The sequence below is a fragment of the Pseudomonas sp. FW507-12TSA genome (assembly GCF_058781435.1).
Window position 1 is genome coordinate 113018 of the sequence record NZ_JBYSWT010000004.1, and the last position, 109291, is coordinate 222308.

The 109291-nt window shown below is 62.7% G+C and carries 121 protein-coding genes and 2 tRNA genes (2 of these 123 cut by a window edge); 105 read left to right on the forward strand and 18 right to left on the reverse strand.

Annotated features, from left to right (window positions below; genetic code table 11):
* The 15 genes from bamA to ispD all read left to right on the forward strand — a co-directional run.
* Positions 1-885: the 3' end of an outer membrane protein assembly factor BamA gene (gene bamA, locus AC3WK8_RS05440; protein ID WP_103324133.1), read on the forward strand. It extends 1506 nt beyond the left edge of the window; only the last 885 of its 2391 coding nucleotides appear in the window; its start codon lies off the left edge, out of view; its stop codon occupies positions 883-885.
* 45 nt (positions 886-930) lie between these two features.
* Positions 931-1434 carry an OmpH/Skp family outer membrane protein gene (locus AC3WK8_RS05445; protein WP_031320985.1) on the forward strand — a complete coding sequence of 168 codons (504 nt, stop codon included), beginning with the start codon at positions 931-933 and terminating at the stop codon, positions 1432-1434.
* Between the two features lie 3 nt (positions 1435-1437).
* Entirely contained in the window at positions 1438-2493 is a 1056-nt protein-coding gene (gene lpxD / locus AC3WK8_RS05450) for a UDP-3-O-(3-hydroxymyristoyl)glucosamine N-acyltransferase (RefSeq protein WP_103324134.1), read from the forward strand.
* Positions 2494-2606: 113 nt separating this feature from the next.
* Positions 2607-3047, forward strand: coding sequence for a 3-hydroxyacyl-ACP dehydratase FabZ (fabZ, locus tag AC3WK8_RS05455; RefSeq protein ID WP_007924058.1), 441 nt, complete (start codon positions 2607-2609; stop codon positions 3045-3047).
* Positions 3044-3820 (forward strand): acyl-ACP--UDP-N-acetylglucosamine O-acyltransferase, encoded by a 777-nt coding sequence (gene lpxA, locus AC3WK8_RS05460; protein WP_103324135.1) that lies wholly within the window; start codon positions 3044-3046, stop codon positions 3818-3820. Before fabZ ends, lpxA begins: the two co-directional genes overlap by 4 nt.
* 2 nt (positions 3821-3822) lie before the next feature.
* On the forward strand, positions 3823-4953 hold the full coding sequence (gene lpxB / locus AC3WK8_RS05465; RefSeq protein ID WP_103324136.1) for a lipid-A-disaccharide synthase: 1131 nt from the start codon (positions 3823-3825) through the stop codon (positions 4951-4953).
* Complete coding sequence (gene rnhB / locus AC3WK8_RS05470) at positions 4950-5597, forward strand: ribonuclease HII (protein ID WP_177409104.1); 648 nt, start codon at positions 4950-4952, stop codon at positions 5595-5597. Before lpxB ends, rnhB begins: the two co-directional genes overlap by 4 nt.
* A 207-nt stretch (positions 5598-5804) precedes the next feature.
* Entirely contained in the window at positions 5805-9332 is a 3528-nt protein-coding gene (dnaE, locus tag AC3WK8_RS05475) for a DNA polymerase III subunit alpha (protein ID WP_103324137.1), read from the forward strand.
* 138 nt (positions 9333-9470) lie between these two features.
* The gene (locus tag AC3WK8_RS05480) at positions 9471-10418 is read left to right on the forward strand and encodes an acetyl-CoA carboxylase carboxyltransferase subunit alpha (protein ID WP_022642588.1); all 948 of its coding nucleotides are present in this window, start codon (positions 9471-9473) and stop codon (positions 10416-10418) included.
* Between the two features lie 132 nt (positions 10419-10550).
* Positions 10551-11867: a tRNA lysidine(34) synthetase TilS gene (tilS, locus tag AC3WK8_RS05485; protein ID WP_103324200.1), complete on the forward strand. Its 1317-nt coding sequence runs from the start codon at positions 10551-10553 to the stop codon at positions 11865-11867.
* Positions 11868-12141: 274 nt separating this feature from the next.
* Entirely contained in the window at positions 12142-13773 is a 1632-nt protein-coding gene (gene pyrG, locus AC3WK8_RS05490; protein ID WP_031320990.1) for a CTP synthase, read from the forward strand.
* 5 nt (positions 13774-13778) lie between these two features.
* Positions 13779-14624, forward strand: coding sequence for a 3-deoxy-8-phosphooctulonate synthase (gene kdsA / locus AC3WK8_RS05495; RefSeq protein WP_031320992.1), 846 nt, complete (start codon positions 13779-13781; stop codon positions 14622-14624).
* 155 nt (positions 14625-14779) lie between these two features.
* Positions 14780-16069, forward strand: a complete 1290-nt coding sequence (gene eno, locus AC3WK8_RS05500; RefSeq protein WP_022642592.1) for a phosphopyruvate hydratase — start codon at positions 14780-14782, stop codon at positions 16067-16069.
* A gap of 172 nt (positions 16070-16241) precedes the next feature.
* The gene (ftsB, locus tag AC3WK8_RS05505; RefSeq protein ID WP_022642593.1) at positions 16242-16520 is read left to right on the forward strand and encodes a cell division protein FtsB; all 279 of its coding nucleotides are present in this window, start codon (positions 16242-16244) and stop codon (positions 16518-16520) included.
* Complete coding sequence (gene ispD / locus AC3WK8_RS05510; RefSeq protein ID WP_103324138.1) at positions 16517-17224, forward strand: 2-C-methyl-D-erythritol 4-phosphate cytidylyltransferase; 708 nt, start codon at positions 16517-16519, stop codon at positions 17222-17224. Before ftsB ends, ispD begins: the two co-directional genes overlap by 4 nt.
* A 37-nt stretch (positions 17225-17261) precedes the next feature.
* Here ispD and AC3WK8_RS05515 read toward each other — a convergent pair whose 3' ends face one another.
* Positions 17262-18161 (reverse strand): LysR family transcriptional regulator, encoded by a 900-nt coding sequence (locus AC3WK8_RS05515; RefSeq protein WP_103324139.1) that lies wholly within the window; start codon positions 18159-18161, stop codon positions 17262-17264.
* A 106-nt stretch (positions 18162-18267) separates the two neighbouring features.
* On the opposite strand from AC3WK8_RS05515, the gene AC3WK8_RS05520 reads away from it, so the two are divergent.
* The 8 genes from AC3WK8_RS05520 (at position 18268) to rpoS (ending at position 25564) form a co-directional block, all read left to right on the forward strand.
* Positions 18268-19380: an S-(hydroxymethyl)glutathione dehydrogenase/class III alcohol dehydrogenase gene (locus AC3WK8_RS05520; RefSeq protein ID WP_022642596.1), complete on the forward strand. Its 1113-nt coding sequence runs from the start codon at positions 18268-18270 to the stop codon at positions 19378-19380.
* Between the two features lie 91 nt (positions 19381-19471).
* A complete protein-coding gene (gene fghA, locus AC3WK8_RS05525; protein WP_103324140.1) occupies positions 19472-20317 on the forward strand; it encodes an S-formylglutathione hydrolase in 846 nt (281 codons plus the stop codon).
* A 102-nt stretch (positions 20318-20419) separates the two neighbouring features.
* Entirely contained in the window at positions 20420-20893 is a 474-nt protein-coding gene (gene ispF, locus AC3WK8_RS05530; protein WP_053134494.1) for a 2-C-methyl-D-erythritol 2,4-cyclodiphosphate synthase, read from the forward strand.
* Positions 20890-21948, forward strand: a complete 1059-nt coding sequence (gene truD, locus AC3WK8_RS05535; RefSeq protein WP_085596143.1) for a tRNA pseudouridine(13) synthase TruD — start codon at positions 20890-20892, stop codon at positions 21946-21948. The genes ispF and truD overlap by 4 nt, the downstream gene beginning before the upstream one ends.
* Entirely contained in the window at positions 21936-22685 is a 750-nt protein-coding gene (gene surE / locus AC3WK8_RS05540) for a 5'/3'-nucleotidase SurE (protein WP_103324141.1), read from the forward strand. Before truD ends, surE begins: the two co-directional genes overlap by 13 nt.
* Positions 22686-22726: 41 nt before the next feature.
* Positions 22727-23362 (forward strand): protein-L-isoaspartate(D-aspartate) O-methyltransferase, encoded by a 636-nt coding sequence (locus AC3WK8_RS05545; protein ID WP_172681667.1) that lies wholly within the window; start codon positions 22727-22729, stop codon positions 23360-23362.
* 208 nt (positions 23363-23570) lie between these two features.
* Entirely contained in the window at positions 23571-24446 is an 876-nt protein-coding gene (locus AC3WK8_RS05550; RefSeq protein WP_103324142.1) for a peptidoglycan DD-metalloendopeptidase family protein, read from the forward strand.
* Between the two features lie 110 nt (positions 24447-24556).
* Positions 24557-25564: an RNA polymerase sigma factor RpoS gene (rpoS, locus tag AC3WK8_RS05555; protein WP_031320993.1), complete on the forward strand. Its 1008-nt coding sequence runs from the start codon at positions 24557-24559 to the stop codon at positions 25562-25564.
* A 514-nt stretch (positions 25565-26078) separates the two neighbouring features.
* On the opposite strand, the gene fdxA is transcribed toward rpoS, so the two are convergent.
* Positions 26079-26402 (reverse strand): ferredoxin FdxA, encoded by a 324-nt coding sequence (fdxA, locus tag AC3WK8_RS05560; RefSeq protein ID WP_038442978.1) that lies wholly within the window; start codon positions 26400-26402, stop codon positions 26079-26081.
* 143 nt (positions 26403-26545) lie between these two features.
* Entirely contained in the window at positions 26546-29125 is a 2580-nt protein-coding gene (gene mutS / locus AC3WK8_RS05565; protein WP_103324143.1) for a DNA mismatch repair protein MutS, read from the reverse strand.
* Between the two features lie 185 nt (positions 29126-29310).
* Here mutS and AC3WK8_RS05570 point away from each other — a divergent pair, with 185 nt between their 5' ends.
* The 75 genes from AC3WK8_RS05570 to recX all read left to right on the forward strand — a co-directional run bounded on the left by AC3WK8_RS05570 (position 29311) and on the right by recX (position 88582).
* Positions 29311-30054, forward strand: a complete 744-nt coding sequence (locus tag AC3WK8_RS05570; RefSeq protein WP_083456938.1) for a LexA family transcriptional regulator — start codon at positions 29311-29313, stop codon at positions 30052-30054.
* 520 nt (positions 30055-30574) lie between these two features.
* The gene (locus tag AC3WK8_RS05575; RefSeq protein ID WP_085596139.1) at positions 30575-30925 is read left to right on the forward strand and encodes a phage holin family protein; all 351 of its coding nucleotides are present in this window, start codon (positions 30575-30577) and stop codon (positions 30923-30925) included.
* Positions 30926-31020: 95 nt separating this feature from the next.
* The gene (locus tag AC3WK8_RS05580; RefSeq protein WP_235777350.1) at positions 31021-31632 is read left to right on the forward strand and encodes a hypothetical protein; all 612 of its coding nucleotides are present in this window, start codon (positions 31021-31023) and stop codon (positions 31630-31632) included.
* On the forward strand, positions 31629-32219 hold the full coding sequence (locus AC3WK8_RS05585; RefSeq protein WP_103324144.1) for a phage baseplate assembly protein V: 591 nt from the start codon (positions 31629-31631) through the stop codon (positions 32217-32219). The genes AC3WK8_RS05580 and AC3WK8_RS05585 overlap by 4 nt, the downstream gene beginning before the upstream one ends.
* Positions 32220-32262: 43 nt before the next feature.
* Complete coding sequence (locus AC3WK8_RS05590; protein ID WP_022643381.1) at positions 32263-32448, forward strand: hypothetical protein; 186 nt, start codon at positions 32263-32265, stop codon at positions 32446-32448.
* Between the two features lie 4 nt (positions 32449-32452).
* Complete coding sequence (locus AC3WK8_RS05595) at positions 32453-32779, forward strand: GPW/gp25 family protein (RefSeq protein ID WP_053134502.1); 327 nt, start codon at positions 32453-32455, stop codon at positions 32777-32779.
* Entirely contained in the window at positions 32776-33657 is an 882-nt protein-coding gene (locus AC3WK8_RS05600; RefSeq protein WP_085596135.1) for a baseplate assembly protein, read from the forward strand. Before AC3WK8_RS05595 ends, AC3WK8_RS05600 begins: the two co-directional genes overlap by 4 nt.
* A gap of 1 nt (position 33658) precedes the next feature.
* A complete protein-coding gene (locus AC3WK8_RS05605) occupies positions 33659-34264 on the forward strand; it encodes a phage tail protein I (protein ID WP_103324146.1) in 606 nt (201 codons plus the stop codon).
* Positions 34261-35823 (forward strand): phage tail protein, encoded by a 1563-nt coding sequence (locus AC3WK8_RS05610; RefSeq protein WP_103324147.1) that lies wholly within the window; start codon positions 34261-34263, stop codon positions 35821-35823. The genes AC3WK8_RS05605 and AC3WK8_RS05610 overlap by 4 nt, the downstream gene beginning before the upstream one ends.
* Positions 35824-36473: 650 nt before the next feature.
* On the forward strand, positions 36474-37640 hold the full coding sequence (locus tag AC3WK8_RS05615; protein ID WP_103324149.1) for a phage tail sheath subtilisin-like domain-containing protein: 1167 nt from the start codon (positions 36474-36476) through the stop codon (positions 37638-37640).
* A 12-nt stretch (positions 37641-37652) separates the two neighbouring features.
* Positions 37653-38162 carry a phage major tail tube protein gene (locus tag AC3WK8_RS05620; RefSeq protein WP_022643387.1) on the forward strand — a complete coding sequence of 170 codons (510 nt, stop codon included), beginning with the start codon at positions 37653-37655 and terminating at the stop codon, positions 38160-38162.
* 12 nt (positions 38163-38174) lie between these two features.
* Complete coding sequence (locus AC3WK8_RS05625; protein WP_085599338.1) at positions 38175-38480, forward strand: phage tail assembly protein; 306 nt, start codon at positions 38175-38177, stop codon at positions 38478-38480.
* A gap of 135 nt (positions 38481-38615) precedes the next feature.
* Complete coding sequence (locus AC3WK8_RS05630) at positions 38616-41195, forward strand: phage tail tape measure protein (protein ID WP_103324150.1); 2580 nt, start codon at positions 38616-38618, stop codon at positions 41193-41195.
* A 14-nt stretch (positions 41196-41209) separates the two neighbouring features.
* Positions 41210-42055 (forward strand): phage tail protein, encoded by an 846-nt coding sequence (locus AC3WK8_RS05635; RefSeq protein WP_103324151.1) that lies wholly within the window; start codon positions 41210-41212, stop codon positions 42053-42055.
* A complete protein-coding gene (locus tag AC3WK8_RS05640; RefSeq protein WP_022643394.1) occupies positions 42030-42236 on the forward strand; it encodes a tail protein X in 207 nt (68 codons plus the stop codon). Before AC3WK8_RS05635 ends, AC3WK8_RS05640 begins: the two co-directional genes overlap by 26 nt.
* 58 nt (positions 42237-42294) lie before the next feature.
* Positions 42295-43338, forward strand: coding sequence for a phage late control D family protein (locus tag AC3WK8_RS05645; RefSeq protein WP_103324152.1), 1044 nt, complete (start codon positions 42295-42297; stop codon positions 43336-43338).
* Positions 43339-43425: 87 nt separating this feature from the next.
* Positions 43426-44577, forward strand: a complete 1152-nt coding sequence (locus AC3WK8_RS05650; protein WP_219738171.1) for a glycosyl hydrolase family 18 protein — start codon at positions 43426-43428, stop codon at positions 44575-44577.
* Positions 44578-44628: 51 nt separating this feature from the next.
* Positions 44629-44820 (forward strand): hypothetical protein, encoded by a 192-nt coding sequence (locus AC3WK8_RS05655; RefSeq protein ID WP_022643397.1) that lies wholly within the window; start codon positions 44629-44631, stop codon positions 44818-44820.
* Between the two features lie 91 nt (positions 44821-44911).
* On the forward strand, positions 44912-45403 hold the full coding sequence (locus AC3WK8_RS05660) for a phage tail tube protein (RefSeq protein ID WP_085599331.1): 492 nt from the start codon (positions 44912-44914) through the stop codon (positions 45401-45403).
* Positions 45404-45411: 8 nt separating this feature from the next.
* Positions 45412-45759: a phage tail assembly chaperone family protein, TAC gene (locus tag AC3WK8_RS05665; RefSeq protein WP_103324153.1), complete on the forward strand. Its 348-nt coding sequence runs from the start codon at positions 45412-45414 to the stop codon at positions 45757-45759.
* Between the two features lie 29 nt (positions 45760-45788).
* Complete coding sequence (locus AC3WK8_RS05670) at positions 45789-46043, forward strand: hypothetical protein (protein ID WP_031321344.1); 255 nt, start codon at positions 45789-45791, stop codon at positions 46041-46043.
* Between the two features lie 57 nt (positions 46044-46100).
* Positions 46101-47516: a phage tail tape measure protein gene (locus tag AC3WK8_RS05675; protein WP_103324154.1), complete on the forward strand. Its 1416-nt coding sequence runs from the start codon at positions 46101-46103 to the stop codon at positions 47514-47516.
* 38 nt (positions 47517-47554) lie between these two features.
* Positions 47555-47893, forward strand: coding sequence for a phage tail protein (locus AC3WK8_RS05680; protein WP_022643403.1), 339 nt, complete (start codon positions 47555-47557; stop codon positions 47891-47893).
* Positions 47890-49671: a pyocin knob domain-containing protein gene (locus AC3WK8_RS05685; RefSeq protein ID WP_103324155.1), complete on the forward strand. Its 1782-nt coding sequence runs from the start codon at positions 47890-47892 to the stop codon at positions 49669-49671. The genes AC3WK8_RS05680 and AC3WK8_RS05685 overlap by 4 nt, the downstream gene beginning before the upstream one ends.
* Positions 49671-50057, forward strand: a complete 387-nt coding sequence (locus tag AC3WK8_RS05690) for a hypothetical protein (RefSeq protein ID WP_178087990.1) — start codon at positions 49671-49673, stop codon at positions 50055-50057. Before AC3WK8_RS05685 ends, AC3WK8_RS05690 begins: the two co-directional genes overlap by 1 nt.
* On the forward strand, positions 50023-50193 hold the full coding sequence (locus AC3WK8_RS05695; protein WP_178087991.1) for a hypothetical protein: 171 nt from the start codon (positions 50023-50025) through the stop codon (positions 50191-50193). The genes AC3WK8_RS05690 and AC3WK8_RS05695 overlap by 35 nt, the downstream gene beginning before the upstream one ends.
* Before the next feature lie 61 nt (positions 50194-50254).
* Positions 50255-50938, forward strand: coding sequence for a phage minor tail protein L (locus AC3WK8_RS05700; RefSeq protein ID WP_053134540.1), 684 nt, complete (start codon positions 50255-50257; stop codon positions 50936-50938).
* 2 nt (positions 50939-50940) lie between these two features.
* Entirely contained in the window at positions 50941-51717 is a 777-nt protein-coding gene (locus tag AC3WK8_RS05705; protein WP_085599321.1) for a C40 family peptidase, read from the forward strand.
* A 55-nt stretch (positions 51718-51772) separates the two neighbouring features.
* Positions 51773-52408: a tail assembly protein gene (locus tag AC3WK8_RS05710; RefSeq protein WP_103324156.1), complete on the forward strand. Its 636-nt coding sequence runs from the start codon at positions 51773-51775 to the stop codon at positions 52406-52408.
* 64 nt (positions 52409-52472) lie between these two features.
* Positions 52473-53081 carry a tail assembly protein gene (locus AC3WK8_RS05715; RefSeq protein ID WP_103324157.1) on the forward strand — a complete coding sequence of 203 codons (609 nt, stop codon included), beginning with the start codon at positions 52473-52475 and terminating at the stop codon, positions 53079-53081.
* 60 nt (positions 53082-53141) lie between these two features.
* Positions 53142-56237, forward strand: coding sequence for a TipJ family phage tail tip protein (locus AC3WK8_RS05720; protein WP_103324158.1), 3096 nt, complete (start codon positions 53142-53144; stop codon positions 56235-56237).
* A 69-nt stretch (positions 56238-56306) separates the two neighbouring features.
* Positions 56307-56627, forward strand: a complete 321-nt coding sequence (locus AC3WK8_RS05725) for a hypothetical protein (protein WP_146043235.1) — start codon at positions 56307-56309, stop codon at positions 56625-56627.
* Complete coding sequence (locus tag AC3WK8_RS05730) at positions 56624-57310, forward strand: hypothetical protein (RefSeq protein WP_146043236.1); 687 nt, start codon at positions 56624-56626, stop codon at positions 57308-57310. The genes AC3WK8_RS05725 and AC3WK8_RS05730 overlap by 4 nt, the downstream gene beginning before the upstream one ends.
* Positions 57311-57383: 73 nt before the next feature.
* Positions 57384-57968, forward strand: a complete 585-nt coding sequence (locus AC3WK8_RS05735) for a phage tail terminator protein (RefSeq protein ID WP_404696894.1) — start codon at positions 57384-57386, stop codon at positions 57966-57968.
* Complete coding sequence (locus AC3WK8_RS05740; protein ID WP_058435841.1) at positions 57965-58147, forward strand: DUF2635 domain-containing protein; 183 nt, start codon at positions 57965-57967, stop codon at positions 58145-58147. The genes AC3WK8_RS05735 and AC3WK8_RS05740 overlap by 4 nt, the downstream gene beginning before the upstream one ends.
* Positions 58147-59643, forward strand: a complete 1497-nt coding sequence (locus AC3WK8_RS05745) for a phage tail sheath subtilisin-like domain-containing protein (protein ID WP_103324159.1) — start codon at positions 58147-58149, stop codon at positions 59641-59643. Before AC3WK8_RS05740 ends, AC3WK8_RS05745 begins: the two co-directional genes overlap by 1 nt.
* 63 nt (positions 59644-59706) lie before the next feature.
* Complete coding sequence (locus AC3WK8_RS05750; RefSeq protein ID WP_022642610.1) at positions 59707-60054, forward strand: phage tail tube protein; 348 nt, start codon at positions 59707-59709, stop codon at positions 60052-60054.
* Positions 60051-60347, forward strand: coding sequence for a phage tail assembly protein (locus AC3WK8_RS05755; protein ID WP_031321005.1), 297 nt, complete (start codon positions 60051-60053; stop codon positions 60345-60347). The genes AC3WK8_RS05750 and AC3WK8_RS05755 overlap by 4 nt, the downstream gene beginning before the upstream one ends.
* Before the next feature lie 130 nt (positions 60348-60477).
* Positions 60478-62439 (forward strand): phage tail tape measure protein, encoded by a 1962-nt coding sequence (locus AC3WK8_RS05760; RefSeq protein ID WP_256592224.1) that lies wholly within the window; start codon positions 60478-60480, stop codon positions 62437-62439.
* Positions 62426-63664, forward strand: a complete 1239-nt coding sequence (locus AC3WK8_RS05765) for a DNA circularization protein (RefSeq protein WP_022642614.1) — start codon at positions 62426-62428, stop codon at positions 63662-63664. The genes AC3WK8_RS05760 and AC3WK8_RS05765 overlap by 14 nt, the downstream gene beginning before the upstream one ends.
* 3 nt (positions 63665-63667) lie before the next feature.
* Positions 63668-64708, forward strand: coding sequence for a phage baseplate assembly protein (locus tag AC3WK8_RS05770; RefSeq protein WP_103324160.1), 1041 nt, complete (start codon positions 63668-63670; stop codon positions 64706-64708).
* 83 nt (positions 64709-64791) lie between these two features.
* Positions 64792-65301 carry a phage baseplate assembly protein V gene (locus AC3WK8_RS05775; protein ID WP_022642615.1) on the forward strand — a complete coding sequence of 170 codons (510 nt, stop codon included), beginning with the start codon at positions 64792-64794 and terminating at the stop codon, positions 65299-65301.
* Positions 65301-65699: a phage GP46 family protein gene (locus tag AC3WK8_RS05780; RefSeq protein ID WP_022642616.1), complete on the forward strand. Its 399-nt coding sequence runs from the start codon at positions 65301-65303 to the stop codon at positions 65697-65699. The genes AC3WK8_RS05775 and AC3WK8_RS05780 overlap by 1 nt, the downstream gene beginning before the upstream one ends.
* Positions 65689-66729 carry a baseplate J/gp47 family protein gene (locus AC3WK8_RS05785; RefSeq protein ID WP_053135669.1) on the forward strand — a complete coding sequence of 347 codons (1041 nt, stop codon included), beginning with the start codon at positions 65689-65691 and terminating at the stop codon, positions 66727-66729. Before AC3WK8_RS05780 ends, AC3WK8_RS05785 begins: the two co-directional genes overlap by 11 nt.
* On the forward strand, positions 66717-67316 hold the full coding sequence (locus AC3WK8_RS05790) for a YmfQ family protein (RefSeq protein ID WP_103324161.1): 600 nt from the start codon (positions 66717-66719) through the stop codon (positions 67314-67316). Before AC3WK8_RS05785 ends, AC3WK8_RS05790 begins: the two co-directional genes overlap by 13 nt.
* A gap of 10 nt (positions 67317-67326) precedes the next feature.
* On the forward strand, positions 67327-68247 hold the full coding sequence (locus AC3WK8_RS05795) for a glycine-rich domain-containing protein (protein WP_103324162.1): 921 nt from the start codon (positions 67327-67329) through the stop codon (positions 68245-68247).
* Complete coding sequence (locus tag AC3WK8_RS05800; protein WP_103324163.1) at positions 68247-68765, forward strand: phage tail assembly chaperone; 519 nt, start codon at positions 68247-68249, stop codon at positions 68763-68765. The genes AC3WK8_RS05795 and AC3WK8_RS05800 overlap by 1 nt, the downstream gene beginning before the upstream one ends.
* A gap of 139 nt (positions 68766-68904) precedes the next feature.
* Positions 68905-69834, forward strand: a complete 930-nt coding sequence (locus AC3WK8_RS05805; RefSeq protein ID WP_103324164.1) for a gp53-like domain-containing protein — start codon at positions 68905-68907, stop codon at positions 69832-69834.
* Entirely contained in the window at positions 69835-70326 is a 492-nt protein-coding gene (locus tag AC3WK8_RS05810) for a tail fiber assembly protein (RefSeq protein ID WP_103324165.1), read from the forward strand.
* An 82-nt stretch (positions 70327-70408) separates the two neighbouring features.
* Complete coding sequence (locus tag AC3WK8_RS05815; RefSeq protein WP_103324166.1) at positions 70409-71449, forward strand: phage tail protein; 1041 nt, start codon at positions 70409-70411, stop codon at positions 71447-71449.
* A 7-nt stretch (positions 71450-71456) separates the two neighbouring features.
* The gene (locus AC3WK8_RS05820; protein ID WP_103324167.1) at positions 71457-72065 is read left to right on the forward strand and encodes a tail fiber assembly protein; all 609 of its coding nucleotides are present in this window, start codon (positions 71457-71459) and stop codon (positions 72063-72065) included.
* Between the two features lie 12 nt (positions 72066-72077).
* Entirely contained in the window at positions 72078-72641 is a 564-nt protein-coding gene (locus AC3WK8_RS05825) for a glycoside hydrolase family 19 protein (protein ID WP_103324168.1), read from the forward strand.
* Between the two features lie 30 nt (positions 72642-72671).
* The gene (locus tag AC3WK8_RS05830) at positions 72672-73187 is read left to right on the forward strand and encodes a hypothetical protein (RefSeq protein ID WP_103324169.1); all 516 of its coding nucleotides are present in this window, start codon (positions 72672-72674) and stop codon (positions 73185-73187) included.
* An 18-nt stretch (positions 73188-73205) separates the two neighbouring features.
* On the forward strand, positions 73206-73730 hold the full coding sequence (locus AC3WK8_RS05835; RefSeq protein WP_103324170.1) for a hypothetical protein: 525 nt from the start codon (positions 73206-73208) through the stop codon (positions 73728-73730).
* A 3-nt stretch (positions 73731-73733) separates the two neighbouring features.
* Positions 73734-74345 (forward strand): phage baseplate assembly protein V, encoded by a 612-nt coding sequence (locus AC3WK8_RS05840; protein WP_053135637.1) that lies wholly within the window; start codon positions 73734-73736, stop codon positions 74343-74345.
* Between the two features lie 10 nt (positions 74346-74355).
* Positions 74356-74688: a phage baseplate protein gene (locus AC3WK8_RS05845; protein WP_053135635.1), complete on the forward strand. Its 333-nt coding sequence runs from the start codon at positions 74356-74358 to the stop codon at positions 74686-74688.
* Positions 74685-75680 carry a baseplate J/gp47 family protein gene (locus AC3WK8_RS05850; RefSeq protein ID WP_103324171.1) on the forward strand — a complete coding sequence of 332 codons (996 nt, stop codon included), beginning with the start codon at positions 74685-74687 and terminating at the stop codon, positions 75678-75680. Before AC3WK8_RS05845 ends, AC3WK8_RS05850 begins: the two co-directional genes overlap by 4 nt.
* Positions 75677-76312 carry a phage tail protein I gene (locus AC3WK8_RS05855; protein ID WP_103324172.1) on the forward strand — a complete coding sequence of 212 codons (636 nt, stop codon included), beginning with the start codon at positions 75677-75679 and terminating at the stop codon, positions 76310-76312. The genes AC3WK8_RS05850 and AC3WK8_RS05855 overlap by 4 nt, the downstream gene beginning before the upstream one ends.
* Positions 76313-77869 (forward strand): phage tail protein, encoded by a 1557-nt coding sequence (locus tag AC3WK8_RS05860; protein WP_103324173.1) that lies wholly within the window; start codon positions 76313-76315, stop codon positions 77867-77869. It begins immediately after the preceding gene.
* A gap of 9 nt (positions 77870-77878) precedes the next feature.
* Complete coding sequence (locus tag AC3WK8_RS05865) at positions 77879-78310, forward strand: phage tail assembly chaperone (protein WP_219738173.1); 432 nt, start codon at positions 77879-77881, stop codon at positions 78308-78310.
* A 96-nt stretch (positions 78311-78406) separates the two neighbouring features.
* Entirely contained in the window at positions 78407-78610 is a 204-nt protein-coding gene (locus AC3WK8_RS05870; RefSeq protein WP_022642635.1) for a hypothetical protein, read from the forward strand.
* Positions 78611-78612: 2 nt separating this feature from the next.
* Positions 78613-79779 carry a phage tail sheath protein gene (locus AC3WK8_RS05875; RefSeq protein ID WP_022642636.1) on the forward strand — a complete coding sequence of 389 codons (1167 nt, stop codon included), beginning with the start codon at positions 78613-78615 and terminating at the stop codon, positions 79777-79779.
* Positions 79779-80285, forward strand: coding sequence for a phage major tail tube protein (locus AC3WK8_RS05880; RefSeq protein ID WP_022642637.1), 507 nt, complete (start codon positions 79779-79781; stop codon positions 80283-80285). Before AC3WK8_RS05875 ends, AC3WK8_RS05880 begins: the two co-directional genes overlap by 1 nt.
* 250 nt (positions 80286-80535) lie before the next feature.
* Positions 80536-81105 (forward strand): phage tail assembly protein, encoded by a 570-nt coding sequence (locus AC3WK8_RS05885; RefSeq protein WP_022642639.1) that lies wholly within the window; start codon positions 80536-80538, stop codon positions 81103-81105.
* Positions 81102-81227, forward strand: a complete 126-nt coding sequence (locus tag AC3WK8_RS05890) for a hypothetical protein (RefSeq protein ID WP_022642640.1) — start codon at positions 81102-81104, stop codon at positions 81225-81227. The genes AC3WK8_RS05885 and AC3WK8_RS05890 overlap by 4 nt, the downstream gene beginning before the upstream one ends.
* 6 nt (positions 81228-81233) lie before the next feature.
* Positions 81234-83570, forward strand: coding sequence for a phage tail tape measure protein (locus AC3WK8_RS05895; RefSeq protein WP_103324174.1), 2337 nt, complete (start codon positions 81234-81236; stop codon positions 83568-83570).
* Positions 83570-83953, forward strand: coding sequence for a phage tail protein (locus tag AC3WK8_RS05900; RefSeq protein ID WP_022642642.1), 384 nt, complete (start codon positions 83570-83572; stop codon positions 83951-83953). Before AC3WK8_RS05895 ends, AC3WK8_RS05900 begins: the two co-directional genes overlap by 1 nt.
* Entirely contained in the window at positions 83946-84158 is a 213-nt protein-coding gene (locus AC3WK8_RS05905; protein WP_022642643.1) for a tail protein X, read from the forward strand. The genes AC3WK8_RS05900 and AC3WK8_RS05905 overlap by 8 nt, the downstream gene beginning before the upstream one ends.
* 9 nt (positions 84159-84167) lie before the next feature.
* On the forward strand, positions 84168-85178 hold the full coding sequence (locus AC3WK8_RS05910; RefSeq protein WP_103324175.1) for a contractile injection system protein, VgrG/Pvc8 family: 1011 nt from the start codon (positions 84168-84170) through the stop codon (positions 85176-85178).
* 56 nt (positions 85179-85234) lie between these two features.
* Positions 85235-85408: a Com family DNA-binding transcriptional regulator gene (locus tag AC3WK8_RS05915; RefSeq protein WP_022642645.1), complete on the forward strand. Its 174-nt coding sequence runs from the start codon at positions 85235-85237 to the stop codon at positions 85406-85408.
* A 224-nt stretch (positions 85409-85632) separates the two neighbouring features.
* Positions 85633-85815: a hypothetical protein gene (locus AC3WK8_RS05920; RefSeq protein ID WP_022642646.1), complete on the forward strand. Its 183-nt coding sequence runs from the start codon at positions 85633-85635 to the stop codon at positions 85813-85815.
* Between the two features lie 150 nt (positions 85816-85965).
* Positions 85966-86280: a hypothetical protein gene (locus AC3WK8_RS05925; protein ID WP_143494780.1), complete on the forward strand. Its 315-nt coding sequence runs from the start codon at positions 85966-85968 to the stop codon at positions 86278-86280.
* A 189-nt stretch (positions 86281-86469) separates the two neighbouring features.
* The gene (locus AC3WK8_RS05930; protein ID WP_022642647.1) at positions 86470-86970 is read left to right on the forward strand and encodes a CinA family protein; all 501 of its coding nucleotides are present in this window, start codon (positions 86470-86472) and stop codon (positions 86968-86970) included.
* An 83-nt stretch (positions 86971-87053) separates the two neighbouring features.
* Positions 87054-88106: a recombinase RecA gene (gene recA / locus AC3WK8_RS05935; RefSeq protein WP_053135606.1), complete on the forward strand. Its 1053-nt coding sequence runs from the start codon at positions 87054-87056 to the stop codon at positions 88104-88106.
* Positions 88107-88114: 8 nt separating this feature from the next.
* On the forward strand, positions 88115-88582 hold the full coding sequence (gene recX, locus AC3WK8_RS05940; RefSeq protein WP_022642650.1) for a recombination regulator RecX: 468 nt from the start codon (positions 88115-88117) through the stop codon (positions 88580-88582).
* 40 nt (positions 88583-88622) lie between these two features.
* Here recX and AC3WK8_RS05945 read toward each other — a convergent pair whose 3' ends face one another.
* A complete protein-coding gene (locus tag AC3WK8_RS05945) occupies positions 88623-89741 on the reverse strand; it encodes an LOG family protein (protein WP_085599256.1) in 1119 nt (372 codons plus the stop codon).
* Between the two features lie 452 nt (positions 89742-90193).
* Between AC3WK8_RS05945 and AC3WK8_RS05950 the strand changes: the two genes are divergently transcribed.
* On the forward strand, positions 90194-90388 hold the full coding sequence (locus tag AC3WK8_RS05950) for a hypothetical protein (protein ID WP_103324176.1): 195 nt from the start codon (positions 90194-90196) through the stop codon (positions 90386-90388).
* Here the strand turns inward: AC3WK8_RS05950 and AC3WK8_RS05955 are convergent, their stop codons facing one another.
* Positions 90389-90814 carry a quorum-sensing-regulated virulence factor family protein gene (locus tag AC3WK8_RS05955; RefSeq protein WP_022642653.1) on the reverse strand — a complete coding sequence of 142 codons (426 nt, stop codon included), beginning with the start codon at positions 90812-90814 and terminating at the stop codon, positions 90389-90391.
* Between the two features lie 189 nt (positions 90815-91003).
* Between AC3WK8_RS05955 and AC3WK8_RS05960 the strand changes: the two genes are divergently transcribed.
* Positions 91004-91714, forward strand: coding sequence for a tRNA-uridine aminocarboxypropyltransferase (locus AC3WK8_RS05960; protein WP_085599252.1), 711 nt, complete (start codon positions 91004-91006; stop codon positions 91712-91714).
* Here the strand turns inward: AC3WK8_RS05960 and AC3WK8_RS05965 are convergent.
* Positions 91698-92606, reverse strand: a complete 909-nt coding sequence (locus tag AC3WK8_RS05965; RefSeq protein WP_103324177.1) for a DMT family transporter — start codon at positions 92604-92606, stop codon at positions 91698-91700. The genes AC3WK8_RS05960 and AC3WK8_RS05965 overlap by 17 nt on opposite strands.
* A gap of 233 nt (positions 92607-92839) precedes the next feature.
* Between AC3WK8_RS05965 and erdR the strand changes: the two genes are divergently transcribed.
* A complete protein-coding gene (erdR, locus tag AC3WK8_RS05970) occupies positions 92840-93490 on the forward strand; it encodes a response regulator transcription factor ErdR (RefSeq protein WP_022642656.1) in 651 nt (216 codons plus the stop codon).
* Positions 93491-93565: 75 nt separating this feature from the next.
* A complete protein-coding gene (locus AC3WK8_RS05975; RefSeq protein WP_022642657.1) occupies positions 93566-93928 on the forward strand; it encodes a diacylglycerol kinase in 363 nt (120 codons plus the stop codon).
* Here AC3WK8_RS05975 and AC3WK8_RS05980 read toward each other — a convergent pair.
* Positions 93925-94851, reverse strand: a complete 927-nt coding sequence (locus AC3WK8_RS05980) for a LysR family transcriptional regulator (protein ID WP_053135597.1) — start codon at positions 94849-94851, stop codon at positions 93925-93927. The genes AC3WK8_RS05975 and AC3WK8_RS05980 overlap by 4 nt on opposite strands.
* A 119-nt stretch (positions 94852-94970) precedes the next feature.
* On the opposite strand from AC3WK8_RS05980, the gene fpr reads away from it, so the two are divergent.
* Entirely contained in the window at positions 94971-95750 is a 780-nt protein-coding gene (fpr, locus tag AC3WK8_RS05985; RefSeq protein WP_003198368.1) for a ferredoxin-NADP reductase, read from the forward strand.
* Positions 95751-95819: 69 nt separating this feature from the next.
* Here fpr and tsaA read toward each other — a convergent pair whose 3' ends face one another.
* The 5 genes from tsaA to rimO form a co-directional block, all read right to left on the reverse strand.
* The gene (tsaA, locus tag AC3WK8_RS05990) at positions 95820-96515 is read right to left on the reverse strand and encodes a tRNA (N6-threonylcarbamoyladenosine(37)-N6)-methyltransferase TrmO (RefSeq protein ID WP_085599248.1); all 696 of its coding nucleotides are present in this window, start codon (positions 96513-96515) and stop codon (positions 95820-95822) included.
* Positions 96516-96526: 11 nt separating this feature from the next.
* The gene (locus AC3WK8_RS05995) at positions 96527-96988 is read right to left on the reverse strand and encodes a YehS family protein (RefSeq protein WP_022642661.1); all 462 of its coding nucleotides are present in this window, start codon (positions 96986-96988) and stop codon (positions 96527-96529) included.
* A gap of 53 nt (positions 96989-97041) precedes the next feature.
* Entirely contained in the window at positions 97042-97752 is a 711-nt protein-coding gene (locus AC3WK8_RS06000) for an rRNA pseudouridine synthase (protein ID WP_022642662.1), read from the reverse strand.
* 82 nt (positions 97753-97834) lie between these two features.
* Positions 97835-98308 carry a GNAT family N-acetyltransferase gene (locus AC3WK8_RS06005; protein ID WP_085599246.1) on the reverse strand — a complete coding sequence of 158 codons (474 nt, stop codon included), beginning with the start codon at positions 98306-98308 and terminating at the stop codon, positions 97835-97837.
* 108 nt (positions 98309-98416) lie between these two features.
* Complete coding sequence (gene rimO / locus AC3WK8_RS06010; RefSeq protein ID WP_022642664.1) at positions 98417-99754, reverse strand: 30S ribosomal protein S12 methylthiotransferase RimO; 1338 nt, start codon at positions 99752-99754, stop codon at positions 98417-98419.
* Between the two features lie 357 nt (positions 99755-100111).
* Here rimO and AC3WK8_RS06015 point away from each other — a divergent pair, with 357 nt between their 5' ends.
* A complete protein-coding gene (locus tag AC3WK8_RS06015; protein WP_397429021.1) occupies positions 100112-101953 on the forward strand; it encodes a potassium transporter Kup in 1842 nt (613 codons plus the stop codon).
* A 288-nt stretch (positions 101954-102241) separates the two neighbouring features.
* Here AC3WK8_RS06015 and AC3WK8_RS06020 read toward each other — a convergent pair whose 3' ends face one another.
* From AC3WK8_RS06020 to AC3WK8_RS06035, 4 genes are all read right to left on the reverse strand, one after another.
* Positions 102242-103534: a virulence factor family protein gene (locus AC3WK8_RS06020; RefSeq protein WP_103324180.1), complete on the reverse strand. Its 1293-nt coding sequence runs from the start codon at positions 103532-103534 to the stop codon at positions 102242-102244.
* Positions 103534-106176 carry a bifunctional lysylphosphatidylglycerol flippase/synthetase MprF gene (gene mprF, locus AC3WK8_RS06025; RefSeq protein WP_103324181.1) on the reverse strand — a complete coding sequence of 881 codons (2643 nt, stop codon included), beginning with the start codon at positions 106174-106176 and terminating at the stop codon, positions 103534-103536. Before mprF ends, AC3WK8_RS06020 begins: the two co-directional genes overlap by 1 nt.
* A 275-nt stretch (positions 106177-106451) precedes the next feature.
* A tRNA-Met gene (locus tag AC3WK8_RS06030) sits at positions 106452-106528 on the reverse strand.
* Positions 106529-106723: 195 nt separating this feature from the next.
* A tRNA-Met gene (locus AC3WK8_RS06035) sits at positions 106724-106800 on the reverse strand.
* Between the two features lie 291 nt (positions 106801-107091).
* Between AC3WK8_RS06035 and dinB the strand changes: the two genes are divergently transcribed.
* Positions 107092-108156, forward strand: coding sequence for a DNA polymerase IV (gene dinB, locus AC3WK8_RS06040; protein WP_103324182.1), 1065 nt, complete (start codon positions 107092-107094; stop codon positions 108154-108156).
* 56 nt (positions 108157-108212) lie between these two features.
* Here dinB and AC3WK8_RS06045 read toward each other — a convergent pair whose 3' ends face one another.
* Both AC3WK8_RS06045 and AC3WK8_RS06050 read right to left on the reverse strand, forming a co-directional pair.
* Positions 108213-109166, reverse strand: coding sequence for a hypothetical protein (locus AC3WK8_RS06045; protein ID WP_022642668.1), 954 nt, complete (start codon positions 109164-109166; stop codon positions 108213-108215).
* 17 nt (positions 109167-109183) lie between these two features.
* A protein-coding gene (locus tag AC3WK8_RS06050) for a proline--tRNA ligase (RefSeq protein WP_085599230.1) crosses the window boundary here: on the reverse strand, positions 109184-109291 show its 3' end. The gene runs 1608 nt beyond the window's last position; the window shows 108 of its 1716 coding nt (coding positions 1609-1716); its start codon lies off the right edge, out of view; its stop codon occupies positions 109184-109186.

A 109291-nucleotide genomic window follows, 5' to 3' on the forward strand; every position in this document is an offset into this window, starting at 1 on the left:
GCCAGCTATGCGGTGGATAGCCTGGGTGCCGGCGTCAGCGTGGGCTACCCGATCAGCGAGACTTCGCGCTTGACCTTCGGCCTGACGGCCCAGCAGGACAAGATCAAGACCGGTCGCTACACCGTCGACGAAATCTTCGACTTCGTGAACAAGCAGGGCAAGAGCTACCTGAACTTCAAGGCCTCTGCCGGCTGGTCCGAGTCGACCCTGAACAAAGGTGTATTGGCGACCCGCGGTCACTCGCAAAGCCTGGTTCTGGAAACCACTACCCCGGGTAGCGACCTGTCCTTCTTCAAGCTCGACTACCGTGGCCAGTTGTTCACGCCGCTGACCGACAACTACACCATGCGTTTCCATACCGAGCTGGGTTATGGCGATGGCTTTGGCGATACCAAGGGCTTGCCGTTCTACGAGAACTACTATGCCGGTGGTTTCAACTCGGTTCGTGGTTTCAAGGACAGCACCCTGGGCCCACGCAGTACGCCTAGCCGTGGCGTGGGTGTGACCGGTAACGCTGGCACAGACAAAGACCCGGATCAGGATCCGCTGCCGTTCGGCGGTAACGTGTTGATCCAGGGCGGTGCGGAGTTGCTGTTCCCTCTGCCATTCGTCAAGGACCAGCGTTCCCTGCGCACTTCCCTGTTCTGGGATGTGGGTAACGTCTTCAACTCTCGTTGCGAAAGGACGTCCAACACCATCGCGGCGTCGAACGTCAAGCCCGAGTGCAACGATGTCAGCTTCAGCAACCTGGCCAGTTCGGTGGGTGTAGGTGTGACATGGGTAACTGCTCTGGGTCCATTGAGCTTCGCCCTGGCGATGCCGATCAAGAAACCGGATGACGCTGAAACCCAGGTGTTCCAATTCTCTCTCGGCCAGACTTTCTAACCGTCTGGCCCAAGACAACGACAATGGATTTTGTAGGAGTGCATCGTGCGTAAGTTGACTCAATTGGTTCTCCTGGCCTCCGTTCTGGTCGCGAGCCCGGCATTTGCCGAAATGAAAATCGCCGTCCTGAACTATCAGATGGCTCTGCTGGAGTCGGACGCGGCCAAGAAGTACGCCGTGGACGCCGAGAAAAAGTTCGGCCCGCAGCTGAACAAGCTCAAGACCCTGGAAAGCAGCGCCAAGGGTATCCAGGACCGCCTGGTTGCCGGTGGCGACAAGATGCAGCAAGGCGAGCGTGAGCGTCTGGAGCTCGAGTTCAAGCAGAAAGCTCGCGACTTCCAGTTCCAGTCCAAGGAGCTGAACGAAGCCAAGGCCGTGGCCGATCGCGAAATGCTCAAGCAGCTCAAGCCCAAGCTGGATGGCGCAGTTGAAGAAGTCATCAAGAAAGGCGGTTTCGACCTGGTCTTCGAGCGTGGCGCAGTGATCGATGTCAAGCCTCAGTACGACATCACGCGCCAGGTTATCGAGCGCATGAATCAGCTGAAGTAAGCCATGACCGCAATTATGAAACTCGGCCAGTTGGCCGAGTTCCTCGGCGCCACCTTGCGTGGCGACGCGGAGAAGGAAATCACTGGGCTGGCCACCTTGCAGGAGGCTGGCCCAACTCAGTTGAGCTTTTTGGCAAATCCCCAATATCGCAAGTACCTGGTCGATAGTCAGGCTGGCGCGGTGTTGTTGAAAGCCGCCGAAGCCGAAGCCTATGCCGGTGACGCACTGGTAGTGGCCGACCCTTACCTATCCTATGCCCGTGTTTCCCACTTCTTCGATCCCAAGCCCAAGGCGCCGGCCGGTATCCATCCGTCCGCGGTAATCGCCGATGATGCCCAGGTCGACCCAACGGCCAGTATCGGCGCCTTTGCCGTGATCGAAAGCGGAGCCCGGATCGACGCCGGCGTAACCGTTGGCGCCCATTGCGTCATCGGTGCCCGTAGCGTGGTGGGCGAGGGTGGCTGGTTGGCACCACGGGTGACCCTGTACCACGATGTGCGCATCGGCAAACGCGTGGTGATCCAGTCGGGTGCGGTGCTGGGCGGCGAAGGTTTCGGTTTCGCCAATTCGAAGGGTATCTGGAACAAGATTGCCCAGGTGGGCGGCGTGACCATCGGCGATGATGTGGAGATCGGTGTCAACACGGCCATCGACCGTGGTGCCCTGGCCGACACCATCATCGGCAACGGTGTGAAGCTCGACAACCAGATCCAGATCGCCCACAACGTCCAGGTCGGTGATCACACCGCGATGGCCGCTTGCGTGGGGATCTCCGGCAGCACCAAGATCGGCAAGCACTGCATGCTCGCCGGCGGTGTCGGCCTGGTGGGGCATATCGAGATTTGTGACAACGTTTTCCTCACCGGGATGACCATGGTGACCCACTCGATCACAGAGCCGGGCGCCTACTCTTCCGGTACTGCCATGCAACCGGCTGCCGAGTGGCGCAAAAGCGCGGCCCGCATCCGCCAGCTCGATGATCTCGCGCGGCGTTTGCGCCAGTTGGAAAAGCGCGTTGGGGACGTGACCCCCGGCGACAATGCTTCATCAGATGGCTGATACCATTTCCACATCAAGTGTGCACAGCCGCTAGACTGCCTGCTTCCTTGATTTGCTAGAGGGGCGTGCGTTGACCGCATGCTCCCAATCTTTACTACAGGCTTCCCCCCGAAATGATGGACATCAACGAGATTCGCGAATACTTGCCTCACCGTTACCCTTTCCTGCTAGTGGATCGGGTGGTGGATCTGGATGTCGAGGGCAAGTGCATTCGTGCCTACAAGAATGTCAGCATCAACGAGCCGTTCTTCAATGGCCACTTCCCTGCGCATCCGATCATGCCAGGCGTGCTGATCATCGAAGCCATGGCCCAGGCTGCGGGCATTCTGGGTTTCAAGATGCTCGACGTGAAGCCTGCCGACGGCACCCTCTACTACTTCGTCGGCTCCGACAAGCTGCGCTTCCGCCAGCCGGTGCTGCCGGGCGACCAACTGATCCTTGAAGCCAAGTTCATCAGTTGCAAGCGCCAGATCTGGAAGTTCGAGTGCCAGGCATCGGTCGACGGCAAGCCAGTGTGCTCCGCCGAGATCATCTGCGCGGAACGCAAACTATGAGTTTGATTGACCCTCGCGCAATCATCGATCCGACGGCCGTCCTGGCCGACGACGTTGAGGTTGGCCCGTGGTCGATCGTCGGCGCTGGTGTGGAAATCGGCGAGGGTACAGTGATCGGGCCCCATGTGATCCTCAAGGGCCCGACCCGGATCGGCAAGCACAACCGCATCTACCAGTTTTCCTCGGTAGGCGAAGACACGCCCGATCTGAAATACAAGGGTGAAGAAACCCGCCTGGTAATCGGTGATCACAATGTGATCCGCGAAGGCGTGACCATTCACCGTGGCACCATCCAGGACCGTTGCGAGACCACCCTGGGCGACCATAACCTGATCATGGCCTATGCCCATATCGGCCACGACAGTGTGATCGGCAACCATTGCATCCTGGTCAACAACACCGCGTTGGCCGGCCACGTGCATGTGGATGACTGGGCGATTCTTTCCGGTTTCACCCTGGTGCATCAGTACTGCCACATCGGTGCCCACAGTTTTTCCGGCATGGGTACCGCCATCGGCAAGGACGTCCCGGCGTTCGTCACCGTGTTCGGCAACCCTGCCGAAGCTCGTAGCATGAACTTCGAAGGCATGCGCCGTCGTGGTTTCAGCGATGATTCGATCCACGCCCTGCGCCGAGCCTACAAGGTGGTCTATCGCCAGGGGCTGACGGTAGACCAGGCCCTGGCCGAATTGGCCGAAGCCGCCGAGCAGTATCCTGAAGTCGCACTGTTTCGCGACTCGATCCAGTCTTCGACCCGCGGCATCACCCGCTAATCATGAACACTCTGCGTATTGCGCTGGTGGCTGGCGAAGCCTCCGGCGACATTCTTGGCGCCGGTCTGATGCGCGCCCTCAAGGCCCAGCATCCGGCGGTGGAGTTCATCGGTGTCGGTGGGCCATTGATGGAGGCTGAGGGCCTGGTCTCCTACTTTCCCATGGAGCGCCTGGCGGTCATGGGGCTGGTCGAGGTTCTCGGGCGCCTGCGTGAGCTGCTGGCCCGACGCAAGAAGCTGGTGCAGACCCTGATCGCCGAAAAGCCGGATGTATTCATCGGTATCGATGCCCCGGACTTCACCCTGAATATCGAGCTCAAGTTGCGCCAGGCCGGGATCAAGACCGTGCACTACGTCAGTCCATCGGTATGGGCCTGGCGCCAGAGGCGTGTGCTGAAGATCCGCGAAGGCTGCGACCTGATGCTGACCCTGTTTCCTTTCGAAGCCAGGTTCTACGAGGAAAAGGGCGTTCCGGTGAAGTTCGTCGGCCACTCCCTGGCCGATGCCATCCCCTTGCAAGCTGATCGAGCAGCGGCTCGCGCCGAGCTCGGTTTGCCCGAGGGCCCGCTGGTGGCGCTGATGCCTGGCAGTCGTGGCGGCGAAGTAGGACGCCTGGGCGGCCTGTTCCTGGATGCCGCCCAGTGCTTGCGGGCCATGCGCCCGGGTGTGCGTTTCATCCTGCCTTGCGCCAATGCGCAGCGGCGAGCCCAGGTGGAAGAGCTGCTGGCCGGTCGCGACCTGCCGCTGACCTTGCTCGATGGCCAGTCGCATAAAGCACTGGCGGCCTGCGACGCGGTATTGATCGCCTCGGGTACGGCGACCCTGGAAGCCCTGTTGTACAAGCGGCCAATGGTGGTGGCCTACCGCCTGGCGCCGCTGACGTTCTGGATTCTCAAGCGCATGGTCAAGAGTCCGTATATTTCCCTGCCCAACCTGTTGGCCCAGCGCTTGCTGGTGCCCGAGTTGCTGCAGGATGCCGCGACTGCCGAGGCCCTGGCCAAGACCCTGTCGCCGCTGATCGAGGGTGGCGAGGAGCAGACCAGCGGTTTCGACCAGATCCATCGCACCTTGCGTCGCGACGCATCCAACCAGGCCGCTCAGGCGGTGCTGGAACTGATAGGTAAAGCCCAATGAGCAACTCCAAGAAGCAGATGGGCCTGGACTTCACCCTGGTGGCCGATGCTGGCGACCTGGTGGCGGGTGTTGACGAGGTCGGCCGTGGCCCCTTGTGCGGTGCGGTGGTCACCGCTGCGGTGATTCTCGATCCGAACCGGCCGATCCTCGGCCTGAACGATTCCAAGAAACTCACCGAGGCCCGTCGCGAACAGCTGTTCGACGAGATCTGCGAGAAGGCCCTGAGCTGGTGCATCGCCCGGGCGGAAGTCCAGGAGATCGACGAGCTGAACATCTTGCACGCCACCATGCTGGCCATGCAGCGGGCGGTGGAAGGCTTGAGCGTGACCCCGAGGCTGGCGATGATCGATGGTAACCGCTGCCCCAAGCTGGCGGTGCCGGCCGAAGCGGTGGTCAAGGGTGATAGCAAGGTTCCGGCGATCGCCGCGGCGTCGATCCTGGCCAAGGTCAGCCGCGACCGCGAGATGGCCGCCTTCGAGCTCATCTATCCCGGTTACGGTATCGGCGGGCACAAGGGGTATCCGACTCCAGTCCACCTGGAAGCCCTGGCGCGCCTGGGCCCGACCCCGATCCACCGGCGCTCTTTCGCGCCGGTACGCCTGGCCTATGAAGCGCGTGAAGCGCTGGGCCTGGTTCAGTCTTGAGGCTGATGTTTTAACCAAGGCCCGGTACAATCCGGCTGCTTTAAAGCTCCACGAACGACGGCAATGGCCTGCCGACAGTGGCGATGAACCACTAACGATGGTCGCCGCGCGCAGGCCTTGGCTGCCTTGCGCTGTAACGCCGAGTTCGAGTCTTTAAATCGCCCGATGTCCGGGCCTCGTTGTTTTCGCGCTATTTACAGGATCACTATGCCGGCTTCATTCGTTCACCTGCGCCTGCACACTGAATTTTCCCTGGTCGACGGTCTGGTGCGGATCAAACCGCTGGTCAAGGCCCTGACCGGCATGGGCATGCCGGCGGTAGCGGTTACCGACCAGAGCAACATGTGCTCCCTGGTCAAGTTCTACAAGACCAGCATGGGCGCCGGGATCAAGCCGATCTGCGGTGCCGACCTGTGGCTGGCGAACAAGGACGATGCGGACGGTCCCCTGAGTCGCATCAGCCTGCTGGCGATGAATGCCGTGGGCTATCGCAACCTCACCGAGCTGATCTCCCGTGGCTTTACCGAAGGCCAGCGCAACGGGCTGACCATCATCGAGCGCGATTGGGTGGTGCAGGCTGCCGAAGGCCTGATCATGCTCTCGGCGGCCAAGGAGGGGGAGATCGGCATGGCCCTGGTGGCGGGCGATCTTGCGCTGGCCGAGGCCCTGGCCCTGGAGTGGATGGGAGTGTTCCCGGATCGCTTCTACCTGGAAGTCCAGCGTACCAATCGCCCCAACGACGAAGAGCAACTGCATGGTGCGGTGGCCCTGGCCGACAAGGTCGGTGCGCCGTTGGTGGCGACCAACGATGTGCGCTTCATCAAGCAGGACGACTTCGAGGCCCACGAGACTCGGGTTTGCATCGGCGAAGGCCGCGCCCTGGACGATCCGCGCCGCTCGAAGAACTACAGCGACCAGCAGTACCTCAAGAGTGCCCAGGAGATGGCCGAGCTGTTCAGCGACCTGCCCGAGGCGCTGGAAAACACCGTGGAGATTGCCAAGCGCTGCAATATCACGGTGCAGTTGGGCAAGTACTTCCTCCCTGACTTCCCGACGCCCAACGGCATGGGTATCGATGATTACCTGCGCCATGTGTCCCATGAGGGGCTGGAGGAGCGCCTGGCGGTGCTCTGGCCCAAGGACACCACGCCCAACTATGAAGAGAAGCGCCAGGTCTACCTGGATCGCCTGAAGTTCGAGCTGGATATCATCATCCAGATGGGCTTCCCCGGTTACTTCCTGATCGTTATGGACTTCATCAAGTGGGCCAAGAACAACGGCGTCCCCGTCGGTCCGGGCCGGGGGTCGGGTGCCGGTTCCCTGGTGGCCTATGTGCTGAAGATCACCGACCTCGATCCGCTGGCCTATGACCTGCTGTTCGAACGTTTCCTCAACCCCGAACGTATTTCCATGCCCGACTTCGACGTCGACTTCTGCATGGACGGTCGTGACCGGGTGATCGACTACGTGGCCGAGGCCTACGGGCGTAACGCGGTAAGCCAGATCATCACCTTCGGTACCATGGCCGCCAAGGCGGTGGTGCGCGACGTGGCGCGGGTGCAAGGCAAGTCCTACGGCCTGGCCGACCGCCTGTCGAAGATGATCCCCTTCGAGGTCGGCATGACCCTGGAGAAGGCCTACGAGCAGGAGGAGATGCTGCGCGACTTCCTCAAGACCGATGAGGATGGCCGCGAAATCTGGGACATGGCCTTGAAGCTCGAAGGGGTCACTCGCGGCACTGGCAAGCACGCCGGTGGCGTGGTGATCGCGCCGACCAAGCTCACCGACTTCTCGCCGATCGCCTGTGACGAAGAGGGCGGCGGCCTGGTGACCCAGTTCGACAAGGACGATGTCGAGGCGGCGGGCCTGGTGAAGTTCGACTTCCTGGGCCTGCGGACCCTGACCATCATCAAGTGGGCGATGGAGACCATCAACCGCGAGCAGGCCAAGAACAACCTGCCCGACGTCAACATCGACTTCATCCCGCTGGATGACAAGAAAACCTACGAGCTGTTGCAGAAGGCCGAGACCACGGCCGTGTTCCAGCTCGAATCCCGCGGCATGAAGGAGCTGATCAAGAAGCTCAAGCCCGACTGCCTGGAAGACCTCATCGCACTGGTGGCGCTGTTCCGCCCGGGCCCGCTGCAATCGGGCATGGTGGACGACTTCATCAACCGCAAGCACGGCCGTGCCGAGCTGGCGTATCCGCACTCGGACTATCAGTACGAAGGCCTCAAGCCTGTGCTGGCGCCGACCTACGGCATCATCCTGTACCAGGAACAGGTGATGCAGATCGCCCAGGTCATGGCCGGCTACACCCTGGGTGGTGCGGACATGCTGCGCCGGGCCATGGGTAAGAAGAAACCCGAGGAGATGGCCAAGCAGCGCGGTGGTTTCATCGAGGGTTGCGTTGCCAACAATATCGAAGCGGACCTGGCCGGTAACATCTTCGACCTGGTGGAAAAGTTCGCCGGTTACGGCTTCAACAAATCCCACTCGGCGGCCTATGGGCTAGTGTCCTACCAGACCGCCTGGCTCAAGACCCACTACCCGGCGCCTTTCATGGCTGCGGTACTGTCGGCGGATATGCACAACACCGACAAGGTGGTGGTGCTGATCGAGGAAGTACGCAGCATGAAGCTGCGCCTCGATGCGCCGGACGTGAACAGCTCCGACTTCAAGTTCACGGTCAACGACGATGGCCGCATCGTCTATGGCCTGGGGGCGATCAAGGGCGTGGGCGAAGGCCCGGTGGAAGCGATCGTCGAGGCCCGGGCCGAAGGCGGCCCGTTCAAGGACCTGTTCGACTTCTGCAGCCGGGTCGACCTCAAGCGCATCAACAAGCGCACCCTGGATGCGCTGATCCGCAGTGGCGCCCTGGACCGCCTGGGGCCTTACTTCCATGACGAGCTCAAGGCCTACCAGGCCAATATCGACCGCAACCGCGCCGTATTGCTGTCGGCCCTGGAAGAGGCGATCAAGGCGGCCGAACAGACCGCCCGGACCGCCGATAGCGGCCACGCCGACCTGTTCGGCGGGTTGTTCGTCGAGGAGGATGCGGACGTCTATGGCAACCACCGCAAGGCTCGTGAACTGACGCTCAAGGAACGCCTGCGGGGCGAGAAGGACACCCTGGGCCTGTACCTGACCGGCCACCCCATCGATGAGTACGAGGGCGAGATTCGTCGTTTCGCCCGCCAGCGCATCATCGATCTGAAGCCGGCGCGCGACACCCAGACCGTGGCCGGGATGATCATTGCCCTGCGGGTGATGAAGAACAAGAAGGGCGACAAGATGGGTTTCATCACCCTCGACGACCGCTCCGGGCGGATCGAGGCCTCGTTGTTCGCCGACTCTTTCATGGCTGCCCAGGCCCTGCTGCAGACCGACGCCATGGTGGTGGTGGAGGGCGAGGTCAGCAACGATGACTTCTCCGGCGGCCTGCGCCTGCGGGTCAAGCGAGTGATGAGCATGGAGGATGCGCGGACCAACCTGGCCGAAAGCCTGCGCTTGAAAGTCCACAGCGATGCGCTCAAGGGCGATCAGCTACGCTGGCTGGGCGATCTGCTCAAGCGCCACCGCGGCGCGTGCCCGATTTCCATGGAGTACAGTCGCGACGATGCCAAGACCCTGCTGCAGTTTGGCGAGGCCTGGCGCATCGATCCGGCGGACAGCTTGATTCAGGCCCTGCGTGACCAGTTCGGCAAAGACAACGTCTTCCTGCAATACCGTTGACGGTCAGGCGCCAGCATTACGCCTTGTCGTCACTTGATCTTTACTATCGACCTCATCGCGCCCGTCCCTTAAGGTAGGGCGCGAACAGACAACCGGCCGGCCCCAGCTTTCCTGGATGTCGAGCCCAGACGGACGCCTATGAACCCGAATTTTCTTGATTTCGAACAGCCGATCGCCGACCTGCAAGCCAAGATCGAAGAGTTGCGCTTGGTCGGTAATGACAATTCGCTGAATATCGGCGATGAGATCTCCCGCCTGCAGGACAAGAGCAAGACCTTGACCGAGGATATCTTCGGCAAGCTCACCAGCTGGCAGATCGCTCGTCTGGCGCGTCACCCGCGTCGTCCTTACACCCTGGACTACATCCAGCACATCTTCACCGAGTTCGACGAGCTGCATGGCGATCGCCACTTCTCCGATGACGCGGCGATCGTGGGCGGCGTCGCTCGTCTGGATGAGCAACCTGTGATGATCATCGGCCACCAGAAGGGCCGCGAAGTGCGCGAGAAGGTTCGCCGCAACTTCGGCATGCCGCGTCCGGAAGGTTACCGCAAGGCCTGCCGCCTGATGGAAATGGCCGAACGCTTCAAGATGCCGATCCTGACCTTCATCGACACCCCGGGCGCCTACCCGGGCATCGACGCCGAAGAGCGCAACCAGAGCGAAGCCATTGCCTGGAACCTGCGGGTCATGGCACGCCTGAAGACCCCGATCATCGCCACCGTGATCGGTGAGGGTGGTTCGGGCGGCGCCCTGGCCATTGGCGTGTGCGACCAGCTGAACATGCTGCAGTACTCCACCTATGCGGTGATCTCGCCGGAAGGTTGCGCCTCGATCCTGTGGAAAACCGCGGAAAAGGCCGCCGACGCCGCCGAAGCCATGGGTATCACCGCCGAGCGCCTCAAGGGCCTGGGGATCGTCGACAAAGTCATCGCCGAGCCGCTGGGCGGCGCCCACCGCGATCCGGCCGCCGCTTCCGCGCTGATTCGTGCCGAGCTCAGCTCGCAACTGGCGATGCTCAAGGAAATGGATAACGACACCCTGCTGGCCCGTCGTTATGACCGCCTGATGAGCTACGGTCTCTGACCGCCCGCCGCTCCGGCTTACCGGAGCAGGCTTGCTCGCGAACCTGGCGCCGTCGATCGTTCCGATCACGGCGTCTTGTTCATTCTGGGGCAACCGCAAGGCCAGCTGATCGCTGCTGCAGGTCCTGAACGCATGACTCCTCTCGCCGACTCTTTGCTGCAAATCCTGGCTCCCTGGCGCCAGGCCAGCGCGTGGCGCGTGGCCTTCTCCGGGGGGCTGGACTCCACCGTCCTGCTGCACCTGCTTGCCAATCTGGCGCGCCAGCATTGCCTCCCGGCGCTTTCGGCGATTCACGTCCATCATGGCCTGCAACAGGCGGCGGATGCCTGGCCGCAGTACTGTCAGCAAGTCTGCGATGCCCTGGGCGTGCCGCTGCAGGTAGCCAGGGTCCAGGTGCCGGCTGGCGCCAGCCTCGAACGCGCCGCCCGGGATGCGCGCTACAGCATCTTCGAGCAGTCGCTGGCGAGCGACGAGCTGTTGCTGCTGGCCCATCATCGTGACGACCAGGCGGAAACCCTGCTGTTTCGCCTATTGCGCGGTGCCGGGGTGCGGGGTTTGGCGGCGATGCCCCAGTGCCGTCCCCTGGGGCGTGGGCATTTGCTACGACCCTTGCTTGAGGTGCCTCGCGCCGAGCTGGAACGTTATGCCGCCGAGCATCGGCTGGACTGGGTCGATGACCCTTCCAATAGCGATCACCACTATTCGCGTAATTACCTGCGACACCAGGTCATGCCGGTGTTGCAGTCGCGCTGGCCCCAGGCCGCGGCCAGTATCGCTCGCAGTGCCGCGCATCTTGGTGAGGCCCAGGGCTTGCTCGGCGAGCTGGCTTCGATGGATCTGCGCGCCGCCGAACAGGACCGGAACCCGCCCTGGCTGCCCTTGCCAACCCTGGCCTTGGCGCCCCTGCGAGAGTTATCCGCTGCGCGCCAGCGCAACGCCCTCAGCCATTGGTTGGCCAGGTTCACTCGCTTGCCGGACACCGATCACTGGGCGGGTTGGGAAAACCTGCGCGATGCCAAGGATGCAGCCCTGCCGATCTGGCGCCTGGCCGATGGCGAGCTGCATCGTAGGGGGGCGCACCTGTGGTGGTTGTCCGGAGCCTGGCTGCGGCCGGTCGGGCAGGGAGCTGAGTGGCATGATCCGCAGCAACCGCTGTGCTTGCCGGATAACGGCCATGTGGCTTTCAGCGGCTCGGTGCCCGATGGCCCGCTGAGCATCCGATATCGTCTTGGCGGCGAGGTGATGCACCTGGTCGATCGCGGCCATCGCGATCTCAAGCGGCTGTTGAACGAGGCCGGGGTGCCGGCTTTCGTCCGTGGCAGATTGCCGCTGCTATATCGCCAGGAACAACTGTTGGCCGTGGCGAACCTGCCAATGGCCGGCACAAACGCCCGGGGCGCCTGGCAATTGCATTGGCGACCACCGACCAGCGATCAAGGTTTGAGCTGAAAGGGGCTTTCCGGTAGACTACGCTCCCTTCTTGATACAACTTCTGTGGATTCGCCTGAATTGCAGGAGTTGCCGATTACCAAGCAGTCTTTGCTGGGCGATTCCAAAAAATGTGTAGCGAGCAACGTACCGGTGTTTTTGCATCCGGTCTGTCACAACGCGGCGGTTTTTTTGAAACATGCACTGTGATTAATGCAGGTGATCGGGGGCTTCGGCCTTCCTTCGCTTTCCCCGGCGGCACTGACCGCTTTAACGCAGACTTCTAGGGTTTTTCATGACGCGCTACATATTCGTCACGGGCGGTGTTGTTTCTTCATTGGGGAAAGGCATTGCCTCGGCTTCATTGGCGGCCATCCTGGAGGCGCGGGGGCTCAAGGTCACCATGCTCAAGCTGGACCCGTACATCAACGTCGACCCGGGCACCATGAGCCCGTTCCAGCACGGTGAAGTATTCGTCACCCATGATGGCGCCGAGACCGACCTGGACCTGGGCCACTACGAGCGGTTCATCCGCACGACCATGACCCAGAACAACAACTTCACCACCGGTCGTGTCTACGAGCACGTGCTGCGCAAAGAGCGCCGTGGTGACTACCTGGGTGCCACCATCCAGGTGATCCCGCACATCACCGACGAAATCAAGCGCCGTATCATCAAGGGCGCCGGCGATGCCGACGTGGCCCTGGTCGAAATCGGCGGCACCGTGGGTGACATCGAGTCGCAACCGTTCCTCGAGGCCATTCGCCAACTGCGCGTCGAAGTCGGCTCCAAGCGGGCGATGCTGATGCACCTGACCCTGGTTCCTTACATCGCCACCGCTGGCGAGACCAAGACCAAGCCGACCCAGCACTCGGTGAAGGAACTGCGCTCCATCGGCCTGCAGCCTGACGTGCTGATCTGCCGTTCCGACCATCCGGTGGACGCCTCGTCGCGTCGCAAGATCGCCCTGTTCACCAACGTTGAAGAGCGTGCGGTGATCTCCCTGGAAGACGTCGACACCATCTACAAGATCCCGGGTGTGCTGCATGCCCAGGGCCTGGACGATTTCGTCGTCGAGCGCTTCGGCCTGCAGTGCAGCAGCGCCGACCTGTCCGAGTGGGACAAGGTCGTGGACGCCAAGCTGAACCCCGAGAAAGAAGTCACCATCGCCATGGTCGGCAAATACATGGAGCTGCTGGACGCGTACAAGTCGCTGATCGAAGCGATGAGCCACGCCGGCATCCAGAACCGTACCAAGGTCAACCTGCGCTACATCGACTCCGAAGACATCGAGAACCAGGGCACCGGCCTGCTGGAAGGCGCCGACGCCATTTTGGTTCCAGGCGGTTTCGGCCTGCGCGGTGTGGAAGGCAAGATCACCGCGGTGCAATACGCCCGTGAGAACAAGGTCCCGTACCTGGGTATCTGCCTTGGCATGCAAGTGGCGGTCATCGAGTTCGCTCGTAACGTCATGGGCTGGAAAGACGCCAACTCCACCGAGTTCGATCGCACCAGCGGCCATCCGGTCGTGGGCCTGATCACCGAGTGGGCCGATTCCACCGGCGCGGTCGAGACTCGTACCGAAGCTTCGGACCTGGGCGGTACCATGCGCCTGGGCGCCCAGGATTGCCAGATCGTCGCGGGCTCCAAGGTCCACGACTGCTACGGCAGCGACGTGATCACCGAGCGTCACCGTCATCGCTACGAAGTGAACAACAACCTGCTGCCGCAACTGATGGAGGCCGGCCTGCTGGTGTCCGGTCGTTCCGAAGACGGCGCGCTGGTGGAAGTGGTCGAGAGCCAGGATCATCCATGGTTCGTGGCTTGCCAGTTCCACCCCGAGTTCACCTCCACTCCACGTGACGGTCACCCGCTGTTCAGCGGTTTCGTCAAGGCGGCACTGGCTCAACACCAGAAGAAGGCGTGAACCTGATGGCGCAGAAGATCATCCGCGTAGGCAACATCGAAATCGCCAACGACAAGCCGATGGTGCTGTTCGGCGGCATGAACGTGCTGGAAAGCCGCGACATGGCGCTGAAGGTCTGCGAAGAGTACGTACGGGTTACCGAGAAGCTCGGTATCCCCTATGTGTTCAAGGCCAGCTTCGACAAGGCCAACCGTTCGTCGGTGACCTCGTACCGTGGTCCAGGCATGGAGGAAGGGCTGAAGATCTTCGAGGAGATCAAGCGGACCTTCAACGTGCCGGTGATCACCGACGTGCACGAGCCCTACCAGTGCGAACCGGTGGCCAAGGTATGCGACATCATCCAGCTGCCGGCCTTCCTGTCGCGCCAGACCGACCTGGTCGTGGCGATGGCCAAGACCGGCGCAGTGATCAACATCAAGAAAGCCCAGTTCCTCGCGCCCCAGGAAATGAAGCACATCCTGAACAAATGCGTGGAAGCCGGTAATGACCAGTTGATCCTCTGTGAGCGTGGTTCCAGCTTCGGCTACAACAACCTGGTAGTGGACATGCTCGGCTTCGGCATCATGAAGCAGTTCGAGTATCCGGTGTTCTTCGATGTGACCCACGCCCTGCAGATGCCGGGCGGCCGGGCCGACTCGGCCGGTGGTCGCCGCGCCCAGGTCACCGACCTGGCCAAGGCGGGCATGAGCCAATCCCTGGCCGGCCTGTTCCTGGAAGCCCATCCTGATCCGGACAATGCCAAGTGCGACGGTCCTTGCGCACTGCGCCTGGACAAGCTCGAACCGTTCCTGTCCCAGCTCAAGGCCCTGGACGAACTGGTCAAGAGTTTTCCGACGGTAGAAACCGCGTAAGACCAGTTTCTCCGGTAAAGTACCGCACGATTATTGCTCGGGCCTTCGGGCCTGAGCCTTATCGTCTGCAAGACTGCCTGTTTTCCCCGCCTTGCCGACGGTAGAAGATTTCCTACAGCTGCGTCGTTTTCGTCAACTTTGGAGTGTTTACAACAATGGCAAAAATCGTCGACATCAAAGGTCGTGAAGTCCTCGACTCCCGTGGCAACCCCACTGTCGAAGCGGACGTGCTTCTCGACAACGGCATCATCGGCAGCGCCTGCGCTCCGTCCGGTGCTTCCACCGGTTCCCGTGAAGCACTGGAACTGCGTGATGGCGACAAGACCCGTTACCTGGGCAAGGGTGTGCTCAAGGCGGTAGCCAACATCAACGGTCCGATCCGCGACCTGTTGCTGGGTAAAGACCCAATCGACCAGAAGGCGCTGGATCAGGCGATGATCAAGCTGGACGGTACCGAGAACAAGGCCAACCTGGGCGCCAACGCGATCCTGGCCGTGTCCCTGGCCGCTGCCAAGGCCGCCGCCCAGGACCAGGACCTGCCGCTGTACGCGCACATCGCGAACCTCAATGGCACTCCTGGCGTCTATTCGATGCCGGTGCCGATGATGAACATCATCAACGGTGGCGAGCACGCCGATAACAACGTCGACATCCAGGAGTTCATGGTGCAGCCGGTCGGCGCCAAGTCCTTCTCGGAAGGTCTGCGCATGGGTACCGAGATTTTCCATCACCTCAAGGCTGTGCTGAAGGCCCGTGGCCTGAACACCGCAGTGGGTGACGAAGGTGGTTTCGCCCCGAACCTGGCTTCCAACGAAGACGCCCTGAAGGTGATCTCCGAAGCCGTGGCCAACGCCGGCTACACCCTGGGCACCGATGTGACCCTGGCCCTGGACTGCGCAGCCAGCGAGTTCTACGAAGACGGCAAGTACAACCTGGCTGGTGAAGGCCAAGTGTTCACCAACGAAGGTTTCGCTGAGTACCTCAAGGGCCTGACCCAGCGCTACCCGATCATCTCCATCGAAGATGGCCTGGACGAGTCCGACTGGGCTGGCTGGAAGATCCTGACCGACAAGATCGGCGACAAGGTACAACTGGTGGGTGACGACCTGTTCGTGACCAACACCAAGATCCTGAAGGAAGGCATCGACAAGAAGATCGCCAACTCCATCCTGATCAAGTTCAACCAGATCGGCAGCCTGACCGAAACCCTGGAAGCCATCCAGATGGCCAAGGCCGCCGGCTACACCGCGGTGATCTCCCACCGTTCCGGTGAAACCGAAGACTCCACCATCGCCGACCTGGCCGTGGGTACCGCGGCTGGCCAGATCAAGACTGGCTCGCTGTGCCGCTCCGACCGCGTATCCAAGTACAACCAGTTGCTGCGTATCGAAGAGCAACTGAACGGCAAGGCCAAGTACAACGGCCGCAGCGAGTTTCGCGGTTAAGCTGTAGATGGTAAAAAGACACCGGATTGTGTCGGAAAAGTCGCTACAGCGAATTTTTTGCCACTAATCTGATGCCTTAAGAGCACAAGCCTGGTTTTTCCAGGCTTCGTGCTATCAGTAGGCCCGAAGTTGCAGGCATGGCTGTCTTTTTTCACTGGATACCCGATATTCGATGCGCAGTCCCAATTGGTTGTTCCTGGTCTTGCTCTTGCTGCTGGCTGGCTTGCAGTACCGCCTTTGGGTGGGAAATGGCAGCTTGGCCCAGGTCGCCGACCTGACCCAGCAAATTGCCGACCAGCAGGCTGAAAACGAGCGCCTGCTGGAGCGCAATCGCGTACTCGATGCGGAAGTCATGGAATTGAAGAAGGGCATGGAGACCGTCGAAGAACGGGCTCGCCATGAACTGGGCATGGTCAAGGAGGGCGAGACCCTCTACCAGTTGGCCCAATGAGCGTTCTGCTGCCGGCCTTCTGGGCCGTGATTCCTGCCGCGGGCGTTGGTGCCCGCATGGCCGCGGACCGTCCCAAGCAGTATCTGCAACTGGGCGGCCGCACTATTCTCGAACACAGCCTTGGCTGTTTCCTCGACCACCCCGGTCTCAAGGGCCTGGTGGTCAGCGTTGCTTCCGACGACCCCTACTGGCCGACCCTGGCCTGTGCCCAGGATGGACGAATCCAGCGGGTCGACGGCGGTACGGAACGCTCCGACTCAGTGCTCAACGCCTTGCTCCACCTGCATGCCCAAGGCGCTGCGGATGATGATTGGGTGCTGGTGCACGATGCCGCGCGACCTAACCTCGCCCGGGATGACCTGGACAAACTGCTGGCCGAGTTGGCGGACGACCCTGTGGGTGGCCTGCTCGCGGTGCCGGCCCGGGACACCCTCAAGCGTATCGACTCGCGGGGGCGGGTCCTGGAAACCGTGGATCGCAGCCTGATCTGGCAAGCCTATACCCCGCAGATGTTCCGCCTTGGCGCCTTGCACCGGGCCCTGGCCGACAGCCTGGTGGCTGATGTCGCGATCACCGACGAGGCCTCGGCCATGGAGTGGGCCGGCCAGGCCCCACGCTTGATCGAAGGGCGTTCCGACAACCTCAAGGTCACCCGCCCGGAAGACCTGGAGTGGTTGCGCCAGCGGTGGGCCAACCGTCGCTGACCCACCGCTGTAGCCGCAGGCTGCGATAAACCTGCAGCTACCGCTCCTGGTACTCCGGGCGCCGGGCCAGGCCTTCCTTGAGATAGTCCACCAGCTTGCGCACCTTGGGCGACAAGTGTCGTTGTTGCGGGTAGAGCGCCCATACCGCAGTGTTCGGCGGCTGATGGGCTTCGAGCAGTGAGGCCAGCGCGCCGCTCTGCAGATGCTCCAGCACGTAGTAGTCCGGCAGTTGGCACAGGCCCACTCCCTGCAACGCCGCATCCAGCACCGCCTGTCCGCTGTTGCAGCGCCAGTTGCCTTGAACCCGCTGGGCGAACTCACGGCCATCCTGTTCCAGTTGCCAGATATCCGAACTGCCGATCAGGCAGTTGTGGCGGCTCAACTCCGAAAGGCTATGGGGGCGACCGTAGCGCTCCAGGTACGACGGCGATGCACACAGGTACATGCGCCGGGGAGCCAGGCGGGTCGCCACCAGTCGCGAGTCTTGCAGGCGTCCCAGGCGCACGGCCAGGTCCAGCCCCTCGTGCAGCAGGTCCAGGGGCCGATTGCTCAATTCGATATCCACCCGCAACTGCGGATACAGGCCCATGAAGCTGGTCACCAGCGGCACGATGAAGCGCTCGCCGTAGGCCACCGCGCAGGTCATGCGCAGCATGCCCTTGGGCTCGCTGGCCAGGTCGCCCACGGCGCGCAACGCCTCTTCCCGGCCATCCTGCAAGCGCTGGCAATGCTGGAGGAAGGTCTGGCCGGCTTCGGTCAGGGTTAACCGGCGGGTACTGCGGTACAGCAAGCGAGTCTGCAGGCGTTCTTCCAGGCGGGCGATCTGCCGGCTGATATGAGAAGAAGAGACACCGAGGCGTTCTGCGGCAGCGGTGAACTGGCTGCATTCGGCCACGGCGACGAACTCGTCGATGCCTTCCCAGCGGTTTTCACTCATGATGATTGTCCCTGTACAGCAATAATGTTTTGCTTTTGATCGGATTATTCATCGTAGTGCGCTGTTTTACACTCCCTGTCTCGTTTTTATTCGCTGGAGACCCAGGATGATCAAGTCGCGCGCTGCCGTAGCCTTCGAGGCCAAAAAACCCCTCGAGATCGTTGAAGTCGATGTCGCCATGCCCAAGGCTGGCGAGGTGTTGTTGCGGGTGGTGGCCTCCGGTGTCTGCCACACCGACGCCTACACCCTGTCGGGCGCCGACCCGGAAGGCATCTTCCCGTCGATTCTCGGCCATGAAGGTGGCGCAGTAGTGGAAGCGGTGGGCGAGGGCGTGACGTCGGTGGCCGTGGGTGACCACGTGATTCCGCTGTACACCCCCGAATGCGGCCAGTGCAAATTCTGCCTGTCGGGCAAGACCAACCTCTGCCAGGCCATCCGTGCCACCCAGGGCAAGGGCCTGATGCCGGACGGCACCACACGCTTCTCCTACAAGGGCCAGCAGCTGTTCCACTACATGGGCACCTCGACCTTCTCCGAGTACACCGTGCTGCCGGAAATCTCCGTGGCCAAGATCCAGAAGGATGCACCGCTGGAGAAGGTCTGCCTGCTGGGCTGCGGCGTGACCACTGGTATTGGCGCGGTGCTCAATACCGCCAAGGTCAAGCCGGGTGACACCGTGGCGATCTTCGGCCTGGGTGGCATTGGCCTGTCCGCGGTGATCGGCGCAGTCAAGGCCAAGGCTTCGCGGATCATCGCCATCGATATCAACCCGGCCAAGTTCGAGATTGCCCGCCAGCTGGGCGCCACCGATTGCATCAACCCCAAAGACTACGATCGCCCGATCCAGGAAGTGATCGTCGATCTCACCGACGGCGGTGTGGACTTCTCCTTCGAGTGCATCGGCAACGTGCAACTGATGCGCGCCGCTCTGGAGTGCTGCCACAAGGGCTGGGGCGAGTCGGTGATCATCGGCGTGGCCGGTGCCGGCCAGGAAATCGCCACCCGTCCGTTCCAGCTGGTGACCGGCCGTGTCTGGCGCGGTTCGGCCTTCGGCGGCGTGCGTGGCCGCAGCGAACTGCCGAGCTATGTGGAGATGTCCGAGAAGGGCGAGATCCCGCTGGACACCTTCATCACCCACACCATGGGATTGGAAGACATCAACAAGGCCTTCGACCTGATGCACGAAGGCAAGAGCATCCGTTCGGTCATTCATTTCTAAGGAGCAGCGGCAAACTGCAAGCCACAGGCTGCAAGTGGGGGCAACCGCTCTCGCAGCTTGAGGCTTGCAGTATGTGCGCTGGAGGTCCGCCATGAGTCTGGAAAACCTTTCCTGCCAGAAAAGCTTCGGCGGCTGGCATAAACGCTACAAGCATCATTCCCAGGTACTGGGCTGCGACATGGTGTTCGCCGTCTACCTGCCGCCCCAGGCCGAGCAGGGCGGCAAGCTGCCGGTGCTGTACTGGCTGTCCGGCCTGACCTGCACCGACGAGAACTTCATGCACAAGGCCGGTGCCCAGCGCATGGCTGCCGAGTTGGGGCTGATCATCATCGCGCCGGACACCAGTCCGCGTGGTGCCGGGGTACCCGGTGACCCGGATGGCGCCTGGGATTTCGGCCTGGGGGCGGGGTTCTACCTCAATGCGACCCAGGAGCCTTGGGCCCAGCACTATCGGATGCACGACTATGTAGTCCATGAGTTGCCGGCGCTGGTGGAGGCGCATTTCCCGGCTTCCGACAAGCGTGGCGTCAGCGGCCATTCCATGGGTGGGCACGGAGCCCTGGTTTGTGCCTTGCGCAATCCCGGGCGCTACCGCTCGGTGTCGGCGTTCGCGCCCATCAACAACCCCATGGATTGCCCCTGGGGGCAGAAGGCGTTTTCCCGTTACCTGGGGGAAGAGCGCTCTCGTTGGCGTGAATGGGATGCCAGTGTCCTGATCGCCGAGGCCGGCGAAAAACTGCCATTGCTGGTGGATCAGGGCGACCGCGATGATTTCCTCGCCACTCAGCTCAAGCCTGAAGCCCTGCAGTTGGCGGCCAGGCAGGCCGGCCATGAATTGACCCTGCGCCTGCAGCCGGGCTACGACCATAGCTACTTCTTCATCGCCAGCTTCATCGATGACCACCTGCGCCATCATGCGCGGGCACTGAACGGCTAGGTCGTACGAGCCTTGGCGTCCGTCCGCGGGGACGCTCGTACCAGCCCTAAGGGCCAGCAAAGCAGGTAGAATCACGGCCTGACTTTTTCGGGGCGTTTTTTTATGCGTATTGGCCACGGCTACGATGTGCACCGTTTCGCTGAGGGCGACTTCATCACCTTGGGTGGTGTGCGTATCGCCCACCACTCCGGGCTGCTGGCCCATTCCGATGGCGACGTGCTGCTGCACGCACTCAGCGATGCCCTGTTGGGGGCCGCGGGGCTGGGTGATATCGGCAAGCATTTCCCTGACACCGATCCGCAATTCAAGGGCGTCGATAGCCGCGTACTGCTGCGTCACGTTGTCGCGTTGATCCATGCCAAGGGCTGGAAGGTCGGTAACGTCGACAACACCATCGTCGCCCAGGCGCCGAAGATGGCGCCGCATATCGCCACCATGCGGGCGCTGATCGCCGAGGACCTGCAGGTCGAGCTCGATCAGGTGAACGTCAAGGCCACCACCACCGAGAAGCTTGGTTTCACCGGACGCGAGGAAGGTATTGCGGTGCATTCCGTAGCCTTGTTGCTGCGCGCATGAACGAACTGCAACTGTTGGGCCCGCGGGCCTATGGCGATGCCTTGGGCAGCGCGGTGCTCAAGGCCACGGCCGAGGATTTCCAGGTCGATGAGGTCCTGGACATTCCTCTGAGCGGCGATGGCGAGCATTTATGGCTGTGGGTGGAAAAGCGCGGCCTGAATACCGAGGAAGCTGCCCGGCGGATCGCCAAGGCCGCCGGGGTCCCGCTGCGTACGGTGAGCTATGCCGGACTCAAGGACCGCCAGGCCCTGACTCGCCAATGGTTCAGCGTGCAACTGCCGGGCAAGGCCGATCCAGACCTGGCGGCAGCCGAAAACCACACCCTGAAGATCCTCAAGGCCAGTCGCCACAGGCGCAAGCTGCAACGCGGCGCCCATGCAGCCAATGGCTTCACCTTGCGCTTGACCGAGCTGCGGGCGGATCACGCGGCGATCGATGCCCGCCTGCAATTGATCGCCCGGCAAGGCATTCCCAATTACTTCGGTGCCCAGCGTTTTGGCCATGACGGCGGCAACCTGGTGGATGCCCGGGACTGGGCGGCACGCCAGGCGTTGCCGGAACAGCGCAACGTGCGTTCGCGCTTGCTGTCCGCCGCCCGTAGCTACTTGTTCAACCAGGTCCTGGGCGCACGGGTGGCCGACGGCAGTTGGCAGCAGGCCCAGGTGGGCGATCTGCTGGCCTTCACCGACAGCCGCAGTTTTTTCATGGCTGGAGCTGAGGAGTGCCACGATCCGCGCCTGGCCATTCTCGACCTGCATCCCACCGGGCCCTTGTGGGGCAAAGGCGACTCGCCTGCCGCCGGTGCTACCCAGATCCTGGAGCAGGGCGTCGCTACCCGTGAACCGGCGCTGTGCGATTGGTTGGTAAAAGCCGGCATGGAGCACGAACGACGCATCCTGCGGCTGCCCATTGGCGGTTTGACGTGGCATTATCCCGTGCCTGACATTCTGCAATTGGAATTCGTCCTGCCGGCCGGATGTTTCGCCACCGCATTGGTGCGCGAACTCGTCGATCTGGTGCCGGTGGGGCAGACGGACAGCCCATGCGTATTCTGATTTCTAACGATGATGGGGTAACCGCACCCGGTATCGCCGCGCTGCATGCTGCGCTGGCCGATCATGCCGAGTGCGTGGTTATCGCGCCGGATCAAGACAAAAGCGGCGCCAGCAGCTCGCTGACGCTCGACCGTCCGTTGCATCCGCATACTCTCGGCAACGGCTATATAAGCATCAACGGCACGCCGACCGATTGTGTGCATCTGGGGCTCAATGGCCTTCTGGAGCACGAACCGGACATGGTGGTCTCGGGCATCAACCTGGGGGCCAACCTCGGGGATGACGTCCTGTATTCCGGGACTGTCGCGGCCGCCCTGGAAGGGCGTTTCCTGCAACGTCCGGCGATTGCCTTCTCGCTGGTCTCGCGGCAGGTGGAGAACCTCGCCACCGCGGCTCATTTCGCGCGCAAGCTGGTCGAGGCGCAAGGCTTGCTGGATCTACCACCACGGACGGTGCTGAACGTGAACATTCCCAACCTGCCGCTCGATCGCGTCCGCGGTATCCAGCTGACCCGCCTGGGCCATCGCGCCCGTGCCGCGGCTCCCATGAAGGTGGTGGACCCCCGCGGCAAGGCCGGCTACTGGATCGCCGCCGCCGGGGACGCCGAGGATGGCGGTCCTGGCACCGATTTCCATGCGCTCATGCAGGGCTACGTATCCGTGACCCCGCTGCAGCTGGATCGCACCTTCAATGATGCGTTCAGGAGCCTGGACGGCTGGCTGGAGGGGCTGCGCTGATGGCCCGTGAGCAAGACGATCTGCTGCGCCGGGGAATCGGCATGACCTCCCAGCGCACCCGTGAACGCCTGATCCAGCGGCTCTACGATGAAGGCTTGTCCAACCCTCAGGTGCTGGAAGTCATCCGGCGCACGCCCCGGCATCTGTTTGTCGATGAAGCACTGGCCCATCGGGCCTATGAAGACACAGCGTTGCCCATCGGCCATAACCAGACCATTTCCCAGCCTTATATGGTGGCCCGCATGAGCGAGCTGCTGCTGGAGGCTGGCCCCCTGGACAAGGTGCTGGAGATCGGTACCGGCTCCGGCTACCAGACCGCGGTGCTGTCGCAGCTGGTTGAGCGGGTGTTCTCGGTGGAGCGGATCAAGGTCCTGCAAGATCGGGCCAAGGAGCGCCTGCAGGAGTTGAACCTGCGTAATGTGGTGTTCCGTTGGGGGGATGGCTGGGAGGGCTGGCCGGCATTGGCGCCTTACAACGGCATCATCGTCACCGCGGTGGCCACCGATATTCCTCAGGCGCTGCTCGACCAGCTGGCACCGGGGGGGCGCATGGTGATTCCGGTTGGCGCCGGTGAGGTGCAACAGCTGATGTTGATCGTCCGCGAAGAACACGGCTTTGCCCGGCATGTCCTGGGAGCGGTGCGGTTTGTACCCCTGCTCAATGGCCCCCTGGCCTGAGCATTTCTGCGAGCTGGGTGAATTCTGTCCGTCAGGCTGTGTCTTAGTGGCGTATCGATCGTCAACCTGTGGGGCGACGACCCGTGACAAACCCTGGTCGTCCCCTGTGCCGTGCCGGCGGTAAAGCGCCGGCGTCCGGTTATACTTGCGTCATTTCATGCCTGAGCCAGGCAATCTATATCGTCAACCATCAGAAAGGGAGCGGCGGGTGAGTCTCACAGTCATTGCGCAGCGTATGGGTACAACAAGCTTTCAGCGACTGATGATTGGCCTTGTCTTGAGTTCCTTGTTGGTTGGTTGCTCCAGCACCAGGTCCAGCAGCGTCGGAGTGGTTGATCGCAACAGCAATGCGGCACCGCAACGCCCGACCGTCACCACCGGCCAGTACGCCGTGCGCCGCGGGGATACGCTGTTCTCCATCGCATTCCGTTATGGCTGGGATTACAAGGCATTGGCCGCCCGCAACAATATCAGCGAGCCCTATACCATCCATCCGGGGCAAACCATTCGTTTCGATGGCCGCACCGGTACCGCTCCGGCTACCGTGGTGACCAGTACCCAGTCCTCCGGTGCTTCCTCCTCGAGCAAAACCACGGTCATTCGTCGCCCGGTGACGACCACTACATCTCCGGCAACAGGTGCCGCAACCAGCCCGGCGAACAAGCCGAGCCCAGCTCCGGCGCCGGTTCCAGCCACTCCGGCAGGCCCTGCGCCGACCGGTTGGGGCTGGCCTTCCAACGGTGTTCTCATTGGAAAATTTTCTTCAAACGGTAGTTTGAATAAAGGCATTGATATCGCCGGGGATTTGGGACAGCCTGTTTTAGCTGCGTCTGATGGGACGGTGGTTTACGCCGGGAGTGGCTTAAGGGGCTACGGCGAATTAGTCATCATCAAACACAGCGAAACCTACGTCAGCGCTTATGGTCACAACCGTAAGCTTCTGGTTCGGGAGGGGCAGCAGGTCAAAGTCGGACAGACAATTGCCGAGATGGGATCAACTGGTACAGACCGGGTGAAACTGCACTTTGAGATTCGCCGACAAGGTAAACCTGTAGATCCGCTGCAATTCCTGCCACGTCGTTGATCCGTTACCAACCTGTTCCACTCGCTCACGTAGAGGGAACAGGTTCCAGTGTTGCCAGGGATATAGGCGACGCTCGAGCCTGAGGTCGAACTCACCAAAGGACTATAACAATGGCTCTCAGTAAAGAAGTGCCGGAGTTTGACATCGACGATGAAGTTCTCCTTATGGAGAGCGGAATCGATATGGATTCGATGTCGAATAATGAGGGGGCAACTCCACCTTCCGTTCGCACCAAATCCAAAAGCTCCGCTGCGATCAAGCAACACAAGTACATTGACTACACTCGCGCGCTCGATGCGACGCAGTTGTACCTCAATGAAATCGGTTTTTCTCCATTGCTCTCTCCCGAAGAGGAAGTGCACTTTGCGCGTCTATCGCAAAGTGGCGACCCGGCTGGGCGTAAACGCATGATTGAAAGCAACTTGCGGCTGGTGGTGAAAATCGCCCGACGCTATGTCAATCGTGGGTTATCGCTGCTGGACCTGATCGAAGAGGGCAACCTCGGCTTGATCCGAGCGGTGGAAAAATTCGATCCCGAACGTGGTTTCCGTTTCTCGACCTACGCTACCTGGTGGATCCGCCAGACCATCGAGCGTGCAATCATGAATCAGACCCGGACCATCCGGTTGCCGATCCATGTGGTCAAGGAACTCAACGTCTACTTGCGCGCCGCCCGCGAACTGACGCAGAAACTCGATCATGAACCCTCTCCCGAGGAAATCGCCAACCTGCTCGAGAAGCCGGTGGCGGAAGTCAAACGCATGCTCGGCCTGAACGAGCGCGTTTCTTCGGTGGATGTCTCGTTGGGCCCGGATTCGGACAAGACCTTGCTGGACACCCTGACCGATGAGCGTCCGACGGATCCTTGTGAACTGTTGCAGGACGACGACCTTTCGCAAAGCATCGATCAATGGCTTTCCGAGCTGACCGAAAAACAGCGTGAGGTGGTCGTACGCCGGTTTGGCCTGCGAGGGCATGAGAGCAGCACCCTGGAAGACGTTGGCCTGGAAATTGGCCTGACCCGTGAGCGGGTGCGGCAGATCCAGGTTGAGGGCCTCAAGCGCCTGCGGGAGATCCTCGAGAAGAATGGCTTGTCCAGTGAGTCGCTGTTTCAGTAGCCGCTGACCTACCTATAAAAAGCCCCGACTGGTTCGGGGCTTTTTCATGGGGGGACGAAAAGTCTTGATTTGGAGGGGCACGTAGGAGAAGCGGAACTGTTCTTAATTCCCATGTAAGCCAAAGATTACTTTTTCGTAATCTATTGGGGCCCGATCACTTCTGAGTTGCCTAAATCAGCTTAGGTAATTTTTTATCTAACTGATTTAAAAGGTTTTTTATTTATTGCTGGATTAGGTTGGACAGAATTTCCCGCTGATAGTGCGATTGCCGTTATCTGGGAAGTCTCTAATATCAACCCTGTGTCGACGGATAGACACAGCCATCAAGGATGATGGTCAGGACATCGCAAGAAGCGATTCATCAGGATGATGACAAGGAACACAGGGACTAGGGAAAAAATGTGGGCGGGTCATACCGCCCCTTTTTTTGCCTGTCGAAAAGTGCAGTCGCAAGTCCCTGAGTCCATAAACGCAAAAAGGCCCGCAAGGGGCCTTTTCAAGGAACGCCGAAGTATCAGCGTTCGAGATCCTTGATCTTGCCTTTGACGCCATCCCACTCTGCGGCATCGGGCAACGAATCTTTCTTTTCAGTGATGTTCGGCCAGATTTCTGCCAGCTCGACGTTCAACTGAATGAATTCTTGCATCTCGTCCGGGACTTCATCCTCGGAGAAAATGGCTACAGCAGGGCATTCAGGCTCGCACAGCGCGCAATCGATGCACTCATCCGGGTGAATTACCAGGAAGTTCGGGCCTTCGTAAAAGCAGTCCACCGGACAGACTTCTACGCAGTCGGTGTACTTGCACTTGATGCAGTTGTCGGTGACGACGAAGGTCATTTCTAATTTTCTCCTCAGGCGGCGGCAGCGGAGCCCCTACAGGATTGGGGTCGCCAGGTTTGGGAGCGATAGTCTGTGGACCAGGCTAATAGTCCACAGCATCCCAAACCGCGCGAGATTCTAACAGCTTGAAGGCGTTCGCGTTAGATGCGTGTCTTCAATGTGTAAAGCATTTCCAGTGCCCGACGAGGGGTCATGTCGTCCAGTTCCAGCTTGGCCAACTCGTCCAGAACCGGGTGTGGCAGGCTGGCGAACAGGTCGCTTTGCTGCGGAACCGAGGTTTTTCCCGGTGCCGGTTTGGCTGCTTCATGGGGCAGGCTGGTGGTTTCCAGGCGGCTCAAATGCTCCCGTGCGCGGACGATCACAGTGCTCGGAACCCCGGCCAGCTGGGCTACGGCCAGGCCATAGCTCTGGCTGGCAGGCCCGGGCAGGACGTGGTGCAGGAAGACGATCCGTTCATTGTGCTCGGTGGCATTGAGATGCACGTTGGCCACCAGCGGTTCGCTTTCCGGCAGTACCGTCAGTTCGAAGTAGTGGGTGGCGAACAGGGTATAGGCCCGCAGGTGGGCGAGACGTTCTGCCGCAGCCCAGGCCAGGGAAAGACCGTCGAAAGTGCTGGTGCCACGCCCCACTTCGTCCATCAGTACCAGGCTGCGCTCGGTGGCGTTGTGCAAGATGTTCGCGGTTTCGCTCATTTCCACCATGAAGGTCGAGCGCCCGCCAGCCAGGTCGTCGCTGGAGCCGATTCGGGTGAAGATCCGGTCCACCAGGGACAGCTCGCAGCTTGCCGCCGGCACGAAGCTGCCGATATGGGCCAGCAGCACGATCAGCGCGGTTTGTCGCATGTAGGTGGATTTACCGCCCATGTTCGGCCCCGTGATCACCAGCATCCGGGTGCTGTCGTCCAGGCTCAGGTCGTTGGCCACGAACGGCGTGGTCAGCACCTGCTCCACCACTGGGTGACGACCCTGGGTGATGCGCATGCACGGTTCGCTGACGAAGCGCGGGCAGTTGAGATCCAGGTTCAGCGCCCGTTCGGCCAGGTTGCTCAGCACATCCAGCTCGGCCAGGGCCCCTGCGGTGTCCTGCAAGGGAGGCAAGTGGCTGATCAGGGTTTCCAGTAGCGCGTCGTAGAGCATCTTCTCGCGGGCCAGGGCGCGGCTCTTGGCCGACAGGGCCTTGTCTTCGAAGGCTTTGAGTTCAGGGGTGATGAAGCGCTCGGCACCCTTGAGGGTCTGGCGCCGGATGTAGTCCGCCGGTGCTTGTTCGGCCTGCTTGCTGGGCAATTCGATGAAGTAACCGTGGATGCGGTTGTAGCCGACCTTGAGGTTGGACAGTCCGGTCCGGGCTTTTTCCCGCGCTTCCAGGTCGATCAGGAACTGGCCGGCGTTCTCGCTCAGCGATTGCAGCTCGTCAAGCTCGGCGTCGTAGCCGGTCTTGAGCACACCGCCGTCGCGGATCACCGCTGGCGGGTTGTCGATGATGGCTTTCTCCAGCAGCGCCGCCAGTTCCGGATAGGTAGCGGTGGTGATGGCCAGTTGTTTGAGGTGCGGCGCTTCCAGTTCGGTCATCGCCACTTGCAGTTCAGGCAATGCCGCCAGGGCGTCCCGCAGACGTGCCAGGTCCCGTGGCCGAGCGTTGCGCAAGCCGATCCGCGCGAGGATCCGCTCGATGTCGCCGATTTCCTTCAATTGCGGTTGCAGGCGTTCGAAGCGGTAGCCGTCGAGCAGGCAGGTAATGGAGGACTGGCGTGCCTCCAGGACCTTCAGGTCACGCAGCGGTCGGTTCAGCCAGCGGGTAAGCAAACGGCTGCCCATGGCGGTCTGGCAGCGATCGACCACCGATTGCAGGGTATTGTCGCGACCGCCCGCCAGGTTGGTATCCAGCTCCAGGTTGCGTCGGCTGGCGCCGTCCAGCACCACGGTATCGTCCAGGCGTTCGTGGCGCAGGCTGCGCAAATGGGGCAAGGCGGTGCGCTGGGTTTCCTTGGCATAGCTGAGCAGGCAGCCGGCGGCGCCGATGGCCAGGGTCAGGGTTTCGCAGCCGAAACCCTTGAGGTCCTGGGTGGAGAACTGTTGGCACAGGCTCTTGTGCGCCGAGTCGCGCTCGAAGTCCCAGGGGGCTCGCCGCCTTGTGCCACGGCGCTTTTCCGCTGGCAGGCCCTGTGGCCAGTCATCCGGGATCAGCAACTCAACCGGATTGATGCGCTCCAGCTCCGCCAGCAGGTTTTCCCAGCCCTTGATCTCCAGGACGCTGAAGTTGCCACTGGTGATATCCAGCACAGCTAGGCCGAACAGGCGCTCGTCGCCCAGGACTGCGGCGATCAGGTTGTCCCGACGCTCGTCCAGCAACGCCTCGTCACTCACGGTCCCTGGCGTGATGATCCGCACGACCTGGCGTTCCACCGGACCCTTGCTAGTGGCCGGGTCGCCCACCTGTTCGCAGATCACCACCGACTCGCCAAGCTTGACCAGCTTGGCCAGGTAGCCTTCAGCGGCATGGTAGGGGATGCCGCACATGGGAATGGCCTGGCCTGCCGACTGTCCCCGTGCGGTCAGGGTGATGTCCAGCAGCTTGGCGGCCTTCTTCGCGTCTTCGTAGAAGATCTCGTAGAAGTCGCCCATGCGATAGAACATCAGCTGGTCGGGGTGTTGGTTCTTGAGCCGCCAGTACTGCTGCATCATCGGCGTATGGGAAGACAGATCGGAGGTATTTTTACTCATTGATATATAGGCGGATTCGTTGAATGGCTGATGCAAAGGGGCGCACAGGCCCGGCTTCTTGCTGATGGTCGCAAGGTTACCACGGGTGCCGGCGGCCTCGCAGGCGCCCGGGCAAGCCAGGGGGGGCGAATAAATGCATTGAATATGCAAAACAGCATTTGTCATCCCGGTAAAGTTCGAGCAATATGCGCTTTATGCAAATACGCAACGTTTCTACCGTCTTAAGAGAGCTGCTGGATCGCGATGGAATCTCCCCCACGGAGCTTCACCGTCGCACCGGTGTGCCTCAATCCACCCTCTCGCGGATCCTCAGCGGGAAGATCGTCGATCCTTCGGACAAGCACATTTCCAAGATCGCCGAGTATTTCCAGGTGAGCACCGACCAACTGCGCGGGCGCGTGGATATCGCCCCGGCCCGCAGTGCGGTGCGCGACGAGATTCATTCGGAACTCAAGGATATAAGCCTGTGGGACGACGATACCCCCGTCGATGACGACGAGGTGTCGGTTCCCTTTCTGCGCGAGGTTGAATTGGCTGCTGGATCAGGAAGATTCGTCATCGAGGAGAGCGAGCGCGCCAGCCTGCGCTTCGGCAAGCGCAGCCTGCGGCATAACGGCGTGCAGTTCGACCAGGCCAAGTGCGTCACGGTGCGCGGCAACAGCATGTTGCCGGTACTGCGTGATGGCGCCACGGTCGGGGTCAATGCCGGCAAGTGCGCCATTGGCGATATCGTCGATGGCGACCTGTACGCCATTAACCACAATGGCCAGTTGCGGGTGAAGCAGTTGTACCGCCTGCCCACCGGTATCCGCCTGCGCAGCTTCAACCGCGATGAGCATCCTGACGAGGACTACAGCTTCCAGGACATCCAGGAAGAGCAGATCAGCATCCTCGGTCACGTCTTCTGGTGGGGCATGTACGCCCGCTAACCCGCCACCCGCAAACCAAGCCCGCCCTGAGCGGGCTTTTTTTGTCCTGCAAAACCCCTTCACCCCCAGCGCCTATGCGGCCTCCATGCACGGGAGCAAAAAATGCGCATAAATAAATGCATTAACGCATTGACTACATATGCATGAATGCATAATATTCGTCTCAAGCCGTTCGAAAACGGCTGCAACACCGCTCTTTAGTGGCACAAGCAAAAGGCAGCGATGAATCGGCCTCGACGGTTCAGAGGGTTGGCAACTGACCCGGGTGTGCAGCGTAAAGCACCAGAAGCAGTTATCCGGCGGACAGGGGTCGCGGTCGGAGGAACAATTTGAATGGGTCCGTACCGCACCAGTAGTGCCGAAAGACCAAGGATTGCATTACTGAAAAGCCCGGGCGACCGGGCTTTTTGGAATGCCTGCCTAACGTGGGCCGCCAATAGACAGGGACCCCTTGAACCATCGTTTCGAGTTTTTCATCAACCGGCCGCTTCTTTGGCCCCAATCCACACGGGAGACCTGAATGACAAACGAGCAACAAGCGTTGCTGGATATGCCGATCTGGATGGTCATCGTCCTGGCGCTGCTGGGCGGCGTGTCCGGTGAAATGTGGCGTGCCGACAAGGAGGGCGCCCGTGGCTGGGCACTGCTGCGACGCCTGGCGCTGCGCTCCGGGGCCTGTGTGGTCTGCGGTGTCTCGGCGATCATGCTGCTGTATGCCGCCGGCGTCTCGATCTGGACCGCCTGCGCCTTCGGTTGCCTGACCGCCATGGCCGGCGCCGACGTCGCCATCGGCCTCTACGAGCGCTGGGCGGCCAAGCGCATCGGTGTGTGCGAGGTGCCCGAGCGTGACTCGCACTCCGATCGATCCTGAACGGCCTTTCATCAACCCCATTTGCACCTGCCGGCAAGGCCGGGCGGGTGCACCTTGCCTGTGCCTGGCCGGTGGAGCGCTGGCCGGCGCTTTTCATGCGTCTTGATCGACAGTGGTACCAGCGCGCCGGCCTGCGGGCCAGGGCCTCGCTGGTATCGCCGCCGACCCGATTCCAGGACTGGACAATGAGCGAACTGACGATATTGCACGACGCTATCGCCGCCACGATCAAGGCGGCGATGCCCGCTGTCCGAGCGGTGGAGGCGTTTCCCGAGACACCCGATGGCCTGGCCAGGCCGGCGATCGTCTTTGCCATCACCGCCATGGATCCAGCTGTTGATCCGGGCGATGGCCGTAGCTGCGTGAAGGCCACGTTCGAGGCCAGCATGCTGGTGGACGCCAACCTGCCAGGGGCAGCTTTGCAAGCGGTCGAACTGGCGGCCCAAATGGCCGACCTGCTGCATTGCCAGCACTGGAACCTCGATTTCGTCGAGGGCACCAGCAGCGTGCGGGCCAAGCCTGCCGACGCCACCAGCGAGTCGTGGCGCAAGAAGGCCTGGACCGTGCAATGGCAGCAGTTGGTGTACCTCGGCCAGGAACAGTGGCCATGGGCCAACCAGGGCCCGGGGTCGCTGCTGCTCGGTTTCGCTCCTGATACCGGGGCTGGCCACGAAGACGGCTACTTCTCCCCGGAGCAGCTGGCATGAGCTTTGTCGCCGCTACCCATGACCGCATGCTCGCCGGCCTGATCATTCCCTGCAGCGTGGTCGGGGTCGACCTGGCCGCCGCCATGGTGCGCGTATCCGACGGCGCCGGCTGGACCAGCGCCTGGGTGCGCTGGCACAGCCAGGCCGCCGGCAAGGCCCGGCACTGGCGGGCGCCGAGCCTGGGCGAGCAGGGGGCCTTGATCAGCCCCAGCGGCGAGCCGGCCCAGGGCACCTTCGTCCCGGGGCTGTATGGCAACGCCGGGACCCAGCCGGACAACCGCGACCACGTCGAGGTCTGGCGCTTCGACGATGGCGGCTCGCTGGTCTACGACTGGCAGGCCAAGAGCTACAGCATCAGCCTGCCCAGCGGCACCGTGACCATCCAGGTGGCCGGCAGCTCGGCGGTGATCACCGATAGCGCGATCACGGCCAAGGCCGACACCATCACCCTGACCGGGCAAGTCACCTTGAACGGTGATGTGCAGGTCAACGGCGCCAGCTTGCAGCACAACGGGGTGAACGTCGGTTCCACCCATACCCATCCGGGCGTGATGCCCGGCGGTGGCTCGACTGCCACGCCGCAATGACCACCCGCCCGCCACCGCGGGCTTTTTTATGCCTGGAGCAACCATGAGCAGCAAGAAAAAGAACACCGGCCCGGTCGTGTTCCGCGACACGGTCTACACCTCCCGCGTCCTGGTCCTGCCCGATGGGCGGATGCTGAACGTCGCCAATGGCCAGGTCGCGGTCGAGGCCAGCGACAACCTCGCCCGGGATTACCTGGGCCAGCACCCGGATCTGCAAGCGCAGGAGTGACGCGATGATCGGAATGGATCGCCGCACCGGCCAGTCGTTGTCGGGCATCGCCCATGTGCGCCAGTCCATCGAGGACATCCTGAGCACGCCCCTGGGCAGCCGGCGCATGCGCCCGGAATACGGCAGCAACCTGCGGCGCTTCGTCGACCTGCCAGTGACCGGTGGCTGGAAAAGCGCGGTACAGGCCGAAGTCGCCCGGGCGCTGTTGCGCTGGGAGCCGCGGCTGAAGCTGGAGCAAGTGCAGGTGGTTTCGGTGGTGGCGGGCCAGATCACCTTTCAACTGACGGGCCAATACCTGGGCAATAGTGCGATTTTGGAGGTGACGGCATGAGCACCCTGGATTTATCGGCGCTACCGGCGCCACAGGTGCTGGAAGCCCTGGATTTCGAAGCGCTGTACCAAGACAAGCTGGCGACCTTCCGCCAGCACATGGGCGGCAACTGGAGCGCCGCCCTGGAGAGCGACCCGGTGGTCAAGCTGCTGGAACTGGCGGCCTACCGCGACCTGCAATTGCGCGCCCGGGTCAACGATGCGGCCAAGGCCCTGCTGCTGGCCCACGCCCAGGGCAGCGACCTCGACCAGCTGGCGGCCAACGTCAAGCTCAAGCGCCTGGTCATCCGCCCGGCCGACCCGCAGGCGCTGCCGCCCACGCCGGAGGTCAAGGAGACCGACGACGCCCTGCGCGAACGCATCCAGCTGGCCTACGAAGGCCTGACCACCGCCGGCCCGCGCAACAGCTACATCCTGCATGCCCGCAACGCTTCGGCCCTGGTGGCCGATGCTGCGGCCCAGAGCCCGTCGCCGGCCTGCGTCACCGTTACCGTACTGGGGCTGGAGGGCGATGGCAGTGTCGCCCCCGAACTACTGGCGACGGTGGCCACCGCCCTCAATGACGAGGACGTGCGGCCCCTGGGCGATCGGGTCACGGTACAGAGCGCCCAGGTGCTGCCCTACCGCATCGATGCGGTGCTGCACATGAAAGGCCCCGGGCCGGAAAGCGATGCCGCGCTGACCGAGGCCCGGCGCAAGCTGGCGGCCTGGATCAATCCGCGCCGGCGCCTCGGGCTGGAAGTGCCGCGCTCGGCCATCGATGCCCAGTTGCACGTCGCCGGGGTCTCCAGGGTCGACCTGGCCAACTGGCAGGACATCGCCCCGACCCCGGCCCAGGCAGCCTACTGCACCGGCTACAGCATCACGCTGGGAGGCTGACATGAGCAGCCTGCTGCCGATCAACGCCACCCCGCTGGAGCGCGCCCTGGCCGCCGCCAGTACCGGCGACACCGCCGTCGTCCTGCGTACCTTGTACAACCCCGACACCTGCCCGGCGCACCTGCTCTCGCAACTGGCCTGGGCCTGGTCGGTGGATCGCTGGGACCCGACCTGGTCCGAGACGGTCAAGCGCAACGCCATCAAGGCCTCGTTCTTCATCCATGCCCGCAAAGGCACCATCGGTGCGCTGCGCCGGGTGGTGGAGCCCCTGGGCTACCTGATCGAAGTGGTCGAGTGGTGGCAGATGGTGCCCCAGGGCGAGCCGGGCACCTTCGCCCTGATAGTCGCTGTGATGCAGACCGGTATCTCCGAAGCGACCTACCAGGAGCTGACCCAACTGATCGACGACGCCAAGCCGGTCAGCCGCCATATGAGTGGCTTGGCCATCAGCCTGGAAACCGCCGGGACTATCGGTTACGGCGTGTTCCTGGAGCAGGGCGAAGAGCTCGACGTGTATCCCCCGGCATCTCGCGATATCGAAGTGATCGGCCGTTTGGCGCCGGTCGTGTGCATTGACGAAATAGACACCCTGGATGTGTACCCATGATCGATTCCAACAGTCAGTTCTTCGCCACCCTCACTGCGGTGGGCGAGGCGAAGCAGGCCAACGCCACCGCCCTGGGCATTCCCTGGACCTTCAAGGAGATGGCGGTGGGGGATGCCAATGGCACCGACCCCGTGCCGAACAAGACGCAGATCAAGCTGATCAACGAATGGCGTCGGGCGCCGGTCAACCAAGTGCGAACCGACCCCGCCAACCCGAATGTCATCATCACCGAGCAGGTGATCCCCCCTGATGTCGGTGGGCATTGGATTCGTGAAATCGGCCTGTTCGATGCCGACGGTGACCTGGTGGCGGTGGCCAACTGCGCTCCCACCTTCAAGCCCTTGCTGGCCCAGGGCACCGGCAAGACCCAGATCATTCGCATGAACTTCATCGTGTCGAACACCACGCAGATCGTGCTCAAGATCGATCCGTCGGTGGTGCTGGCCACCCGGCAATATGTGGATGACTCGCTGGCCACAGCGCTGCCAGCGAACAAAGCAGCAGGCACTTATCGGCAGGTCACCATTGATAAACGCGGTGTCGTACTCACCGGGACCAACCCGACGACAGTGGCCGGTTATGGCATTACCGATGCGTACACCAAGCCGGAAACCACAGCAGCGATCCAGCAGGCGGTGGCTGCGCTGGTCGCATCGGCCCCGGGCACTCTCGACACTCTGAAGGAGCTTGCCGACGCTCTGGGCAACGACCCGAATTTTGCTACCACCATGACCAACGCCCTTGCGGCGAAAGCCAACAAAGCGACGACTTTAGGGGGCTACGGAATCGTAGATGGAGCGACCAAATCGGACCTTGATAGCGCAGTCAGCGGGTTACTGCCTAAAGCTGGCGGCATAGTCTCGGGTCCTATTTATCTGGCAAATGGAACAGGGGACTCTCCAGAAATAGCGTGGAAGACGCCGGAACTTGAAGTCTATGCCGATGTTATAAATAGAACTCTTCGGTTCTTTTCTTACTTCAACGGGCAAACCGAGTTTCCGTTGGTGATTGATGTTCCAGGAAAGTCTGCATCATTTTTCGGTAATACGGCCTGGCACTCAGGCAACTTCAAACCACCGATCCAGGCGACCGAATCAGGTTTGGGTATTGCGAAGGTGGCGACTAACGCCCAAGTAGCGGCTCTGGTTGACGATCAAACGATTGTTACTCCGCTGAAGCTGGCGCCGCTTGCGAACAAAGTGTCGTCTCTAGAGGGACGACAGATATTCAGCAAACATTTTGTATCAACAGAGCAGATGATCACGGAAGGGGGCACCCTGACGATCCAGCACAACCAAGGGATGCCTGTGTTGTGGGAAAGCTATCTCATATGCAAAGAGTCGGAGCATGGCTACTGGCCCGGGGCGGTTCTCAACGTTACCAATGCTGTACCGGATAACGCCTACAACCTGGGGGTTTCTGTCGTTCCTGATGCGAACCAGCTGAACTGCAAGTTCGGGACGCAAATTGGGGTGTTCTTCGTTCTCGATTGGAGTACACGTACCACAAAAATTATCACTCCTTCCAAATGGCGGGTGTTTTTCAGGGTGCTGGCATGAGTACACGTTACGTTGTTGATAAGCAGGGGGCGTACGTTGGTGGTTTCGGCGAGGGTGCACCACTTCCGTTGGGAAGTATTGAAGTGGCCGAGCCGCCTGAGAGCGCCGATCAGCCCTGGTTGTTTCCCGGTTGGGGACCAAGCCCAGGTCGTGCACGAAGGGTTGAGGGTGAATGGCGTGATGGAGAGTTGCTGGCCATTGCCGCTCAGTTGGATGCTCTCGAAGAAGCCGAAGCAGGTGCGTCACCCTTTGATCTGCTCCCGGGCTCGCGTACTGGTTGGTTGAGGTATCGGGGGTTCGTTCGCAATTGGGTCGAGGGGATGCCGGGGTATCCCAATAAAAGCCAGCGCCCGAAGCGACCGGCCGGATTCCTGTCCTAGTGATATTTCTGTTGTAACGTCTAGCCGGTGGATCAAGTACAAGCAGTGCCAACATTTTTGTAAGTGATACCAAGTCCGAGACGGCTGTACATCAGCCGCAATCGGCAGGTTTGCCAAAAATCGAAAAACGCTTGTTGTGGCCCTCCTGGCTCGCCGAGCAAATACGCTAAACGCCCCGCACTGTCGGGGCGTTTTCATATCCGCGCCTTAGCGCACCGTCTTCTCTTCCAGCCCCGCCACCCGGGGCTTTTTCATGTCTGGAGCTTATCCATGAGTGGTTTTTTCCACGGCGTCACCGTCACCAACGTGGACACCGGCGCACGCACCATTGCGCTGCCCACGTCCTCGATCATCGGCCTGGTGGACACCTTCACCGAGGGCCCGGGCGTCAGCGCGAAGGCCAACGACCTGCTGCTGATCACCAGCGAGCGCGAAGCCATTGCGGCCTGGGGCCCGAATGCCGCAATCACCAAGGCTTGCCAGGCCATCTACCAGCGGGCCAAGGCGGTGATCGTCGCCTGTGGCGTGACCAAGGTCGAGGATGCCGAGCAGCAGGCTTCGGCGATCATCGGTGGGGTCCTGGCCAGCGGCAAGCGTACTGGCTTGCAGGCGCTGCTGGACGGCAAGAGCCGTTTCAACGCCCAGCCGCGCCTGCTGGTGGCGCCCAAGCACAGTGCCACCCAGGCGGTCGGCACGGCCCTGGTGGGCCTGGCGGACAAGTTGCGCGGCCTGGCCATCATCGACGGCCCCAACAGCACCGATGAAGCAGCCATGGCCTACGCCAAGAACTTCGGCGCCAAGCGCGCGTTCATGGTCGACCCGGGCATCCAGTACTGGGACACCGCCGCCAGCGCCACTCTCGATGCCCCGGCCTCGGCCTGGGTCGCCGGCCTGTTCGCCTGGACCGACAACGAGTACGGCTTCTGGGCCTCGCCTTCGAACAAGGAGTTCGTCGGGGTCACCGGTACCTCCCGGGCCATCGAATTCCTCGACGGCGACGAAAGCTGCCGGGCCAACCTGCTGAACAACGCCAATATCACCACCATCATTCGTGACGCCGGCTTCCGCCTGTGGGGTAACCGCACGCTGTCCAGCGACCCCAAATGGGCCTTCGTCACCCGAGTGCGGACCATGGACATCGTCATGGACGCGATCCTCTACGGCCACAAGTGGGCAGTGGACCGCTCCATCACCGCCACCTACGTCAAGGACGTCACCGAGGGCCTGCAGGCCTTCATGCGCGACCTGAAGAACCAGGGCGCGATCATCAACTTCGAGGTCTATGCCGACCCCGAGTTGAACACCGCCAGCCAGCTGGAGCAGGGCAAGGTGTACTGGAACATCCGCTTCACCGACGTACCGCCTGCCGAGAACCCGAATTTCCGCGTCGAAGTCACCAACCAGTGGCTGACCGAAGTCCTCGATAAAACCGCTTAAGGAGCCGCAGCAATGGCAATGATTCCCGAAACCCTGGCGAACATGAACCTGTTCGTCGATGGCATCAGCTTTCAAGGCGACGTGCCGAGCCTGACCCTGCCCAAGCTCACCCTCAAGACCGAGGAACACCGGGTCGGCGGCATGGACCTGCCCATCGAGCTGGACATGGGCATGGAGAAACAAGAGGCCGGCTTCACCACCACCGGTGTACGTCGCGAATCCCTCAAGCTGTTCGGCCTGACCGACAGCAGCGCCTTCAATGGCGTGTTCCGTGGCGCCTTCAAGGGCCTCAAGGGCAAGACCACCCCGGTGATCGTGACCCTGCGCGGCCTGCTCAAGGAAGTCGACATGGGTGACTGGAAGTCCGGCGACAAGGCCGAGATCAAGCACAACGTCGCCGTGAGCTACTACAAGCTGGAAGTCGACGGGCGCCTGATCTACGAGATCGATGCCCTGGGCATGAAACGCGTGATCAACGGTGTCGACCAGCTCGCCGCCCAACGTTCGGCCCTGGGCCTGTAAGGAACTTCCTCGATGTCTGACGCAATAAATGGCACGCCGTCCTGGATGGTGTTGAGCCCCGAGAACGTGGTGATCAGCCTCAGCAAGGCGGTGTCGATGAACGGCGTGCAGTGCGACAAGCTCACTCTGCGCGCGCCCACCGTGCGTGATATCCGCGCTGCCAACAGCGCGGCGGCCGGCGATGACGAACAGCGCGAGCTGATGCTGTTCGCCAGCCTGGCCGAGGTCGGCAGCAAGGACCTGGAGGGCCTGACCCTCAAGGACTACCAACGCCTGCAGGCCGGTTATTTTCGCCTGGTGCAAGACGACGAGCTTTGACCCGGCAGTGATGAAGGTGGCGGCGAAGCGGCTCGCTCGCGAGCTGCATTTTTGCGCTGAGGAAATCATGACCATGCGCTATTGCGACATGGTCTGGTGGCTCACGGATTGAGCCTGTCACCACGGGGGCGGCAAATGGCGAACAACACGCTGGTATCGACAGTGATAAAGATCGGCGGCGCCCTGGACGCGACCTGGGATGCTGCCAGCAAGACGGTGGAAGACCGGATCAAGGCGCTCGACGAGCAGGCCAGCAAGGCCCGGGGGCTGGCGACGGCCATCGGTGAAACCCAGCGCCTGCGCCGGGAGCTGAACCAGGCCCGAAAACAAGGCGCGCTCGGGGTCGGTGACTTGCAGGCCAAGCTGGACAGCAGCCTGGACGGATTACGCAAGCAGGGCATCCAGGTCCGCAAGCTGAACCAGGAGTACCAGGCCCTGGGCCGTGCGGCCCGGGGCCTTGAGCTCAGGGCCACGGGCCAGCGGCAGATCGAGCAGGGCAAGACGGACCTCAAGTCCAGCTACGAGCTGGTGAAGAAAGCCGTTGGGGTGCTGGCGGTGCCGGTCAAGATCAACGCCGACTACCAGGCGAAGATCCGCGACATCGCCATCAAGGGCAATATCGCCAATACCCCGCAAGAGGCGCAGCTGGCACGCAATGTCCTCCAGGTTTCCCGGGATTCCGGGCTGGGTCGCGGCGAGGTCGCCAGCCTTATCGCCGGGATGACCGCCAATGGCACGTCGTTGGACAAGGCCCAGCAGTATGCCGGGCTGGCGGCCAAGTTCGTCGTTGGCCAGGGGGCCGGCGTCGGCGACACCGCGACCCTGATCCGGGCCCTGGAGACGCAGGCCGGGATCACCGATCCCAAGACCCTGGAGCGGGCCCTGGAGGCCATGGCCCTGCAAGGCCAGGCGGGCAACTTCGAGGCGGCCGACATGGCCCGCTTGCTGCCCGACCTGCTGGAGAGCGCTGCGAAAATGAAGCTCACCGGCATGGATGCGGTGAGCCAGGTGGGGTCGATGCTGCAATTGCAGATGTCGACGGCCAATGGCGCCGATCAGGCGGCCGGCAACCTGAAGAACTGGATGGGCGAGATTCGCTCACCGGCCACTGCCGCGGCTTATGCCAAGGCCGGCATCGACTATGACGGATCGCTGCAGACCGGCCTGGAAAAAGGCATGTCGACCCTGGAGGCGAGCTTCGCCCTGGCCATGAAGTACATCCAGGTCACCGACCCGGCCAAGGCCGCGCAGATGACCGCGGCCCAGGCGCAGATCAGCCAGCAAACCGATCCGCAGAAGGCCCAGGCGATGCTGGCCGCCCTGGCGCAGTCGCTGCGCGGCGACAACCTGTTCGCCAACATGCAGGTCGATGCGGCGTTGCAGGCCTACGCCCAGGGCCAGGATGGGTACCAGAAGCTCAAGCAGGACTCGCTGACGGCCTCCGGCGCGCTGGACAAGAACCAGGCCGAGCGCCGGGGGACGTCGGCGCAGATCTGGAAGGAAGCCGATGGCGCGGTCGACAACCTGCAGCAGGCGTTCGGCCAGGCCCTGACCCCGGCCACGGACCGCTTGGGCCAGAGCATCACCTGGTTGGCGAATGGCATGACCGAGCTGACCCACCAGGCCGCTCCGGCGGTACTGGGGGTGACGGTGCTGGCCGGCAGCCTGCTGGCGCTGAAGAAGTTGCAAGCGGCCTACACCCTCGGCAAGGGCCTGTTCAACGTGGCCCGGGGCTCGATGATGGGCAATCCGGACTTCATCCAGAAGGTGCTGGTCACCAACCCGGGAGCCCTGGGTGGCGGTGACTACGACATCGACATCAGCCGGGACAAGAAAGGCGGCAAGGGACGCAGCGGAGGGCGAGGTGGAAAAGCCAAGGGTGGCTTGGCCAACAAGACCGCCCAGAAGTTGAAGGAGCTCTTTGGTTCAGGTAACGCGGGCAGGGCAGGCAAGGGCGCCCTGGTCTTGGAAGCAGGAATCTCGGCGGTTAAAAATGGCGGCAATGTGATCAAGCCGCTGATCAAGGGCGGCAGCGTCCTGTCCGTGGCCGGCGCGGTCTTTCAGGCAGCAGACACCTACCAGAATGCCAAGACCCGGGACGAGAAAGCCGAAGGTTATGGCAAGGCTGCCGGAGGCCTGGCCGGTGGCGTGCTGGGTGCAGCGGCAGGTGCTGTGGCCGGTGTTGCCGCCTCCGCCATGACCGGTGCCATGGTTGGCTCCGCGGTGCCGGTACTCGGGACGGTCGTTGGCGGCATCGTTGGGGCTGGAGTGGGAATCCTGGCGACCTGGGCTGGAACCGAAGCCGGCGGCTTTCTGGGCAAGAAACTGTTCGGCGGCGATGACTCGCTCAAGTCGATGCCCGCCGCCGGCCCGCTGATGATGCGTGACGCCGGCAAGAACATCCCGCCGGTCATGGACGATATCGCCAACTCCTTCAAGAGCGGGCAGACCCCGCCGCTGATGGGCCAGGTGGTGCGTTCCATGCCGCCGGCGCCCGGCACGTCGAGCACCCTGGCCGAACCCTTCAAGGCCCCCTTGGCGCCGGCGATCGAGCAACAGTTCAGCTTTGCGCCGGCGATATCGGTCACCGTCCAGGGCGATGTCAAGGACCCGGCGCAACTGGCCCGGGAACTGGAGCCCTACCTGCGTTGGCAGTTCGACGAGTACAGCCGCCAGGCCTCGGCTCGCCAGCTGTCCGATGCACCTCACGTTTAAGGAAAGGAGACGCCATGGCCTACATGGAACAGCTGCAATCGGGGCTGCAATCCCTGGTAGCGGCAGCGGAGGCGGGGCGGCGCAGCGCGGACGAGATGCTGGGACCCATGAACGGGGCCATCGGCGATATCACCGGCGCCGCCCTGGAAATGGAGAACCTGCCCGTGGTGGGGCCGCAAGTCGGCACCCGGCTGCGCCGCATCCTGCGCGGTATCGATGCCGCGCAAAGCCGGGTCGGCGAGGTGGCGGCCCAGTACAACCAGGCCGTCACGGTAGCCGGGCAGGTGCAACAGCGCCTCGGCGCCTTGCAAGAGCAGACGGCCAAGGTCGGGGCGGCGATCAACCGTATTGGCGGGCAGATCAGCCCGGCCCTGGGCACGATCTTTCCCAGCAGCTTGTTCGCCGCCAAGGAAACGCCCACCGCCGAAGCGGTCAAGCCGTTCCCGCACCTGCTGATCCTCCAGCCCCTGGGGGCTGCTTCCCAACCCTATTACTTCAACCTGGACACGGCGGCCTTCGACGATTTGCGGCGCCAGACCAGCTTTCGCTGGACTGGCCAGGAGCGCCTGGGGCGCAGCAGTTCCCAGCAGGCGGTGGGCCTGGGCGATGAACGCATCAGCCTCAAGGGTGCGATCTTCCCCGGGTTCAAGGGCGGACTGGGGCAATTGCAGGCCTTGCGCAGCATCGGCCGGCAATTGCGCCCCTTGAGCCTGACCACCGGCTACGGCGAGGTCCTGGGCACCTGGTGCCTGACCAGCATCGACGAAGACCAGGGCCATTTGCTGGCCGGCGGCATTCCACGCAAACAGGCCTTCTCACTGGAGTTCGTAAGCTATGGCGACGACTTGCAGAACCTCTGACGGCGATCTGCTCGACACCTTGTGCCAGCACTACTACGGGCATTTGAACGGCACTGTCGAGGCGGTGCTGGATGCCAACCAGGGCCTGGCCGACGAGCCCCAGCCATTGCGGGCCGGGGTGCTGATCCTCTTGCCGGACCTGCCGGCGCCGGAGCAGGCGCTGGTCCAGCTATGGGACTGAACCCTGGTCTTGCTCCTGCAAATTCCTTTACTGATCGGCACCCAGTGCGAGGCGTTTTATGACCCCAGAGTTTCGTATCGTTGCCGATGGCCGGGACATTACCAGCCAGATCAACGACCGGTTGCTGTCCCTGCGCACCTCGGACAAACCCGGCATGGAGTCGGACGAATTCGAGCTGCGCATCGACGACCGCGATCATGCGGTGGTGCTGCCCAGCCGTGGCGCCAGCATCGAGGTGTTCATGGGGTATGCCGGCCAGGGGCTGACCCGCCTCGGGCGCTACACCGTGGATGAGGTGGTGGTCTCTGGACCACCGGACACCCTGGAGATCCGCGGCAAGGCCAGCGACATGCGCGGCAGTGGCAAGACCACCCGCAGCGGCAGCTGGGAAGACGTGCCGCTGCAACAGGTGGTCCGCGACCTGGCGGCCCGTAACGGCTGGACCCCGGTGTGCCCGGTGGCGATCAAGGTCCTGCGGGTCGACCAGCTCAACGAGTCCGATTTCAACTTCATCACCCGCCTGGCCCGGCAATACGACTGCACCGCCAAGGTCGCCGAAGGCAAGTTGCTGGTGCTGCCGCGCCAGGCGGGACAGAGCGCCAGCGGCAAGGCCCTGGGCAAGGTCACCATCCACCGCCACGAGGTGAGCCGCTATCAGTTTCGCCTGGGCGACACCAGCAGCCACAAGGCGGTGCAGACCCGTCACCAGGACAAGAAGAGCGGCAAGCTGCAGGTGATCGAACTGGGTAACGACAGTGCCCCGGCCGGGGTGCCCGCGGTGCACACCGACCGGCATATCTACCCGAACAAATCCGCGGCAGAGCAGGCCGCCAAGGCGCGCCTGGCGGCGTTCAACCGCAGCACCGCGGCCCTACGCCTGGATCTGCCCGGACGCATCGACCTGTTCGCCGAACGCCTGATCGACGCCCAGGGTTTCAAGGCCGGGCTGGATGGCGAGTACCTGGTGGATTCGGTGGAGCAGGTTTTCAGCCCGTCGGGCTGGAGCACCACGGTGCAGTGCAACGCCGGCAAGCAGGGCAAGGCCCGGGCCAAGGGCAAGCCGAAACCCAAGGCCAAGCCGCTGAAGGTGCTGCAACTCTAGGTCGGCGGCGCCCGCTGCAAGCCTTTGGGCGGCCCCTTTGCGGACGTCCGGTTTTTTTCCCGATGCGGTTCACCCGCAGGAGATTTCATGAATTCCAACATCATCCAGCCGGCCTCGACGCGAGGCATCCGGCGGTTCTTGCGTGGCCTGCTTGGCGGCTGCGCCCTGGCACTGGCCAGTGCGGTCCAGGCCGCGCCCTTTGTCCTGGCCTACACCGACGGCCAGGTCGAGACCTCCTACAGCAACCTCAAGGCTTTTCATCGCAACCTCTCGGCCGTGGGCCTGGGCAGCACCTACGGCCTGACGGTCACCGGCCAGTTGCACCAGGAGGGCATGAACGACACCACCCGGCAGATCATCGCGTTCGCCAAGTCCAGGTCCTTGCCGCTGTACCCGACGGTCTCGGACTACAACCAGGACATCGCCGCCTTCGACCCGGCCATTTCCCACTCCATCGTCAACAGCAAGGCCTTGAGTGCCAGCAGCATCGAGCAGTTGGTGACGCTGGCCCGGGATAACGGGTTCGCCGGTATCAACCTGGACTTCGAACAGGTTGAACCGCGCAACGCCAAGGCGTTTTCCGCCTATGTCAAAGCCCTGGGCCAGGCCCTGCATGCGCAGGGGCGCAAGCTGATCATCAGCGTGCCGCCCAAGCTCGACGACCAGCAGCCCGAATACCTGCAAGGCTACGACTACCGGGCCTTGGCAGCAGCGGTGGATTACTTCCAGCTGATGACCTACGACCAGGTGGGCCCGGGCTGGAGCAGCGGCGGCTTCCACGGTGAAGTCTGGCCGGGCCCGGGCTCGGGCCTTGACTGGCAGCAAGCGCTGCTGGCCTACGCAGTGACGCGGGTACCGGCCGGCAAGCTGCTGTCCGGGCTGGCGGCCTACGGCCAGGACTACAGCATCGGCAATCGGGTGCACTGGTCGGCCTATGAGGAAATCATCGCCGAGCACAACGCCGTCACCCACCTGGACGCCCCCTCGGCCACTCCTTACGCCACCTGGGGTTCGGTCAACAGCTTCGCCGACGGCGTCGAGTGGAGTGCGGAGCGAGCGCAGCCGGTGCTCTGGTATGACGACGCCCAGAGCATTCGCAGCAAGGCCGCCCTGGTCGGGCGCCTGGGCCTGGGCGGCACCAGCGTCTGGGCCATGGGCTACGAAGACGCAAGTTTCTGGAGCGCACTGCAGGCCGGCCTGGCCAAGGCCCCGGCGTTGCTGCCCAGCGGACGCGAATGACGCAGTCCCGCGCTCGCCCAATCACCTTCGATGGATACGGAGCACCCAGCCATGAATGACGAAGAACTGGCGGCCATCAATCGCCTGATCGCCGCCCTCCAGGCCCAGGCCGATGGCCAGTCCGCCTTGAACGGCGCGATCCGCCTGCTGGCGCAGAGCAACCAGGCCCTGGTGGACCTGATCAAGAGCCGTGAACCGGACCCCAACGCGCCACCCTACCTGGACGGCTCGCCAACTCCCTGAGCCCTGGCCCCGGCGCCTTTGGTCCGCACCCGAGCAACACACCCTCGACCCGCCACCAGCGGGTTTTTCATTGTTTTGTGGAGAACACCCGATGTCGATTCTTACCCAAGGTACGCAAATCTTCGCCCTGGTCCCGCCTGTGAGCGGCAGCGGCCCCTACACCGTGCTGGAAGTCGAGCACGTCACTTCCTTCGAGCCCGGCGGCGCGCCTGCCGAGCAGATCGAGGACACCACCCTCGACGCCCAGGAGCGCAGCTACAAGAAAGGCCTGCGTACCCCTGGCACTGCCAGCCTGGGGCTCAACGCCGACCCGGCCAACGCCAGCCATGTGCGCCTGCACCAACTGTCCGAAGCCAATGGCGAGACCAGCATCAAGTGGGTCGTGGGTTGGTCCGACGGCAAGGGCGTCGCGCCGACCGTCAACGCCAAGGGCGATAACTTCGAGCTGCCGACCACCCGCACCTGGTTCGCCTTCGACGGCTATGTCTCGGACTTCCCGTTCAACTTCGCCCTCAACGCCGTGGTCACCACCACCGTGACCATCCAGCGTACCGGTGGCTCCACCTGGATCAAGAAGGCCTGAGCAACGCCATGAACCTCAAGCAACTCAAAGCCAAGGGCGGCATCGTCGATGCCCAGCCCGTGAAGAAGCAGGTGAGCTGGACTCACCTGGACAGCAAGACCGGCAAGGAGGTGACCGACACCTTCACCTTGCATATCCGCCGGCAGTCCTTCGGGGTCATCGAGCGGCTGTTCGCCGACAGCGACAACGAGCAGAGCCGCAACGCCCGCTACATCGCCGCTTCGGTGGCACTGGGCACCGATGGCGGCGAGGCCCTGAGCTACGAGGATGCCTACGGCCTGGAGCCGACCCTGGGGTTTTTGATCCTCAATGCGGTCAATGAGGTCAACGGCACCGGCGGTGCGGCAAAAAACTGACGGCCGCCGATGAGTTCTGGCACGAGTTGGTGCTGAACGGAGTCGGCGGCCGGACGATTGCCGAAGCCAAGGAACGCATGACCTACCACGAAGCCCTGGCATGGGGACGCTATATCGACCGATATGGCTCCTTGCATACCGGTAGGCGGCTGGAGGCGGGCAGCGCCCTGGTGGCGCTGCAGACCCACCGGCTGGGCGGGGGCGTGGCGGAGTTGTTGGACTTCATGCCCCATGAACAACGTTTGGGCCTGTCGCTCGAACGCGCGATGAACGAGTGGCGCTGATTCCAGGCCACTTTTCCCGAACCCGTTTCGACGGGTTTTCATGACCCGGAGAACCCCATGGCAACAGCTTCCCAAGGGCTGGACCTGAGCGGCCTGGAGCGGGCCCTGGACAAGGCCCAGCGCATCACCGACCAGGCCATGCGCAACATGCAGCGGCGCATCGACGAGGCCGGCAAGAAAATCGCCGAGTCCATGACCCTGTCGTCCGCCTCGGCGCTGGACGCCAGCGCCAGTGCCTTCGACGACCTGCGCAAGGCCTATGACCCGGCCACCGCCGCGGTCGACCAGTACCTCAAGAAACAGGGCAGCCTGGCGGCGTTGCTCAAGCAGAACAAAAGCGCTGAAACCGACTACGCGCAGACCCTGGAAAAGTCGGGGAAGAAACTCGCGACGTATTCCGACGAATTCGACAAGTTGCGCAGCGACGGCGCGCTGGCAGCGGCCCAGGTAGGCATGGGCGCGCGGCAGAAGGAGCGAGCCAAGCTCCTGAGCGACAACGACCTGCAATACGCCCAGGCCCGCAAGGCCCTGGACGCCCAGTTTCCAAAGGGAGCGACCCGGGCGCCGGCCACCTATGCCGACCAGGCCGGGATCAAGTTCCCCTCCGGCGATGCCTACGGCAAAGGCGGTGAACAGGGTGACGAATACGCCACCAGGCTCGAAGAGCTCAAGACCAAGCACAGCGAAACCGCACTGCAGATCCAGAGCAACTACCAGCAGATGACGGAGGCGATGCAGGACTGGAAGAACGGCGCCTCGGAAGCCTTCGACGACTACATGAACGCCTCCGACAACACCGCAGCCCAGTCGAAGGCCGTGTTCGCCAACGCTTTCGACAAGATGGGCGCGGGTATCGTGCAGTTCGCCACCACGGGCAAGTTTTCCTTTTCCGACTTTGCCAGTTCGGTACTCAAGGACATGGCGATGCTGGCGGCCAAGACGGCCGCATCGCGGGCGTTGAGCTCGCTGTTCAGCATGGCCGGCTCGGCCCTGATGAGCCTGTGGCCGGGTTCTGCTGCTGCGACTCCTGCTGCCCAGCAGTTCAAGGTGGGGGATGCCACCACTGTCTTCGACCCGAAGATCAACACTTCGAGCATGCAGATGCCGGTATTCGCTCATGCCAAGGGCGGGGTCTTCAGCAACACCGTGGCCAGCGCTCCGACCCTGGCGCCCATGGCCTTGTTCGGCGAAGCCGGGCCCGAGGCGATCATGCCCCTGAGCCGGGGCGCCGATGGTTCCCTGGGTGTGGTGGCGCTGGGGGGCGCACCGGCCGGCAGCACCAGCAACCAGCAGGTGGTGATCCAGCAGACCATCAACGTCGGCGAAGGCCAGGGCGCTGCCCAGGGAGCCGGCGCCAACCCGCAGAACCTCGCCAACGCCTATGCCAGCGCCGCCCGACAAGGCGCTGCCGAACAGATCGCCCGTGACCTGAAGCCGGGCGGCCAGATCTGGTCCGTCATCAACGGCCGCTGATACCCAGCGGCCGCGACGGCTCACGCCCGGAGAAAAGCATGACCATCGAAACCTTCGCCTGGGTACCCAAGGTGGAACCCGTGGGCACCGTCGAATTCCGCCTCAAGTCGGCCCGCTTCGGCGACGGCTACCAACAGGTGGTCCAGGACGGCATCAACAACAAGACCCAGTCCTGGCCGCTGACCTTCGTCGGCGACGAAAGCCGGATCAAGCCGATCATCGCCTTCATCGACGCCCACCGCGGCGCCACGCCGTTCTACTGGACCCCACCCCTGGGAGAACAGGGGCTGTACCGCTGCAAGACCTATCAACCCTCGCCGTTGGGCGCAGGGATGTACACCCTCAGCGCCACCTTCGAACAGGCCTTCCATCCATGACCCTCAAAACCATCAAGGCGGGCGCCCAGCCCAACGATGGCACCGGCGACAACCTGCGCACCGGTGCCCAGATCATCAATGAGAACTTTGCCGAGCTGGATCAGCGAGCGGCGCAGGCCAGTACTGAGATCGGTAAGCTCGATGCCCTGACCAAGGCGCTTGCTGACAAGACCGGACCTGGTCTCGACCCTGCTGTGCGAGCGATTCTTACACGCTGGGGGCTAGGAGATTCGGTAACGACTCTTGAAGAGCGCCTGCTTAGCTGGATCACGGTTTCCGCATTTGTGTTTGTGTTCCCTCAAAACGGGCAGAACTCCTTGCCTACCAGGGAGACGGGGTACTACGTCGTTCATTTGCAAAATGCCGACCCCAAATATGCGGCCCAATTGGCTTTTAACGGTTCTATTGGTGTCATGTTCCGCCGAGTCAAGGCCGGTGATGTATGGACGCCGTGGACTCGGCTGCTGCAACAAGGTGATTTTGGAGTCGGGTCCAAGGACGATGCGGCTTACGTAGGTAACAACCTGAACCCCAACGACTATCTCACCGGCGGTGACGTAGTGGGCCAGTTCAACATCGACGGTACGTTGAGAACCGGTGCCCTGATCGTACAGGCTGGTAGCAACGCCACGGCGTGCGCGCAGCAGTTTGTAGACTGGGCGTCGGGCCGCATGTACAGCCGTGGAAAGTCTGGGAGTGCTTGGACCAAGTGGCGCTTTACTGTTTCGGTCGGTGACTTCGGACTTGGAGCTAGAGCGCTAGAAGGTCCGGGAGCCCCAGATATGGACGCTCCCATCGGAGCCGGTATCTACGGATGGACAAAAAACTATAAGGGCGCGCCATCAACCATTGCCAATGGTGAATACATCCATTTGCCCGGTAATGATGACTACGCATCCCAGATAGCGGCCTCGCATGACTCCGACAACCTGTGGTACCGCCGCAAGACCGCGAGTTGGCAGACGTGGAAGCGGTTCATGATGGAGGGCACCCGCCTGCCTCGAAACTCCAACGTTGACTTGAACAACTTCACGTCAAGGACCGAGATCTGGTGCGACTCCAATTGCTTGAACCTTCCGCTGCCAGGGGACTGGATAGTCGAAGTCTTCTCTCTGGACGCCGGAATCGGCGATTACGTGCTGCAACGAGCAACATTCGCCGTCGGTTCGAATGCGCCTATTTTCCATCGCAGGCGCATAGCTGGTGTGTGGGGCGCGTGGTTCCAGGGTGAGGATTCATCCGTCGTAATGAACGACATGAACGCTTTCATTTCATCGGGTAAATACAGAATCACCGCTTCTACGCTCAATACACCGCTTTCAAACATGTGGGGCACAGTTGACGTAAGCATGTACGACCAAACCAACTGGACACAGGTCTTGATTACAACCGACAGCGCTTCCATGTGGATGCGCGGGTGTGCGGCTGGCCAGCTCAAGCCTTGGGTAAGATTGACCCCTGAATACATCGGTAATGCTAACGGCAGCGCGATCAAGTTTCCTGATGGGACCATGATCTGCTGGTTTGCAAGCCCCTCTCGAGTCAAGACATCAACTCAAACGGCGTCGGTATATATATCCGATCCGATCACTTATAACTTTGCGGCTTCCTTCGTTTACGAGCCAGTTGTTATATGGGGGGCATCGGCGCACCTGGAAGCTTATTGCTGGGCCACAGCAGATTGGTCCAACTCAAACCAGGCTACAGGAAGGGCCTTTTCGCCATCCGGGCAGGCTTCAACATTTCTTAGGTATGTAGCCATTGGGAGGTGGAAATAATGATTATTATCAAGTTTTCCCCGATGTACGCTCCGAGCTGGAAGCAACTGGACTCGGTCGAAGTTGATGGCTACGCCATCACCATCAACGGCGCAACGTTCGACTTCTCACCGCTTGAGAAGGGCTACGAACTTTCGCTCGAGGCCATCGACTCACCCCTGTTCGCCGACAAGGCCGTCATGTCCGCCGAAGGCGTCCTGTCGATCACGCTGCTCATGCCCTATGACGAAGCCACGGCCACCGAGGCCATCCGCTTCCCGGCACCCGTCACTGTCACCACAAACGGCCCGGTGGATATCCCCACCGATCACCCCGCACAGCCCCCCGTAACTCCAACCGTCGAGGACGACCATGGACTTCTCGCAGAGCAAGAAAACCTTCACTGAGCAGGACCGGAAAGCCAACGAGGCCCGGGAATACCTGCGCCAGACCGACTGGCTGGTGGTACGCAAGCTGGAAACCGGCCAGGACATCCCAGCCGATATCGCAGAGAAACGCGCAGAGGCTCGCAGCCTGATCTAGCCGCAGCCAGCGCCCACCCACCCGCCATCGCGCGGGTTTCTTTTTGCCTTGAGGAAACACGATGCCAATTACGGCCGATATCCAGACCCTGGAGCCTGGCGCGTGGGTGGAGCTTTTCGAGCTCGACGCCACCAGCCTCGGCGCCGAACTCTACCGTTTTCACGGTTACCCCCAGCAGTCGTCGATCTTCTGGCAGGGGCTCGAGTATTCCCCCTGGCCGATCCAGGCCGAGGGCTTCGAAATGACCGGCAAGGGCTCGCAGCCGACCCCGACCCTGTCGGTGGGCAACGTCGATGGTTTCATCACCGCCCTGGTGCTGTATTTCGAAGACCTGGTAGGGGCCCGGCTGATTCGTCACCGGACCCTGGGCAAGTACCTGGACGGCCAGCCCGAGGCCGACCCCGAGGAGGAGCTGCCGCCGGACATCTGGTACGTCGAGCGCAAGGTCGCCGAAGACAACGAGGTAGTGCAGTTCGAGCTATCCAGCGCCCTGGATTTCAACGGCGTGCAGCTTCCGCGCCGGCAGATCGTCGCCAACGTCTGCTGGTGGCTCAGCTGCGGCGGTTATCGCGGCCCTTACTGTGGCTACAACGGCGGCCCGGTGGCGGACGTCAACGACGTGATCGTCACCGATGCCGCCAAGGATAAATGCGGCGGGCGCCTGAGCAGCTGCAAGCTGCGTTTCGGCGAGAACAACCCGCTGCCCTACGGTTCGTTTCCTGCGGCGGGCCTGCTACGGAGCTGAACATGAACAAGGCGAACCTTGCGGCCATCGAGCGCCACGCCCTGGCCGAATACCCCCGCGAGTGCTGCGGGTTGCTGATTCGCGAGGGCCGGCGGCGGGTCTATGTGCCGTGTCGCAATACCGCCGCGACCCCCAGCGAGCACTTTCGCCTGGCTCCCGCGGACTATGCGGCAGCCGAGGAGCGCGGCGAGGTGCTGGCGGTGATCCACAGCCATCCGGATTACCCGGCCACGCCCAGCGAGGCGGACCGGGTGGCCTGCGAGGCCTCCGGGTTGCCCTGGCACATCGTCCAGGTGCTGGCGGACGACGCCGGCCAGCCGCGCATTGGCCAGTGGGCCCAGCTGGCGCCCAACGGCTACCAGGCACCCTTGGTTGGCCGGGCCTTCGCCCATGGCGTGCACGACTGCCTGAGCATCATCCTCGACTACTACCGGCGCGAGCTGGGTATAGAACTGGGCGACTACCAGCGCGAGGACGGCTGGTGGGACAAGGGCGGCAACCTCTACCTGGAGCACTTGCCCGAGGCCGGTTTCGAGCGGGTAGGGGACCTGCGCCAGGGCGACGTGGTGTTGATGCAGATCCGCTCGCCGGTGCCCAACCACGCGGCAATCTACCTGGCCGATGGCGTGCTCAAGAGCGAGCCTGCGCACTACCCGGCGCCGGGCTCCATCCTGCACCACCTCTATGGCCGCGACAGCAAGCGCGACACCTATGGCGGTTACTGGGACGAGGTCACGGTCAGCATCTGGCGCCATCGCCAGCTCATGGCGTCGGCTTGAGGCCGCTGCCTTTCCCGGCTGCCAACCGGGGATCTTTCTTCCTGGGAGTCATGTGATGAATCAGCAAAAAGTCCGGGTCGTGCGATTGTACGGCTCGCTGGGAGCCCGCTTCGGCCGGGTGCATCGGTTGGCGGTGGGCAGCGCTGCGGAGGCGATCCGCGCCTTGTGCGTGCTGGTGCCGGGATTCGAGGCCTTCCTGATGGAATCCAAGGATCGCGGGGTGACCTACTCGCTGTTCCTCGGGCGCGACAACCTGGGCCAGGATCGCCTGCATGCTCCTTGCGGCAGCAGCGATATCCGCATTGCCCCGCTGCTGATCGGCAGCAAGCGCTCGGGCGGGTTGCAGACCATCATTGGCGTCGCCCTGGTGGTGGCGGCCTCCTATTTCACCGGTGGCATAGCCGCCACTGGCAGTACTGCCTCAGGCCTGATCGGCACCGGCGCTTCCAGCGGCTGGACCTTCGCCGCCAGCATGGGCATTTCCCTGGCCATGGGCGGGGTGATGCAGATGATGTCGCCGCAGCTCAAGGGCCTGGGGGCCATGGACCGTCCCGACAACCGTGCCAACTACAGCTTCAACGGCCCGGTCAACACCACGGCCCAGGGCAACCCGGTGGGCCTGCTCTATGGCCAGTTGATCGTCGGCAGCTCGGTGATCAGCGCCGGCATCTACGCCCAGGACCAGCTCTGAAACAGCGGTCTGCGTTGTCCATCCCAACCCGCCGCGGCGGGTTTTTTATCGCCAGGAGAACCCCATGGGCTTGGCCGTAGAACCACAAAAGATGCAAACCGTGCTGCTGTCCGGCTCCCTGGCACGGCTGTTCGGGCGTGAACACCGGGTGGCCATCAGCGCAGGCTTCAAGGACGTGATGGGTTACTTCCGGCAGTTCCCGGGTTTTGAGCGCTACATGGTGCAAAGCGCCGACAAGGGCCTGCGCTTCGCCGTGTTCAACGGCCGGCGCAACCTGTCCGAGACCGATATCCACCAGCCCCTGGGCAAGCAGGTGATTCGCATCGCCCCGGTGCTCGGCGGCTCCAAGCGCGCTGGGGGCCTGCAGACCATCCTCGGCGCGGTGTTGATGGCCGTGGCCTACTACAACCCCTTCGGCTTTCTCACCGGCCCGGCAGTCACTGCCATGATGATGACCGGAGCGACCTTGGTGATGGGCGGCGTGACGCAGATGCTCGCGCCCATGCCCAAGGGCCTGGGCGCCCAGGAACGCCCGGAAAACCGCCCAAGCTACAGCTTCAACGGGCCACTCAACACCACGGCCCAGGGCAATCCGGTGGGCCTGCTCTATGGCCAGCTGACCATCGGCAGCACCGTGATCAGCTCCGGCATCTACGCCCAGGACCAACTCTAAGCATTCCCGTCTTCCACCTGCCTGCGATGCCGCGGGCCTCATTTCGCCTGAAGGAAAGCCATGACCGACCCCATTCTCGCCGGTAGCAAGGGCGGCGGCGCCAAGCCGCCCCGTCCCTCCGTGGAAGCCCCGGACAGCCTGCACAGCACGGCCTATGCCCGGATCCTCGATCTCGTCAGTGAAGGCGAGATCGTGGGCCTGAAGAACGGCAAGCGCTCGGTGTTCCTCAACGAGACGCCCCTGGCCAACGCCGACGGCAGCCTGAACTTCTCCGGGGTCAGCCTCGAGACCCGCAACGGCAGCCAGGACCAGACCTACATCCCGGGCTTTCCGGCGGTGGAGAACGAGTCCCAGGTGGCGGTGGAACTGCGCAGCGACCAACCCTGGACCCGCGCCATCACCAACCTGCAACTGTCGGCGGTGCGCATCCGCCTGGCGGTCTCGCGCCTGGCCCAGACCAACACCAGCAACGGCGACACCAACGGCTACACGGTGCGTTATGTCATCGAGCTGTCCACCGATGGCGGGGCGTTCGTCGAAGTGCTGCAATCGGCCTTCAGCGGCAAGAGCTCCAGCAAGTACGAGCGCTCCCACCGGGTCGACCTGCCAGCGGCCAAGGCCGGCTGGAGCGTGCGGGTGCGGCGGCTGACGACGAACTCCAGCAGCGGGGCGATCGCCGATACCACCAGCGTGGAGTCCATCACCGACGTGATCGACGCCAAGTTACGCTACCCGGGTTCGGCGATCATCGGCCTGCAGTTCGATGCCTCGCAGTTCCAGTCGATTCCCAACCGCTCCTTCGAATTGCAAGGACGGATCATCCGCGTGCCGAGCAACTACGATCCGGCCACCCGGACCTATAGCGGCGTGTGGGACGGCACCTTCAAGTCGGCCTGGACCGACAACCCGGCCTGGATCTACTACGACCTGCTGCTGCACCAGCGTTATGGCCTCGGGCACCTGCTCAACGCCGCCCAGGTGGACAAGTGGGAGCTGTACCGCATCGGCCAGTACTGCGACCAACCGGTGTCCGATGGCAAGGGCGGCACCGAGCCGCGCTTTACCTGCAACCTCTATCTCTCGGTGCGTGCCGATGCGCTGAAAGTGCTGCAGGACCTGGCCACCACCTTCCGCGGCATGGCCTATTGGGGCGCAGGCTCGGTGATGGCGGTGGCCGATATGCCGGAAGACCCGGTGTACACCTACAGCAACGCCAACGTGATCGACGGCAAGTTCGTCTACGGCGGCTCGGCGAAAAAGACCCGCTACAGCGTGGCCCTGGTGAGCTGGAACGACCCGGCGGACTTCTACCGGCAGAAGGTGCAGTACGTCGACGATCCGGAAGGCATCGCCCGTTATGGCGTGCAGCAGACCGAGATCACCGCCACCGGCTGCACCTCCCAGGCCCAGGCCCAGCGCATCGGCAAATGGGCGCTGCTGACCAACCGCCTGGAAACCGAAAGCGTGAGTTTTTCCGTGGGCCTGGACGGCACCCTGGTGCGTCCGGGGCAGGTGATCCGCGTGGCGGACAACGACCGGGCCGGCCGGCGGATCGGCGGGCGCCTGCGCTCGGCGACCCTGGACGCCCTGGTGCTGGATGCCGACGTCAAGGCCTACCCCGGCGATACCCTGACCTTGATCATGCCCACCGGCAAGGCGATCTCCCGGGTGATCAAGTCCGTGGGTTATCCACTGACCTGGGACAGCACCGGCATCACCTGGGACAGCGGCGCCACCACCCTCGACACCACCGGCTTTCCCGCTGAAGTGCAGCGGGTGGTGCTGGAGAAAAAACTCGAGGAGCTGCCACCGGTGCACTCGATGTGGGCCATCGATTCGCCGACCCTGGCGGTCCAGCAGTTTCGCGTGTTGTCGGTGGCCGAGGATTTTTCCGGCTCGGCGATCAAGTACAGCATCAGCGCGGTCAAGCATGTCGCCGCCAAGTTCGCGGCGATCGACAACGGCGCGCGCATCGACCAGCCACCGGTGACGGTGATCCCGCCGAGCGTGCAGAACCCACCGAAGAACGTGCGGGTGCGCAACGAGCATTTCGTCGACCAGGGCAGCGCGGTCGGGGTCATGACCATCGACTGGGAGCGCCCGGACAACGCCATCGCCTACGAGGTGCACTGGCGCAAGAACGACGGGGACTGGGTGTTCGCCGGACGTACCGGGGGCAACGCCTTCGAGGTCAGCGGTATCTATGCCGGGCGCTACGTGGCCAAGGTCCGGGCGATCAACGCCCTGGACATCGGCTCGGTGTTCGCCACCTCGGTCGAGACCGTGCTCAACGGCAAGACCACACCGCCGCCGATGGTGGCTTCCTTCAACGCCGAGTCGATCGTGTTCGGCATCAAGCTCAAGTGGAGCATCCCGGCCGGGCTGAGCACCGCCGACCTGCAACGGACCGAGATCTGGTACAGCCAGGGCAGCGACGTAGCCACGGCCACCAAGTTCGGCGACTACGCCTACCCGCAGACCGACCTGACCATCATGGGCCTGGCATCAGGAGCAACATTTTTCTTCTGGGCAAGATTGGTGGACCGGATAGGAAATGTTGGCGCTTATTCAAAATCGGTGATTGGACAGGCCAGCAATGACGCTGGGCCGATTCTTGAGTACTTGAGTGACAAGATATCTTCCTCTCAATTGAGTAAGACACTGTTGGAGAAGATTGAGTCTGGGGGCGGCTCTGCTGTAGAGATCAAAGCCCTAAAGGACGAGCTTAATGCAATGTATACCATCAAGACTCAAATGATGAAGGATGGACGCCCTTATGTTGCAGGCATTGGTGTGGGAGTTGAGGACACACCTGGAGGAATGGTCAGCCAAGTGCTTATTGCTGCCAGCACTTTTGCTGTGGTTGACCCTAACTCCAATGAGGTCAAATACCCGTTCGTTGTTGAAAATAACAAGGTGTATATAGATTCTTTATTTATTAAAGACGGCGCTATTGATAATGCAAAAATCAAAGGGACCATTCAGTCCGACGTGAAAGATAGTTTGGGGCGACCTTTGTGGATGCTTGATAAAAACGGAGGGTTCTCGACTAATAGTGCTGGCGTCGGGGGAAGAATAGAACAGCGGGCAGATGTGATTAAAGTCTACGATGAGAATAATAAACTAAGAGTTAAAATTGGAAATCTTTCGTTGTGAATATGGTTTCTAATTTTTGTGATGGCTTTTGGCTGGTTGTAAGTCTTGCCTGAAGTGTTCGGAGGGAGGATGTACGGAATACGTTTTTTTGATGAGAATGACGCGACAAATTTAGATCTGAATTCCTTTTCTATGCGTACTGTTTGCTTGTATGAAAGAACAGGGTTTTCAATCAAGGGTGAAACAATAGCTCTTGCTGGGTTTGATCCGAGTAAGGGAGTGGTTGTCGTTACGGCTAACTCTACGGGAGATAACTATCTTCCAATATACGAGGTTGTTGGGGATTACCCTAATGCCGCGGTCAAGTTTCCAGCTATTGATCCTGAGCTTTATGCCTACTTTGGAGTGTCCACGCAAACTTATTTGATATTGGCGGTACATTACAAATGAACTACGGGATCATCTGCACTGGAGCCCAAGGGCAAACAATCATTGATGATGAGAACTCTGTTCTTCATGTTATGGCGTTTGGTGCCTACTCAGTTGAGAGTGTTGATCAGCACTATGGAGGATGGGTAAAGGTTACTTATGATTCACCTATAGAGACTGACTGTCCACCTCTTGTTTTTATTTCTCCAGATGGCGTTGGTATAAACATTGGCTTTCAAAATATCGGATCTTCTAGAAAATGGACTGGCTTCACTTTCTATATTGTGGGACGGTATCCAGCTAATAATCTGAATTTTTCAGGGAAGTTTCGTGCTTGTGGAGTAAATCCACCTGAATCCAGTGGCTTCGGAATGCAAGTTAAAGATTCGCAGAATCGAATAGTGTTCGATAGTAATTATAAGATCATGCGATTTATGGGAGGGGCGCAGGCTTGGGTTCCAATTGAGTTTGTGAACATGAGCTTTGCTTTTGGGGTATGGCTTTACAGCCTGCCGTGGGATTATGGAGTGGATAGTTATTTTTTGATTAATCCATTTGGCCAGAAATCTTTTGCGGATCGTTGGTTTGGCAGTCCAGAAATTGGGTTTCCTGATTACTCAAGGAAAACGATTCAATTGAGTATCGCTACTTTGAAAATACCTGCGCCAATAATAAATATGCCACTACTTGCGGCCGGTATGTGATATCTCGCTTTATATTTTTTGTTGTTCGAATGTTAGTTCAGTCTTGGTGCTCTATGAGTGATTAGGGAGGTTTATGGATGTCGGATCTATAGTTGCCCAGATTTCAAGTGATCTTTCAGTGTCGGCGGCGGTCGGATTTATAGGAGATTCCGAAGCCTTAAGTAAAGCTCCTATATCAATTCTTCCTGCGTTTTATGTTTCTCCGCGATCGAATCGAGTCACCCAAGGCCCGTCGAAAGACTCAAATAACATAGTTGTCGACTTCTTCGAAGTTCTCTTGGTACTCAAATCGCCCCCTGGAAAAGAATTGTTGGCCCAGACGCAGGCTTACAACCTGCGCGCCGATCTCTGGCGCGCGCTGGTGGGTTTCAAGCCCGGGGCCGAGTACAGCCCGATCCAGTACGAGGGCGGTGAGCTGGTGCCGGTGGGCAATGAGCGGTTGCTCTATCGCCTGCGCTTTTTCGCCGAGTTCCAGTTGGGGCGCAATCGTTCCGGGCAGCCGGCGGAAACCTGGCATGAACGTGAACTCGACGGCTTGCCGTCCTTTACCGGGGTCACGGTGCGGGTCGATGCCATCGATCCGGCGGATCCCAATTTGAAAAGCCCGGGCCCCGATGGGCGCCTGGAGCTGACTTTCTCAGGAGAGCTGAAGCAATGAGCAAACGCATCACCGTGCTGCCGGCCGCTGGCCGCGCCGTACCCGATCCGGAAGCGGGCGACCTGCTGCCGGCCGCCGGCCGCGAAGTCACGGACAACGCCTGGTGGCGTCGCCGTCTGGCCGATGGCGATATCACCATCAACGCCGTGCAAGCGGCACAACCGAAGGGAGCCCAATAATGGCGATCGGATTCAGCAATATCCCCGCGGACATTCGTGTTCCGCTGTTCTATGCCGAGATGGACAATTCGGCGGCCAATAGCGCCTCGTCGGCCATGCGCCGGCTGATCGTCGCCCAGGTCAACGACAATGTGCCCGCCAGCGAGGTGGGCAAGCTGGTGCTGGTGTCCAGCGTGGCCTTGGCCAAGAGCATCGGCGGCCAGGGTTCGATGCTGGCCTCCATGTACGAGACCTTCCGCAAGACCGACCCGGTCGGCGAGATCTGGTGCCTGCCGCTGCACAACAGCGAGGGCAGCGTGGCCAAGGGCACTTTGACCCTGACCGGCAGCGCCACCGAGAGCGGCGTGCTCAACCTCTATGTGGGCGGCGTGCGGGTCCAGGCCGCCATCGCCAAGGGCGCCACCGCAGCCCAGGCGGCCACCGCCCTGGTGCAGAAGATCAACACCTCGGCCGACCTGCCGCTGAGTGCCAGCGCCGCCGAAGGCGTGGTGACCCTGAACGCCAAGTGGACCGGCGACAGCGGCAACGACATCAGCCTGCAGCTCAATCGCCTGGGCAAGAGCAATGGCGAGAGCACCCCGGAAGGCCTGGCCATCGTCATCGGCAAGATGGCCGGTGGTGCCGGCGTGCCTGACCAGGTCGCCGCGGTCGCCGCCCTGGGCGATGAACCGTTCGAGTTCATCTGCATGCCCTGGACCGACGTCGCCAGCCTCAACACCTGGCAAGCGGTCATGGATGACAGCGTGGGTCGCTGGTCCTGGGCCAAGCAGCTGTTCGGCCATGTCTACACCGCCAAGCGCGGCACCGTGGGCACCCTGGTCGCCGCCGGGCAGGCGCGCAACGACCAGCACATGACCATCCAGGCCCTGGAACCGGGCGTTCCGCAACCGGCCTGGGTCCAGGCTGCGGCACTGGCCGCGCGCACCGCGGTGTTCATCTCCGCCGATGCCAGCCGTCCGACCCAGAGCGGCAGCCTGCCGGGCCTGGACCCGGCCGCGGCCAGCGAGCGCTTCACCCTGACCGAGCGCCAGTCGCTGCTCAACTACGGCATCGCCACCGCCTACTACGAAGGCGGCTACGTGCGCATCCAGCGTTCGATCACCACCTACCAGAAGAACGCTTTCGGCCAGGCGGACAACTCCTACCTGGACAGCGAGACCCTGCACCAGTCGGCCTACATCGTGCGCCGCCTGCAAAGCGTGATCACCAGCAAGTACGGGCGCCACAAGCTGGCCGCCGACGGCACCCGCTTCGGCGCCGGCCAGCCGATCGTCACCCCGAGCACCATTCGCGGCGAGCTGATCGCCCAGTACGCCAAGCTGGAGCTGGAAGGCCATGTGGAAAACGCCGAGCTGTTCGCCGAGCACCTGGTGGTGGAACGCGATGCCCGGGACCCGAACCGCATCAACGTGCTGTTCCCGCCGGACTACATCAACGGCCTGCGAGTGTTCGCGCTGCTCAACCAGTTCCGCCTGCAGTACGACAACGTCGCCTGAACGCGCGTTCGACTGTGAATCCAGCCCACCTTGCGTGGGCTTTTTATTGAAGGGAGAAACACCATGGGTCAAGTGATTGCGGGCACCTGCTACGTCAAGGTCGACGGTGCTCAACTGACGATCAACGGCGGCTGCGAGGCGCCGCTGATGTCCACCAAGCGTGAAACCGTCGTGCCGGGTTTCTACAAGGAAGTCGAGGTCACCCCGACGTTCAAGGTCACGGCGCTGCACACCCCGGACTTCCCGCTCAAGCAGCTGGTGGCCGGTACCGACATGACCGTCACCTGCGAATTCAACAACGGCAAGGTCTTCGTCCTGGCCGGCGCCTACCTGGTGGACGAGCCGGTATCCAAGGGCGACGACGCCAGCATCGCGCTGGTGTTCAACGGCGTGAAGGGGACCTGGCAATGACTCAAGTCGTGAAGCTGCAAGTGGCCATCGAGGCCCACGGCGAAACGCTCGACGAACTGACCCTGCGCCGCCCGACGGTGCAAGAGGTGCGCAACATCAAGGCGCTGCCGTACCGGATCGACAAGAGCGAGGAAGTGAGCCTGGACATGGATGTCGCGGCCAAGTACATCGCGGTCTGCGCCGGTATCCCACCGTCCTCGGTGAACCAGCTGGACCTGGCCGACCTCAACGGCCTGAGCTGGGCCGTCGCGAGTTTTTTCATGAGTGCGGCGTCGCAGCCATCGGCGACCTGATCGCGGCCGCCTATGACCTGGCCTGGTTCTGGAAGGTTGACCCCGAACAGATGATGGCCAGGCCATTGGATGTGCTCCGCGAGTCACTGGAGCACGCACAACGGATCAATGCGATGCAGCAGGTGCAGTGATGGCCAATATTCAACAAAGCATGAGCCTGACGAACATCCAGACCACGGTGCACATGTCCGTGGTGGTGCTCGGCGCACAGAAACTCGAAGCCCAGATGTCGGGGATCCGCGCCAGGATCGGCGCCTTCAAGAAGAGCATCGAGGACAGTGGCCTCGGCTCCCTCGACCTGGGCGGCTTCATCAAGGGTGGAGGTTTGCTGGAGCCGTTCATCCATGGCATCAAGCAGGCGATCAAGGCCGAGGACGACCTGCAAGCCAGCAGCCAGCAACTCACCCAGCTCAAGGCACCGCAAGTGCCCCTGGGTGAAACCTCGGCTCACCTCAAGCAGTTCGACGACGCCTTGCAAGGGGTGTCGCTGAAGATGGGCCAGGCACTGCTGCCGGCGGTCAACCAGCTGATCACCGGGCTCACGCCGCTGATCAGCAGCATCGGCAGCTTCATCGCCGACAACCCGGCCCTGGTGGAAGGCTTGGCCGCTGCGGCCGTGGCCTTCACCGTGGTTACCACTGGGGCCATGGGCCTGGCGGCGGTGGTCGGCCTCTTGGCCTCGCCGGTGGGCATCGTGGCGGCGGCGATCGCCGTGGCCGCTGGTTTGATCGTGGCCTACTGGGAGCCGATATCCGGGTTCTTCAGCGGGATCTGGAACAGCCTGCAGCAGGCGGCGCAGGTGGCCTTCGCCACCTTCAAGAGCCTGTTCGGCTGGAGCCCGTTGCAGGCCCTGGCCGGCGCCTGGGGCTCGCTCACGGGGTTCTTCTCCGGGCTCTGGAGCTCGGTGGTCGGCGAGGCGACCCAGGCCTGGGCACCGCTCAGCGAGTTCTTCAGTGGCTTGTGGCAGGGCATCCAGGCCCTGGCGTTGCCGCTGTTGGACTTCTTCAAGACCTTGTTTTCCTGGAGCCCGCTGGGGCTGGTGATCGATAACTGGCAGCCATTGACCGGGTTGTTCTCGGCGCTGTGGGAGCTGTTGCGGGCACTGTCGGTGCCGGTGATGAGCTTCTTCAAGACCCTGTTCGACTGGTCGCCCCTGGGCCTGGTGATCAACAACTGGCAGCCGCTGCTGGGCTTTTTCGGGCGCTGCTGGGATGGCCTGCGGGCGCTGTCGGAACCGGTGAAGGGCTTCTTCAAGACCCTGTTCGACTGGTCGCCCCTGGGCCTGGTGATCAATAACTGGCAGCCGCTGCTGGGCTTTTTCGGACGCTGTTGGGATGGCCTGCGGGCCCAGGCGGAACCGGTGTTGGGGTTCTTCAAGACCCTGTTCGACTGGTCGCCCCTGGGCCTGGTGATCAATAACTGGCAACCGCTGATGGACTTCTTTTCGGCCACCTGGGACCAGTTGCTGGCGCTGAGCGCGCCGGTGGGCGAGTTCTTTCGGGCGCTGTTCGATTGGTCGCCGATGCCGCTGGTCAATGCGGCCTGGGAGCCCGTGGCCGGGTTCTTCAGTGGCTTGTGGGACTCACTGCTGGCGGTCACGGCGCCGGTCCAGGGGTTCTTGCAGGAGCTGTTCAACTGGTCGCCCATGGACATGGTCACGGCCAACTGGCAGCCCATCGCCGACTGGTTCTCGGCGTTCTGGGACAAGCTCAAGGGCACCCTGGGTGGTATCCGGGAAATGCTCGGCGGCAGCTTTGGCGGCTTCATCGCCAAGATCACCGGCAAGGTCGAAGGCCTGACCGAGGCCCAGCAGCGCACCAACGCCGAAGGCAAGGGCCAGTTGGCCCCGGCATTCTTCGGTGCCGAGGCTTCGCCGGCGGCGCGCAACCTGAACCAGGGCTCCGGCGCGTTGGTGCAGCAGAGTGCAGCCAACAATCGCACGCAACTCGAAGGCGGCCTGACGGTGCGCTTCGAAAACGCCCCGGCGGGCATGCGCACCAGCCAGCCGCAGACCAACCAGCCGGGCCTGGCGGTGACTCCGCGCATCGGCTATCGCTCACTTTCCCTAGGAGGTTCCAATGAGCTGGCGTGATCGGTTGTTGCCGGCGTCGTTTCGCGGCGTCGGTTTCTGGGTCGACCAGGCCAAGACCCCGGTGGGCCAGAAGGGCCAGTTGCATGAGTACCCCCAGCGCGACCAGCCCTTCTATGAAGGGCTCGGCCAGCAGGCCAAGGTCCACGACCTGACGGCCTTCATCGTGGGCGAGAACTGCCTGGAGCAGCGCGACCAATTGCTCCAGGCCCTGGAGCAGGGGGCCGGGGAACTGGTCCACCCTTGGCTGGGACGGATGCAGGTCAAGGTCGGCGAGTGCGAAATGACCCATACCCGCCAGGACGGCGGCCTGGTGACGTTCGCCCTCAAGTTCCACCCCGACCAGCCGCTGCTGTTCCCCACGGCGGTGGTCAACTCCCGCGAGCAATTGCTGGTGGCCGCCGACAGCCTGCTGGGTTCGGCGGTGCGGCGCTTCGAGGAGGTCATCAGCCTGATCAAGGCCGCACGGATCGCGGTCAAGGAACTGCGCGATTGCCTCAAGGACGTCTACGCGGTGATCGAGCATGAGTTCAAGGAGCTGATCGACACCTACAAGGACCTGCGCCAGCTGGTGCTGGCGCTCAAGGAGCTGCCCAGGGAGGTCAGCGCCGAGTTCAAGGGCTTGCTCAAGGACATCCGCGAGCTCAAGGACTTCGCCCGCGAGGGTTATCGAGGGGTGCTGGCCAACGCTTCGCAACAGGTCGAGGCGGCGAAGAAGATCGATACGCCCAAGCTCACCACCGGCAAGGACACGGTGGCCGCGGCCCAGGCCATGGCCAACCTGGTGCAGGACATGCTGCTGGTGAAGCTCGGCTACCAGGTCGCGCAGATGCCGGCGGCAGCGCCGGTGGTCAAGCTCAACTCCACGCCTTCGGTGGCCCAGCAGGCGGTCCAGCCGGTACGCCGCCTGGATGTACCGGTGGCCGAGGATGTGCTGAGCCTGCGCGATGCCCTCAATGAGGTGATCTGGCAGGCCGCGCTCAAGGCCGATGCCCTGCATTACCAGGCTCTTAACAGCCTGCGCCAGCAGCTGTTCGGCCATCTCACGGCGGTGTCGTCCACCGGAGTGCGGCTGCTGACCCTGTCGCCCAAGCAGAGCCTGCCGGCCCTGGTGGTGGCCTACCAGCGCTTTGGCGATGCCACTCGAGTGGGGGAGGTGAGCCAGCGCAACAAGGCGGTGCATCCTGGCTTCCTGCCGCCGGCCGATCTGAAAATCGCCGAGGTGTAGGCCATGAACCCAGCACAAGATGCCGTCACCCTGACCGTTGACGGCCTGGACTACGGCGGCTGGAAAAGCGTCGAGATCAGCGCGGACCTGGAGCGCCAGTTCCGCAGCTTCAGCCTCAACATCACCTGGCAGTGGCCGGGGCAACTGGAAGTCAAGCCGATCAAGCCCGGCTCGCGTTGCCAGGTGCGTATCGGCAGCGACCTGGTGCTCACCGGCTACGTGTACAAGGCGCCGGTCAGCTATGACGCGCACCAGGTCAGCCTGAGCATCGAAGGCAGTTCGTTGACCCAGGACCTGGCCGACTGCGCGGCCATCAACCGCCCGAGCCAGTGGCAGGAGCAGAGCCTGTTGAGCATCGTCCAGGCCCTGGCGGGCGCCTATGGCGTGGGCGTGGTCAGCGAGATCCCGCAGACCGCCAAGCTTGGCAAGCACAGCATCGTGCCCGGGGAGACGGTGTTCCAGTCCATCGACCGCTTGCTGACCCTGTACCGGGTGTTCTCCACCGATGACGCCGAGGGCCGCGTGCTGCTGGCCAAGCCCGGCAGTAGCGGGCGGGCCAGCGATGCCCTGGAGCTGGGCAAGAACATCCTGTCGGCCAATGCGCCGATGGATTTCAGCCAGGTGTTCTCCGAGTACCGGGTCATTGGCCAGCACAAGGGCAGCGACCAGAAAAGCGGCGCTGCGGTCGCCGAGGTCTCGGGCCAGGCCCGGGACCCGAGCATGGCGCGCAAGCGGGTCACGGTGATCAGCGAAAGCGCGCAGCTGACCCCCGAACTGGCCCAGCAGCGGGCCGACTGGGAGAGCGCCACCCGCATGGGCAAGGCGCTGACCACCAGCTATCGGATCCAGGGCTGGCGCCAGGGCAACGGCGATTTGTGGCGGCACAACACCCTGGTGCGGGTGATCGACAAGGTCCTGGGCTTCGACCAGGACATGCTGATCTCCAAGGTCACCTATTCGCTCTCCGAGCAGGGTTCGATCACCACCTTGCAAGTGGCGCCGCCACACACCTTCGACGCCAACCCCGTCCCCGCGAAAACCTGAGCCGCCCCCGGCGGCGTACAGGCCACCGGGGCCCGCCATTGCCTGCCCGATGCGTCGGGCCCGGGCCAGCCAAGGAATCCACCATGAGCCTACTGACACGCCTGTTGGCGCGCGGCACCGTCGTGCTCGCCAACTCGGCCAACAAATTGCAATCGCTCCAGATGCGCCTGACCGCCGGCGAGGTGAATGACGACATGGAGCATTTCGAGCCCTACGGTTTCACCAGCAATCCGCTGGCCGGAGCCGAAGGCATCGCCACCTTCCTCGGTGGCGACCGCTCCCACGCCGTGGTGCTGGTGGTCGCTGATCGCCGCTATCGCCTCCAGGCCCTGGCACCCGGCGAGGTAGCCATCTACACCGACGAAGGCGACAAGGTGCACTTCAAGCGTGGCCGGGTGATCGATATCCAGACCGGCACCCTGAACATCCGGGCGGACACGGCGGTGAACATCGATACGCCGACCCTGACCCAGACCGGCAAGATCGTCTCCCAGGGCGACCAGGTGGCCGGTGGCATCAGCCAGATGCGCCACCAGCATGCCGGCGTGCAGCCGGGCCCCGGCCAGACCGGCGCACCGGTGGGAGGCCCATGATGTTCCTCAGCCACGACCTCAAGACCGCGCTGACCCGCGCGGTGCTGATCAGCCTCTACACCTGGCGCCGCGCCGCCGACGATGACGTGCTCGACGATGACGAACGTTTCGGCTGGTGGGGCGACAGTTTTCCCACGGTGGCCGACGACCGCATCGGCTCGCGGCTGTGGTTGCTGCGCCGGGTCAAGCTGACCCGCCAGACCCAGCTCGACGCCGAGTTCTACGCCCGCGAAGCCCTGCAATGGCTGATCGACGATGGCCATTGCAGCGCCGTGGACATCAGCAGCGAACGCCTCGACGCCCAACGCCTGAACCTGCGCATCGTGCTGGTACTGGCCGGTGGCGAGCGCCTGGACATCAACCCCGAACACAGTTGGCAGGTGACCTATGCCGTTTGAAACGCCTTCGCTGCCGGTGCTGATCAAGCGCACCCAAAGCGACCTGGCCAGCGATTCGCTGCGCCAGTCCGATGCCCAAGTCCTGGCCCGAACCCTCAGCGGCGCCGCCTTTGGCCTGTATGGCTACCTGGATTGGATCGCCGAGCAGATCCTGCCGGACAAGGCCGATGAGTCGACCCTGGAACGGATCGCCGCCCTGCGCTTGAACCAGCCACGCAAGGCCGCCCAGGCGGCCAGCGGCAACGTCAGCTTCATGGCGTCGGCCGGGGCGGTGCTGGATGTCGATACGCTGCTGCAGTCCAGCGATGGCCGCAGCTACAAGGTGACCGCCGCGCGGACCACCAGCAGCGGCCTGAACAGCACCAGCATCGCTGCCCTGGATGCCGGTTCCCTGGGCAATGCCGAGGCCGGCCTGAGCCTGATCCCGGTGCAGCCGATCCAGGGCATCAGCGGCAGCTTCACGGTGCTGGCACCAGGGCTGGTGGGCGGCGTCGCGCGCGAAAGCCTGGAGTCGCTGCGCTCGCGGGTGATCCGTTCGTACCGGGTCATTCCCCACGGCGGCTCGGCCCAGGACTACGAGACCTGGGCCCTGGAGTGCCCCGGCGTGACCCGCGCCTGGTGCCGCGGCAGCTACCTCGGGCCGGGCACCGTGGGCCTGTTCGTGATGCGTGACGATGATCCGCACCCGGTGCCGGATGCCGCGCAACTGGCCGAGGTGCAAGCGCATATCGAGCCGCTGCGGCCGGTGACCGCCGAGGTCCACGTGCTGGCCCCAGTGCAGCAGCCGGTGACCTATCGCCTGCGCCTGAGCCCGGACACCAGCGCCGTGCGCGCCGCGGTGCAAGCCCAGTTGCGCGACCTGCACCACCGTGAAGCCGGTCTCGGCGAAACCTTGCTGCTGACCCATATCGCCGAAGCCATCAGCAGTGCCACCGGCGAGAACGACCACAAGCTGATGGCGCCCAGCGCCGACGTACCGGCCGCCAACAACCAGCTGCTGACCTTCGGAGGTTGCGTATGGCTGGAATGAGAAGCGCGGCCCAGTACCAGGAACAACTGCGCAGCTTGCTGCCCAGCGGCCCGGCCTGGGACCCGGAGCAAGTGCCTGAACTGGAGCAGGTGCTCGAAGGCATCGCCCAGGAACTGGCGCGCCTGGATGCCCGGGCCGCCGACTTGCTCAACGAGATGGACCCGGCCGGGGTCAGCGAGCTGGTGCCGGACTGGGAGCGGGTGATGGAGCTGCCCGACCCCTGCCTGGGGGCCACGCCGCTGTTCGACGACCGCCGCCTGGCGGTGCGCCGGCGCTTGCTGGCGGTGGGTAGCCAGGCGCTGAGCTACTACGTGGAAATCGCCCGCAGCCAGGGTTACCCCAACGCCACCATTACCGAGCTGGAGACTCCGCGCATGGGTCGCGCCCGCTTCGGCTCGGCGCACTTCGGCACCTGGCAGGCGCAGTTCATGTGGACGCTCAACACCGGCGGCCGGTTGCTGCTCGGCCGGCGCTACGGTGCCAGCTACTGGGGCGAACGCTTCGGCATGAACCCCGGATCGGCCCTGGAGTGCCTGATCCACCGCAGCGCCCCGGCCCATACCCGGGTGCATATCAATTACGACTAGAGGGCAGGTGATGGACTTTCCCAGAAGTGTACCCAGTGCGGGCCTGGTCAATGGCCGCTTCGTCGATGAAAACCCGCTGACCGGCTCGCCGGGATCGCTGATTCCCGCTGACTGGGGCAATGGCGTGACCGAGGAGATCCTCAACGTCATCAAGGCGGCCGGCCTGGTGCCGGATGAACGCAAGACTGACCAGCTGACCCAGGCCATTGGCGAGTTGCTCGACTTCAAGCGCTTGAAGAACACCCCCACCACCCTGGGCGGCTACGGCATCAGCGATGCCAGCGGGCGGCTGTTGGCGGTGAAGCAGTTCGAAACCGTGGGCATCACCCTGTATCGGCCCGATCCCAGGGCCAAGCGCATTCGCGTACGCCTGGTGGGCGCCGGTGGTTCCGGCGGCGGCTGCCAGCCGGTGCCCGCAGGTAGTTTCACCGTGGGCGGTGGCGGTGGTTCCGGTGCCTATGCCGAGGGCTTGTTCGACGTGAACCCACAGATGCTCTCGGGGGTGCCCATTACCCTGGGGGCCGGTGGCGAGGCGCGTGCGGTCGCGGGCACCACGGGAGGCAGTAGTTCCTTCGGTAGCCACATGAGCGCAACCGGAGGTCAGGGTGGGCAGGTGCTTACCCTAGCCTCGAGCACTATTAACTTTGTGCATGGGGGCATGGGGGGCAATTCTGTAACTGGCGGCAATCTTGCCAGCGCACGAGGTACGCAGGGTGGATATGCCATGAGCAATCCGAACTGGGGAACAGCGGCAGGTTTTGGTGGGGCTAGTCCGTTCGACGGTGGCGCTCCCCTTACGGGTCTTAATACTCCGGGGTTTGCAGGAAGTCGCGGTTCGGGTGGGGGTGGTAGTTGCTCGTCCAACACCACTGCCGCCTGCTTGAGCGGCGCCGGTGGCAATGGCTTTTGTGAAATCTGGGAGTACGCGTGATGGCCCGTTATGTCCGTGTGGAAGAGGGCGTGGTGGTCGAGTTGATCGAGACCGGCGACTACGCCATCGCTGATTTGTTCGCCCCGCAGTTCCTCGCAGCCATCCACCCTGCGCCCACGGGGCGCGAAGTGCGGGTGGGCATGGAGTTGCAGGCCAGCCCAGTGCCGCCTTCGGCGGCTGAGGTAACCGAACCGGTGGTTGCGCCGCTGGCGACACCGCCGGGCGACAAGCTGGAAACCATGGCCCGGGCCCACGTGGCCGAAGTGGTGGCCCAGGGGGCGGAAGCCCGGGAGCGACAATGGCGCAGCGACAGCCTGGAAGCCAGCCAGTGGCTGGCGGCCCGGCACCGCGATGAACAGGACCTGGGCCGTGGCACCCGCCTTAGCGCGCAGCAGTACCTGGAATTGCTGGAGTACCGCCAGGCCTTGCGCGAATGGCCCGATTGCCAGGGGTTTCCGGCCGTGGCGGCGCGCCCGCAGGCCCCCCAATGGTTGCCAGGCAACCTGCCTGGCCAATGATCGGCGCGAATCCTTCGAGCCGTTTTCAATCATCTCAAGACGCCTGCCCGCCATCCCGGGTGCCGACGTTGCCTGGCCGCTGGCCGAGCCGCGTCGCACTCGGGGCGTAGCGGTGGGCGTCCTCTTCAGGACATCACCTGTGGACTATCCAAAAAGCGTGCCCAGCTCCGGGCTGGTCAATGGCCGGTTCATCGATGAAAACCCGGTTGCCGGCACGCCGGGGTCGCTGATCCCGGCCAGCTGGGGCAACGCGATCACCGATGAAATCCTCAATGTGCTGTCGGCGGCGGGCATCGCTCCGCTGGAAGGCAGCAACAACCAGCTGATCACCGCGCTGCGCAGCGGCGCGCTGTTCCAGACCAAGCCGCAGTTCGACAACGGCAAGTCGGCAGCCACCACCGAGTTCGTGCAACGCGCCCTGGGCTCGCTGCGCGATGTGGCGGTCTACAACGCGGCCACCACCCTGACCGCCGCCGATATCGGTCGTTGCGTGCGCTTCGGTTATGGCGGCTACAGCATCACCTTGCCTGCGGCCGGACCGGCCATCGCCAATGGCAGCGCCCTGTACCTGATGAACACCGGCACCGGGGCCATGACCGTGGTGGTCAATGGTGGCGACAAGATCGCCGTCGGCAACGGCTATCTCGGCAGCTTCGAGTTCGGCGTGGGCGATTCGGTGGTGCTGGTCAAGCATCTCAATGGCGAGTGGACGGCGCTGCTGGGCAGCGTACCGATGCGCTACATGCCGGGTTTTGCGTGCTCGATGGGAGGTACTGGCTACCAGAAATTGCCCAGTGGCTTGATCGTGCAGTGGATCGCCGGTGGCTCCGACAGCAACGGCAACATGATCGTGTCACTGCCTATCCAGTTTCCCAACGCGGTGCTGGGCGGCATTGCCAACGAACTCAATCCCCTGGGCTGGGGTGCCACAGGCCGGACCACGGTCTGGGCCTTCGACCTGCCCAGCAGCAACAAGGCGGTGGTGGTAGCCAAGGCCCGGGACATCATCGGCAACAACGTACCGGTGCCCAATCCCATCGGCGGCCGCATCCTGGTTTGGGGGTATTGAATGAGCAAGTATTTTCTAGCGCAGACCCTGGGTTTCCTGTGCTCCGACGAGCATGAACCGGCGCTGCTGGAGCAGGCGGTGAAGATCACCGACCTGGAGTACCAGAAGCTGTTCGAGGGTCAGGCCCAGGGCCGGGCCATCGCCGCCGACGAGTTGGGCCGGCCGATCCTGGTGGAGCGCCCCGGGCCTTCGGCCGAGACCTTGGCGCTGATCGAGCGGGCCTGGCGCGACGGTCAATTGCAGGCGACCGACGGCGTGGTGGCACGCCATCGCGATGAGCTGGACGCCGGTGGCGCCACCAGCTTGTCGGCGACTCAATTCCAGAGCCTGCAGGATTATCGGCGACTGTTGCGCCAATGGCCGGCCCAGGACGACTTCCCCGCTAGCGACAAGCGCCCCGTACAAGTGATGCCGGCACCGGCAGCGGCTCCCGCGGTGAAGCGCACCCAGGCCAGAAAGCCCGCGCAACCGGCACCGGATGCAGCGTCCTGATGTGGGCCAGCAGGCGTCGTGAGGCCGATGGGGCGGCATGCCCAGGCCTTGTTCATTGGAAAAAACATGCAGGAGTAGAACAGTGGATTATCCCAAAAGCGTTCCTGGCATAGGCCTGCTCAACGGCAAGTTCGTCGATGAGAATCCTGTGGCCGGAACTCCCGGGTCGCTGATCCCCGCCGCCTGGGGCAACAGCATTACCCAGGAGCTGTTGACGGTGATTGGCCGCGCCGGACTTGTACCTGACGAAGCGGATACCGCTCAGTTGCTCAAGGCGTTGCAGGTCATGTTGGCCAACGCCAGTCCCATGCTTTCGCGCGTGCTCCAGATCAACCATTCCAGAAGCCTGGCCGCGCAGGACCTGGGTCTGGTGATGGTCAACGGCGCACAGGAACCGATCACGCTGACGCTACCGGCGGCGGACTCGGTACTGGGTGTGCGCGACGTGATCGTGCGGCGGCTCGACAACGGTGGCAACCGGATACTGGTGCAATGCACGGGGGCTGACACCATCAAGTTCCACACCCATCTGCGTGCCGCAGGGTACGGTTTCCTGGTGTTGATGGGCGCTGGTGATTTTTGGCATCTGCGCAGTGATGGGGCGGGAGGCTGGTGGCCGGTTGGGCGCTATGACAACGCCGCCCTTGGGCGAATGTTCTTCGAGACCACGACCCAGTTCAGCCCGGGTGGATATGGCGCCTTGAACGGCAAGTTGCTGAACCGCGCCGACTGGCCCTGGCTGTGGGATCACGCGAAGCAATCGGGCATGTTGCGTCCCGACAACGATCGTGCGGGGGGCTGGAGCTACGGTGATGGTGTATCGACTTTTCGCCTGCCCGAGGCCCAGGGTGAATTCCTGCGGGTACTCGACGAGGATCGTGGGGTCGATGTCGGGCGTGGGGCGGGCAGCTGGCAAACCGGGACCAATATCACCGGCGACAACGGCCAGGCCCCGGCGGTGCACGGTATTGGCGAGATGGCCAAGGTAGGGGTCGATCCGACCTCGTTCAATGGAATGATCTACTACAACTTTGCGGCCAATACAGAAGTGATCTCAAGTGTTTTCTGGGGCATGGTGCGTCCGCGAAACATCGCCTATCCCGGCCGTATCAAACTTATCTGAGGTTCTCATGCCTGAATATCTTGTGAGCCCTGCCGGAGCGTTGATCGGGCCGGTGGTATTTCCTGTGGTTCCCGGGCTGGGTGTGCAGTTGCCGGCCAATGCCGTGGAATTGCCCAGCGAGTTGAGTCCGCCCGAAAAGGGATTTGCCTGGGCCTGGGTCGATGGTGCTCCCCAACTGTTGCCTGATCATCGCGGCCAGGTATTCCAGATCCATGGTGGCGCGGCAAGTACCTGGGAGCGCCTGGGTGATCTGCCCGAGGGACTGACCACCCAGCCCCGCCCCGATCCCTATCACGTTTGGCTCGATGATCGCTGGCAGCTTGACCGGGAGGCCCGGGAGTCCGCGACTCTGGAAAAGCTGCTGTTGGAGCGGGACAACCGTTTGCGTGAGGCGGCTATCCGCCTGGCCCCCCTGCAATACGCCGTCGACCTTGGAGAGGCCTCTACCGAGGAGAAAAACGCCTTGCTCGATTGGAAGCGCTATTGCATCGCCTTGAATCGTATCGAACAGCAGCCCGGATATCCGTCCGAGATCGAGTGGCCGGTACTGGCGCCTTCCGTATTGAAGGCTCCATCCAACCCACTGTTCGCGCTGTTTCGTGGGAAGAACAAATGAAAGGAATCCTCTATGTCGATCACTGAAGAGCAGTTGCTCAAGATCATGCCGAACGCCCGCCGCCAAGCGGGCGTTTTCGTATCCCCGCTCAACGCTGCCATGGCTCGCCGGCAGATCGATACGCCCAAGCGCCAGGCGGCGTTCCTGGCGCAGATCGGCCATGAATCGGGGCAGTTGCAGTACGTGCGCGAGCTGGGCAACGACCAGTACCTGAGCAAGTACGACACCGGCACCCTGGCCGCGCGGCTGGGCAATACCCTCGAGGCCGATGGCGACGGCCAGCGCTATCGCGGGCGTGGGCTGATCCAGGTCACCGGGCGCAGCAACTATCGCCAGTGCAGCCTTGGCCTGTTCGGCGACGAGCGCCTGCTGGAGTTGCCCGAGCTGCTGGAGCAGGCGCAATGGGCCGCCGAATCCGCAGCCTGGTTCTGGGAGCGGGCGGGGCTCAATGCCCTGGCCGATCGTGACGAATTCAACGCCATCACCCGGCGCATCAATGGCGGCCTGAACGGCCTGGAAGATCGCCGCCAGCTCTGGGGCCGGGCGCGCTCGGTACTGGGCCTGCCGGCCGCCTGAGGCTGCCGGCGTGCGCCAAGGAGAATCAGCATGAACATTCGCAGTTGGCTGGCCGTGGCGGTCATGGCCGGGCTGCTCTATGCCCTGGGCTACATCACCGGGGTCGGCAGCGAGCGTAGCCGCAACCACGTCCTGGACGAGGCGCGCCTGCGCCAGTCCTTCGAACAGGGCCAGGCCCTGGGGACGGTCAAGGAGAAGGTGGTGGTCGAGTACGTCGACCGCATCGTCAAGGTCCACCAGGCGGGCGCCACTATTACCAAGGAGGTCCCTATCTATGTTTCCCAAGCCGCTGATAGTGCTTGCGTGGTGCCTGCCGGTTTTGTCCGGGTGCACGACGCCGGTGCCCGCAACCTGCCGGTGGCCGCAGGCCCCCGCAGCACTGATGGCGCCGCCTCGGGCCTTGCACTCTCTACCGTCGCCGCCAGCGTCGTCGACAACTACAACCAGTGCCACGCCAACGCCGAGCAACTGAAGGCGTTGCAGCAGTGGGTGCGCGAGTCCCAGGCCCTGCTGCAGGGCGCCCCAGCGGTGGCCCGGCATCCCTGAGGGGAACAGGAGACTTTCATGTCCGTACCGGATATTCGTAAACCTTCCGAACTGCTGCAGGCCATCGAGCGTGGCTTGTGCCAGGCCGAACCAGGGCTGCAGGTGGGCACGCGCCAGGACTTCGACAACACCTCGGGGCAGCCCTGGTTTTTGCTGGATATCGAGCGCAACCAGCAGGCTCCGCGTTCCTTCCAGGGGCGCCAGGCGCAGTTGCTGCGCATCGTCCTGCAGCTGCGTGTGCCGCGCCAGGCGGGTTCGACCCAGGCCGCCTGGGACCTGGCCAGCCGGCTGCTGACGGTGCTGGTGGATAACCGCTGGGGCTGGTCGGCCGAGCAGTGCGGTGCGGCGGGCAACATCGTCGCGCAGCCTTTGCCGGTGACCGATCCGCAGCCGACCCATGACGCCTGGAGCTTAAGTTTCGAGCAGGCCATCTACCTGGGCCCGGCGCTGCTGGATGACCCTGTGGGCAAGCCGCTGTTCGCCCGCACCTGGGAAGTCTCCAGCATCGACGATCCGAGCCAATACCGAGCCCTGGAGGACTGAACCATGTTCGATGCCTTCCTTAGGGTGCAACTGGCCCCGATCATCGAGCGCCTGGCCGAGATGGAAACCGAGCTGGACGACCTGCATCGGCGTGCCGAGAGTTTCTGCCGGATCGGCGTTTGCCATTCGGTGGACGCCGCCAGCAATACCTGCCGGGTCAGCCATGGCGACCTGCTGACCCCGGCCATCCGTTTCTTCAACCCCAGCGCCGGGGAGCAGAGCGAGTCGCGCATTCCTTCGGTGGGCGAGCAATGCCTGTTGCTCAACCACGGCGCGGGGGAGGGCGGGGGCCAGTCGGTGGCTTTGTTCGGCCTCAACAGCCAGCGCTTTCCCCCGGCCGCCACGGTCGCCGGCCTGACCCGTCGGCAATACCGCGACGGCAGCCAGAGCAGCTACGACGACACCAGCCACACCCTGAACTGGAGCAACGGCCCGGCGGCATTCAGCGGCAGCCGTGAAGCGCTGGAGTTGAGCCTGGGCAATGCCCGCCTGGTGATGACCGCCGATGCCGTGGACCTGAGCCTGGGCGCCAGCGGCCTGCGGCTGGACGCCGGGGGCGTGCACTTGCGCGGCCCGCTGGTGGAGCACCAGGGCCGAGTCATCAGTACCGCATAAGGAGTTCGCCATGATCGGCGTTGATAGACACACCGGGGCAGCGGTCGATGACTGGCTGCAATTCGTCCAGCGTGCCACCCGAGCGCTGACCACCCCTTTGGGCACCCGGCAGAAGCGGCCGCTGTACGGTTCGCTGATTCCCCAGTTGCTGGGGCGCAATCTCGGCGACGACCTGCTGGTCCTGGCCCAGAGCCACGCCGCCGAGGCGTTCTACAACAAGGCCAACGGCATCGCCGACTTCGAGCCCGAGGTCATAGTCGCCAGCCGCCAGGGCGCGGGCTTGCTACTGCGCTTCGCCGGGACCTGGAACAACCGCCGGCAATCCTTCGAGGTGGTGACATGAGCATGCTGATTCCCGGGCAGAACCAGCTCGAAGAACCGGAGATCGTCAAGGTCGATGAGTTCGAGCCGTTGCTGGCCGAGTTCAAGACCTTCGTCCTTGACTATGTGGCCGCCCGTTCCCCGGAGCAGGCGGCCAAGTTGCGCACCAGCCTGGACAACGAAAGCGAACTGCTGACCATGGCCCTGGAGGCCTTCTGCGTGCGCTTGCAGACCCACGAACGCAGGTACAACGCGCGGATCCGCCAGATGCTGGCGTGGTGGGCCACCGGCAGCAACCTGGACGCGCGCCTGGCCGACATGGGCCTGGAGCGCCAGCTGCTGGTGCCGGGCGACGACCAGGCCTTTCCGCCGGTGCCGCCGGTATACGAAAGCGACGACGATGCGCGGCTGCGCTACTACCTGGCGCCCCACGCGCCAGCGGCCGGTTCGCGCATGCAGTATCGACGGGAGATCTTCACCCTGGGGGAGCGGCCGGTGGTCAAGGTCGACTCCGGCGCCGCCGGGGTGGTGACGGTCACCTACACCTTCGACCCGGATGGCTTCGCCGCCCAGGTCAAGGATGGCAACGCTCGGCGCACGGCGCCGGGGGAGGTGATGGTGACGGTGCTGTCGCGCTCGGGGGATGGCGCGCCGTCGGCAGAGCTTCTGGAGGCTACTCGCAAGCATTTCGCTCGTGATGACGTATGCCCGGAAACCGATAAGGTCAGGGTGCAGGGCGCGCAGGTCAAAGACTACAAGATCCGCGTGATAGCCAAGATACATGCAGGCCCTGATTCCGGACTGACCAAGACGGCCGTTGAGCAGCAGCTACGTCGATATGCCGAGTCATGCCATCGGCTTGAGGGACGGGTCGATCCCAGTTGGATCGATTACACCCTGCATGCCGCGGGCGCGGTGCAACTGGAAATTCTCGAGCCGCAGCAGCCGGTGGTCACCACAGCGTTTCAGGCTCCCTATTGCACTGAGGTGCAGGTGGAGGTTCGTACGTTATGACTGGCTTGTCGATCTTGCCCGGCCTGCTTCCTGCCAACAGCTCACCCTTGGAAAAGGCATTGGACCTTGGCTTCTGCAGTCTGCTGGAGCGGGTGGCACCACCGTTTCCCGAACTGATGAACCCCAAAGCCACGCCTGTCGAGTTCCTGCCATACCTGGCGGCGGATCGTGGCGTCGGGGAGTGGAGCTCCGAGGCCCGGGAATCCGAAAAACGCCTGACTGTCGAATTGGCCTGGCCCACGAAGCGCCAGGCTGGTACCCGGCGCGCCTTGGAAAACGCCGTACGTGGCCTGGAGTTGATGCCTGAAGTGGTTGCCTGGCATGAGCGAGAACCGGCTGGAGCACCCTACAGCTTTTCTGTACGGGCCTATTCCCAGCAGCCCTACAGCGAAGCAATCAATAACCGCCTGGATCGGCGCCTGGCCGAGGCCAAGAGTGAGAGGGACATCCTCTCTGTCTCGGTAGGCCTGGGTACCAGCGGCCAGCATTATCTTGCCGCAACCACGATATGCGGTGAGATGTCGACCATCTATCCACTGGCCCTCGATGGCCTGCAGAGCTCCGGGATGGCCTTCATGGCTGCCGGGACTTACATCCTCGAGAGCGCCACCATTTATCCTCAGGGGGCATGAATGTCCGACTATTACACCCTGCTGACGCAGGCAGGGATTGCCTATGAAACCGCCTGCAAGGCAGCGGGTACGCCGATTCGCTTGTCCAAATTTTCCGTGGGGGATGGCAATGGCGCCGTCTACAACCCCGACGCCACTGCCACGGCGCTGCGTCGGGAGGTCTGGCGGGGCGACTTGAACGCGTTGTACCAGGATCCGAAGAACCCCAGTTGGCTGATGGCCGAAGCGACCATCCCCGATGATGTGGGCGGGTGGTATGTCCGAGAAGCGGGAATCTGGACCGACACGGGCATTTTGTATGCGGTTATCAAGTATGCGGAGTCCTACAAGCCGGTCCTGGCTACATCCGGGCAAGGCAAGGAATTCTACCTGCGGGCGATTTTCCAGACCAGCAACGCGGCTCAGGTCACGTTGCTGGTGGACGACACCATCGTCAAGGCTACTCGTTCCTGGGTAGCCGGGTACGTTGCCGGCGAACTGGCCAAGCTCGACCAGAAACAGTCCGTGCGTGCAGCCAGCATTGCCAACATCACACTTTCCGGTGCTCAGAAGATCGATGGTATCGCTGTCGTCGAGGGAGATCGGGTTTTGGTCAAGTCCCAGGTGTCGGCCAAAGACAATGGGATCTATATCGTGGCCAACGGCCCTTGGCTGCGAGCCTCGGATGCGAACTCCAACGCCAAGGTCACACCAGCCTTGAGTGTGTCGGTAGAAGAGGGTGCGACGCTTGCCGACACCATCTGGCAGTTGGTCACGGACGGTGTGATCGTACTGGGGACTACAGCCCTGACATTCCAGAACATCAGTCAGGGATTCGCACCTTTAAATGCTCCGGCGCTGCTTAACCCAACAGCCAACACCGCTGTGCAATTCAGTAACAGCAAGGCATTGGCTACGACTGAGTTCGTGCAGCGAGCCTTGGGCAGTCGCAGTGGATATACGGACTACCAGGCGGCAAGTGGCGTCATTCCTGTCACGGATGCCGGTAAATACATTGGCTTCAATCGGGGGAGTGCCCAAGCCTATGCACTGCCTGATGCCAATACGCTGCCGCTGGGAACCAGCTTTTATCTTGAGGCGGTCGGGGGCGATGTTTCCCTGACGGCAGCCAATTCAAGATTCGCCGGCCCCGCCGCCCAGGTTGTTTCGCCTACCTATGTGTTGAGGAATGGCACGGCCTGCGAGTTCATCGTCATGTCGAGTGCTTCGGTCGGTGAGCCTGGTTTGTCCTATCGAGTGGTGGGCGGGGTCGGTAAAGCGCTGCTTGCCCGCAACGGTTTCGAACGTATGCCAAACGGGCTTATCCGCATGTGGGGCGATGGTGTGGCTGGGGGCGATCCCAGCCACTTGTCCTTCGGTAGTTCGATTGTAAAGACGGCTTACAACCCTTTCCCGATGGCCTTTCCGAACGAGTTGTTCGGAGTGCTCGTCACACATCGTTCCGCGGGCGGAGTGGCGATTCCAGTGGTGACAACGGGTGAAACGGTCAATGGGTTCAAATCTGCGGCATCTTGGGCAAATGACATTGCAATTCACTGGCAGGCCATTGGCCGTTGAGGAGACCTGATGAAATTCAGTCCCAGTAACAATCAGTTTTTCCCCGAGGACTTCGGCTATCAGGATCACGCTATTCCCGATGATGCAGTCGAGGTTCCTGAAGAGGATTTCATCGCTGCCATGCAGCGAGCGCCGGGAGCCACGCTGGCGCTGGAGCATGGTCGGGTGGTGATACTGCCAGCTTCCACTGAAGAACCGGCCGAACACTCTGCCGCGCTGGAGCGTTTCTGGCGGTCGCAGCAGCTTATGCGCACCGACAACCTGGTTGCTCGTCATCGTGACGAGCTTGAGAGAGCGGATAAGACCACGCTGTCCGCCGAGCGCTATTCAGCATTGCAGAATTATCGGCAAGCCCTTCGCCAATGGCCCCAGTCGGGAAGGTTTCCGTTGAGCGAGCATCGTCCCCCCGCTCCGTCCTGGTTGGCTGACGCCATTCAATAAACGCCCCGCTTGCCCCGGGGCGTTTTTTTTCCTCTTTGCTGCACCCACTCACTGCCCCGCTTACCCCGGGGCTTTTTCATGTATGGAGACATTCACATGGCTATCCGCCAGAAATACACCGTGCTCGTGCCATTCCCCACTGGTGGTGGGCACTGGTCGAGCGTCGGCGAAGAACTCGACCTGCTCGATGTCCAGGCCAGCGCGCTGCGCAGTGCCGGGCGCCTGGAACTGACCAGCGTCCTTGCGGCGCAGACCCCATCCACCAAGGCCGCCAAGGCCGCGACCAAGAAGGCTGACTGACCATGGCTGAGGTTTTGAACTTCGAGCACAACGGCATCACCGTCAATGCCAGCGAATCCCCCGAGGCCATGGGTGGCCTGGGCGACAACGTCATCGGCCTGGTGGGCACCGCGCCCAACGCCCATGCCTCGCTGGCCAAGAACACGCCGATCCGCATCAGCAACTTCAGCACCCAGGCGTTGCTGGACCCCACCGGCGCCGAGGCCGGCACGCTGTTCCAGGCGGTGCTGCAGATCCTCAAGGTGGTCAAGGTGCCGGTCTACGTGGTGATCGTCGACGAGGGCGCGACCCCGGCCGACACCCTGAACAACGTGATCGGCGGCGACGAGGCGGTGACCGGGCGCAAGCTGGGCCTGGCGGCCCTGAGCAGCGTGCCCGAGGACCTGACCATCATCGGCGCCCCGGGCTTCACCGGCAGCAAGGCGGTGGCCGGTGAGTTCGCCGCGTTCGGCAAGCGCATCAAGGCGCGGGTGGTCCTCGATGGCAAGGATGCCTCGGTGGCCGACCAGGTGGCGTACAGCAAGGAACTGGGCGGCGCCGACCTGGGCTTCGACCGTTGCCTGGTGGTGCACAACCTGCCGGCGGTGTACTCCAAGGCGGCCAAGGCCAATGTGTTCCTGGCCCCGTCGAGCCTGGCCATCGCGGCCCTGGCCAAGGTCAAGCAGTGGGAGAGCCCGGGTAACCAGGTGACCTTCGCCGAAGATGTTTCGCGCAGCGTGGAATACAACATCCTCGACACCTCCACCGAGGGCGACCTGCTCAACCGCTACGGCATCAGCTACTACGCACGCACCGTGCTGGGCGGCTTCTCGCTGCTGGGCAACCGCTCCATCACCGGCAAGTTCATCAGCTACGTCGGCCTGGAGGACGCCATCAGCCGCAAGCTGGTCAAGGCCGGGCAGAAGGCCATGGCCAAGAACCTGACCAAGTCGTTCATGGACCAGGAGGTCAAGCGCATCAACGACTGGCTGCAAACCCTGGTGGCCGACGAGACCATCCCGGGCGGCAAGGTCTACCTGCACCCCGAGCTCAACAGCGTCGAGAAGTACAAGAACGGCACCTGGTACGTGGTCATCGACTACGGCCGCTACGCGCCGAACGAGCACATGATTTATCAACTCAATGCCCGCGATGAAATCATCGAGCAGTTCCTGGAGGACGTTCTCTAATGTTTACCAACCGAGTCAGACAGGCCATCGCGGCCACCCTGCAAGGCCTGCCGCTGTCGGCGACGGTGGAGGAGTTCACGCCACCGAAGATCGAGTTCGAGATGCAGGAAATGCGTGGTGGGCGTTTCATCGGCGAGGAAATGGCCAAGGGCGGCAAGGTCCTGGGGGCCAAGCTGGTGCTGCAGGGCGCAGGTCCGGAAGTCATGCTGGCCCTGGGTGTCAGCGTGGGTGACGACATCCTGCTCAACGTCCGGGAAGCCGGGCAGGACCAGGACGGCAACACCTACTTCGTCTACCACACCGTGGGCGGCAAGCTGAAGTCGCTGGAAGAGGCCCCGCTGAAGATGGGCGACCAGCCCAAGACCACCCTGGACTTGAGCTGCCGTACCTATAACCGCCTGGAAAACGGCGTGCCGGTGATCGACGTCGATGTGCGCACCCAGAAGTTCATGCTCAACGGGGTCGACATCCTCGGTGCGGCGCGGCGTGCGGTGTTGCTGCCCTAGAAGGCGCGACCCTTCCTTGCCAATGCCGGTCAGTCAAGCGCGGTGATCCCCTGTAGGAGCAGCCGGTCGACGCTCGATTGCTCGCGAGGGGCGTTAAAGCCAGTGGATGAACCCAGCGCCCTGGAGTCCATCGCGGGCCAGCCTCGCTCCTGCAAGTTCCCCAACTGACCAGCATTAGCCCTTCCATGTCGCCGGTGCCTGACGTGTTCTGCGGCCGGCGGCGTTTTTGTTTTTCCAAGGAATTGATCTCATGTCCTGGACACCTCCGGTCCATGTGCTGCTGGCGCCGATTACCGGCGACGATGGCAGCACCCTTGAGCGGATCGCGCTCAAGCCTTTGTTCTACGCTGCGCAAAAAGATGCCCTGGCCCGTGCCGGGGATGATGAAGACGATCAGTTCTTCGCCCTGGCCAAGCTCGCCACGGGGCTGTCCGACAAGGAGCTGGACCAGCTCAAGCGTCCGGACTACGTGAGCATTGCCCAGTACGTACACGATATGTCGACCCGTCCGACTTCCTACTTCCTGGAGCAGGACGAGCAGGCCGACCCGGACCAGGTACCGCTGCTGTTGCCGCTGGACCTGGCCGGCCAGGGCCGGACGTCGCTGACCCTGGAAATGCCAGCGCTGCGCGCGACCAAGGTGATGAAGAAACTCGCGACGCCCAAGGAACGGGCCGAGTTCATCACCGCCCATTGCACCGGCCTGATGATCCCGGACCTGGCCATGCTGACCGTGCCGGACTGGACCCAGTTGCAGGTGCGCATCGACGATTTTTTAAACAAACCGGCGGACTTCTTTCGCAGCGCGACATCGAAGTGATCCTCGATGTGGTGCCGCTGATCTACTCGGTGACCGAGGCCGAGATCCTGGAGTGGGACGCCGGCAAGGCAATGCGTCGCTACGACATAGCGATGACCCGCCTGGGCCTGAACAAGGAGTAGCGTGCGATGGCACAAGGTAACTTTTCCCTGAGGTTCGCCGCGGTGCAGCAGGCAGGCGGATTGTCCGCCGATGTTGCAGCGACGTTGCAGTGGTCGGCCCCTTTGCCGGAGCGCGATGGCGCCCTTGGCGGCGGGCTCAGGCAGCTGGTTCGCGGGCAGGAACGACTGCTGGCGGTGGTCGAATCCCTAAGGGCCGTGCTGGTCTCCCAGCGTTCGTTGCTGATGACCCTCAATGACCGCCAGGTCCTGGCCGCACCTGCTGCGACGCAGCCAGCCAAGGCCTCGGTGCTGGACAACAAGCCCCTAAGCCATCTCAAGCCGGCCATCGGCCTGGATACCGCGATGGTGGAGCTCAAGCGGGTGCTGCCGCTGACCGCCGAGCAGCAGCGGCAGATGGTGGAGCAGCACATCAAGCTGGCCAACGAACCCCTGGTGGCGCCCACCGGTGCCACGGCTACCGACCTGGTGCGGGTCGGGCTGGCGGCGGCCAAGGCCGGGGTCGGCGTCGAGGGTTCGGGCGCTTCGGCCCACTACCAGCCGCAGCAGGTGCTGGACTTTGCCCGGGATGCGGCGCTGGTCGGCTCCGGCCTGGAGTTGAAGGTCAAGCAGGCGGGGGACTTGCTGTTGGGCTGGCGCAGTGCGATGCAGCTCGACCGCGGCCAACGCCTGGACCTGGCCGATGCCACCCAGCACTTGGGCAGCGGGCTCAAGGTCTCGGCGGCGGACATCGGTTCGATCCTCGGCCGTTATGGCGGCAACGCCATGGCCGCGGGCATGAGCCCGGAACAAGCGGCCGCGCTGCTGGCCGCCTTGCTCAAGGCGGGGGCTGACCAGGCCAGTGCCGGAGTGGCATTGGCCCAGTTCAGCCAGGCCCTGGGCCAGGGTGGCAAGGTCTCGCCGGAGCAGCTTGCGGCCTGGCGTGAGCTCAAGCTCGATCCCCGAGCCGTGGCTCGCGATATGCAGACCCAGGCGCCGCAGACGATCCAGGCGGTGCTCGCGGCGTTGCAGGCACGACCGGCCGAACGCCAGGGCGCCATCGCCGCGCAGCTGTTCGCCGACAATGGCGCGTTGCAGGCGCTGTTGCCACGCCTGGACGGGCTGGCCCAGGCCTTTGCCCTGATGGCGGACAAGCCGCAGTACGCCAGCTCGCTGCGCGATGGCCAGGGGGCGGTGGCCAAGGCGGCCCAGGAGGCTGCGCAAACGCCCCAGGCCCAGTGGAACCGCCTCGATGCCCAGGTCGATGGCTTCAAGAGCTCCGTGGGTTCGTCGGTGCTGGCCGACTACGGCGGTTCGTTGACCGGCGCTGGTGCGGTGCTGCAGAAGTTCGGTGAGCTGGCGCAGCTGTTCCCTCATTTCGCTGCTGCCCTGGCGGTCTCGGTGGCTGCGGTTTCGGCGCTGGTGAAGCTCAAGGGCCTCTACACCGATGTCAGTGACCTGTTCTCGTTGGGCAAGAAGCCTCGCGGGCCCCAACCTCCGGCGGGAGGGGCGGGTGGCGGTGGTATTCGCTCACGGCTGGGCCCGGTGTTCTCGCGCTTGGCCGGCACGGTTGCGAACCTGGCCGGCAGGAGCGCGGCCGCCGTGCAAGCGGCGGGCAGGGGGCTGGGCGCGGCGGTGTCTGGCCTCGGGACCCGGTTGGCCGCGATGACCCGGCACGCCTCTGCCAGGGTGGCTGCCAGTGCTGGCCAGCTGTCATCGCGGTTGGGAGCCGCGATGTCCGGGTTGACCACCCGAGCGGCGGCCATGGCGCGCCTGGCCGCTGAGCGAGTGGGTTCCACGGTGGGCCGGCGTTTGTCCGGCAAGGCGCCGCGACTTCCAGGAGGGGCCGGGGGCAAGCTGATGGGCAAGTTGTTCCGGCCCTTGAGCCTGATCGAGGCTGGAGTCGACCTGGTACAAGGCTGGCGCGAGGGTGACTCCGGCAAGGTCGGGGCCGCCGTGGGTTCGGTCGGCGGTGGCCTGGCAGGCACGTATGCCGGGGCCAGCGCCGGAGCGGCGATCGGCACGCTGATCTTCCCGGGTGTCGGTACTGCCATCGGTGGCCTGTTGGGTGGCGCCCTGGGCAGCCTGGCCGGCGGCGAAGCTGGTGCCTGGCTCGGTGACAAGCTTGGGCGCCAGGCGGACCGCCTGGCCGCGCCGGCCGCGGTCAGCCAGAACCTGGCGGCAGCGCAGGCGGAGAACCGGCAGATCAACTTTGCCCCGGTGGTGCATATCCACGGCCAGGACCAGGCCAGCGCCCAGCAACTGGCCGACCGGGTGGTGCAGCAACTGCAAGCGCAGTGGCTGCCGCTGGCGGGCGATTCACTGGCCGTGCGGCGTGGCGCGGCGTTGACCGATGGAGTGGCGTGATGAAACAACAGATGGCATTGGGAGATTTCATCTTCGGCCTGTCCCGCAGCTTTGCCTATGACTCCCTGGTGCGTACCACCGACGGAGGCTGGAAGCCCCTGAACATCCTGGTGAGCAAACCCCGGACCAACCAGGGCGGGCAGGGCCTGGAAACCTTGAAGATCACCGGCAAGGCCATGTACGGCGTGGCCATGGCGCGCCTCGACGAGTTGCGCGCCTTGCAGGCCCGCCGCGTGCCGCTGCCGTTGATCGACGGCGTGGGGCGCAACTGGGGGCGCTGGGTGATCAAGAGCGTCACGGAAACCCAGAGTTCGGTCATCGACGACGGTACGGCGATGCTGATCGATTGGGTGCTGGATCTGGAGGAGTTCGCCAATGCGTAGGGCTCGAAGCATCGCCGGCGATTCGGCGAACCTGTTGCTGTACCGCGAATTGGCCCGCAGCGACGACGAGGTCGAGGAGGCGTTCTGGCGTCTCAATCCCGGGCTCGCGGAGTTGGGACCGGTGTTGCCGGCCGGAGTCTGGGTGCTGCTGCCGGAAGTGGAAGCGCGGCCGCGGGCGCTGGCGCCGGTTTCGGCCTGGGATTGAGGAGGCCGCATGACACTTGGATTTACACCCGTGGTGGAGATCTACGGCGCCAACTCGGAGCTGATCATGCAGCGCTTGCTGGATTGGCAGCATGTGGATGCCGCGGGCATCGAGTCCGACCAGCTCAAGCTGACCCTGGACATCGAGGGCCTGGAGGGCCTGCCGAGCCTGGGCGGGAAGATCGGCTTGCGGGTCGGCTATCGGGAAACCGGGTTGGTGGACAAGGGCTTGTTCGTGGTGAACCAGCGCACCCCGTTGCTGTTCCCCATGCGCTTGAAGCTGGTGGCCACTGCCGCGCCATTCGGCGCGGCCGATGAGAGTGGTTTCCGCCAGCGCCGCAGCGCCAGCCACGGACCAACGACCCTGGGCGCGCTGTTTCGCCAACTGGTCAGCCGCCATGGTTTTTCGCCCCGGGTGGCCCCGGAGCTCGAAGACAAGGCCATCGAGCACATCGACCAGTCCAACGAGACCGACATGGGCTTCCTGACGCGCCTGGCTCGGCGCTACGACGCGGTCACCAAGCCGATCAACGGGCTCTATGTGCTGGCCCGCAGCGGCCAGGTCAAGTCCCTCTCGGGCAAGCCGCTGGAAGATGTGACGCTGAGCGTGACCCGTGACAACCGACCGGGGGACCGGGCCTTCATCACCGCCTCACTCGATGAGGAGGCGCGGATGAAGTACAGCGGGTGCATCACCGCCTGGTGGGATGGCGCCGCAGGCCAGGAGCGGCGGGTGAGCCTGGGGATCAAGCCGTTCAAGACCTTGCGCCAGCGGTATCAGAGCGAGGCCGAGGCGCGGGCAGCGGCGGAAGGCGAGATACGCAAGCTGGAGCGGGCGGCGCGCAAGGTCAACATCGACTGCCCGGGCAATCCCGCCCTGGCGGCCGAAGGCTTGCTGCTGCTGGACTCAAGCTGGCCGGGGTTCATGCAGGGGCGCTGGTCGATCGACAAGGTGACGGCCAGCGGCAGCCACGAGCAGAGCTATCGCTGCCTGGTGCATGCCAGTTGCATTGGCGCCTAGGTGGCTTTTAGCCCGGGCCTGGTGGGCTGGGCGGTTGAAATCAAAGGAATTGCAAGATGCTCAAAGAGTGCAGATGCGGTAGTTGCAAACGACTGCTCGCCCGTGTGGGCGAGTTCACGGAGCTCCAGATCAAGTGTTCGCGTTGCGGCACCTTGAATCATGTGAAGGGCTTGAACCTCGGGCGATCGACTGGCGTGGATACGACGGCTACCACGGAGTCTGGTTCGTAAGAGCCCGGTTGAGTCTTCTCTCGTCATCACCATGGACCTTGGCGCTGCCGCGCCAGGGTGGGTGGCGAATGCTGCTTCCCAAGACCTGCCGGTGGGGGAGTAGCTAGCTCTTTTGCACCGTAAACGGTCGGCAGGGCAGAGTCCTGCCGGGTGGTTGGCCGGGTGCAAAAACTTCCCGGACAAGGGTGTCCGGGCAGACATTCAAATCGCAAGGAGAAACAAAAATGGCTGAGAAATACATTTCGGTGACCGCGGTGAACGGTCAGGCGGCGCTGGTCTCCGTAGGCAGCGTTTCCAAGGTGATCGACCAGGGCAACTACCGGGTGATCTACCAGGGCTCGGACACCAACAACTACCAGGTCACCAATACCCTGGCTTCATTGAAAGTGGCGCTGAACGCAGTGTAGGTGCTGTGGCGAGCCAGAGAAGGTGAGCGCTGTTCGCTCCGGATCCGATGTCTTCGAGGCCAGACACTGGATGTTGTGAAGGCCTGGAGCCTCGAGCGATTCATGCGGCATTCGCCGCTTTTTAATCAAACAACTCCAGGAACATTACCTATGGAACCCATTCGAGTCGGCACTAAATTCATCAATCACAAAGGTTATGGCGATTCTCTGCATACTTTTATCGAGCCTGCCCAGAATGTTTCTGGTGCAGTCATCCGGACCTGTTCCGTCAATGGTGGAACGCTTTATTGCAGTAGCGTCAAGCCAACGGCTTATTCCTTGAATGCGACGCCCGCGTTCTTCTCCAACCCTCTTGGCGCCCACACCATGCCCTATGAAGTGCTGATTCCTGCAGGCCAGGGAGTGTGGTGGGCTCCGGTCAATTCAAACTCCAGCGCCATGCTGACCTACGATCTTCTCCCGTGAGTGCCGTAATCCGGCAGGGCTAGTCCAGCGAGCAGCTCCTTTGAGAGTCCAAGTGTAGTGTCGTGCCGGTTGACCAGAGGTGCGAGCTCTTTGCCGGGCCGGGCTCGCTGCCCTTGGGGCAGCGTGTCGCTTGCAAGCCATGGGGCCTGGTGTAGGTTAGGCACATGCCCGCCTCATCAGGAGATCAACGTGAAAGAAATCACCCAGCTTGCCGCGGAACTTGGCCGTCGCCTGCAGGTTCTCAATGCCCACGTCAGTACGGCGGAGTCTTGTACGGGCGGCGGGATCGCCGAGGCCATCACCCGTGTGCCGGGCAGCTCGGCCTGGTTCGAGGCTGGCTACGTGACCTATTCCAATCGCCAGAAGACCGAGCAATTGGGAGTGCCCACGGGGCTTTTCGAGTCGGTGGGGGCGGTTAGCCACGAAGTGGTGGAGGCCATGGTCCGTGGCGCCCAGGCTCGCAGCCATGCGCGTTTCGCCGTGGCGGTCAGTGGCATCGCCGGACCGGATGGCGGTTCGCCGCAAAAGCCGGTGGGCACCGTATGGCTGGCCTGGGGCGTGGGCGAGCGGCTGGTGACCGAATGCCGGCACTTCACCGGCAACCGCGATGAGGTCCGCCGACAAACGGTGAAGGCCGCCCTAGAGGGGCTGCTGCAACATGCGGCGGCAGAAATCGCAAATCAGGGGTAGGCGATCTGCGAACGCTGTGGAATAATACTGGCTACTTATACAGGTGTTGGCCGTCAGGCCTTATTGATTACGTGAGGACTTTAATGGACGACAACAAGAAGAAAGCCTTGGCTGCGGCCCTGGGTCAGATCGAACGTCAATTCGGCAAGGGTGCCGTAATGCGTATGGGCGATCATGACCGCCAGGCCATCCCAGCCATTTCCACTGGCTCTCTGGGTCTGGACATCGCTCTGGGCATTGGCGGCTTGCCTAAAGGCCGTATCGTTGAAATCTACGGTCCTGAGTCGTCCGGTAAGACTACCCTGACCCTGTCGGTCATCGCCCAGGCACAGAAAGCCGGCGCTACCTGCGCGTTCGTCGACGCCGAGCATGCCCTGGACCCAGAGTACGCTGGCAAGCTGGGCGTCAATGTCGACGACCTGCTGGTTTCCCAGCCGGATACCGGCGAGCAGGCCCTGGAAATCACCGACATGCTGGTGCGTTCCAACGCAGTTGACGTGATCATCGTCGACTCCGTGGCAGCCCTGGTACCCAAGGCCGAGATCGAAGGCGAGATGGGCGACATGCACGTGGGCCTGCAAGCCCGCCTGATGTCCCAGGCGCTGCGCAAGATCACCGGTAACATCAAGAACGCCAACTGCCTGGTTATCTTCATCAACCAGATCCGTATGAAGATCGGCGTGATGTTCGGTAGCCCGGAAACCACCACCGGTGGTAACGCCCTGAAGTTCTACGCTTCCGTTCGTCTCGACATCCGCCGTACCGGCGCGGTGAAGGAAGGCGACGAGGTGGTGGGCAGCGAGACTCGGGTCAAGATCGTCAAGAACAAGGTGGCTCCACCTTTCCGCCAGGCCGAGTTCCAGATCCTCTACGGCAAGGGCATCTACCTCAACGGCGAGATCATCGACCTGGGTGTACTGCATGGCTTCCTGGAGAAATCCGGCGCCTGGTACAGCTACCAAGGCAACAAGATCGGCCAGGGCAAGGCCAACTCGGCCAAGTTCCTGCAGGACAACCCGGAAATCGGCAACGCGCTGGAGAAGCAGATCCGCGACAAGCTGTTGAGCGGTTCTCCAGATACCAAGTCTGCTCCGGTCAAAGAAACCGAAGACGATATGGCTGACGCTGACTTCTGATTGAGCCGATGATCGCCGTACTCGATACCCTCGTCGCGGTGCGGCGAGCTGCAATGGACCTGCTCGCGCGACGCGAGCATGGTCGAGTCGAGCTGACGCGCAAGTTGCGTCAGCGCGGCGCCTCTCCTGAAATGATCGACACCGCCCTCGACCGCTTGACGGAAGAGGGTTTGTTGTCCGAATCCCGCTATCTCGAAAGCTTCATTTCCTACCGTGCCCGCTCGGGCTACGGGCCTATGCGCATCCGCGAAGAGCTTGGCCAGCGTGGTTTGCAACGCAGTGATATCGAACTTGCCTTGCGTGAGTGCGGAATCGACTGGCAGGAGCAACTACGGGATGTCTGGCAGCGCAAGTTCGCCGGGCAGCTACCAGCCGATGCTCGGGAACGTGCCCGACAAGGGCGTTTCCTGGCATACCGTGGGTACCCCATGGAAATGATCAATCGCGTGTTTAGTCGTCGCGGCCTGGATGATTGAGACGCTGCCCGCCGCATGAAGCAGCGGGCGATGGTGTTGCTCAGTTGGCCTGGCTGGTTTCCCTTTCTCGTGGTGCGGCCTTGGCTTGTTGCCTGGACCAGTTTTCCGGCAGGTTGATGAAGTCGATCAGCTCGCGCAGGCGGCCATTGTCTCGGGCATTGAAAGCGAACGACAACCGCGCCAGATGGCTGAATTGCACGTCGTCCTGCTCTTCGGTGCTGTAGGCATGCTGGTGGAACTGGCCGCTCAGGCACAGGTCGGCGAATTCCTCGTGCATCCTCTGCAATGCCTGCTCATTGAGGTTGTGGTTCATGCGGATGACGAATTGCTGCTTGAGCCAGCGACTGGAGTGGAAGTTGGCATAGAACTGCTGGATTTCCTGCACCGCTTCTTCGGTGCTGTGCACCAGGCGCATCAACTTCATGTCGCTGGGCAGGATGTAGCGATTGGCTTCCAGTTGGTTGTGGATGAAATCCAGGGCGCCTTGCCAGAACTGCCCACCGGGAGTGTCCAGCAACACCACGGGTACCAGTGGGCTCTTGCCGGTCTGGATCAGGGTCAGCACTTCGAGTGCCTCATCGAGGGTGCCGAAGCCGCCGGGGCACAGCACCAGGGCGTCGGCTTCCTTGACGAAGAACAGCTTGCGGGTGAAGAAGAAGTGGAATGACAGCAAGTTTTCGGTACCACCAACGGTTGGGTTGGCGTGTTGTTCGAAGGGCAGGGTGATGTTGAAGCCCAGGCTGTGCTCCAGTCCGGCGCCATCGTGGGCCGCGGCCATGATGCCGCCGCCGGCTCCGGTAATGACCATCAGGTCCGAGCGAGCCAGGGCTGCCCCCAGTTCCCTGGCCATGGCATATAGCGGATGTTCGCTGGGAGTGCGGGCCGAGCCGAACACCGTTACCTTGCGCCGGCCCTTGAATTGCTCGAGCACCCTGAAAGCGTGCTCCAGTTCCCGTAGGGCCTGCAAGGTGATCTTGGCGTTCCAGCGGTTGAGGTCCTCCTCGGCCATGCGCAGGACGGTAAGGACCATATCGCGATAAAGAGGGATGTTCGGACTGTTGGGGGCGATCAGGGTAAGTTGCTCTTCGACCTGGCTGGTGAGATCGATGCCATTGCTTTGAAAGTGGCGGGCCAGCAGGTCGTTCGTTTGGTAGGGCATTCAGCTTCTCCTTCTGCACAGAACCTGATGCACGCCCGGCACGTGCCAGCGCGCCACGACACTGCCTGTGTCGCTGCCTGCCTGGCTTGGCGGCCTGGGCAGTTCTTCGATCCGGCCACGACTGGCGATTGTGGGGCGTGGCCGGCTCGTCCTCAGAGGTCCTGCTTTCCTTTATTTGAGAAAAAACTCGCACTGCAAGACGCGGTTGGCGGCCTCCTGAACCGCCGTGGGCAATCATCGGGAATCTCTGGACATGGCTCGATCATGTGCCCATGCAGTCTTGGCTGGCAACCGCTTCTTGCTGATTTTTCAGCTGTGCGCGCCGCTTATCAGAAGGGGCGGCAGCGCTTGCAAGCTCTGATTTACTAAGTGGTAGCGCATGACCTGGAAGCGAGTCCAGGACGAGGTTTGCGTGGTTTCGTCGGCATCGGCCAGGGGCATGGAGGCAATGGATGACCACGGTCACGCTGGATATCGATCAGCAACTCTACCAGCTGTTACAGGAAGCCGCGGCGGCCCATGGATTGAGCCTGGAGGAGGAGTGTCGCAGCCGTTTGGCGGGAAAGGAACGAGCTTCGCCTTATTTACAGGCGCTGGTAGCGGAGTTGCGCGCCGACGATCAACAGCGACGCGCAACCCACGATTGATCATTTCTTCTTTGAGGCGCCTTGCGCTGGGCAGTCCGATTCCTGGAAGCGCGCGGAGGCCACAGGGCGGTTGGTCCGGTTTTCGGTGAACTCGTAGCGCATGACCGCGCCCTTGGCCATCAGCTTGCGATAGTTGGGGTTGCGGCAGACGCTAGCTCCCAGTTGCAGGTAGACGGCCTTGGGGTTGGCGCGCATTTGCGCGGCGTGGGCAGCCTGAACGCTCAAGTGGTTGATCAGTTCCTTGCCGTCAACGGTGTAGCCCTGGTCGAGGATGTTCTCGTTGATTTCCCGGGGAGTGCCGATGTTGCTCTCCGCTGCGACCTTCTCCAGCATCTTGCTCAATTCGAATTCTTGCAGCGACGCCGCCTGGGCACCCAGGGGCAGGGCCAGCAGAAGGGCGACGGTAGGAATGGTAAAGCGCAACATGAAACTCTCCTGGTGCAGTGACTGATGCTTCGACCAGTCACTCGACTGTGCGTTCAGTGGCGTCGGATTATAGGTGCAGAGTCGGGAAGGCGGTACAGGTTTGCATGGAGAGCTCTGATAAACTTGCGCGACTTTTCCCCTTCGAGTCATTTTCGTGTCGATTCTCTCCTCTTGCCGGTGTGGCCAGCGATGAGCCATGCGGTTTCCCGTCTACGCGACCAGCGTATGGCTCGCGTGCTCAAGCCTTTTGTCGCCCGTGGTTCCCGGGCTGAACGCTGCCCGCGTTGCCGGGTGATCCCCAGCCATTGCCTGTGTGCCTGGCGCCCCAAGGTCACGGCCGACTCGGCCATGTGCCTGGTGATGCACGATGTCGAGCCGCTCAAACCGAGCAATACCGGCTGGCTGATCGCCGACGTGGTTGCCGATACTTCGGCGTTTCACTGGTCGCGCACCGAGGTGGATCCACAGTTGCTGGCGCTTCTGGCCGATCCGCAATGGCAGCCGTATATCGTGTTTCCGGGGGAGTTCGTGGCACCGGAGCGGGTGGTTACCGAGGTCCGGCGCCAGGAGGGCAAGCGTCCGCTGTTCATCCTGCTGGACGCCACCTGGAGTGAAGCTCGCAAGATGTTCCGCAAGAGCCCGTATCTGGAGCATCTGCCGGTGCTGAGTCTTTCGTCCGAGCGGCTTTCACGTTACAAGCTGCGCCGTTCCAAACGTGACGATCACTTTTGTACGGCGCAGGTGGCGGCGTTATGCCTGGAACTGGCCGGGGACGACCAGGTCAGCCAGGTACTGGATGCCTACCTCGATGTGTTCAGCACCCACTACCTGTCGGCGAAATTCCAGAAGGCGATCGATCCGGATGACGAAGTCCATGCCCGGCTCAAGCCTTTTGTCTAGCCTCGGCGTTTAGTCGTGGGGCCTGGGGCCAGAGTTGCGCCACCAGCATTCCCGTAAGCATCAAGGCGCAGCCGATGTAGCCGCGCATTTGCAGTGATTCATCCAGCAGCCAGGCTCCGGCAATGGCTGCGAACACCGCTTCCAGGGACAGGATGATCGCCGCATGGGAAGCGATGGCGTCTTTCTGGGCGATCACCTGCAGGGTGTAGCCGATGCCGACGGCAACCACGCCGCCATAAAGAATGGCTGGCCAGGCGTCGACTATGGCAGGCCAGTCGATGGGTTCCAGGCACAAGGCAAGGGCCAGGCTCACCACCGAGCAGGTGGCGAATTGCAGGAAGGCCAGGCGAATCGGATCGTGACGGCTGGCAAAGAGGCCCACCAGGATTACATGGCCGCCCCAGACGAAGGCGCCAATTAGTTGCAGCCAGTCGCCCGGCGCGACATGGAAATGGGCGCCGACACTCAACAGGAACATGCCCACCACGGCCAGTACCGCGCCAAGCCAAGTACCCAGCCCGGTTCGGTGGCCGATCAGCAAGCCCAGCAGCGGCACTACAATGACATACAGGCCGGTGATGAATCCGGCATTGGTGACGCTGGTGAACATCAACCCGACTTGTTGCAGGTTGATCCCCAGGGCGAGCGCCAGGCCCATGAGCGCGCCCCCCAGCAGCAGGCCTTGGGTGAGCATGGGTTCGGACGGCCGGTCGCTGGCCGGGCGGCGCAGCACCAGTGGTAGCAGGCACAGCGATCCAAGGGCGAAACGCAGGCCGGAATAGAGGAAGGGGCCGATATGGTTCATGCCGGAGGTTTGTGCGACGAAGGCCGAGCCCCAGATCACTGCGGTGACCAGCATCAAGGCGTCGGCACGCAAGGCTTGGCTGCGCATGATGGCTCTCTTATTAGTTAGCTGGCCAAGATGCCGCAAAGCTTCGAACTTGACCACCCCGGCTTCGCTGGGCATGCTTGGCGCCGGTTAGGGCGCCAGCGCTGTTTGAACCGCCGTTTTACTCAGGCTTTTCGCGGCGTTCGTGCTCTTTGGGTGCCGCATTCTGGCGAGCCCCGTGCTTTGGTGAGGATTGAATGCATCAGTCCTGCCATGAAAACAGGATCATCTGAAAAATGGCCACATACGAAATCCTGATTGCCGATGACCACCCGCTTTTTCGCAGTGCGCTGCACCAGGCCGTTACCTTGGGCCTGGGTTCCGACGTGCGCCTGGTTGAAGTGGCGAGCATCGCCGAACTGGAAACCCGCCTTACCGAGAAAGCCGACTGGGACCTGGTCCTCCTGGACCTGAACATGCCCGGCGCCTACGGCTTTTCCGGGCTGGTGCTGTTGCGCGGCCAGTATCCACAGATTCCCGTGGTAATGGTTTCGGCTCAGGAAGAAGCATCCGTGATGGTGCGCTCCCGCGAGTTCGGGGCCAGCGGTTTCATTCCCAAGTCCAGTTCCCTGGAAGTCATCCAGCAGGCCGTGCGCAGTGTGCTCGACGGTGATGTCTGGTGGCCGCCGCAGGCCTTCGAGCAGGTCAGCGTCTCGGACGAGGCCAAGGCCGCCAGCGAGGGCCTGGCAAGCTTGACGCCGCAGCAGTTCCGAGTGCTGACCATGGTGTGCGAAGGGTTGCTGAACAAGCAGATCGCTTATGAGCTGAACGTGTCGGAGGCGACGATCAAGGCCCACGTGACTGCGATCTTCCGCAAATTGGGTGTTCGTACCCGGACCCAGGCGGCGTTGCTCTTGCAACAACTTGAGTCAATTTCCGGCCATTGATCGACTTTTCGTTCACGCTTTTTTGACCTTGGTTGAACTAGCTTCCCCACACCTTTTCTTGCAGTTGCCCAGCTTATGTCGCCTTTCAAAGGTCAAACCGGTCTCAAACGCATCCTCAACGCCACTGGCTATTCCTTCGATGGCCTGCGCGCGGCCTTCACCGGTGAAGCGGCTTTCCGCCAATTGGTGCTGCTCAATGTGATCCTCGTGCCCCTGAGCTTCCTGCTCGATGTCAGCCGGGTCGAGCGTGCATTGTTGATCGCCGTCTGCCTGTTGGCGCTGATCGTCGAGTTGCTCAACTCGGCGGTGGAGGCGGCCATCGACCGGATCTCCCTGGATCGCCACCCGTTGTCGAAGAACGCCAAGGACATGGGCAGCGCGGCGCAGTTCATCGCCCTGAGCATGATCACCATCGTCTGGGCGGTGATCCTGATCTAGGGAATGCTCGGTAGCACTATCTCGTCGCTGCGCCGTACACCGGAAGTGAAGGCGCGGCAAAGCTCGAGGAACTCGCGCATCGCCGAGGTCTGGTACTTCTGCTTGTGCCAGATGAAATAGAACTGCCGGGCCAGGTCCAGGCCCGGTGTTTCCACCGGTACCAGGCTGCCGCGGCGAAATGCGTCGCGCAGGGCCAGCCTGGAGATGCAGCCAATGCCCAATCCCGATTCCACGGCGCGCTTGATGGCCTCCGTATGCTCCAGCTCCAGGCGAATGTTCAGGGCGCTGCGGTGATGACGCATGGCCTGGTCGAAGGTCAGCCGCGTGCCCGAGCCTTGTTCCCGCAGGATCCACGCCTCGCGGGTCAGGTCCTCCATGGTGGCGTGGCCACGCTTGGCCAGCGGGTGCTGGGGGGCGCAGAACACCACCAGTTCGTCCTCGACCCAGCTTTGCACTTCTATATCCGGATGGTTGCAGTCGCCTTCGATTAGACCCAGATCAATTTCGTAGTGGGCGACCTGTTGCACGATATGCGCAGTGTTCTGCACATGGAGCTTGACCTGGCTTTCAGGGTGCACCTGCATGAAGCTGCCGATCAGCAAGGTCGCCAGGTAATTGCCGATGGTCAGGGTCGCGCCCACCGACAGCGAGCCGAAACCGGACTTGCCATTGAGCAGGTCTTCGATTTCCTTGGCCTGGTCCAGCAGTGCCACGGCTTGAGGCAGCAATTGCTTACCCAGGGCATTGAGGCTCAGGCGTTTGCCGGCCCGATCGAACAGCTGGCAACTGGACTGGCGCTCGAGTTCGGTGATCGAGGTGCTCGCTGCCGACTGCGACAGGGCCAGGAGCCCAGCGGCCCGGGAGACGCTCTCTTGCTGGGCGACGGCGACGAAAACCTGGAGTTGACGGAGAGTGAATCGCATATCGATATAACCGATAACCCTTATCTTAATAATCCAGTTAACAGATATTGTCGCTGCCATTAGAATGCTGTGCAATTGCGCTCATGGTCAGCGCAGGCAATTTCTAGGAGTCCCCGTACATGAGCAACATGAACCACGAGCGTGTCCTCAGTGTTCATCACTGGAACGACACTCTGTTCAGCTTCAAGTGCACCCGCGACCCGGGCCTGCGCTTCGAGAACGGTCAGTTCGTGATGATCGGCCTGCAACAGCCCAACGGCCGTCCGCTTATGCGTGCTTACTCCATTGCCAGCCCGAACTGGGAAGAGCATCTCGAATTCTTCAGCATCAAGGTTCCTGACGGTCCGCTGACCTCCCAGCTGCAGCACCTGAAGGAAGGCGATGAGATCATCATCAGCAAGAAACCAACCGGTACCCTGGTTCTGGATGACCTGAAGCCTGGCAAGCACCTCTATCTGCTCAGCACCGGCACTGGCCTGGCGCCGTTCATGAGCGTGATCCAGGATCCTGAAACCTACGAGCGGTTCGAGAAAGTGATCCTGTGCCACGGCGTTCGCTACGTCAATGAAGTCGCCTATCGCGAGTTCATCACCGAGCACCTGCCGCAGAACGAGTTCTTCGGTGAGGCCCTGCGCGAGAAGCTGATCTACTACCCCACCGTGACTCGCGAGCCATTCGAGAACGAAGGCCGCCTGACCGACCTGATGCGCAGCGGCAAGCTGTTCCGCGACATCGGCCTACCGCCGATCAACCCGCAGGACGATCGCGCCATGCTGTGCGGCAGCCCGAGCATGCTGGACGAGACCAGTGAAGTGCTCAACAGCTTCGGCCTGACCGTCTCGCCGCGCATGCGCGAGCCGGGTGACTACCTGATCGAGCGCGCCTTCGTCGAGAAGTAAGCGCCTCGCATCGAGCAAAAAGCCCGCGTTGCCTTCACAGGCAACGCGGGCTTTTTTGTTTGTGCAGGATCAGTTGGCCGGCACCACTGCCAATACCCGGATCAGTCCGGGCTCGGGGTAATGCCAGCGCACGTCCAGGTCCCAGAACTGGGCACCGTACTCGCGCTCCGGACTGGGTACCTGATAGGCCGGACGAGGGTCCTGGGCCAGGCACTGCTCGATCAGTTCCAGCAATGGCTCCTGCAGGCGCAAGGCGTGCAGCTGCGCTTGTTCCAGGGCCTGGGGTTGCCATTGCACCGGAATGAGCAGCGGCGCGCTGCTGGCGATTTCATTGCTGGCCCCGGCGATGCTGTCGGCATAGGGCACGTAGGGCTTGACGTCGAGGATCGGCGTGCCATCCAGCAGGTCGATGCCGGAGATCCACAGGCGATTCGCCTCCACCCGGTCCAGCTTGACCACCGACTGGCCTATGCCGTTGGGCCTGTGGGTGGCCCGGGTGGCGAAGACGCCCATGGACTTGTTGCCCCCCAGGCGTGGTGGGCGCACCTTGAGTCGTGGCTTGTCCTCCAGGGCCTGGTGGAACAGGAACAGCAGCCAGACATGGCTGACCTGCTCCAGCCCCTGGACCGCGTCGCCCTGGTCGAAGGGCGGTATCAGCTCCAGCACACCACGGGCGGCTGGTGCCAATTGCGGCTGGCGCGGGATGGCGAACTTCTCCTTGAAACAGGAGCGCACGAAGCCGATGGGGGAGACGCTGTAGGCCATGGTCGCCAGGCTTAGCCGCGCACGCGCAGGGTCAGGCCCTTGAGGAAGTTGCGCAGCAGCTGGTCACCGCAAGGCCGGTAGTTGTTGTGCCCGGACTTGCGGAACAGGGCGCTCAACTCTGGCTTGGACACCGGGAAGTTGGCCGCCTTGAGCACGGCATGCATGTCGTCTTCCTTCAATTCGAAGGCTACGCGCAATTTCTTCAGGATGATGTTGTTGGTCACCGGCAGTTCGATCGGCAGCGGCGGGCGGCTGTCATCCTTGCCGCGCTTGAAGATCACCAGGCCATCGAGGAAGTACGCCATGGTCTGGTCCGGGCAGCGCACGAAGCCTTCTTCCTCGTCCTTCTTCAGGTAGCTGACGATTTCTTCCAGGCTGGCGCTGAAACCGGTGAGCTTGATGATATCGACCATCTTCTGGTCGCTGATGTCGAGCATGTAGCGCACGCTGCGCAGTACATCGTTGTGGATCATGTTGAGGTCCTGGTCTGTGCACCTGTCCCGAACGAGGGCAGGGGCTGGGGAATTCAGAATTTCTCTTTGGCCGACAGGTAGCGCCATTGGCCCAGCGGCACCTTGCCGATCGATACGCCGCCGATGCGGATTCGGCGAATGGCGATGACCTGCAGGCCGACAGCCTGGCAGAACAGCGCGATCATCCCGGGTTGTGGATTCTTCAAGGCGAAGCGCAGGCGGTTCTCGCTCTGCCAGCTGGCCTTCACCGGCGGCAGCTCGCGGCCCTTGTAGGTCACGCCGTGGTTCAGGCGGTTGAAGCCGTGCTCGATCATCTGCCCGGAAACCTCGACCAGGTATTCCTGTTCGATCTTGGAGGCATCGGCACTGAGCTTGCGCTGAACCCGCCAGTCCTGGGTGAACACCAACAGGCCGCTGGCGCCGGGTTGCAGGTCGTCGCTGGCATTGAGGCGGGCAAAATGCCCGCGCAGAGGACGTTTGCCGAAGCGATGCTCATCCGACAGGCTGGCAGCACTGATCGACAGCCGGGCGCTTTCCACGTCCTGGCCGGCGGGCACGTTGAGCAGGATGGTCACAGGCTCCGGAGCGGTGGCCTTGGCCTCGGGGTCGAGGACCACCTTCTGGGCGCCGACCTTGAACTGTGGCTCGTCGATGACTTCGCCATCCACGGTGACCCAGCCGCCTTCGATGAACAGCTCGGCTTCCCGGCGGGAGCAGCCGACCAGTTCGATGAGGCGTTTGGAGAGACGAATCGGGTCGGTCATGACAGGGGCCGTTGTAAAAGAGGGCAGCTATTGTACCTGCCTGGCGCCGGTTAATCGCGGGTCCATTTACCGGCTGTGGCCATTAGCCGCTTCGCGCCTGCGCCTGTGGTTGCTTCAGGCGCATGTGCAGCAGAGGGTAGGGCTGGCCCATGCCATCCTGTTCCGAGCGACCGACGATCTCGAACCCTTGCTTGAAGTAGAACCCCAGGGCCTGGGGGTTCTGTTCGTTGACGTCCAGCTGGATGGCATTCATGTGTTCCACGGCGTAGTGCAGCAACTGCCGCCCCAGGCCCTGGCCGCGGTGGTCCGGATGGATGAACAGCATCTCTACCTTGCCCGCCGCGACCCCGGCGAAACCACTGATGCGCTGGCGCTGGTCGCGGGTACAGATCAGCATCACCGCATCCAGGTAGCGGGTCAGCACCAGGTTCCTCAGCAGTTCGATATAGCTATCCGGGAGAAAATCGTGGGTGGCGCGTACCGAGGCTTCCCAGACCTGGGTCAGTTCCGGGTAGTCGCTGAATTTCGGGGTATGGATGACTGGATGTTGGCGCATGCCGCCTGCTCCTTGGGCCTGGGTTGAAGCACATTCCAGAGCAAACGATAGACCTAAAAAAGCCCCGCATCTCGTTGCGAGAGCGGGGCTTGGCAGTTTTTTTACGCCTTACAGGATCTCGGCCCAGAGATCGTACTCGTCGGCGTCGGTCACCCGGCAGCGGACCTTGTCGCCCGGCTTCAGATGGCTGGCATTGTCGATGAAGACGTTGCCGTCGATCTCCGGGGCATCGAAGAAGCAGCGGCCCACGGCGCCTTGCTCGTCGACTTCGTCGATCAGTACTTCGATTTCCTTGCCGACGCGCTGTTGCAGGCGTGCCGAGCTGATTTCCTGCTGGTGCGCCATGAAGCGCTCCCAACGATCCTGCTTGACGTCATCCGGCACCACTTCCAGGTCCAGGTCGTTGGCCGGAGCGCCTTCGACCGGGGAATACTGGAAGCAGCCGACGCGGTCCAGCTGGGCTTCGGTGAGCCAGTCCAGCAGGTACTGGAAGTCTTCCTCGGTTTCGCCGGGGAAACCGACGATGAAGGTGGAGCGGATGATCAGCTCGGGGCAGATTTCGCGCCAGTTCTTGATCCGGGCCAGGGTCTTGTCCTCGAAGGCCGGGCGCTTCATGGCCTTGAGCACTTTCGGGCTGGCGTGCTGGAACGGGATGTCCAAGTACGGCAGGATCTTGCCGGCGGCCATCAGCGGGATCAGCTCGTCGACGTGCGGATACGGGTAGACGTAGTGCAGGCGGACCCAGACGCCCAGGGTGCTCAGGGCTTCGCAGAGTTCGGTCATGCGGGTCTTGACCGGCGCGCCATTCCAGAAGCCGGTGCGGTACTTGACGTCGACGCCATAGGCGCTGGTGTCCTGGGAGATTACCAGCAGTTCCTTGACCCCGGACTTGACCAGGCGCTGGGCTTCGTCGAGCACGTCGCCCACCGGGCGGCTGACCAGCTTGCCACGCATCGACGGGATGATGCAGAAGCTGCAGCTGTGGTTGCAGCCTTCGGAAATCTTCAGGTAGGCGTAGTGCCGTGGGGTCAGCTTGACGCCCTGTGGCGGCACCAGGTCGATCAGCGGATTGTGGTCCTGCTTCGGTGGCACCACTTCATGCACCGCGCTGACTACTTGCTCGTACTGCTGTGGGCCGGTCACCGCCAGCACGCTAGGGTGCACATCGCGGATGTTGCCTTCTTCCACGCCCATGCAGCCGGTCACGATGACCTTGCCGTTTTCCTTGATGGCTTCGCCGATCACTTCCAGGGATTCGGCCTTGGCCGAGTCGATGAAGCCACAGGTATTGACCACCACGACATCGGCGTCCTGGTAGGTGGACACCACGTCATAGCCTTCCATGCGCAGTTGGGTGAGGATGCGCTCGGAGTCGACCAGAGCCTTGGGGCAACCCAGGGAAACGAAGCCGACCTTGGGGTTGGCTGGCGCGGTAGGGGTGGACATGTCTAACCTCGGTATAGGTGTCTGGCCGCTCGGCGATCTGGATGGATGCGCTGGCGGTGAACGGGCGCTTTGGGCGCCTCTGATCAAAAAGTGCGCAATTCTAGCGATGAGCAGCCCACTTGACCAGCTTTATGCAGGGAAATACGACGAGTGCTGCGCTATGCTTCGCGCCGTTGCGCATAGGCGAATTCTTGTAGTCAATCAAACGTCTGTAACAACAAGTAAAGCCGCACATGCTGCAATACCAAAGCATAGCGTTTCATTCTAAGAAGCCGGGTCTGGAATCAGGAGTATTGGATGGGTCAGGCAAGTAGTCAGGCGGCGGGCGCCGAGCATTCGGTCGCGCGGCCTTTGAGCATGCTGGTCGCCGCGGTAGGGGTGGTTTATGGCGACATCGGTACCAGCCCGCTCTATACCCTCAAAGAAGTCTTTTCCGGCAGTTATGGCGTCCAGGTCAACCATGATGGGGTGTTCGGCATCCTGGCGCTGATCTTCTGGTCGCTGGTCTGGGTCGTCTCGATCAAGTACGTATTGTTCATCCTGCGTGCCGACAACCAGGGCGAGGGCGGGATCATGGCCCTGACCGCCCTGGCCCGGCGCGCATCGGCCTCCTACCCGCGCTTGCGCTCGGTGCTGGTGATCCTTGGCCTGATCGGCGCCTCGCTGTTCTATGGCGACAGCATGATCACCCCGGCAATCTCGGTACTTTCGGCGGTCGAAGGCCTGGAGCTGGCGTTCAGTGGCCTGGAGCACTGGGTGGTACCGCTGGCGCTGGTAGTGCTGGTGGCGCTGTTTCTGATCCAGAAGCACGGCACCGATCGCATCGGCAAGCTGTTCGGCCCAGTGATGGTGGCCTGGTTCCTGGTCCTCGCAGGCTTGGGCATCCACGGCATCGCCCAGCATCCTGAAGTGCTGCAGGCATTGAACCCGGTGTGGGCCGTGCGCTTCTTCATCTCCCATCCGGGCATGGGCGTGGCTATCCTGGGGGCCGTGGTACTGGCCCTGACCGGTGCCGAGGCGCTGTATGCCGACATGGGCCACTTCGGGCGCAAGCCCATCGCCCGGGCCTGGTTCGCCCTGGTGTTGCCGGCCCTGGTGCTGAACTACTTCGGTCAGGGTGCGTTGTTGCTGGAGAACCCCGAGGCGGCACGCAACCCGTTCTACCTGCTGGCACCGAGCTGGGCCCTGATCCCGCTGGTGGGGCTGGCGACCCTGGCCACGGTGATCGCTTCCCAGGCGGTGATTTCCGGCGCCTTTTCCCTGACCCGCCAGGCCATCCAGCTGGGGTACATCCCGCGGATGTACATCCAGCACACTTCCAGCGCCGAACAAGGGCAGATCTACATCGGCGCGGTGAACTGGTCGCTGATGGTCGGGGTGATCCTGCTGGTGCTGGGCTTCGAGTCCTCCGGGGCCCTGGCGTCGGCCTATGGCGTGGCGGTGACCGGCACCATGCTGATCACCAGCATCCTGGTGTCGGCGGTGATGCTGTTGCTGTGGAAGTGGTCGCCGGTACTGATCATGCCGATCCTGCTGGGCTTCCTGCTGGTGGATGGGCTGTTCTTCGCCGCCAACGTACCGAAGATCGTCCAGGGCGGTGCCTTCCCGGTGCTGGCGGGGATCGTGTTGTTCGTCCTGATGACCACCTGGAAGCGTGGCAAGGAGCTGTTGGTGGATCGCCTGGACGAAGGGGGGCTGCCGTTGCCGATCTTCATCGGCAGCATCCGCGTGCAGCCACCGCACCGAGTGCAGGGCACCGCGGTGTTTCTTACCGCTCGCCCGGATGCCGTGCCCCACGCCTTGCTGCATAACCTGCTGCACAACCAGGTGCTGCATGAGCAAGTGGTGTTGCTGACGGTGGTCTACGAGGACATTCCACGGGTGCCGGCCCAGCGCCGGTTCGAGGTGGACTCCTACGGCGAAGGCTTCTTCCGGGTGATCCTGCACTTTGGCTTCACCGACGAGCCGGACGTGCCCGAGGCCCTGAAGCTGTGTCACCTGGACGAGCTGGACTTCAGCCCGATGCGTACCACCTACTTCCTCAGCCGCGAGACGGTGATCGCCTCCAAGCTGGTGGGCATGGCCCGCTGGCGCGAAGTGCTGTTCGCCTTCATGTTGAAGAACGCCAACGGCAACCTGCGCTTCTTCAAGCTGCCGGTGAACCGGGTGATCGAGCTGGGAACCCAGGTCGAGATCTGAGGCCGCCCAAACAAAAAGCTCCCGCCTGGCGGTTCAAGGAAATGGTAGGAGCGAGGCCTGCCCGCGATGGACTTCAGAGCGCTGTGTTTGCCCACTAGACGCACGCTACGACCATCGCGAGCAATCGAGCGTCGACCGGCTGCTCCTACAGGGATCACTTCGCTTGAGTGAACAGCAAAACCGCCGCAGGGGCTTTGCCGGGATTGTGTTGCGCCAGGCAAAAAAAAGCCCTCGCTGGGAGGGCTTCTATTTCTCGGGTGTCAGCGTGGCCGATGACCCTGGTACCGTTCAGTTGCTGGCGTTTTCCTTGCCCTGGCGCTTCTCGATGATCTCCACCAGACGCTTGGCCAGGGCTGGGTAGTTCTCGTCGAAGTGATGGCCGCCTGGCAGTTTCATCGCTTCGCCAACCGCGGTCTTGTCGGTGCAGCCACTCTCGTTGACCTCTTCAACGCCGTAGATGCACACCACCTTGGGCGCTGGCAGCTTGGCCATTTCCGGCCCGGTGGCGGCTTCCTTGCCAGCGTTGCCCAGCCAGCCCTCGACTTCGATCTCGAAGCTGCCGGTGCGGGCGAAGGCCAGCAGGATAATGGCGTCGACCCGCTGCTGCTCGGCTTCCGGCAGGCGGTTGTAGATGGCCGGCAGGACGTCGGCGCCGAAGGAGTAGCCGGTCAGGACGAAACGCTTGGTGCCCCACTTCTGCCGGTAGTGCTGCATCAGTTCGGTGAGGTCGGTGGCGCTTTGCTCCGGGGTCTTGTGCTGCCAGTAGTAGCGAAGGGTGTCGATACCCACCACCGGATAACCGAGCTTGGCCATTTCCCCGGCCACGTCGCGGTCCAGGTCGCGCCAGCCGCCATCGCCCGAGAGGAACAGGGTCACGGTGTCCTTGGCCTGGCCGGCCGGGACTTCCACCACGGGAATGTTCAGGCCGCCGTTGTCCGAACCCACCAGCAGCTTGCGCAGTTCGTTGTTCAGCACCTGGGGCAGGTGGACGTCGTAGTCGCTGATGCTGGTGGTGGCATTGGGGGTGTCGCGTACGAAGCCGGCGCTTTCGTCATCCGGGTTGTCGTTCCAGGCCACCAGCCAATGGCCATGGCTCATGGTCTTGGGCAGCGGGTCGGTGCAACCTGGCGCCGGGTCGATGGTGAAACCCACCGATACGGCCTGGGCCTTGTCGTCGTTTTGCGCGGCGATCCAGCGCCAGGCCAGGGCGGCACCCGGGCCGATGCCGCTGACCAGGGTCGCGGGCCCGGCCAACTGTGGCAGGGCGTTTTGCAGGGCCTGTTCCTGCAGCTTGCAGTCGTCCTTGGGCAGGATCACCTGGACGATCTGCGCTGCGCCGCCGCGGCTCAGGGCCAGCAGTTGCTTGTCGCTCAGGGTCGAATCCGGCAGTACGGCGACCAGTACGCGGGCCTTGGCCTTGGTGCCGGGGGTTATACGGGTCAGGGTCGAGCCATCGGCCTGGGGCAATTGCTCCAGGGTCGGTTCGGGCGCGGGGCGATTCCACCACCAATAGCCACCACCTGCGATCAGTGCCAGAACCACCAGGGTGGCCAGCAGATACCGCCAAGTACGTCGAATCATCAGCGTTTCACCAATCCAGTCAGGCCGCCCGCGATCAGGGCGGCGGTGTCGGCCAGTGCTACCAGCGGGTCCAGCCCTGCCGGCACGGCCATGTAACGGGGTTCCCAGTCAGGCTGGAACTTGTCTTTGAAGCGGCGCAGGCCCTGGAAGTTGTAGAGCTGCTCGCCGCGGCGGAACACCATCGAGCCCAGGCGTTGGGTCAGCGGTGCTCCACGGCGCGGTTGCAGGCCGGAAAGGGGCACCATCCCCAGGCTGAAGCGGGCATATCCATGATTTTTATAATGCTGGATCAGGCCGACCATCATGAACTCCATGGTCAGCTTCGGAGCATCCGGGTGCGCGCGCATCAGGTCGAGGCTGGCCAGGTCGTGGCTGTAGGTCTCGAGCAGGTTGGCGAAGGCCACCGGGCGCCCTTCAAAACGAATGATCGCGATGCGGAAGTACTTGAGGTAGTCGTCGCTGAAGCGGCCCAGGGAGAAACCCTTCTCCCGGACGTTCTTGCCGGTCAGCCAGGCGTCGGAGATCACCTTCAATTCGTCCATCGGCGCTTGCCCGGGCTCGTGGATCTCCAGCGACAGGCCGTCGCGGGTACCACGGTTCCAGGTGTAGCGCAAGTCCTTCATCTCCTTGCCCTTGGCTTCCAGGTCGAAGCGCTTGAGATCGACCCGGGCCTCTTCGCCGAGCTTGATCGCGGTCAGGCCGATGTCCATGTAGTAGGGCAGGTTCTCCGCCCGTACCTGGTAGAACACCGGGCGCGCGTGGTGCACATCGCACAGGTCGCGGAACTGCCAGATCATCTCGGCACGTTGCTGGGTCGGGCCGATGGGGTCATACAGCGCCACCAGGCTGCGACCGCGACGGGCATACATCAGGAATGCATCGTCGTTGGGGTGGAACAGCAGCGCCTTGTCGCCGGTCAGCGCCAGGCCGCCGTCGGGCTGGGAGGAGGCCATGAGGATCTTCGCCGCCTTGTCCAGTTCTTCGCCGGTGGGCAGGTGGATCACCGGGCGCGCGGTGCGCAGCAGCCAGGTCAGGGATACCACCAGCAACAGGACCGCGGCGCCCAGCAGCGAGCGCAGGCCCCGTGGGGCATCGGCGTCGAGGGTGAACTGCCACCACAATTGGTGGCTGTAGGGCACATCCTGGTAGGCGAACAGCAGCAGCCAGATCGACGCCCCGAGCACGCAGACGCTGGCCACCAGGTACAGCGGCGAGAACGGCAATTCGGTGAGGCGGCTAGGACGATAGAACGAGCGACGGAAGACGGCCAGCAGACTGGCGGTCAAGGTCATCAGGCAGGCTTCTTCCCAGTCGAAACCCTTGAGCAGGGACAGCACGGCGCCCACCAGCAGCAGGATGGTGGTGAGCATCCAGGCCGCCGACAGGCGCCGGCGCAGGCCCTGGGCCAGCAGCAGGCAGAGCACGCCGATCAGGCTGGCGCCGAAGTGCGAAGCGTCCACCAGGCGATGGGGAATCAGGAAGCCGATGTGCTGCAGGCGGGTATCGATTTCCGGGGTGGCGCCGGAGAACAGCAGCACCACGCCGGAGAGGAACACCAGCACCGCGAGGACCGGAGCCGCCAGGCCCGATGCCGCGCGCAGCGTTTGGCGAGTCTGGAACAGGCGCTGGGCTTCGTTGATCAGCAGCAGCACGCAGGCCACCAGCATCGGCAGTACGACGTAGATCAGTCGATACAGCAGCAGTGCCGCCGCCAGTGGCGCGGCTCCCAGCTTGTCGGCGAAGGCCGCCAGCAGGATCGCCTCGAACACCCCGACGCCGCCTGGTACATGGCTGAGCACCCCGGCGGCCAGGGCCAGCAGGTAGACCAGCAGGAATGCGCCGAATGGCGGAGCCTCGGGCAGTAGCAGGTACAGCACGGTGGCGGCCGCGGCCACGTCCAGGGCGGTGATGATCAGTTGCAGGAAGGTCAGGCGGCGCCCGGGCAGGCGCAGGGTACGACGACCGATCCGCACCAGCAGGTTGTCGCGCAGGGGCTGTTCCGGCAGGCGGCGGCGATAAAGCCCCATGGCCAGCACCGCGCCGAGCAGCAGTACGGCAATGGCGATGCCGGCCAGCAGGCCCTCGGGCAGGCGCAGTGCCGTCGAGGCGGCGGGCAGGTTGCTCAGGGTCGCCAGGGCGGCCAGGGGCGGCAGGGCACAGCCCAGGGACAGGCTGGCGAACAGGGTCATGTGGGCGACGTCGGCAGCCCCCAGCCCGTGCCGTGCATAAAGCCGGTAGCGCACCGAGCCCCCGGAGAGCAGCGACAGGCCGATGGCGTTGCCGATGGCGAAAGCGGTGAACCCGCCCAGGGCCAGGGTGCGTCCGGAAAGATCGATCCCGGCATAACGGCTGGCAGACCACTCATAGCCCAGCAGGATGATGAAGCCGACGATGGTCGCGCCCAGTGCGCCGAGCAGAGCCGGTTTGGGTACTTCCAGGATCGAGTCGTGCAGGGCGTAGAAATCCAGCTCGCTGAGCAGATGGCGGCAGGCGACCAGGGCAATGGCGAACAGCAGCAAGGTCACCACCAGGCCGAGCGGCTGGCGGTATTTGCTCAGCAGTTCCAGCCAGCGCAAACGAGTGACTGTGATGGGTTGTGTAGCGGTATCGGTGTCTTGTGAATCAGACGTGTTGGCGCGCATCAATCACCTCGTGGATTGTGCGCGACAGGATGGGGGTATCCGGCCAAGTTACCAATCCCTGTGGAAAAATAATTTCAAATATTAACGCGTCTCGGCGTGGCCCGACGACCCGGCGTGGGTGGCGCAAGGACAGGCTTGAGACAGAGCATAGCTTGCATATTGAAGAGTCGAAGCATCGCCAAAGGTTCGCAATACTTTGCCAGGTCTTTGTTGCGAAAGGATTTTTTCTACAGGTACAAAAAAGGCCACTCTTTCGAGCAGCCTTTTTTGATATTTGGTTGCGGGAGCCGGATTTGAACCGACGACCTTCGGGTTATGAGCCCGACGAGCTACCAGACTGCTCCATCCCGCGTCTGTGGGGCGGCATTCTACAGGTGAACGACCGAGTGTCAACCGTTAATGTCCATCAGGGTCAAATAAGCGTCGATTTTTCTACTTCGATGCTTAACCCATGGCCACTCAAGGAGTTTTTCCAAAGTGCCCGGGGAGATTAAAAATCGACGCGCACAAAAAAGGCCACTTCAAAGAAGTGGCCTTTTTCTATATCTGGTTGCGGGAGCCGGATTTGAACCGACGACCTTCGGGTTATGAGCCCGACGAGCTACCAGGCTGCTCCATCCCGCGTCTGATGTGGCGGAATTCTACAGGGAGTTGAGAGGCTGTCAATCATTAATTTTAAAAAATTGCTTTCGTCTCAACCGGTTAGCCGCTTGCGACGAGCTTTGAAAACCGCTTGGAGGTAGATGGCACGGGGCTTTCAGCTCTATTGCCGAGGGACTATCCATTGAGCGGATAAATCCTCGGGTGGCTCTCGTGCACCCGCAGGATGATGCAAGGTACTGGTGCTATATACAGGTGTCGTTAGATACTGGGCGCCTGTCCATTCCGGCGGTCTTCCATGATCTCTGCCTTCCCATGATGCAGCGCAAAATCATCCATATCGATTGCGACTGTTTCTACGCTGCCATCGAAATGCGCGACGATCCGCAATTGGCCCGCAAGCCCCTGGCCGTTGGTGGCTCTGCCGAGCGGCGAGGGGTGATCGCTACTTGCAACTACGAGGCCCGTGCCTACGGGGTGCGTTCTGCCATGTCCTCCCGGCATGCGCTGGCGCTATGCCCGGACCTGGTCATCGTCAAGCCGCGCATGGATGCCTACCGCGAGGCCTCCAGGGAGATCCACACGATCTTTCGCGACTACACCGACCTGATCGAGCCGCTATCGCTGGACGAGGCCTACCTGGATGTCTCCGACAGCCCGAACTTCTCCGGCAGCGCCACGCGTATTGCCCAGGACATCCGCCGGCGCGTATCCAACCAATTGCACATCACGGTGTCGGCTGGCGTTGCGCCGAACAAGTTCCTGGCCAAGATCGCCAGTGACTGGAAGAAGCCCAATGGGCTATTCGTGATCACTCCGGACCAGGTCGAGGATTTCGTCTCCGAGCTGCCAGTGAGCAAGCTGCATGGAGTGGGCAAGGTCACCGCGGACAAGCTCAGCCGGCTGGGCATAACCAGCTGTATGCAGTTGCGCGACTGGAGCAAGTTGGCGCTGGTGCGTGAGTTCGGCAGTTTCGGCGAGCGCCTATGGAGCCTGGCGCGCGGGATCGATAAGCGGCCAGTGCAGAATGACAGCCGGCGGCAATCCATCAGCGTGGAGAACACCTACGATACCGATCTGCCGGACCTGGACAGCTGCCTGCAGAAGTTGCCGGAGCTGATGGAAACCCTGGCCGGACGCATGGCGCGCATCGACAGCAGCTACCGACCGGGCAAGCCGTTCGTCAAGGTGAAGTTCCATGACTTTACCCAGACCACCCTGGAACAGGCAGGGGCCGGTCGTGACCTGGAGAGTTATCGGCAGTTGCTGAGCCAGGCCTTCAAGCGTGGCGGCAAGCCGGTGCGGCTGCTGGGTATAGGCGTACGCCTGCACGACCTGCGTGGTGGTCACGAACAGTTGGAGTTGTTCAGGGAGTCATAGGAGAGGAGGGCGAGCCAGGCGCCAGGAGCATGAGCCCATGGTGCCGGTCGGGACAATCAGTTGCTGCCAGGATCCGCCACCAGGCGGCCGGCGTTCTTGGTCAGGGCCTTGAGAAACTCTTTCTGCAATTCCGGATCGTTGCGGGTGAGCTCGATCAGGCTCTGCTCCAGTTCGCTGGCTTCTTCTTCGAGGCCCAGTTGCGACAGGCGCTTGACCCGGTGCACCCACTCACTGACTTCGTCGTCCTCGAGGTCGTCGTAGATCAGCGCGTGGGCCTCCACCAGTTTGCTGCGCAGGCCGGGACTGATGCTCAGGGATGAATCGGAGTGCACCTCGTCCTGGGCATCCTCGACACTGATCTGCAGCTTGCCGATGTGCTTGAGGTCCTGCTCGGAAAACGGGTCGTTCAGGAGATTCAAGCTCAGCACGCCGTTGCGATCGGTACTCAGCTCGTAGGTCTGCTTGCCAGCCTTGACCTGCACCGGGCGTTCGCTCCAGGGCAGGCTCGAATATTCCACGCGCTTGTCGCGCTGAACCTCGTCGATTGCCGCCAGGTTCTGCTGGGCTCGACCATGGGATGGCATGTTCATGAACGGGTTGACCCCGGAGACGCCGTAGCTGAGCCAATCCTTGGTGACGCTATCCGGCAGGTTGCCCAGGGCGAACACATTGACCACGTTGGCGCCGACACCGGCCACCAGGGCCACCGCGCCCAGCGGAATCTCGTAGATCTCCCGCCAGGGTTGGTAGGGGGTATAGCGGTCGTAGCGGCGTGTAACCTCGAACTCGGTGACCTCGAAGGTTTTCTGCTCGTGGATACGTACTCGTCGTTGCGGCAGCTCAAGCACCTTGGGCTCGCCGACATCGATCTGCAGGCTGTGGTCGAGCAGCTTGCGCTCGACCCGCTCCTCGTGCTCGCTGCGTTGCGACATCTGGTTGGCGCAGCCACTGACCAAGAGGGCGCCGCACAAGGCGGCGCCACCGAGGCTTAGGGTGTTTCGCTTGAACATGACTTCTCTATCTGGTTTCAGCGACGGATACGGGCTTGGAGGAAGGACAGCACGTCGGCCACTGGCAGCGCTTGCGCCTCGGCTTCGGTACGGCTCTTGTATTCCAGGTTGCCATCGGCCAGGCC

What these genes read in the sequence shown, in the direction of transcription:
- lpxD (WP_103324134.1), top strand. Translation starts at nt 1,438, where the DNA reads ATGACCGCAATTATGAAACTCGGCCAGTTGGCCGAGTTCCTCGGCGCC.
- fabZ (WP_007924058.1), top strand. Translation starts at nt 2,607, where the DNA reads ATGATGGACATCAACGAGATTCGCGAATACTTGCCTCACCGTTACCCT.
- lpxA (WP_103324135.1), top strand. Translation starts at nt 3,044, where the DNA reads ATGAGTTTGATTGACCCTCGCGCAATCATCGATCCGACGGCCGTCCTG.
- lpxB (WP_103324136.1), top strand. Translation starts at nt 3,823, where the DNA reads ATGAACACTCTGCGTATTGCGCTGGTGGCTGGCGAAGCCTCCGGCGAC.
- rnhB (WP_177409104.1), top strand. Translation starts at nt 4,950, where the DNA reads ATGAGCAACTCCAAGAAGCAGATGGGCCTGGACTTCACCCTGGTGGCC.
- dnaE (WP_103324137.1), top strand. Translation starts at nt 5,805, where the DNA reads ATGCCGGCTTCATTCGTTCACCTGCGCCTGCACACTGAATTTTCCCTG.
- AC3WK8_RS05480 (WP_022642588.1), top strand. Translation starts at nt 9,471, where the DNA reads ATGAACCCGAATTTTCTTGATTTCGAACAGCCGATCGCCGACCTGCAA.
- tilS (WP_103324200.1), top strand. Translation starts at nt 10,551, where the DNA reads ATGACTCCTCTCGCCGACTCTTTGCTGCAAATCCTGGCTCCCTGGCGC.
- pyrG (WP_031320990.1), top strand. Translation starts at nt 12,142, where the DNA reads ATGACGCGCTACATATTCGTCACGGGCGGTGTTGTTTCTTCATTGGGG.
- kdsA (WP_031320992.1), top strand. Translation starts at nt 13,779, where the DNA reads ATGGCGCAGAAGATCATCCGCGTAGGCAACATCGAAATCGCCAACGAC.
- eno (WP_022642592.1), top strand. Translation starts at nt 14,780, where the DNA reads ATGGCAAAAATCGTCGACATCAAAGGTCGTGAAGTCCTCGACTCCCGT.
- ftsB (WP_022642593.1), top strand. Translation starts at nt 16,242, where the DNA reads ATGCGCAGTCCCAATTGGTTGTTCCTGGTCTTGCTCTTGCTGCTGGCT.
- ispD (WP_103324138.1), top strand. Translation starts at nt 16,517, where the DNA reads ATGAGCGTTCTGCTGCCGGCCTTCTGGGCCGTGATTCCTGCCGCGGGC.
- AC3WK8_RS05515 (WP_103324139.1), bottom strand. Translation starts at nt 18,161, where the DNA reads ATGAGTGAAAACCGCTGGGAAGGCATCGACGAGTTCGTCGCCGTGGCC.
- AC3WK8_RS05520 (WP_022642596.1), top strand. Translation starts at nt 18,268, where the DNA reads ATGATCAAGTCGCGCGCTGCCGTAGCCTTCGAGGCCAAAAAACCCCTC.
- fghA (WP_103324140.1), top strand. Translation starts at nt 19,472, where the DNA reads ATGAGTCTGGAAAACCTTTCCTGCCAGAAAAGCTTCGGCGGCTGGCAT.
- ispF (WP_053134494.1), top strand. Translation starts at nt 20,420, where the DNA reads ATGCGTATTGGCCACGGCTACGATGTGCACCGTTTCGCTGAGGGCGAC.
- truD (WP_085596143.1), top strand. Translation starts at nt 20,890, where the DNA reads ATGAACGAACTGCAACTGTTGGGCCCGCGGGCCTATGGCGATGCCTTG.
- surE (WP_103324141.1), top strand. Translation starts at nt 21,936, where the DNA reads ATGCGTATTCTGATTTCTAACGATGATGGGGTAACCGCACCCGGTATC.
- AC3WK8_RS05545 (WP_172681667.1), top strand. Translation starts at nt 22,727, where the DNA reads ATGACCTCCCAGCGCACCCGTGAACGCCTGATCCAGCGGCTCTACGAT.
- rpoS (WP_031320993.1), top strand. Translation starts at nt 24,557, where the DNA reads ATGGCTCTCAGTAAAGAAGTGCCGGAGTTTGACATCGACGATGAAGTT.
- fdxA (WP_038442978.1), bottom strand. Translation starts at nt 26,402, where the DNA reads ATGACCTTCGTCGTCACCGACAACTGCATCAAGTGCAAGTACACCGAC.
- mutS (WP_103324143.1), bottom strand. Translation starts at nt 29,125, where the DNA reads ATGAGTAAAAATACCTCCGATCTGTCTTCCCATACGCCGATGATGCAG.
- AC3WK8_RS05570 (WP_083456938.1), top strand. Translation starts at nt 29,311, where the DNA reads ATGCGCTTTATGCAAATACGCAACGTTTCTACCGTCTTAAGAGAGCTG.
- AC3WK8_RS05575 (WP_085596139.1), top strand. Translation starts at nt 30,575, where the DNA reads ATGACAAACGAGCAACAAGCGTTGCTGGATATGCCGATCTGGATGGTC.
- AC3WK8_RS05580 (WP_235777350.1), top strand. Translation starts at nt 31,021, where the DNA reads ATGCGTCTTGATCGACAGTGGTACCAGCGCGCCGGCCTGCGGGCCAGG.
- AC3WK8_RS05585 (WP_103324144.1), top strand. Translation starts at nt 31,629, where the DNA reads ATGAGCTTTGTCGCCGCTACCCATGACCGCATGCTCGCCGGCCTGATC.
- AC3WK8_RS05590 (WP_022643381.1), top strand. Translation starts at nt 32,263, where the DNA reads ATGAGCAGCAAGAAAAAGAACACCGGCCCGGTCGTGTTCCGCGACACG.
- AC3WK8_RS05595 (WP_053134502.1), top strand. Translation starts at nt 32,453, where the DNA reads ATGATCGGAATGGATCGCCGCACCGGCCAGTCGTTGTCGGGCATCGCC.
- AC3WK8_RS05600 (WP_085596135.1), top strand. Translation starts at nt 32,776, where the DNA reads ATGAGCACCCTGGATTTATCGGCGCTACCGGCGCCACAGGTGCTGGAA.
- AC3WK8_RS05605 (WP_103324146.1), top strand. Translation starts at nt 33,659, where the DNA reads ATGAGCAGCCTGCTGCCGATCAACGCCACCCCGCTGGAGCGCGCCCTG.
- AC3WK8_RS05610 (WP_103324147.1), top strand. Translation starts at nt 34,261, where the DNA reads ATGATCGATTCCAACAGTCAGTTCTTCGCCACCCTCACTGCGGTGGGC.
- AC3WK8_RS05615 (WP_103324149.1), top strand. Translation starts at nt 36,474, where the DNA reads ATGAGTGGTTTTTTCCACGGCGTCACCGTCACCAACGTGGACACCGGC.
- AC3WK8_RS05620 (WP_022643387.1), top strand. Translation starts at nt 37,653, where the DNA reads ATGGCAATGATTCCCGAAACCCTGGCGAACATGAACCTGTTCGTCGAT.
- AC3WK8_RS05625 (WP_085599338.1), top strand. Translation starts at nt 38,175, where the DNA reads ATGTCTGACGCAATAAATGGCACGCCGTCCTGGATGGTGTTGAGCCCC.
- AC3WK8_RS05630 (WP_103324150.1), top strand. Translation starts at nt 38,616, where the DNA reads ATGGCGAACAACACGCTGGTATCGACAGTGATAAAGATCGGCGGCGCC.
- AC3WK8_RS05635 (WP_103324151.1), top strand. Translation starts at nt 41,210, where the DNA reads ATGGCCTACATGGAACAGCTGCAATCGGGGCTGCAATCCCTGGTAGCG.
- AC3WK8_RS05640 (WP_022643394.1), top strand. Translation starts at nt 42,030, where the DNA reads ATGGCGACGACTTGCAGAACCTCTGACGGCGATCTGCTCGACACCTTG.
- AC3WK8_RS05645 (WP_103324152.1), top strand. Translation starts at nt 42,295, where the DNA reads ATGACCCCAGAGTTTCGTATCGTTGCCGATGGCCGGGACATTACCAGC.
- AC3WK8_RS05650 (WP_219738171.1), top strand. Translation starts at nt 43,426, where the DNA reads ATGAATTCCAACATCATCCAGCCGGCCTCGACGCGAGGCATCCGGCGG.
- AC3WK8_RS05655 (WP_022643397.1), top strand. Translation starts at nt 44,629, where the DNA reads ATGAATGACGAAGAACTGGCGGCCATCAATCGCCTGATCGCCGCCCTC.
- AC3WK8_RS05660 (WP_085599331.1), top strand. Translation starts at nt 44,912, where the DNA reads ATGTCGATTCTTACCCAAGGTACGCAAATCTTCGCCCTGGTCCCGCCT.
- AC3WK8_RS05665 (WP_103324153.1), top strand. Translation starts at nt 45,412, where the DNA reads ATGAACCTCAAGCAACTCAAAGCCAAGGGCGGCATCGTCGATGCCCAG.
- AC3WK8_RS05675 (WP_103324154.1), top strand. Translation starts at nt 46,101, where the DNA reads ATGGCAACAGCTTCCCAAGGGCTGGACCTGAGCGGCCTGGAGCGGGCC.
- AC3WK8_RS05680 (WP_022643403.1), top strand. Translation starts at nt 47,555, where the DNA reads ATGACCATCGAAACCTTCGCCTGGGTACCCAAGGTGGAACCCGTGGGC.
- AC3WK8_RS05685 (WP_103324155.1), top strand. Translation starts at nt 47,890, where the DNA reads ATGACCCTCAAAACCATCAAGGCGGGCGCCCAGCCCAACGATGGCACC.
- AC3WK8_RS05690 (WP_178087990.1), top strand. Translation starts at nt 49,671, where the DNA reads ATGATTATTATCAAGTTTTCCCCGATGTACGCTCCGAGCTGGAAGCAA.
- AC3WK8_RS05695 (WP_178087991.1), top strand. Translation starts at nt 50,023, where the DNA reads ATGGACTTCTCGCAGAGCAAGAAAACCTTCACTGAGCAGGACCGGAAA.
- AC3WK8_RS05700 (WP_053134540.1), top strand. Translation starts at nt 50,255, where the DNA reads ATGCCAATTACGGCCGATATCCAGACCCTGGAGCCTGGCGCGTGGGTG.
- AC3WK8_RS05705 (WP_085599321.1), top strand. Translation starts at nt 50,941, where the DNA reads ATGAACAAGGCGAACCTTGCGGCCATCGAGCGCCACGCCCTGGCCGAA.
- AC3WK8_RS05710 (WP_103324156.1), top strand. Translation starts at nt 51,773, where the DNA reads ATGAATCAGCAAAAAGTCCGGGTCGTGCGATTGTACGGCTCGCTGGGA.
- AC3WK8_RS05715 (WP_103324157.1), top strand. Translation starts at nt 52,473, where the DNA reads ATGGGCTTGGCCGTAGAACCACAAAAGATGCAAACCGTGCTGCTGTCC.
- AC3WK8_RS05720 (WP_103324158.1), top strand. Translation starts at nt 53,142, where the DNA reads ATGACCGACCCCATTCTCGCCGGTAGCAAGGGCGGCGGCGCCAAGCCG.
- AC3WK8_RS05725 (WP_146043235.1), top strand. Translation starts at nt 56,307, where the DNA reads ATGTACGGAATACGTTTTTTTGATGAGAATGACGCGACAAATTTAGAT.
- AC3WK8_RS05730 (WP_146043236.1), top strand. Translation starts at nt 56,624, where the DNA reads ATGAACTACGGGATCATCTGCACTGGAGCCCAAGGGCAAACAATCATT.
- AC3WK8_RS05735 (WP_404696894.1), top strand. Translation starts at nt 57,384, where the DNA reads ATGGATGTCGGATCTATAGTTGCCCAGATTTCAAGTGATCTTTCAGTG.
- AC3WK8_RS05740 (WP_058435841.1), top strand. Translation starts at nt 57,965, where the DNA reads ATGAGCAAACGCATCACCGTGCTGCCGGCCGCTGGCCGCGCCGTACCC.
- AC3WK8_RS05745 (WP_103324159.1), top strand. Translation starts at nt 58,147, where the DNA reads ATGGCGATCGGATTCAGCAATATCCCCGCGGACATTCGTGTTCCGCTG.
- AC3WK8_RS05750 (WP_022642610.1), top strand. Translation starts at nt 59,707, where the DNA reads ATGGGTCAAGTGATTGCGGGCACCTGCTACGTCAAGGTCGACGGTGCT.
- AC3WK8_RS05755 (WP_031321005.1), top strand. Translation starts at nt 60,051, where the DNA reads ATGACTCAAGTCGTGAAGCTGCAAGTGGCCATCGAGGCCCACGGCGAA.
- AC3WK8_RS05760 (WP_256592224.1), top strand. Translation starts at nt 60,478, where the DNA reads ATGGCCAATATTCAACAAAGCATGAGCCTGACGAACATCCAGACCACG.
- AC3WK8_RS05765 (WP_022642614.1), top strand. Translation starts at nt 62,426, where the DNA reads ATGAGCTGGCGTGATCGGTTGTTGCCGGCGTCGTTTCGCGGCGTCGGT.
- AC3WK8_RS05770 (WP_103324160.1), top strand. Translation starts at nt 63,668, where the DNA reads ATGAACCCAGCACAAGATGCCGTCACCCTGACCGTTGACGGCCTGGAC.
- AC3WK8_RS05775 (WP_022642615.1), top strand. Translation starts at nt 64,792, where the DNA reads ATGAGCCTACTGACACGCCTGTTGGCGCGCGGCACCGTCGTGCTCGCC.
- AC3WK8_RS05780 (WP_022642616.1), top strand. Translation starts at nt 65,301, where the DNA reads ATGTTCCTCAGCCACGACCTCAAGACCGCGCTGACCCGCGCGGTGCTG.
- AC3WK8_RS05785 (WP_053135669.1), top strand. Translation starts at nt 65,689, where the DNA reads ATGCCGTTTGAAACGCCTTCGCTGCCGGTGCTGATCAAGCGCACCCAA.
- AC3WK8_RS05790 (WP_103324161.1), top strand. Translation starts at nt 66,717, where the DNA reads ATGGCTGGAATGAGAAGCGCGGCCCAGTACCAGGAACAACTGCGCAGC.
- AC3WK8_RS05795 (WP_103324162.1), top strand. Translation starts at nt 67,327, where the DNA reads ATGGACTTTCCCAGAAGTGTACCCAGTGCGGGCCTGGTCAATGGCCGC.
- AC3WK8_RS05800 (WP_103324163.1), top strand. Translation starts at nt 68,247, where the DNA reads ATGGCCCGTTATGTCCGTGTGGAAGAGGGCGTGGTGGTCGAGTTGATC.
- AC3WK8_RS05810 (WP_103324165.1), top strand. Translation starts at nt 69,835, where the DNA reads ATGAGCAAGTATTTTCTAGCGCAGACCCTGGGTTTCCTGTGCTCCGAC.
- AC3WK8_RS05820 (WP_103324167.1), top strand. Translation starts at nt 71,457, where the DNA reads ATGCCTGAATATCTTGTGAGCCCTGCCGGAGCGTTGATCGGGCCGGTG.
- AC3WK8_RS05825 (WP_103324168.1), top strand. Translation starts at nt 72,078, where the DNA reads ATGTCGATCACTGAAGAGCAGTTGCTCAAGATCATGCCGAACGCCCGC.
- AC3WK8_RS05830 (WP_103324169.1), top strand. Translation starts at nt 72,672, where the DNA reads ATGAACATTCGCAGTTGGCTGGCCGTGGCGGTCATGGCCGGGCTGCTC.
- AC3WK8_RS05835 (WP_103324170.1), top strand. Translation starts at nt 73,206, where the DNA reads ATGTCCGTACCGGATATTCGTAAACCTTCCGAACTGCTGCAGGCCATC.
- AC3WK8_RS05840 (WP_053135637.1), top strand. Translation starts at nt 73,734, where the DNA reads ATGTTCGATGCCTTCCTTAGGGTGCAACTGGCCCCGATCATCGAGCGC.
- AC3WK8_RS05845 (WP_053135635.1), top strand. Translation starts at nt 74,356, where the DNA reads ATGATCGGCGTTGATAGACACACCGGGGCAGCGGTCGATGACTGGCTG.
- AC3WK8_RS05850 (WP_103324171.1), top strand. Translation starts at nt 74,685, where the DNA reads ATGAGCATGCTGATTCCCGGGCAGAACCAGCTCGAAGAACCGGAGATC.
- AC3WK8_RS05855 (WP_103324172.1), top strand. Translation starts at nt 75,677, where the DNA reads ATGACTGGCTTGTCGATCTTGCCCGGCCTGCTTCCTGCCAACAGCTCA.
- AC3WK8_RS05860 (WP_103324173.1), top strand. Translation starts at nt 76,313, where the DNA reads ATGTCCGACTATTACACCCTGCTGACGCAGGCAGGGATTGCCTATGAA.
- AC3WK8_RS05865 (WP_219738173.1), top strand. Translation starts at nt 77,879, where the DNA reads ATGAAATTCAGTCCCAGTAACAATCAGTTTTTCCCCGAGGACTTCGGC.
- AC3WK8_RS05870 (WP_022642635.1), top strand. Translation starts at nt 78,407, where the DNA reads ATGGCTATCCGCCAGAAATACACCGTGCTCGTGCCATTCCCCACTGGT.
- AC3WK8_RS05875 (WP_022642636.1), top strand. Translation starts at nt 78,613, where the DNA reads ATGGCTGAGGTTTTGAACTTCGAGCACAACGGCATCACCGTCAATGCC.
- AC3WK8_RS05880 (WP_022642637.1), top strand. Translation starts at nt 79,779, where the DNA reads ATGTTTACCAACCGAGTCAGACAGGCCATCGCGGCCACCCTGCAAGGC.
- AC3WK8_RS05885 (WP_022642639.1), top strand. Translation starts at nt 80,536, where the DNA reads ATGTCCTGGACACCTCCGGTCCATGTGCTGCTGGCGCCGATTACCGGC.
- AC3WK8_RS05895 (WP_103324174.1), top strand. Translation starts at nt 81,234, where the DNA reads ATGGCACAAGGTAACTTTTCCCTGAGGTTCGCCGCGGTGCAGCAGGCA.
- AC3WK8_RS05900 (WP_022642642.1), top strand. Translation starts at nt 83,570, where the DNA reads ATGAAACAACAGATGGCATTGGGAGATTTCATCTTCGGCCTGTCCCGC.
- AC3WK8_RS05905 (WP_022642643.1), top strand. Translation starts at nt 83,946, where the DNA reads ATGCGTAGGGCTCGAAGCATCGCCGGCGATTCGGCGAACCTGTTGCTG.
- AC3WK8_RS05910 (WP_103324175.1), top strand. Translation starts at nt 84,168, where the DNA reads ATGACACTTGGATTTACACCCGTGGTGGAGATCTACGGCGCCAACTCG.
- AC3WK8_RS05915 (WP_022642645.1), top strand. Translation starts at nt 85,235, where the DNA reads ATGCTCAAAGAGTGCAGATGCGGTAGTTGCAAACGACTGCTCGCCCGT.
- AC3WK8_RS05920 (WP_022642646.1), top strand. Translation starts at nt 85,633, where the DNA reads ATGGCTGAGAAATACATTTCGGTGACCGCGGTGAACGGTCAGGCGGCG.
- AC3WK8_RS05925 (WP_143494780.1), top strand. Translation starts at nt 85,966, where the DNA reads ATGGAACCCATTCGAGTCGGCACTAAATTCATCAATCACAAAGGTTAT.
- recA (WP_053135606.1), top strand. Translation starts at nt 87,054, where the DNA reads ATGGACGACAACAAGAAGAAAGCCTTGGCTGCGGCCCTGGGTCAGATC.
- recX (WP_022642650.1), top strand. Translation starts at nt 88,115, where the DNA reads ATGATCGCCGTACTCGATACCCTCGTCGCGGTGCGGCGAGCTGCAATG.
- AC3WK8_RS05945 (WP_085599256.1), bottom strand. Translation starts at nt 89,741, where the DNA reads ATGCCCTACCAAACGAACGACCTGCTGGCCCGCCACTTTCAAAGCAAT.
- AC3WK8_RS05950 (WP_103324176.1), top strand. Translation starts at nt 90,194, where the DNA reads ATGACCACGGTCACGCTGGATATCGATCAGCAACTCTACCAGCTGTTA.
- AC3WK8_RS05955 (WP_022642653.1), bottom strand. Translation starts at nt 90,814, where the DNA reads ATGTTGCGCTTTACCATTCCTACCGTCGCCCTTCTGCTGGCCCTGCCC.
- AC3WK8_RS05960 (WP_085599252.1), top strand. Translation starts at nt 91,004, where the DNA reads ATGAGCCATGCGGTTTCCCGTCTACGCGACCAGCGTATGGCTCGCGTG.
- AC3WK8_RS05965 (WP_103324177.1), bottom strand. Translation starts at nt 92,606, where the DNA reads ATGCGCAGCCAAGCCTTGCGTGCCGACGCCTTGATGCTGGTCACCGCA.
- erdR (WP_022642656.1), top strand. Translation starts at nt 92,840, where the DNA reads ATGGCCACATACGAAATCCTGATTGCCGATGACCACCCGCTTTTTCGC.
- AC3WK8_RS05975 (WP_022642657.1), top strand. Translation starts at nt 93,566, where the DNA reads ATGTCGCCTTTCAAAGGTCAAACCGGTCTCAAACGCATCCTCAACGCC.
- AC3WK8_RS05980 (WP_053135597.1), bottom strand. Translation starts at nt 94,851, where the DNA reads ATGCGATTCACTCTCCGTCAACTCCAGGTTTTCGTCGCCGTCGCCCAG.
- fpr (WP_003198368.1), top strand. Translation starts at nt 94,971, where the DNA reads ATGAGCAACATGAACCACGAGCGTGTCCTCAGTGTTCATCACTGGAAC.
- tsaA (WP_085599248.1), bottom strand. Translation starts at nt 96,515, where the DNA reads ATGGCCTACAGCGTCTCCCCCATCGGCTTCGTGCGCTCCTGTTTCAAG.
- AC3WK8_RS05995 (WP_022642661.1), bottom strand. Translation starts at nt 96,988, where the DNA reads ATGATCCACAACGATGTACTGCGCAGCGTGCGCTACATGCTCGACATC.
- AC3WK8_RS06000 (WP_022642662.1), bottom strand. Translation starts at nt 97,752, where the DNA reads ATGACCGACCCGATTCGTCTCTCCAAACGCCTCATCGAACTGGTCGGC.
- AC3WK8_RS06005 (WP_085599246.1), bottom strand. Translation starts at nt 98,308, where the DNA reads ATGCGCCAACATCCAGTCATCCATACCCCGAAATTCAGCGACTACCCG.
- rimO (WP_022642664.1), bottom strand. Translation starts at nt 99,754, where the DNA reads ATGTCCACCCCTACCGCGCCAGCCAACCCCAAGGTCGGCTTCGTTTCC.
- AC3WK8_RS06015 (WP_397429021.1), top strand. Translation starts at nt 100,112, where the DNA reads ATGCTGGTCGCCGCGGTAGGGGTGGTTTATGGCGACATCGGTACCAGC.
- AC3WK8_RS06020 (WP_103324180.1), bottom strand. Translation starts at nt 103,534, where the DNA reads ATGATTCGACGTACTTGGCGGTATCTGCTGGCCACCCTGGTGGTTCTG.
- mprF (WP_103324181.1), bottom strand. Translation starts at nt 106,176, where the DNA reads ATGCGCGCCAACACGTCTGATTCACAAGACACCGATACCGCTACACAA.
- dinB (WP_103324182.1), top strand. Translation starts at nt 107,092, where the DNA reads ATGATGCAGCGCAAAATCATCCATATCGATTGCGACTGTTTCTACGCT.
- AC3WK8_RS06045 (WP_022642668.1), bottom strand. Translation starts at nt 109,166, where the DNA reads ATGTTCAAGCGAAACACCCTAAGCCTCGGTGGCGCCGCCTTGTGCGGC.